General features: G+C 65.6%; 107 protein-coding genes and 2 riboswitches (2 of these 109 cut by a window edge). Of the genes, 44 read left to right on the forward strand and 63 right to left on the reverse strand.

Annotation, left to right across the window (positions count from 1 at the left end):
- The 4 genes from groL to A9Z05_RS15955 form a co-directional block, all read left to right on the forward strand.
- Nucleotides 1–461, forward strand: the end of a protein-coding gene (groL, locus tag A9Z05_RS15940; protein WP_069618936.1) for a chaperonin GroEL. 1,180 nt of this gene lie to the left of the window's left edge; 461 of the gene's 1,641 nt are visible here — the last part of the coding sequence; its start codon lies beyond the left edge, outside the window; its stop codon occupies nt 459–461.
- 567 nt (nt 462–1,028) lie between these two features.
- A complete protein-coding gene (locus tag A9Z05_RS15945; protein WP_256122005.1) occupies nt 1,029–1,289 on the forward strand; it encodes a hypothetical protein in 261 nt (86 codons plus the stop codon).
- Between the two features lie 132 nt (nt 1,290–1,421).
- A complete protein-coding gene (locus tag A9Z05_RS15950) occupies nt 1,422–1,943 on the forward strand; it encodes a PTS sugar transporter subunit IIA (RefSeq protein ID WP_084044280.1) in 522 nt (173 codons plus the stop codon).
- A gap of 48 nt (nt 1,944–1,991) precedes the next feature.
- Nucleotides 1,992–2,876 (forward strand): acetylglutamate kinase, encoded by an 885-nt coding sequence (locus A9Z05_RS15955; protein ID WP_069618938.1) that lies wholly within the window; start codon nt 1,992–1,994, stop codon nt 2,874–2,876.
- Nucleotides 2,877–2,956: 80 nt separating this feature from the next.
- Here A9Z05_RS15955 and A9Z05_RS15960 read toward each other — a convergent pair whose 3' ends face one another.
- From A9Z05_RS15960 to A9Z05_RS16015, 12 genes are all read right to left on the reverse strand, one after another.
- Complete coding sequence (locus A9Z05_RS15960; RefSeq protein WP_069618939.1) at nt 2,957–4,966, reverse strand: family 2A encapsulin nanocompartment cargo protein cysteine desulfurase; 2,010 nt, start codon at nt 4,964–4,966, stop codon at nt 2,957–2,959.
- Nucleotides 4,941–5,873, reverse strand: a complete 933-nt coding sequence (locus A9Z05_RS15965; RefSeq protein ID WP_006479760.1) for a family 2A encapsulin nanocompartment shell protein — start codon at nt 5,871–5,873, stop codon at nt 4,941–4,943. The genes A9Z05_RS15960 and A9Z05_RS15965 overlap by 26 nt, the downstream gene beginning before the upstream one ends.
- Nucleotides 5,874–6,010: 137 nt before the next feature.
- On the reverse strand, nt 6,011–6,232 hold the full coding sequence (locus tag A9Z05_RS15970) for a helix-turn-helix domain-containing protein (protein WP_011356215.1): 222 nt from the start codon (nt 6,230–6,232) through the stop codon (nt 6,011–6,013).
- Nucleotides 6,233–6,240: 8 nt separating this feature from the next.
- Entirely contained in the window at nt 6,241–7,179 is a 939-nt protein-coding gene (gene epsC / locus A9Z05_RS15975; RefSeq protein WP_069618940.1) for a serine O-acetyltransferase EpsC, read from the reverse strand.
- Between the two features lie 28 nt (nt 7,180–7,207).
- Nucleotides 7,208–7,678 carry a rhodanese-like domain-containing protein gene (locus A9Z05_RS15980; RefSeq protein WP_069618941.1) on the reverse strand — a complete coding sequence of 157 codons (471 nt, stop codon included), beginning with the start codon at nt 7,676–7,678 and terminating at the stop codon, nt 7,208–7,210.
- Nucleotides 7,679–8,048: 370 nt separating this feature from the next.
- Complete coding sequence (locus A9Z05_RS15985) at nt 8,049–9,449, reverse strand: amidase family protein (RefSeq protein ID WP_069618942.1); 1,401 nt, start codon at nt 9,447–9,449, stop codon at nt 8,049–8,051.
- A gap of 76 nt (nt 9,450–9,525) precedes the next feature.
- Nucleotides 9,526–10,317 (reverse strand): alpha/beta fold hydrolase, encoded by a 792-nt coding sequence (locus A9Z05_RS15990; protein ID WP_069619069.1) that lies wholly within the window; start codon nt 10,315–10,317, stop codon nt 9,526–9,528.
- 84 nt (nt 10,318–10,401) lie between these two features.
- On the reverse strand, nt 10,402–10,749 hold the full coding sequence (locus A9Z05_RS15995; protein ID WP_069618943.1) for a DUF4148 domain-containing protein: 348 nt from the start codon (nt 10,747–10,749) through the stop codon (nt 10,402–10,404).
- Between the two features lie 283 nt (nt 10,750–11,032).
- The gene (locus A9Z05_RS16000; protein WP_069618944.1) at nt 11,033–11,575 is read right to left on the reverse strand and encodes a cytochrome P460 family protein; all 543 of its coding nucleotides are present in this window, start codon (nt 11,573–11,575) and stop codon (nt 11,033–11,035) included.
- Nucleotides 11,575–12,618 carry an alpha/beta fold hydrolase gene (locus tag A9Z05_RS16005; protein ID WP_069618945.1) on the reverse strand — a complete coding sequence of 348 codons (1,044 nt, stop codon included), beginning with the start codon at nt 12,616–12,618 and terminating at the stop codon, nt 11,575–11,577. The genes A9Z05_RS16000 and A9Z05_RS16005 overlap by 1 nt, the downstream gene beginning before the upstream one ends.
- A 285-nt stretch (nt 12,619–12,903) precedes the next feature.
- Nucleotides 12,904–14,181: an epoxide hydrolase family protein gene (locus tag A9Z05_RS16010; protein WP_069618946.1), complete on the reverse strand. Its 1,278-nt coding sequence runs from the start codon at nt 14,179–14,181 to the stop codon at nt 12,904–12,906.
- A gap of 201 nt (nt 14,182–14,382) precedes the next feature.
- The gene (locus A9Z05_RS16015; protein WP_069618947.1) at nt 14,383–15,087 is read right to left on the reverse strand and encodes an SDR family oxidoreductase; all 705 of its coding nucleotides are present in this window, start codon (nt 15,085–15,087) and stop codon (nt 14,383–14,385) included.
- Nucleotides 15,088–15,221: 134 nt separating this feature from the next.
- Between A9Z05_RS16015 and gcvA the strand changes: the two genes are divergently transcribed.
- Nucleotides 15,222–16,112, forward strand: coding sequence for a transcriptional regulator GcvA (gene gcvA, locus A9Z05_RS16020; protein ID WP_069618948.1), 891 nt, complete (start codon nt 15,222–15,224; stop codon nt 16,110–16,112).
- 25 nt (nt 16,113–16,137) lie between these two features.
- Here the strand turns inward: gcvA and A9Z05_RS16025 are convergent, their stop codons facing one another.
- From A9Z05_RS16025 to A9Z05_RS16040, 5 genes are all read right to left on the reverse strand, one after another.
- The gene (locus A9Z05_RS16025) at nt 16,138–16,725 is read right to left on the reverse strand and encodes a pyridoxamine 5'-phosphate oxidase family protein (protein WP_069618949.1); all 588 of its coding nucleotides are present in this window, start codon (nt 16,723–16,725) and stop codon (nt 16,138–16,140) included.
- A 94-nt stretch (nt 16,726–16,819) separates the two neighbouring features.
- Nucleotides 16,820–17,011, reverse strand: coding sequence for a hypothetical protein (locus tag A9Z05_RS16030; protein WP_069618950.1), 192 nt, complete (start codon nt 17,009–17,011; stop codon nt 16,820–16,822).
- Between the two features lie 12 nt (nt 17,012–17,023).
- Entirely contained in the window at nt 17,024–18,223 is a 1,200-nt protein-coding gene (locus A9Z05_RS16035) for a PLP-dependent aminotransferase family protein (RefSeq protein ID WP_069618951.1), read from the reverse strand.
- Nucleotides 18,224–18,758: 535 nt separating this feature from the next.
- Nucleotides 18,759–18,989: a hypothetical protein gene (locus tag A9Z05_RS34795; protein WP_256122006.1), complete on the reverse strand. Its 231-nt coding sequence runs from the start codon at nt 18,987–18,989 to the stop codon at nt 18,759–18,761.
- A 175-nt stretch (nt 18,990–19,164) separates the two neighbouring features.
- A complete protein-coding gene (locus tag A9Z05_RS16040) occupies nt 19,165–20,049 on the reverse strand; it encodes an SDR family oxidoreductase (RefSeq protein WP_069618952.1) in 885 nt (294 codons plus the stop codon).
- A gap of 54 nt (nt 20,050–20,103) precedes the next feature.
- Between A9Z05_RS16040 and A9Z05_RS16045 the strand changes: the two genes are divergently transcribed.
- From A9Z05_RS16045 to A9Z05_RS16055, 3 genes are all read left to right on the forward strand, one after another.
- Nucleotides 20,104–20,574, forward strand: coding sequence for a winged helix-turn-helix transcriptional regulator (locus A9Z05_RS16045; protein WP_371090896.1), 471 nt, complete (start codon nt 20,104–20,106; stop codon nt 20,572–20,574).
- Between the two features lie 506 nt (nt 20,575–21,080).
- Nucleotides 21,081–22,001, forward strand: coding sequence for a LysR family transcriptional regulator (locus A9Z05_RS16050; protein WP_069618954.1), 921 nt, complete (start codon nt 21,081–21,083; stop codon nt 21,999–22,001).
- A 543-nt stretch (nt 22,002–22,544) separates the two neighbouring features.
- Nucleotides 22,545–23,069: a hypothetical protein gene (locus A9Z05_RS16055; RefSeq protein ID WP_069618955.1), complete on the forward strand. Its 525-nt coding sequence runs from the start codon at nt 22,545–22,547 to the stop codon at nt 23,067–23,069.
- 487 nt (nt 23,070–23,556) lie between these two features.
- Here the strand turns inward: A9Z05_RS16055 and A9Z05_RS16060 are convergent, their stop codons facing one another.
- Entirely contained in the window at nt 23,557–25,857 is a 2,301-nt protein-coding gene (locus tag A9Z05_RS16060; protein WP_069618956.1) for an NADP-dependent malic enzyme, read from the reverse strand.
- Nucleotides 25,858–25,991: 134 nt separating this feature from the next.
- Between A9Z05_RS16060 and A9Z05_RS16065 the strand changes: the two genes are divergently transcribed.
- A complete protein-coding gene (locus tag A9Z05_RS16065; protein WP_034205524.1) occupies nt 25,992–26,963 on the forward strand; it encodes a LysR substrate-binding domain-containing protein in 972 nt (323 codons plus the stop codon).
- Between the two features lie 4 nt (nt 26,964–26,967).
- On the opposite strand, the gene A9Z05_RS16070 is transcribed toward A9Z05_RS16065, so the two are convergent.
- From A9Z05_RS16070 to A9Z05_RS16080, 3 genes are all read right to left on the reverse strand, one after another.
- Entirely contained in the window at nt 26,968–27,645 is a 678-nt protein-coding gene (locus A9Z05_RS16070) for a hypothetical protein (RefSeq protein WP_069618957.1), read from the reverse strand.
- A complete protein-coding gene (locus tag A9Z05_RS16075) occupies nt 27,645–28,019 on the reverse strand; it encodes a VOC family protein (RefSeq protein WP_069618958.1) in 375 nt (124 codons plus the stop codon). Before A9Z05_RS16075 ends, A9Z05_RS16070 begins: the two co-directional genes overlap by 1 nt.
- Before the next feature lie 179 nt (nt 28,020–28,198).
- Nucleotides 28,199–28,891 carry a glutathione S-transferase gene (locus A9Z05_RS16080; RefSeq protein WP_069618959.1) on the reverse strand — a complete coding sequence of 231 codons (693 nt, stop codon included), beginning with the start codon at nt 28,889–28,891 and terminating at the stop codon, nt 28,199–28,201.
- A gap of 147 nt (nt 28,892–29,038) precedes the next feature.
- Between A9Z05_RS16080 and A9Z05_RS16085 the strand changes: the two genes are divergently transcribed.
- Nucleotides 29,039–29,626, forward strand: coding sequence for a TetR/AcrR family transcriptional regulator (locus A9Z05_RS16085; RefSeq protein WP_069618960.1), 588 nt, complete (start codon nt 29,039–29,041; stop codon nt 29,624–29,626).
- Nucleotides 29,627–29,748: 122 nt separating this feature from the next.
- Here the strand turns inward: A9Z05_RS16085 and A9Z05_RS16090 are convergent, their stop codons facing one another.
- The 4 genes from A9Z05_RS16090 to A9Z05_RS16100 form a co-directional block, all read right to left on the reverse strand.
- Entirely contained in the window at nt 29,749–30,252 is a 504-nt protein-coding gene (locus A9Z05_RS16090; protein ID WP_069618961.1) for a GNAT family N-acetyltransferase, read from the reverse strand.
- Between the two features lie 105 nt (nt 30,253–30,357).
- Nucleotides 30,358–30,792, reverse strand: coding sequence for a lysozyme inhibitor LprI family protein (locus tag A9Z05_RS34800; RefSeq protein ID WP_256122007.1), 435 nt, complete (start codon nt 30,790–30,792; stop codon nt 30,358–30,360).
- Between the two features lie 94 nt (nt 30,793–30,886).
- Entirely contained in the window at nt 30,887–31,456 is a 570-nt protein-coding gene (locus A9Z05_RS16095) for a YdeI family protein (protein ID WP_069618962.1), read from the reverse strand.
- 95 nt (nt 31,457–31,551) lie between these two features.
- Nucleotides 31,552–32,679, reverse strand: a complete 1,128-nt coding sequence (locus A9Z05_RS16100) for an aminotransferase class V-fold PLP-dependent enzyme (protein WP_069618963.1) — start codon at nt 32,677–32,679, stop codon at nt 31,552–31,554.
- Nucleotides 32,680–32,957: 278 nt separating this feature from the next.
- On the opposite strand from A9Z05_RS16100, the gene A9Z05_RS16105 reads away from it, so the two are divergent.
- A complete protein-coding gene (locus A9Z05_RS16105; RefSeq protein WP_069618964.1) occupies nt 32,958–34,139 on the forward strand; it encodes a serine hydrolase in 1,182 nt (393 codons plus the stop codon).
- 99 nt (nt 34,140–34,238) lie between these two features.
- Here A9Z05_RS16105 and A9Z05_RS16110 read toward each other — a convergent pair whose 3' ends face one another.
- The 4 genes from A9Z05_RS16110 to A9Z05_RS16125 all read right to left on the reverse strand — a co-directional run bounded on the left by A9Z05_RS16110 (nt 34,239) and on the right by A9Z05_RS16125 (nt 38,999).
- Nucleotides 34,239–35,411: an FAD-binding oxidoreductase gene (locus A9Z05_RS16110; protein ID WP_069618965.1), complete on the reverse strand. Its 1,173-nt coding sequence runs from the start codon at nt 35,409–35,411 to the stop codon at nt 34,239–34,241.
- A 150-nt stretch (nt 35,412–35,561) separates the two neighbouring features.
- Nucleotides 35,562–36,713, reverse strand: coding sequence for a branched-chain amino acid ABC transporter substrate-binding protein (locus A9Z05_RS16115; protein WP_069618966.1), 1,152 nt, complete (start codon nt 36,711–36,713; stop codon nt 35,562–35,564).
- 413 nt (nt 36,714–37,126) lie between these two features.
- Nucleotides 37,127–37,318: a CsbD family protein gene (locus A9Z05_RS16120; RefSeq protein WP_050017276.1), complete on the reverse strand. Its 192-nt coding sequence runs from the start codon at nt 37,316–37,318 to the stop codon at nt 37,127–37,129.
- A 142-nt stretch (nt 37,319–37,460) separates the two neighbouring features.
- On the reverse strand, nt 37,461–38,999 hold the full coding sequence (locus tag A9Z05_RS16125) for a helix-turn-helix transcriptional regulator (RefSeq protein WP_069618967.1): 1,539 nt from the start codon (nt 38,997–38,999) through the stop codon (nt 37,461–37,463).
- Between the two features lie 394 nt (nt 39,000–39,393).
- On the opposite strand from A9Z05_RS16125, the gene A9Z05_RS36940 reads away from it, so the two are divergent.
- The 3 genes from A9Z05_RS36940 to A9Z05_RS16135 all read left to right on the forward strand — a co-directional run bounded on the left by A9Z05_RS36940 (nt 39,394) and on the right by A9Z05_RS16135 (nt 40,234).
- Nucleotides 39,394–39,558 carry a hypothetical protein gene (locus tag A9Z05_RS36940; protein WP_176730214.1) on the forward strand — a complete coding sequence of 55 codons (165 nt, stop codon included), beginning with the start codon at nt 39,394–39,396 and terminating at the stop codon, nt 39,556–39,558.
- A 74-nt stretch (nt 39,559–39,632) separates the two neighbouring features.
- Nucleotides 39,633–39,983: a BON domain-containing protein gene (locus A9Z05_RS16130; protein WP_069618968.1), complete on the forward strand. Its 351-nt coding sequence runs from the start codon at nt 39,633–39,635 to the stop codon at nt 39,981–39,983.
- 53 nt (nt 39,984–40,036) lie between these two features.
- Complete coding sequence (locus A9Z05_RS16135) at nt 40,037–40,234, forward strand: CsbD family protein (RefSeq protein WP_034205539.1); 198 nt, start codon at nt 40,037–40,039, stop codon at nt 40,232–40,234.
- 239 nt (nt 40,235–40,473) lie between these two features.
- Here A9Z05_RS16135 and A9Z05_RS16140 read toward each other — a convergent pair whose 3' ends face one another.
- The gene (locus A9Z05_RS16140; protein WP_069618969.1) at nt 40,474–41,502 is read right to left on the reverse strand and encodes a DUF1338 domain-containing protein; all 1,029 of its coding nucleotides are present in this window, start codon (nt 41,500–41,502) and stop codon (nt 40,474–40,476) included.
- 222 nt (nt 41,503–41,724) lie between these two features.
- On the opposite strand from A9Z05_RS16140, the gene A9Z05_RS16145 reads away from it, so the two are divergent.
- The gene (locus tag A9Z05_RS16145) at nt 41,725–42,681 is read left to right on the forward strand and encodes a LysR family transcriptional regulator (RefSeq protein WP_069618970.1); all 957 of its coding nucleotides are present in this window, start codon (nt 41,725–41,727) and stop codon (nt 42,679–42,681) included.
- Nucleotides 42,682–42,700: 19 nt separating this feature from the next.
- Here A9Z05_RS16145 and A9Z05_RS16150 read toward each other — a convergent pair whose 3' ends face one another.
- Together A9Z05_RS16150 and A9Z05_RS16155 are read right to left on the reverse strand one after the other, a co-directional pair.
- Entirely contained in the window at nt 42,701–43,162 is a 462-nt protein-coding gene (locus tag A9Z05_RS16150; protein ID WP_069618971.1) for a hypothetical protein, read from the reverse strand.
- 88 nt (nt 43,163–43,250) lie between these two features.
- A complete protein-coding gene (locus tag A9Z05_RS16155; protein WP_069618972.1) occupies nt 43,251–45,380 on the reverse strand; it encodes a TonB-dependent siderophore receptor in 2,130 nt (709 codons plus the stop codon).
- Nucleotides 45,381–45,619: 239 nt separating this feature from the next.
- Here A9Z05_RS16155 and A9Z05_RS34805 point away from each other — a divergent pair, with 239 nt between their 5' ends.
- Complete coding sequence (locus A9Z05_RS34805) at nt 45,620–46,036, forward strand: hypothetical protein (protein ID WP_176730215.1); 417 nt, start codon at nt 45,620–45,622, stop codon at nt 46,034–46,036.
- 149 nt (nt 46,037–46,185) lie between these two features.
- Nucleotides 46,186–47,814: an NADP-dependent glyceraldehyde-3-phosphate dehydrogenase gene (locus A9Z05_RS16160; RefSeq protein ID WP_069618973.1), complete on the forward strand. Its 1,629-nt coding sequence runs from the start codon at nt 46,186–46,188 to the stop codon at nt 47,812–47,814.
- Nucleotides 47,815–47,887: 73 nt separating this feature from the next.
- Here A9Z05_RS16160 and A9Z05_RS16165 read toward each other — a convergent pair whose 3' ends face one another.
- Nucleotides 47,888–48,520, reverse strand: coding sequence for a LysE family translocator (locus tag A9Z05_RS16165; RefSeq protein WP_069618974.1), 633 nt, complete (start codon nt 48,518–48,520; stop codon nt 47,888–47,890).
- Nucleotides 48,521–49,110: 590 nt separating this feature from the next.
- Here A9Z05_RS16165 and A9Z05_RS16170 point away from each other — a divergent pair.
- From A9Z05_RS16170 to A9Z05_RS16185, 4 genes are all read left to right on the forward strand, one after another.
- Entirely contained in the window at nt 49,111–49,434 is a 324-nt protein-coding gene (locus tag A9Z05_RS16170; protein WP_050018102.1) for a hypothetical protein, read from the forward strand.
- 121 nt (nt 49,435–49,555) lie between these two features.
- A complete protein-coding gene (locus A9Z05_RS16175; RefSeq protein ID WP_069618975.1) occupies nt 49,556–50,041 on the forward strand; it encodes a hypothetical protein in 486 nt (161 codons plus the stop codon).
- A gap of 242 nt (nt 50,042–50,283) precedes the next feature.
- Nucleotides 50,284–51,753, forward strand: coding sequence for a PepSY domain-containing protein (locus A9Z05_RS16180; RefSeq protein WP_069618976.1), 1,470 nt, complete (start codon nt 50,284–50,286; stop codon nt 51,751–51,753).
- Between the two features lie 40 nt (nt 51,754–51,793).
- The gene (locus A9Z05_RS16185) at nt 51,794–53,917 is read left to right on the forward strand and encodes a TonB-dependent siderophore receptor (RefSeq protein WP_069618977.1); all 2,124 of its coding nucleotides are present in this window, start codon (nt 51,794–51,796) and stop codon (nt 53,915–53,917) included.
- Between the two features lie 82 nt (nt 53,918–53,999).
- On the opposite strand, the gene A9Z05_RS16190 is transcribed toward A9Z05_RS16185, so the two are convergent.
- Nucleotides 54,000–55,232 carry an NADH:flavin oxidoreductase/NADH oxidase family protein gene (locus A9Z05_RS16190; protein ID WP_069618978.1) on the reverse strand — a complete coding sequence of 411 codons (1,233 nt, stop codon included), beginning with the start codon at nt 55,230–55,232 and terminating at the stop codon, nt 54,000–54,002.
- 78 nt (nt 55,233–55,310) lie between these two features.
- On the opposite strand from A9Z05_RS16190, the gene A9Z05_RS16195 reads away from it, so the two are divergent.
- Together A9Z05_RS16195 and A9Z05_RS16200 are read left to right on the forward strand one after the other, a co-directional pair.
- Entirely contained in the window at nt 55,311–55,769 is a 459-nt protein-coding gene (locus A9Z05_RS16195) for a MerR family transcriptional regulator (protein WP_069618979.1), read from the forward strand.
- Nucleotides 55,770–55,953: 184 nt separating this feature from the next.
- A complete protein-coding gene (locus A9Z05_RS16200; RefSeq protein ID WP_069618980.1) occupies nt 55,954–56,274 on the forward strand; it encodes a DUF1330 domain-containing protein in 321 nt (106 codons plus the stop codon).
- 29 nt (nt 56,275–56,303) lie between these two features.
- Here A9Z05_RS16200 and A9Z05_RS16205 read toward each other — a convergent pair whose 3' ends face one another.
- Nucleotides 56,304–57,140: an NAD(P)-dependent oxidoreductase gene (locus A9Z05_RS16205; protein WP_069618981.1), complete on the reverse strand. Its 837-nt coding sequence runs from the start codon at nt 57,138–57,140 to the stop codon at nt 56,304–56,306.
- A 71-nt stretch (nt 57,141–57,211) separates the two neighbouring features.
- Here A9Z05_RS16205 and A9Z05_RS16210 point away from each other — a divergent pair, with 71 nt between their 5' ends.
- On the forward strand, nt 57,212–58,315 hold the full coding sequence (locus A9Z05_RS16210) for a LacI family DNA-binding transcriptional regulator (RefSeq protein WP_069618982.1): 1,104 nt from the start codon (nt 57,212–57,214) through the stop codon (nt 58,313–58,315).
- A gap of 78 nt (nt 58,316–58,393) precedes the next feature.
- On the opposite strand, the gene A9Z05_RS16215 is transcribed toward A9Z05_RS16210, so the two are convergent.
- Nucleotides 58,394–59,686: an MFS transporter gene (locus tag A9Z05_RS16215; RefSeq protein ID WP_069619070.1), complete on the reverse strand. Its 1,293-nt coding sequence runs from the start codon at nt 59,684–59,686 to the stop codon at nt 58,394–58,396.
- Nucleotides 59,687–60,012: 326 nt separating this feature from the next.
- Between A9Z05_RS16215 and A9Z05_RS16220 the strand changes: the two genes are divergently transcribed.
- Nucleotides 60,013–61,485 (forward strand): DNA-3-methyladenine glycosylase 2 family protein, encoded by a 1,473-nt coding sequence (locus A9Z05_RS16220; protein ID WP_069618983.1) that lies wholly within the window; start codon nt 60,013–60,015, stop codon nt 61,483–61,485.
- Nucleotides 61,482–62,015: a methylated-DNA--[protein]-cysteine S-methyltransferase gene (locus tag A9Z05_RS16225; protein ID WP_069618984.1), complete on the forward strand. Its 534-nt coding sequence runs from the start codon at nt 61,482–61,484 to the stop codon at nt 62,013–62,015. The genes A9Z05_RS16220 and A9Z05_RS16225 overlap by 4 nt, the downstream gene beginning before the upstream one ends.
- A 13-nt stretch (nt 62,016–62,028) precedes the next feature.
- On the opposite strand, the gene A9Z05_RS16230 is transcribed toward A9Z05_RS16225, so the two are convergent.
- Nucleotides 62,029–62,847: a helix-turn-helix domain-containing protein gene (locus tag A9Z05_RS16230; protein ID WP_069618985.1), complete on the reverse strand. Its 819-nt coding sequence runs from the start codon at nt 62,845–62,847 to the stop codon at nt 62,029–62,031.
- Between the two features lie 77 nt (nt 62,848–62,924).
- Here A9Z05_RS16230 and panB point away from each other — a divergent pair, with 77 nt between their 5' ends.
- Complete coding sequence (panB, locus tag A9Z05_RS16235) at nt 62,925–63,779, forward strand: 3-methyl-2-oxobutanoate hydroxymethyltransferase (RefSeq protein WP_069618986.1); 855 nt, start codon at nt 62,925–62,927, stop codon at nt 63,777–63,779.
- Between the two features lie 29 nt (nt 63,780–63,808).
- Here panB and A9Z05_RS16240 read toward each other — a convergent pair whose 3' ends face one another.
- Nucleotides 63,809–64,300: an Lrp/AsnC family transcriptional regulator gene (locus A9Z05_RS16240; protein WP_069618987.1), complete on the reverse strand. Its 492-nt coding sequence runs from the start codon at nt 64,298–64,300 to the stop codon at nt 63,809–63,811.
- Nucleotides 64,301–64,456: 156 nt separating this feature from the next.
- Between A9Z05_RS16240 and glmS the strand changes: the two genes are divergently transcribed.
- The 6 genes from glmS (at nt 64,457) to A9Z05_RS16265 (ending at nt 70,897) form a co-directional block, all read left to right on the forward strand.
- On the forward strand, nt 64,457–66,286 hold the full coding sequence (gene glmS / locus A9Z05_RS16245; protein ID WP_069618988.1) for a glutamine--fructose-6-phosphate transaminase (isomerizing): 1,830 nt from the start codon (nt 64,457–64,459) through the stop codon (nt 66,284–66,286).
- Between the two features lie 216 nt (nt 66,287–66,502).
- A complete protein-coding gene (locus A9Z05_RS16250) occupies nt 66,503–67,042 on the forward strand; it encodes a hypothetical protein (RefSeq protein WP_371090897.1) in 540 nt (179 codons plus the stop codon).
- Between the two features lie 24 nt (nt 67,043–67,066).
- Nucleotides 67,067–67,321 (forward strand): DUF2933 domain-containing protein, encoded by a 255-nt coding sequence (locus A9Z05_RS34810; RefSeq protein ID WP_084044288.1) that lies wholly within the window; start codon nt 67,067–67,069, stop codon nt 67,319–67,321.
- Entirely contained in the window at nt 67,305–67,961 is a 657-nt protein-coding gene (locus tag A9Z05_RS16255) for an isoprenylcysteine carboxylmethyltransferase family protein (RefSeq protein ID WP_069618989.1), read from the forward strand. Before A9Z05_RS34810 ends, A9Z05_RS16255 begins: the two co-directional genes overlap by 17 nt.
- Before the next feature lie 72 nt (nt 67,962–68,033).
- Nucleotides 68,034–68,300, forward strand: a complete 267-nt coding sequence (locus A9Z05_RS16260) for a DUF5676 family membrane protein (RefSeq protein WP_069618990.1) — start codon at nt 68,034–68,036, stop codon at nt 68,298–68,300.
- Between the two features lie 149 nt (nt 68,301–68,449).
- Nucleotides 68,450–70,897, forward strand: a complete 2,448-nt coding sequence (locus A9Z05_RS16265) for a heavy metal translocating P-type ATPase (RefSeq protein ID WP_069618991.1) — start codon at nt 68,450–68,452, stop codon at nt 70,895–70,897.
- 111 nt (nt 70,898–71,008) lie between these two features.
- Here A9Z05_RS16265 and A9Z05_RS36945 read toward each other — a convergent pair whose 3' ends face one another.
- The 5 genes from A9Z05_RS36945 to A9Z05_RS16290 all read right to left on the reverse strand — a co-directional run bounded on the left by A9Z05_RS36945 (nt 71,009) and on the right by A9Z05_RS16290 (nt 75,417).
- Entirely contained in the window at nt 71,009–71,335 is a 327-nt protein-coding gene (locus A9Z05_RS36945; protein WP_176730216.1) for a hypothetical protein, read from the reverse strand.
- A 42-nt stretch (nt 71,336–71,377) separates the two neighbouring features.
- Nucleotides 71,378–71,481, reverse strand: a riboswitch (SAM-I-IV-variant riboswitch).
- 151 nt (nt 71,482–71,632) lie between these two features.
- Nucleotides 71,633–72,985 (reverse strand): ATP-binding protein, encoded by a 1,353-nt coding sequence (locus A9Z05_RS16275; RefSeq protein ID WP_069618993.1) that lies wholly within the window; start codon nt 72,983–72,985, stop codon nt 71,633–71,635.
- 50 nt (nt 72,986–73,035) lie between these two features.
- Nucleotides 73,036–73,710 carry a response regulator transcription factor gene (locus A9Z05_RS16280; RefSeq protein WP_069618994.1) on the reverse strand — a complete coding sequence of 225 codons (675 nt, stop codon included), beginning with the start codon at nt 73,708–73,710 and terminating at the stop codon, nt 73,036–73,038.
- Nucleotides 73,711–73,718: 8 nt separating this feature from the next.
- The gene (locus A9Z05_RS16285; RefSeq protein ID WP_069618995.1) at nt 73,719–74,534 is read right to left on the reverse strand and encodes a MipA/OmpV family protein; all 816 of its coding nucleotides are present in this window, start codon (nt 74,532–74,534) and stop codon (nt 73,719–73,721) included.
- Nucleotides 74,535–74,664: 130 nt separating this feature from the next.
- Complete coding sequence (locus A9Z05_RS16290; RefSeq protein ID WP_371090898.1) at nt 74,665–75,417, reverse strand: hypothetical protein; 753 nt, start codon at nt 75,415–75,417, stop codon at nt 74,665–74,667.
- 823 nt (nt 75,418–76,240) lie between these two features.
- On the opposite strand from A9Z05_RS16290, the gene A9Z05_RS16295 reads away from it, so the two are divergent.
- From A9Z05_RS16295 to A9Z05_RS16320, 7 genes are all read left to right on the forward strand, one after another.
- Entirely contained in the window at nt 76,241–79,003 is a 2,763-nt protein-coding gene (locus A9Z05_RS16295) for a type VI secretion system Vgr family protein (protein ID WP_069618997.1), read from the forward strand.
- A 19-nt stretch (nt 79,004–79,022) separates the two neighbouring features.
- Nucleotides 79,023–81,335, forward strand: a complete 2,313-nt coding sequence (locus A9Z05_RS16300) for a hypothetical protein (protein WP_084044289.1) — start codon at nt 79,023–79,025, stop codon at nt 81,333–81,335.
- A 134-nt stretch (nt 81,336–81,469) separates the two neighbouring features.
- Nucleotides 81,470–82,813, forward strand: a complete 1,344-nt coding sequence (locus A9Z05_RS16305) for a virulence factor (RefSeq protein ID WP_084044290.1) — start codon at nt 81,470–81,472, stop codon at nt 82,811–82,813.
- Nucleotides 82,814–82,984: 171 nt separating this feature from the next.
- Nucleotides 82,985–83,977: a hypothetical protein gene (locus A9Z05_RS36220; protein WP_124503527.1), complete on the forward strand. Its 993-nt coding sequence runs from the start codon at nt 82,985–82,987 to the stop codon at nt 83,975–83,977.
- Between the two features lie 217 nt (nt 83,978–84,194).
- Nucleotides 84,195–84,452: a PAAR domain-containing protein gene (locus A9Z05_RS16310; RefSeq protein ID WP_069618998.1), complete on the forward strand. Its 258-nt coding sequence runs from the start codon at nt 84,195–84,197 to the stop codon at nt 84,450–84,452.
- Between the two features lie 18 nt (nt 84,453–84,470).
- Nucleotides 84,471–84,785 (forward strand): TrfB-related DNA-binding protein, encoded by a 315-nt coding sequence (locus A9Z05_RS16315; RefSeq protein ID WP_069619074.1) that lies wholly within the window; start codon nt 84,471–84,473, stop codon nt 84,783–84,785.
- A 166-nt stretch (nt 84,786–84,951) separates the two neighbouring features.
- Nucleotides 84,952–86,430 carry an aminotransferase class V-fold PLP-dependent enzyme gene (locus A9Z05_RS16320; RefSeq protein ID WP_069618999.1) on the forward strand — a complete coding sequence of 493 codons (1,479 nt, stop codon included), beginning with the start codon at nt 84,952–84,954 and terminating at the stop codon, nt 86,428–86,430.
- A 94-nt stretch (nt 86,431–86,524) separates the two neighbouring features.
- On the opposite strand, the gene A9Z05_RS16325 is transcribed toward A9Z05_RS16320, so the two are convergent.
- Nucleotides 86,525–87,316 carry a helix-turn-helix transcriptional regulator gene (locus A9Z05_RS16325; RefSeq protein WP_069619000.1) on the reverse strand — a complete coding sequence of 264 codons (792 nt, stop codon included), beginning with the start codon at nt 87,314–87,316 and terminating at the stop codon, nt 86,525–86,527.
- Between the two features lie 109 nt (nt 87,317–87,425).
- Here A9Z05_RS16325 and A9Z05_RS16330 point away from each other — a divergent pair, with 109 nt between their 5' ends.
- Nucleotides 87,426–88,505: a zinc-binding alcohol dehydrogenase family protein gene (locus A9Z05_RS16330; protein ID WP_069619001.1), complete on the forward strand. Its 1,080-nt coding sequence runs from the start codon at nt 87,426–87,428 to the stop codon at nt 88,503–88,505.
- Between the two features lie 84 nt (nt 88,506–88,589).
- Here A9Z05_RS16330 and A9Z05_RS16335 read toward each other — a convergent pair whose 3' ends face one another.
- The 10 genes from A9Z05_RS16335 to A9Z05_RS16380 all read right to left on the reverse strand — a co-directional run bounded on the left by A9Z05_RS16335 (nt 88,590) and on the right by A9Z05_RS16380 (nt 98,864).
- Nucleotides 88,590–88,982, reverse strand: coding sequence for a 2-oxoglutarate dehydrogenase (locus A9Z05_RS16335; RefSeq protein WP_227789689.1), 393 nt, complete (start codon nt 88,980–88,982; stop codon nt 88,590–88,592).
- Nucleotides 88,983–89,064: 82 nt separating this feature from the next.
- A complete protein-coding gene (locus A9Z05_RS16340; RefSeq protein ID WP_069619002.1) occupies nt 89,065–90,912 on the reverse strand; it encodes a peptidase S10 in 1,848 nt (615 codons plus the stop codon).
- Nucleotides 90,913–91,609: 697 nt separating this feature from the next.
- On the reverse strand, nt 91,610–93,424 hold the full coding sequence (locus A9Z05_RS16345; RefSeq protein WP_069619003.1) for an ExeM/NucH family extracellular endonuclease: 1,815 nt from the start codon (nt 93,422–93,424) through the stop codon (nt 91,610–91,612).
- Nucleotides 93,425–93,593: 169 nt separating this feature from the next.
- Nucleotides 93,594–94,535 carry a CopD family protein gene (locus A9Z05_RS16350; protein WP_069619004.1) on the reverse strand — a complete coding sequence of 314 codons (942 nt, stop codon included), beginning with the start codon at nt 94,533–94,535 and terminating at the stop codon, nt 93,594–93,596.
- Nucleotides 94,532–94,912: a copper homeostasis periplasmic binding protein CopC gene (gene copC / locus A9Z05_RS16355; RefSeq protein ID WP_069619075.1), complete on the reverse strand. Its 381-nt coding sequence runs from the start codon at nt 94,910–94,912 to the stop codon at nt 94,532–94,534. Before copC ends, A9Z05_RS16350 begins: the two co-directional genes overlap by 4 nt.
- A gap of 14 nt (nt 94,913–94,926) precedes the next feature.
- Complete coding sequence (locus A9Z05_RS16360; RefSeq protein ID WP_069619005.1) at nt 94,927–95,274, reverse strand: copper-binding protein; 348 nt, start codon at nt 95,272–95,274, stop codon at nt 94,927–94,929.
- A gap of 66 nt (nt 95,275–95,340) precedes the next feature.
- Nucleotides 95,341–96,636 (reverse strand): multicopper oxidase family protein, encoded by a 1,296-nt coding sequence (locus tag A9Z05_RS16365; protein ID WP_069619006.1) that lies wholly within the window; start codon nt 96,634–96,636, stop codon nt 95,341–95,343.
- 1 nt (nt 96,637) lies between these two features.
- Nucleotides 96,638–98,140, reverse strand: a complete 1,503-nt coding sequence (locus A9Z05_RS16370; protein WP_069619007.1) for a TolC family protein — start codon at nt 98,138–98,140, stop codon at nt 96,638–96,640.
- Nucleotides 98,137–98,418 (reverse strand): hypothetical protein, encoded by a 282-nt coding sequence (locus A9Z05_RS16375; protein WP_069619076.1) that lies wholly within the window; start codon nt 98,416–98,418, stop codon nt 98,137–98,139. The genes A9Z05_RS16370 and A9Z05_RS16375 overlap by 4 nt, the downstream gene beginning before the upstream one ends.
- Nucleotides 98,419–98,507: 89 nt before the next feature.
- Entirely contained in the window at nt 98,508–98,864 is a 357-nt protein-coding gene (locus A9Z05_RS16380) for a hypothetical protein (protein WP_069619008.1), read from the reverse strand.
- A gap of 230 nt (nt 98,865–99,094) precedes the next feature.
- Between A9Z05_RS16380 and A9Z05_RS16385 the strand changes: the two genes are divergently transcribed.
- Both A9Z05_RS16385 and A9Z05_RS16390 read left to right on the forward strand, forming a co-directional pair.
- Nucleotides 99,095–99,766: a heavy metal response regulator transcription factor gene (locus A9Z05_RS16385; protein WP_069619009.1), complete on the forward strand. Its 672-nt coding sequence runs from the start codon at nt 99,095–99,097 to the stop codon at nt 99,764–99,766.
- Nucleotides 99,763–101,172: a heavy metal sensor histidine kinase gene (locus A9Z05_RS16390; protein ID WP_069619010.1), complete on the forward strand. Its 1,410-nt coding sequence runs from the start codon at nt 99,763–99,765 to the stop codon at nt 101,170–101,172. Before A9Z05_RS16385 ends, A9Z05_RS16390 begins: the two co-directional genes overlap by 4 nt.
- A gap of 23 nt (nt 101,173–101,195) precedes the next feature.
- Here the strand turns inward: A9Z05_RS16390 and A9Z05_RS16395 are convergent, their stop codons facing one another.
- The 4 genes from A9Z05_RS16395 to A9Z05_RS16410 form a co-directional block, all read right to left on the reverse strand.
- Entirely contained in the window at nt 101,196–102,404 is a 1,209-nt protein-coding gene (locus A9Z05_RS16395; RefSeq protein ID WP_069619011.1) for an MFS transporter, read from the reverse strand.
- Between the two features lie 97 nt (nt 102,405–102,501).
- Nucleotides 102,502–102,687, reverse strand: a complete 186-nt coding sequence (locus A9Z05_RS16400) for a DUF1289 domain-containing protein (RefSeq protein ID WP_084044291.1) — start codon at nt 102,685–102,687, stop codon at nt 102,502–102,504.
- Between the two features lie 2 nt (nt 102,688–102,689).
- Nucleotides 102,690–103,679, reverse strand: coding sequence for a CDF family Co(II)/Ni(II) efflux transporter DmeF (gene dmeF, locus A9Z05_RS16405; RefSeq protein WP_069619012.1), 990 nt, complete (start codon nt 103,677–103,679; stop codon nt 102,690–102,692).
- A 12-nt stretch (nt 103,680–103,691) separates the two neighbouring features.
- Entirely contained in the window at nt 103,692–103,967 is a 276-nt protein-coding gene (locus A9Z05_RS16410; protein WP_069619013.1) for a metal/formaldehyde-sensitive transcriptional repressor, read from the reverse strand.
- 115 nt (nt 103,968–104,082) lie between these two features.
- Nucleotides 104,083–104,250, forward strand: a riboswitch (yybP-ykoY riboswitch).
- Nucleotides 104,251–104,319: 69 nt separating this feature from the next.
- Between A9Z05_RS16410 and A9Z05_RS16415 the strand changes: the two genes are divergently transcribed.
- A complete protein-coding gene (locus A9Z05_RS16415) occupies nt 104,320–105,330 on the forward strand; it encodes a sodium:calcium antiporter (protein ID WP_069619014.1) in 1,011 nt (336 codons plus the stop codon).
- 92 nt (nt 105,331–105,422) lie between these two features.
- On the opposite strand, the gene A9Z05_RS16420 is transcribed toward A9Z05_RS16415, so the two are convergent.
- The 5 genes from A9Z05_RS16420 to A9Z05_RS16440 form a co-directional block, all read right to left on the reverse strand.
- The gene (locus tag A9Z05_RS16420; protein WP_069619015.1) at nt 105,423–105,791 is read right to left on the reverse strand and encodes a copper-binding protein; all 369 of its coding nucleotides are present in this window, start codon (nt 105,789–105,791) and stop codon (nt 105,423–105,425) included.
- The gene (locus A9Z05_RS16425) at nt 105,788–108,994 is read right to left on the reverse strand and encodes an efflux RND transporter permease subunit (RefSeq protein ID WP_069619016.1); all 3,207 of its coding nucleotides are present in this window, start codon (nt 108,992–108,994) and stop codon (nt 105,788–105,790) included. The genes A9Z05_RS16420 and A9Z05_RS16425 overlap by 4 nt, the downstream gene beginning before the upstream one ends.
- Nucleotides 108,991–110,514, reverse strand: coding sequence for an efflux RND transporter periplasmic adaptor subunit (locus A9Z05_RS16430; protein WP_069619017.1), 1,524 nt, complete (start codon nt 110,512–110,514; stop codon nt 108,991–108,993). Before A9Z05_RS16430 ends, A9Z05_RS16425 begins: the two co-directional genes overlap by 4 nt.
- 11 nt (nt 110,515–110,525) lie before the next feature.
- Entirely contained in the window at nt 110,526–111,818 is a 1,293-nt protein-coding gene (locus A9Z05_RS16435) for a TolC family protein (protein ID WP_069619018.1), read from the reverse strand.
- Between the two features lie 91 nt (nt 111,819–111,909).
- Nucleotides 111,910–111,987: the final stretch of a hypothetical protein gene (locus A9Z05_RS16440; protein ID WP_069619078.1), read on the reverse strand. It continues 309 nt past the right edge of the window; only the last 78 of its 387 coding nucleotides appear in the window; its start codon lies beyond the right edge, outside the window; it ends in the stop codon at nt 111,910–111,912.

A 111,987-nucleotide genomic window follows, 5' to 3' on the forward strand; every position in this document is an offset into this window, starting at 1 on the left:
ATCGCGTCGACGACGCGCTGCACGCCACGCGCGCGGCCGTCGAGGAAGGCATCGTGCCGGGCGGCGGCGTCGCGCTGATCCGCGTGCGGCAGGCGATCCGCGAACTGAAGGGCGCGAACGCCGACCAGGACGCCGGCATCAAGATCGTGCTGCGCGCGCTGGAAGAACCGCTGCGCCAGATCGTCACGAATGCGGGCGAGGAAGCGAGCGTCGTCGTCGCGAAGGTCGCGGAAGGCACGGGCAACTTCGGCTACAACGCGCAGACGGGCGAGTACGGCGACCTCGTCGAATCGGGCGTGCTCGATCCGACCAAGGTTACGCGCACCGCGCTGCAGAATGCGGCGTCGGTGGCCGGGCTGCTGCTGACGACCGATGCGACCGTGTTCGAAGCGCCGAAGGATGCGGCGCCGGCCGCCGCGCCGGGCGGCCCCGGCGCGGGCGGGCCGGGATTCGATTTCTGACGATGCGACAGCGTGCGCGCCGGTTTGTCGGCGTGCGCGCGGTTGGGCAGGGTCCTGCAACGCGTGGCGACAAAAGTCGTCACGCGTTTTTCTTTAAGACCGACCGTGTACGGAGCCGTTGGCGCACACCAAACGTGCTGGTGCGCGCCCTGCCGCACGAGCGCGCATCTCTGGCAGTGCAACAACGCTCGACTCACATGCCTTTACGACCTTTTTACTTGCACCTGCGCACCCGTTCACTAGAATGGGTTCGCCATCCACGACCGAGCACGCGCCATGCGCATCCGAAGTCCTCGTCCTCCGAGTTGCTTTTTCGCCTGACAGGCCGGACGCCTGCGTCTCCTTCCCGAGCCACCGTCCTGCCGCAGACGGACGATGCGCGCCGTAGTCCTTTCCGCGCACGCTTGAACGCGATGTCGATACGGTCGTCACGCATCGCAATGCGTGCGTTCGAGCACGGGCATGCGACGCAAGCCGCGTGACGACGCGTGATCGATCCGCCGATTCTAGCCAGTTGCCTTGCATCACCTATTTCATTCACGGGGCCTTCCGCTTCCGCAACATCGCGTGCCCCGTCTCGATCGTCTTTCATACAGGAGCCGTGAAATGATGCTGGGTTTGACGTTCTGGAAACACGTGATCGGCAGGCGGACCGAAACCCTCCACGAGGCGCGAACGACGGCGCACGACCGCCGTCGCCGGGTGTCGAGAACGCTCGTACTGGCGAGCGCCGCGGTCGCGTTCGCGGCAATCGCGTTCGGTGCGCCGGTCGTCGGCATTTCGGTGTTTCTGCTGACAACGCTGCCGTTCGTGCTGTCGGGCACTTGAGGCCATCCGCATCGGGCGCGACGCCATCGCCGTTCGATACGAAATTTTAGTGCCCGCCCACCGCGTATCTGACACCGTCTTTACGCGCGCTTGTCTAGGATTTCCCTGTCATCCCGACACGGAGCAATCCGCATGCAAACGCAGCAGGCCGCCGTCGGCGGCCAATCCCCCCTCCCTCACCGACGCGGCAGCAACCCGTTCGCGACCCGGCTCGCCGACGCCTGTCCACCGGACAACATCGTGCTCGATGTGCCCGTGGAAAGCGCGAGCCAGTTGTTCGACCTGGCCGCACGCCATGTCGCGAGTTGTCGCGGCGTATCCGCTGAGCGGATCCGAGCCGAACTGATCAAGCGCGAGCAACTCGGCTCGACCGGCCTTGGGCAAGGCGTCGCGATTCCACACGCACGCATCGACGGGCTCCGCTCGTCCGTCGCGCTGTTCGTTCGCGCGCGGTATCCGTTCGGATTCAACGCGCCGGACCGCAAGCCCGTGCGCGAATTCATCGTGCTGGTGCTGCCGCACGCGGACGACCGCGTGCATCTCGAACTGCTCGCCGACGCCGCGCGATGGTTCAGCGAACGCGCGATCCGGCAGGCGTCGCGCGATGCGCGAACGCCCGACGAGATTCACCGGCTCATGCAACGCACTGTTTGACCCGACATCGTGCAACGACAGGCATCTCCTTCATCATTTCGGATTCCCATGTTCCCAGACCCTGATACTTCCACTCGACGCGCGGCCGGGCTGACCCGCTCGCTGCCTTTCATGCAGGCGCTGCACGGACAGACCGTCGTCGTCGTCGACGGCGGTACCGCAAGCAACGCCACCTCGCGCTCCGCCTTCGCGCAGGATGTCGCGCTGCTCGCGCTCACCGGCATCCGTCCGATCGTGATCCAGAGCATCCCGACCGCGTCCGGCACGCAATCGGTCCACACCGTGCATGCGGCCATGACCGGCGTCAATCATGAACTGGTGCGCCTGATCGGCAGCCACGGCGCGCGGGCGATCGGAATCGACGGTCACGACGGCGGCTTGCTGGTTGCCGGCGCTGAACCCGACTGCGCGAGCACGAGCACGGTCGCACGATTCGACAGCGCTGCGTTAAACGCGTTTCTCGACAATGGACTGGTGCCCGTCGTGATGCCGGTCGCACCGGACGACGCGGGCCACGATCGGCTGCTGCGCCCGGAGCGGCTCGGCAGCCTGTTCGCGCAACGCACGGGCGCCGTCACGCTGGTGATGATGGTCGACAGCGCATGGCTGCGCGAACTCGGCGAGCTTGCCGGCCTGTACGGCATCACGGAACTCGAGCAATGGCTGGCCGAGCATCCGGCCGCCGACGCGGCGCCGTGCGTGCGCGACGCGCTCGATGCGCTTGCACACGGCGTGCAGAACGTGCACCTCGCCGATATCGGGCAACCCGATTCGCTGATCGACGAACTGTTGACGGAGGAAGGATCGGGCGTGGTGTTCTGCCGGCGCGGCAACACCGATCTGCTGTCGGAAACCCGTCGCTACTTCGCCGATTCGGCGTGCGTGCTGCGCGACGGGTTCAGCGTCGAGCAGAAGCCGGTCGTGCGCTTCTGACCGGGCAGCATAAAAATGCTTGCGGCGGCCCGCGAAGGCCGCCGCAAGCGGACCACATCAACATCGGCGCAACGAAAGCGTCAGCGTCGCGCCGCCAGTCTCCTCACGACACTCACCAGCGCATCGACTTCATCGCACGTGTTGTAGAACGCGAGCGACGGCCGCACCGTGGCTTCGAGCCCGAAACGCCGCAGGATCGGCTGCGCGCAGTGATGCCCCGAGCGCACCGCGATGCCCTCTTCGTTCAGCGCCTGCCCGACTTCCTCGGTTTCATAGCCCTTCAGCACGAACGACAGCACGCTCGCCTTGTCACGCGCGGTACCGACGAGCCGCACGCCCGGCACCGGCGCGAGCACGCTCGTTGCATACGCGAGCAAATCGTGCTCGTAGCGCGCGATGTTCTCGATGCCGACACGGTTCACGTAGTCGAGCGCCGCGCCGAGCCCCACCGCATCCGCGATGTTGCCTGTGCCGGCTTCGAAGCGGTTCGGCGGCGGCTGGAACACCGTGCGCTCGAACGTCACGTCCGCGATCATGTTGCCGCCCCCCTGCCACGGCGGCATGTCGTCGAGAATCGCGCGCTTGCCGTACACGACGCCGATCCCGGTCGGCCCGTAGATCTTGTGCCCGGAGAACACGAAGAAATCCGCATCGAGCGCCTGCACGTCCACACGCATGTGCGAGATCGACTGCGCACCGTCGACGAGCGCCTTCGCGCCCGCGCGATGCGCGAGCTCGACGATCTCCTTCACCGGCACGACCGTGCCGAGCGCGTTCGACACCTGCGTGACGGACACGATCTTCGTGCGATCGTTGAGCAGCTTCCGGTATTCGTCGAGCAGCACCTGCCCCGAATCGTCGACCGGAATCACGCGCAGCTTCGCCCCCTTCTGCGCGGCAAGCTGCTGCCACGGCACGATGTTCGCGTGATGCTCGAGATGCGACACGACGATCTCGTCGCCTTCGCCGACGTTCTGCACGCCCCACGTCTTCGCGATCAGGTTGATCGCCTCGGTCGTGCCGCGCACGAACACGATCTCGTCGGGCGACGATGCGCCGATGAAGCGCTGCACCGTTTCCCGTGCATGCTCGTACGCATCCGTCGCGCGGCCGGCCAGTGCGTGCGCCGCGCGGTGGATGTTCGAGTTCTCGTGTGCATAGAAGTATGCGAGGCGGTCGATCACGGCCTGCGGCTTGTGCGTCGTCGCCGCGTTGTCGAACCAGACGAGCTGCTTGCCGTTCACGCGCTCCTGCAGGATCGGGAAATCGCGGCGGATCGCGTTCACGTCGAACGGCGGATGCGCGCCGCGATACAACTGGCCTTGCGGCTCGGCTGCCTGCGCATCGTCGATGAAATAACGCGGCACATCCGCGCCCGATGCACCCGACGCACGTGATACCGGCACGTCGCGATGCACGGCGAGCAGCGCGCGCAGCGCGTCATCGCCCGGCAGCCCGAACGCTTCCGGCGACGCCAGCCCGTTCGACGGTACGACGATGTCCTGCGGCGTCGCCTGCCAGCCTTGCAGCGAACCGTCGGTGAAGTAGTATGGCGACGCCTTGGCCGCACCTTCCGGTGCCGGCGCATTGACCTGCGGCACACCGAGCGCCGCGCCGCCGACACGCGGTTCGAGCGCGGGCGCGATCGACACCGCGTTGTCGGGCAGCCCGTTCTGCGCGGCCGCATGCGGCGCAAGCGCGGGTGCGCGGTTGCCGAGCGACAGCACGTGCGTCGGCGCGGACGGCGCGAGGTTCGCGCCCGGTACCTTGCCTTGCGGCAACGCAAGACCCGGCACACCGGTGCCCGCCCCGCCCGGGCCCGCGAGCGGCGAACCGCCCGGCACCGGGTTGCTCACCGACGCGAGGATCGGCGCCGCGGCCGGCAAGGCCGACGGCACGCCGCCGACCGCGCCGCTACCCGCCGACAGCCCGGGCGCGGTGGCCTGCCCGGGCGGCGTCGCGAAGAACTCGGACGCGAGCCGCGCGAGCGTCGCCGGGTCGGGCAAGCCGGCCGGCAGCGGCGCGTGCGGCAGCGCGTGCGCGTCGCCGCCGGCCAGGCCGGGATTAACGGTAGGTGTCGGGATAGTCATGGAACTTGGCGATTTCGACGTCATCGAGGACAGCCAGCGCATCCGGCGAATGGACCGCGAGCGAGCAATACAGCGAGATCAGGTACGACGCGATCGCCTGGTTGTTGATCCCCATGAAGCGCACCGACAGGCCCGGCCCCTGCTCGCCCGCGACGCCCGGCTGGTACAGGCCGACGACGCCCTGGCGCTTGTCGCCGACGCGCAGCAGCAGGATCTTGGTCTTGCCGTCCGCGACCGGCACCTTGTCCGACGGAATCAGCGGAATGCCGCGCCACGTGAGGAACTGCGAGCCGAACAGGCTGACCGTCGGCGGCGGCACGCCGCGCCGCGTGCATTCGCGGCCGAACGCGGCGATCGCGAGCGGGTGCGTGAGGAAGAATGCCGGCTCCTTCCACACCTTCGTCAGCAGCTCGTCGAGATCGTCCGGCGTCGGCGCGCCCGTCAGCGGGAAGATCCGCTGTTCGTCGGTCACGTTCGCGAGCAGCCCGTAATCGGGATTGTTGATCAGCTGGCTTTCCTGCAGCTCCTTGATCGTCTCGATCGTCAGGCGCAGCTGTTCCTTGATCTGGTCATGAGGACTGCTGTAAAGATCGGAGATCCGCGTATGCACGTCGAGCACCGTGCTCACCGCATTCAGGAAGTACTCGCGCGGCTGTTCCTCGTACGGTACGAAGGTCTGCGGCAGCACGCTTTCGTCCTCGAGCTGCGTGCACGCGGCGCGCACCGCCTCCGGGTTCTTCACCTGGTTCAGGCGGTAGATGCCGGCCTCGACCGGCACCCATTGCAGCAGATGGGTCAGCCAGCGCGGCGTGATCGTGGAAAGCTGCGGGACGGTCTTGGTAGCGTTCGCTAGTTGGCGGGCGGCGTGATCGCTCAGCGCGGCCGTGCCGCTTGCAACGGTCGACATGTGTGGCTCCGGGTTCTTAAGATGAAAAACGGGATTGCTTATGACGCTGGGTGATTATCGGGAGCACGCCCTTGCCGGCTCAACATGCTATAGCCGTCAGGTCGTGCACCCGAAAGGGGAAAACGATGGGGGCGGCCTCAGGTGACGTACGCGCCCGGCAGTAGCGTCGAGATCGACACGTCGAACGCGCGCGCGATCTTGTCGGCCGTGACGATCGACGCGATCGCTTCGCCGCGCTCGATCTCGCCGACATACGAGCGGTTCAGCCCCGCATGCTCGGCCAGCTGCTCCTGCGACCACGTACGCGCTTCGCGCAGTTTGCGCACGTTGGCGCCGAAGTGATGGATGAGGTCGCTCATCGCGCCTCCTAGGCGACGCGGGCCGCCGTGCGCGGCGCGGCATTCGCTTCGCTGCGCAGCACGGCCTGCGTGACGTTTTCGCCGGCCGGCACGTCCTGCGTGAGCCACACGTTGCCGCCGATCACCGCGCCGCGCCCGATCGTCACGCGGCCGAGAATCGTTGCGCCCGCATAGATGACCACGTCGTCCTCGACGATCGGATGGCGCGCGAGCCCTTTCTCCAGATGGCCGGCCGCATCGCGCGGGAAGCGCTTCGCGCCGAGCGTGACGGCCTGGTACACGCGCACGCGCTCGCCGATGATCGCCGTCTCGCCGATCACGACGCCCGTGCCGTGGTCGATGAAGAAACCCGCGCCGATGCGCGCGCCCGGATGGATGTCGATACCGGTTTCCGCATGCGCCTGCTCGGCGATGATCCGCGCGAGCAGCGGCAGGCCGAGCCCGTACAGCTCGTGCGCGAGCCGATGGTGGATCATCGCGAGGATGCCCGGATAGCACAGCAGCACCTCGTCGACGCTGCCGGCCGCCGGATCGCCGTGGAAGGCCGCCAGCACGTCGCTGTCGAGCAGCCGGCGAATCTCGGGCAGGCGCGCGGCGAACGCCTGTACGGCCTTCGACGCGACTTCGTCGACGTTGTCCACCGGCCCGTCGGCGTTGCGCTGGCGCGCCGCGTAGCGCAATTCGAGCGTCACCTGCGTGAGCAGCGCGTTCAACGCCGCGTCGAGCGCGTGAGCGACGTGGAGGTTCTCGCTCTCCTGCCGCAGGTCGGGCGGCCCGAGCCGCATCGGGAACAGCACCCCCTTCAGCCCGCCGACGATCTGCGCGAGCGCCTCGCGCGCCGGCAAATCGCGCCCGCCCGGTTCGAGCGAGCGCCGCTGCTTTTCGCGCCACGCGCGGCGCACCGTCTGCAGCGACTGAACGATGTCGTCGATATCGAATGCGGCCATGCTGCTTTCTCCCCGTAACGGCCGTGAATCAATCCTGCGCCCACGGCAGGCCGCGGAAGCGCCAGCCGTTGTGGCCGCCGCGATGCTGCCGTTCGTCGAGGTCGCCCTCGAAGCCTTCGAGCACATTGAATACCTGCGTGAAACCACCCTTCGTTGCTGCCTCGGCCGCCTGGGCGGAGCGGTTGCCGCTGCGGCACAACAACAGCACGACCGCGTCCTTGCCGGTCTTCGCTTCCAGCTCGCGCACGAAGCGCGGGTTGCGCGTCAGGCTCGTGCCGGTCGCCCACGGCACGTGCAACGACTCCGGCACGTAACCGACGAATTTCCGTTCCTCGGCCGTGCGCACGTCCACCAGCACTGCGTCGCCCGCCGCGAACAGCGCCCACGCGGCTTCGGGCGCGACGCCGCCCGCGTAGGGCGTGCCGGCCGCCAGGGCCGCCGCGCGCGCGTCTTCGAGCGCCTGTTGCGCAGCGGTGCGTTCTTCCAGTTCAACCGTCATGACACTTCCTTGTATTCTCAGATTCGTATGAACAAAGACACCGGGAATGCGGCTGTCGCAGCTTGCGTGCTGTCTATAGCCGTCAGCGCCACTATGCGAGTGCGGCCGGGGAAGCAGAACCAATAAAAATTCATTTCCTAATCAGCGCCGTGGGGAATGCAATAGCAGACGCGCGCTATCGATGCGCGGTCGCCGACGGGAGGGAAAGGAAGGACGGGGGCCGTTCGATGTCGTGCATCGAAGGGATTCAAAAGGAGGAGAACGATCGGCGCGGCATGCGGCGCATCGTCATGGAATCCGGAATGAAGCGGATCACGCGACGCATCGACGAAGCCACCGAGCCTCGCCGATGCATGTGTTCTTCAGTACGTCACACTACCGGGTCGACCACCGCGACTGGCGCGCCACGCGCCTCGATATCGCGCCCCGCGAGCAGACACAGATCCTCGCGATGATGCGTGGCGACCACCTGCACACCCACCGGCACGCCGTTCACGACCGACGTCGTGACGGTCAGCCCCGGCAGCCCCATCGCGGGCAGCGCGCGCAACGTGAGCTGCGCTTCCCACACGCGTTCGAAGCCGTCCGGCCCTTGTCGGTCGAGATCGTCGGGGAACGGCAGTTCCGATGAAACAGGCAGCAGCAACACCGGATATTCATCGAGGAACAGCCGCCACTCTCGCGTCAACGTCGTGCGTCGGAACAGCGCGCGGCTGATCACGTCGGCCGGCAGATCGCGCACCTTGCCGCGCACGGCGGCGATCACCGCAGCCGCGCCCGGATCGCCGTCCTGCTCGACCGAGTTCGCCAGCGCGTCGAAGCCATCGCCGAGCCACAGCTGTTCCTGCAGCAGCGCGGCCTCGCGCATCGGCGGCGTATCGTCGATCTCGTCGACGGTCCAGCCGGCATCGACGAGCCGGCGCGCGGCATCGCGCAACGCGGCCTCGACTTCGGGCACGACCGCCAGGCCGCGCGGACGCACGCACAGCGCCGCGCGCTTCGGCACCGCACGCCCATCGAACGGCACCGCGACGTGCCACGGATCGCGCGGGTCCGGTGCGGCGAACGCCCGCAGCGCGAGCGAGAGATCGTCGATCGTGCGCGCGATCGGTCCGGCCGCCGACATCAGTTGCGCGCCGATCGCCCGCTCGGGCGACGACGCATTGAATGCCGGCACGCGACCGAGCGACGGCCGGATCCCGTGTACGCCGCATGCATAGGCCGGGTAGCGCACCGAGCCGCCGATGTCGGTGCCGACCGCGAGCGGACCGATCCCGGCTGCCACGGCCGCCGCCGCGCCGCCGCTCGATCCGCCCGGCGTCAGCGACGCATTGCGCGGATTGCGCGTATGACCATGCACGCGATTCGACGTGAACCAGCGCAGTGCGAACGTCGGCGAATTGGTGCGGCCGAGCAGCACTCCGCCGGCCTTGCGGATGTTGGCGACCACCGGGCTATCGGCGGGCGCGATCAGGTTTTCCTGCAGGCGCGTGCCGTTGGTCGTCGCGAAGCCGGCCTGATCGACGTTGATCTTCACGGTGACGGGTACGCCCGCGAGCGGCCCCGGATCATCGCCGCGCGCGATGGCGCGATCGACTTCGTCAGCCTGTCGCCGCACGTCGTCGGGGCGATGTTCGACCACCGCGTTGATCGCCGGATTCACCGCATCGAGACGATCGAGCACGGCGTCCGCCACTTCACGCGCGGACACGTCACGCTGCCGCACGCGTTTCGCGAGTTCGCTTGCCGACAGCTGCCAGAGTTCGGTCATGACTTCTCCTGGTGAAAGGACATCACAATCACTCGCGGCGCCGCGCTTCCTCACGAAAGCGCGGCGCCGCATGCGCTCACTGCGTATCCCGCTTCGCGCGCTCGGCGGCGGCGATGATCGCGTCGGCCACGGCCTTCGGCTGGCTCAGCATCGCGACGTGGCTCGCGTTCACCCGCGCGACCGTCGCGCCGATGCGCTTCGCCATCGCTTCCTGCAGCGTCGGATCGATCATCCGGTCGTGCGTCGCGACGACGAACGTCGACGGCTTCGCATGCCATGCGGCTTGCGCGACCTTCTCCGAGATGCACCCGCTATACCACGGCCCCTGGGTCGCGGCAACGATGCGCTGCTGCGCGGGCGGCAGATCCGGCGCGAAATCCTGCGCGATCGCCTTGTCCGACAGCCGCGCGAAACCGCCTGCGTCCTTGCGCAGTTCGCCGGCCCATGCCGGTGCCGGCAGCCCCTGCGTGACGTCGGCGATCGACTGGCCGTTGTCCGGCGCGAACGCCGCGACGTACACGAGCGACTTCACCTTGTCGTCGTTGCCCGCGTCGCTGATCACGACGCCCGCCCACGAATGGCCGACCAGCACGACCGGCCCCTTCTGTTCGTCGATCGTGCGCTTCGTCGCGGCCGCGTCGTCGGCGAGCGAGCTCAGCGGGTTCTGCACCGACACCACGTGCAGCCCGCGCGCCTCGAGCAGCGGAATCACGCGGTTCCAGCTCGACCCGTCGGCGAATGCGCCGTGCACGAGCACGACGTTGGTGCCCTTCAGGTCTTCCTTCGGTGCGGCTTGCGCCGCGACCGCACCGAACAGTCCGCCGATCATCGCGGCGGATACCAGAACGCGTTTCATCAAACCGGCCATCGTCATGCTCCATTCCTTATCGTGTCGTTGAAATGAGGTGCTGCCCGAGCGGCCGCGCCTGCATGCGGCAAGCGCGGCGCCGGATCACGAATGCGCGTACAGGTCGTCGGCGGCGTAGCGTGCGGCGCGCGACTGCACGGCATCGCGGTGGCCAGCCGGCGTCGATGCATCGGCCACGTTGTCGCCTTGCGACTTCGACGGGCCGTTCTGGTCGGAACGCGCGACCTGCTCGGCAGCCGCGGCGGCGTTCTCCGCGGCGGCGATGTCATCCGGGTAGTGCGCTTCGCTGCCGGCCGGGTTGTAGCCGGCCTTCTCGAGACGGACGAGGTCGGCGCGCACTTCGGCGCGCGTGAGGCCGTGGCCGGTATCGGCGAACGACAGCGCGGGGGCGACGGCGAGGACGGCAACGGCGAGGATTCGAGCGGCTTTCATGAAGGTTCTCCTTGAACGAAGTTGAGGTGTCGAGCACTGGGCATCCGGTGCGAACGCCTGGCACCGAACGTTTGCTGCATGTCGACAGTAGAACCCGCGCACGTATCCGGCATGTTTCCGGAACCGGGCTTTCTGCATGCCAGTTTTTCAGGAACGACCGCAGATACAGTGCGATACACACGCGCTTGCCGATTCGATTCGATCCGTTTCGCCCGGCGCCGCGCACCACAAAAAAAGGCGTGCCTCGCCGGGCACGCCTTTCCCTCCACTTCACGCTCACGCGTCACGGCGCGAGCCGCGTGAACACGTAATCGTGGTTCTTTACCCGCGCCTGATGGCACGCAAAGCACGTCTGATGCTGGCCGATGTCGGCCGGCACGCCGTTGATGAAGCGGCCGAACCCCCAGCCGCCCGTCGCCGCATAGCGGCGCGAGTCCTTCACCATCACCTGCACGGTCGTCGCCTGGCCGGGCACCGTCGCGGGCGGGAACTCGTCGGACGGCTTGCGCTTGTACGCGAGCTTCACGAGGATCGTGCCGTCCGGGAACGGCAGCGTCGCCTTCTCGAGCGCACGCATCGCAACCGGATTGCCGAGCACCACGCGCAACTCGTCGAGCGGTGCGGCCTCTTCGGCCGGCGCGACCATTTCCCACTTCCGGTAGCCGGGCGGAATCGTCACGCCGTAGATCGGCGACGCGGCCGCGGCCGGCTTCGACTGTTCCGCGAACGCGGCCGGCCCGCTCGCCGACCACGCGCCGGCCAGCAGCACGCCCGCGACGAACCCACGGCGCGCGCCACGCCGCCATCCCCCCACGCGGGCCCGCATCACAGATGCTCCACTTGCAGGATCGCATCGGCGAAGGCCTGCGGCGCTTCCTGCGGCAGGTTGTGGCCGATGCCGCCGGTGATGGTCCGGTGCTGATACTTGCCGGTGAACTTCTTCGCGTACGCGGCCGGGTCAGGATGCGGCGCGCCGTTCGCGTCGCCTTCCATCGTGATCGTCGGCACGCTGATCGAAGGCCCGGCGGCGAGACGCCGCTCGATGTCGTCGTATTTCGCTTCGCCCTGCGCGAGCCCGAGACGCCAGCGATAGTTGTGGATCACGACGGCCACGTGATCGGGATTCCGGAACGATGCGGCCGAGCGCGCATAGGTCTCTTCGGAGAACTGCCACTTCGGCGACGCGAGTTGCCAGATCAGCTTGTTGAACGCATCGCGGTTCTGCGCGTAGCCGAGTTCGCCGCGTTCGGTCGCGAAGTAGAACTGATACCACCATTGAAGTTCGGCCTGCGGCGGCAGCGGCTCGGCATTCGCCGCCTGGCTGCCGATCAGGTAGCCGCTCACCGACACCAGCGCCTTCACGCGCTGCGGCCACAGCGCCGCGATGACGTCGGTCGTGCGCGCGCCCCAGTCGTAACCGCCGAATATCGCGCGGTCGATCTTCAGCGCATCCATCAGCGCGACGATGTCGACGGCCGTCACCGCCTGCTGGCCGTTGCGCACCGTGTCGGCCGAACGGAACGTCGTCGAGCCGTAGCCGCGCAGGTACGGCACGATCACGCGATAGCCGGCCGCGACGAGCAGCGGCGCGACGTCCGCGTAGCTGTAGATGTCGTACGGCCAGCCGTGCAGCAGGAATACGACCGGGCCTTGCTTCGGCCCGAGATCCGCATAACCGACGTTGAGCACGCCCGCGTCGATCTGGTGGATCGTGCCCAGCGACGCGACGCCGGACGAGCGCTTCGCCGCCGCGGCATCGGGCGCCGACTGCGCATGCGCGAGCGCGCTGAAGCCGAGGTCGGCCAGGCTCAGGCTTGCCAGCGTGGTGCCCAGGATCAGGCGGCGGCGGGTGTTCACGGTATCGGTCATGACTCGTTCTCCATTGTCGATCGCTAAGGAAGGGCCCGCGGCACGTGCGGGCAATCGGATGTCGTCGTTCGCGGCGGCGGCGGATGGCGCCGCGCCGCCCTGTGAATTGCTTCACCGGTTTTATATCCGAACCGTCCGGAGGCTTTGTATCTCAACGTATCCGTGTGCGAACACGACACACGGCGATTCAAAAATCGCGAGAAAACGACGTTTCGGCGCGACCGCGCGGCGGAAACGAACACGGGCCGCGCAACAGGCCGGCCCGTGTCCGTCGTGCAACGCCGCTTACACGCGCCGCAACGGCCGGAACCCCGCACGCACTTCACGCGCGAACAATTCCGGCTCCTCCCATGCCGCGAAGTGGCCGCCCTTGTCGACTTCGTTGAAGTAGATCAGGTTGTGATAACTGCGCTCGGCCCAGCTGCGCGGCGCCTGGTAGATCTCGCCGGGAAACACCGTGATCGCGGCCGGCAGCGAGATATTCACCGCGTTGAAGTTGTTCGAGTGGTCCTCCCAGTAGATCTGCGCGGCCGACGTCGCGGTGTTCGTCAGCCAGTACAGCGAGATGTCATCGAGGATCTCGTCGCGCGGAATCGAGCGTTCGGGCACGCCGCCGCTATACGTCCACTGCGAGATCTTGTCGTACATCCACGCGGCCTGCCCGGACGGCGAATCGGCAAGCGCATAGCCGACCGTCTGCGGCCGCGTGACCATCATCGCCGAGTAGCCGCAATTGTCGCGATAGAACGTCGCGAGCTTCTCGTACGCGGCCTTCTCCTTCGGCGACAACGAAGCCGGCGCGGGCGCATCGATCGCGAGCAGCGTCGCGATATCCGGCGGCACCGTCGCCGGCATGTTGACGTGAATCCCGGCCAGACCCTGCACGCGCTGCATCGCCATCCGGTGCGAGATCACCGAGCCGCAGTCGCCGCCCTGCGACACGAAACGCGTGTAGCCGAGCCGCGCCATCAATTCGCCCCACGCTCGCGCGATGTGGTCGGAGCCCCAGCCGGTCTTCGTCGGCCGGCCCGAGAAGCCGAAGCCCGGCAGCGACGGCACGACGACGTGGAACGCATCGTCGGCGCTGGCGCCGTGCGCGGTCGGGTCGGTCAGCGGGCCGATCGCCTTCAGCAGCTCGAAGATCGAACCGGGCCAGCCGTGCGTCATGATCATCGGCATCGCGTTCTCGTGCCGCGACCGCACGTGAATGAAATGAATGTCGAGCCCGTCGATTTCGGTGATGAACATCGGGAACCCATTCAGGCGCGCCTCGCCCTTGCGCCAGTCGTAGTCGGTGCCCCAGTAGCGCAGCAGCGCCTGCATGCGCTCGAGCCGCACGCCCTGCGATTCGTCGACGACGGTCTCGCGGCCCGGCCAGCGCGTCGCGACGATGCGACGGCGCAGATCGACCACGGCTTCATCGGGGATATGGGCGGTGAACGGGCGTATGCCGCTCGCGCCGGTGGCCGCATGCAGCGCGGTGGGCAGCATCGCCGAGACCCCGGCGGCCACCGAAGTGGCCAGCAGGTGGCGACGCATCGGGGAAAACGGTGTGGAAGACATCGTTCGGCATCTCCTTTCGTGAAGTGGAAAGTGAACATGCCGCGGGGGATCGCGCTCAGGCTTTCAATCCGGCGTGCCCATGTCACGCGGCGTCGCCCATTTGAAAGGTCTGATGTATCCCGGATTTGTCTGATTTGTACGCGTTTGTAGCGGCTGCACGGCGAGCGAACACGCTTGCGCGGCTGCTCGCCGATGCGGCGCTCAGCGCGCCTTGACGATCGCGCCGTCGACGCGAATGTTCTGCCCGGTGATGTAGCCCGCGCCGTCCGACAGCAGGAACGCGACCGTCTTCGCGATCTCGCCGGTCTTGCCGAAGCGGCCGGCCGGAATGCGCGCGACGATCTCCGGCGTTTCCGGCCAGCTGTCGATGAAGCCCGGCAGCACCGCGTTCATCCGGATGTTCTCGGCCGCATAGCGTTCCGCGTAGAGGCGCGTCCATGCGCTCAGCGCCGCGCGCAGCGCCGACGACACGGGCATCGGCTGCTCGGGCGCGTCCGCCGCGAAGCTCGAGATGTTCACCACCGCGCCGCCGCCCTGCTTCTGGAAGATCGGCGTCACGCGGCGCATCACGCGCACCACGTTCAGCAGGATCAGGTCGAGCCCCGCGTGCCAGTTGTCGTCGGTGATCGCCAGCAGCTCGCCCTTCGGCGGATGGCCGGTGTTGTTCACGACCGCGTCGATCCGGCCGTAGCGCGCGACCGTTTCCCGCACGAGCTTGTCGATGTCGGCCTCTTCGGTCACCGAGCCCTTGATGCCGAAACCGCCGAGTTCCTCGCCGAGCGCCACCGCGCTGCCCGACGGCGACATCAGCGCGACGCGATAGCCCGTTGCCGCCAGTTCGCGCGCGATCGCCGCGCCCATGCCCTTGCCCGCCGCCGTGATCAACGCTACTTTTTCTACAGTCACGATCCGCTCCTCGTTTCGATTCTGCCGCCGCGCAGCCGCCCTTCGGCGCGCCATGGTGGTAATGTAGGCGCATCGATTCCGGCTGTCGAACCAGTATTTCTGCCGCCAGCCGATAGTTTTTCTACAGCCTGACGATGCCGCCACGCCCTTCCCGCCTGCCGCCGCTGAATGCGCTTCGTGCGTTCGAAGTGTCCGCTCGGCACCTCAACTTCCGCGCCGCCGCCGACGAGATCGGCGTCACGCAGGGCGCCGTCGCGCAACAGGTGCGCCACCTCGAGGACGTGCTCGGCCTGAAGCTGTTCGAGCGCCTGCCGCGCGGCCTCGCGCTCACGCACGACGGCGCCGCGTATTTCTCCGACGTGCAGCGTGCGCTGCACGCGATCGCCGATGCGACCGACAAGCTCGTGAAGCGGCGCGCGGCGCTGACGATCAGCACGACGCCGTCGTTCGCGTCGAAGTGGCTGATTCCGCGGCTCGCGCAGTTCACCGACGCGCATCCCGACTACGACGTGCGCGTGATCGCCGATCCGCAGATCGCGACGTTCCGCCACGACGGCGTCGATCTCGCGATCCGCTACGGCAAGCCGCCGTTCGGCAAGCATCTCGCCGCCCATGCGCTGTTTCCGCTCGACGTGTGCGCGGTGTGCAGCCCGTCGGTGCTGACCGCACCGGCTGCGCCGCGCGCGCTCGCCGGGCAGGTGCTGCTGCACGACGCGCACGACCTGTGGCCCGAATTCCTCGCGGCGATGCCGGAACCCGTCGACGTCGATCCGCACAAGGGGTTGCGCTTCAACCAGACGTCGCTCGCGATCGATGCGGCCGTCGCCGGCCAGGGCATCGCGCTCGCGACCGAGCCGCTCGTCGAACGCGACATCGCCGCCGGACGGCTGTGCAAGCCGTTCGACTTCGCGTTTCCGCTGTCGATGGGGTTCTATCTCGTGTATCCGGCCGAGCGCCGCGACGACGATGCGATCGCGGTGATGCGCGAGTGGATGATCCAGGCCGCGTCGGACGGGCGGCCTTGAGTGGATCGAGCGCGCTCGGCCAGCGTCAGGGTGCGATCCAGCGGGCTTCGCAGCCGCTTTCGTTCAGATCGAATACCGCGCGGCGATGGCCGGCACTCGCGAGTTCGAGCCAGTCGATACGCGTGACCGTCATGTGGATCAGGCAGAAGTTTTCGTAGCCGTCGCCGGTGGGTGCGACGCTGTCGATATGCGCGTCTTCCGGTGAGAAGATCGGCGTGCCGGGCGGCAGCGGCGCGCGATACAGCAGCAGCGTATGCGGGCGGCTCGATGTCCAGATCGCGCGCCGTTGCGCTTCGTCCTCGCAGATCGATGCAACACCTTCCGCGCGAATCTGCACGAGCGCATCGAGATCGTTCGCGACGATCGAGATGCGCGGATCGCGACGCAACTCCGCGACCTTTGCCGAACGCACGTCGGTATGAAACGACAGCAGGCGCCCGGTGCGATTGACCTGACGCAATACGATCGTCCGAACCTTCGGCGCGCCATCGAGGCCGAGCGTGGCCGCCTGCAGCATCGTAAACGGCGAACGCTGTACGCTCACGCCGGATTCGAGGCAGGACCAGACGCGGTCGTAGGTTTGCGCGAGCGATTCGGAGGTCGAGTCGGACATGAGGCGGCGGCGATCGTCGGTGTTTCGATCGCGCAAGCTTAACCGTTTGTGTCGGCGACGGCGCGCATGTGGCGAGCCGCCGCCCCCGTGCCGGTCAGTTGTAGCCGAGCACGACCGGCGCCGCATCGTCGGCATCGGTTGCCGGCTCCGCGCCGAAGCGGCCGAGCACGTCGGCCACATATTGCGGCCCGGCGCTGATCTGCGACGAGCGATGCCTTGCCGGCCGCTTGTCGCCCGCGCCCGGTGCTGCACCCGTCGATACCGTTTCGTTGACGGTGATTGTCATGTCGATGTCTCCTCACGCGGCCCGCGCCGCACCATACGCGCGCACGAGGCGCGCGACGCCTTCCCGGATCGCATCGACGTCCGGCGCGGCGAACGACAGGCGCAGCGACGCCGCGTCGACGTTGTCCGCGAAGAACGCCTTGCCGGGTACGAACACGATCTTGTTGGCGATCGCCTGTTGCAGCAGCCCGTCCGACGACACCGCGCCGAGCCGCGCCCACACGAACATCCCGCCTTCCGGACGATGGAATTCGATCGCATCGCCGAAGCCGTCGCGCAGCGCGTCGCACATCGCGTCGCATTTGCGCCGGTACGCGGCCGTGATGCGCGGCAGATGGCGTTCGAGCGCACCGTCCGCCAGATATTCGGCAGCAGTGGCCTGCGTCCACGGCGCGCTGCACAGGTCGACCGTCTGCTTCGCGATCACGCAACGCCGTGCGATTTCGGCCGGCGCGATCGTCCAGCCCACACGCAGCCCCGGCGCGACGATCTTCGACAGGCTCGCGAAATGCACGAGCCAGTCGCGTGCGCCGCCCACTTCGTCGGCCAGCGCGAGCATCGACGGCACGGCTTCGCCCGCGAAACGCAGGTCGCCGTACGGATCGTCCTCGACGATCAGGAAGCGATATTGCACCGCGAGACGCAGCAGCTTCAGCCGGCGTTCGCGCGTGAGCGTCGCGCCCGTCGGGTTCGCGAAAGTCGGGACCGTGTAGAGCAGCTTCGGCTGCGCGATCGCGCCGGACGCGAGTTGTTCGCCGAGACGATCGACGTCGAGGCCTTCGCCATCGACGGGAATCGTCACGATGCGCGCCTGTTGCAAACGCATGGCCTGCAGCGTGGCCGGGTACGCCGGTTGTTCGGTCAGCACGACGTCGCCGGGGGAGACCATCACGCGCAGCAGCAGGTCGAGCCCCTGCTGCGAACCGGTCGTGACGAGCAGTTCTGCCGGCGTGCACCCGACGCCGCGACGCGCCATCAGCGCGATCAGTTGCTGCTTCAGTTCGGCGAGGCCGTCGGTCGGACCGTATTGCAGACAGCGGACGGGCTGCGCGTACGCGCGTTCGGCGGCCGCGTTCAGGCCATCGACGTCGAACAGGTCGCTGGCCGGATAGCCGCCCGCGAAGGAAATCATGCCCGGTTCGGACAGGTACTTGAACAACTCGCGGATCGGCGAGCCGGCAGGGTTTTGGAATGAGGGCGTGAACGCGTACATGTCGTCGTGAGCGGGTGGGCGCGGGAGGCCGGGATAGCCGCCGCGTGCCGGCCGCCAAGGCGCTTCTGGCGCCGCAGCGGTGAATTCGAGCCACGATTGTCGATAGTCATTAAGGGCTCGGCAAACGATATCTATGCACTAGGTCTTGCGGTTTGGTCATTAAATAGGGGGTGGGGGCGACACCGGGCATGGGTTCGATGCGGGCTTCGGATGCTGCCCACGGTCACGCAACACGCCGATCCCGCGTTCCCGCGCCTGTCCTGCATCGCCGCTTCCGCCGCCTGGATTCCGGAAAGCATGGCCGTGGGTACGCCATACCCCGGGAACGTCGTTTGTCCGCAGAGATAGAGGCCGCATTTCCATGCACGCCGTTTCACGGGCCGTGGCCCGGCCTCACGGGTCTTGCGGCCGTGGCAGTTGTTGAAGAGGGTGGATGGAGTATGAGTTGCGGCGCGCAGGGCAATGGCCATACGCGCAACCAGCATATGGGCAGCACCGCATCAACGCGACGACCAATCGCGCAGCGGGACCTGTATCAGCGAAGCCGGATCGGAATTCTCGCCGCGACCCAATCGAGCGTAGTGGGCGGCAGCGAGATCGACCTTTCACTGTCGTCCTCATCCGATGCATCGAAATAAATCAGCTTGTTCTTACGGCTGGAGATCGATTCTTCACCCGGCCGGCCATCCCAAAAAACGAAAAATAGTCGAGTAGCAAGCGTCGAGCCATATGCATCGCTGACGACGAGCGAGTTTGACCTGCTCATTCGGATCCGCAAAAAACCATTGCCGGATGGCTACAAGAAACGTCTCAGGTCAGTCCGACGGACCGACTGGACCTCTCCGGCGGCTTTCGAGGCACAACAGTCCGTTCATCGCCTCGCTTGCTGAGACCGATGATCTGACCGCCCGGGTTTCTTTCTACATAGCGCAGAAAGATGTTCAGACTGAATAGCTGGACTTGGCCTCGTTCAGATAGTCGGCGAGTCGCTTCGGAGGGCGTGCGATGAGCGATTCGATATGGTCCGTGACGATAGAAAGATTGCCGGCCCGAACCTCCGCCTCGAACGACACGAGTACTGGAATAAATACGTCTGGAACACCGGCCGCTTTCAGCCCCATGGCGAGTTGCTGGTCAGTCACATCGACGACTGCAAGAGGCTTGCCCGTCGCCCGGCGAGCGATGTCGGCAATTTCTTCCTTGGACAGCGCCTCGGAGCCTGTAAGCGTGTAGGTCCGGCTATCGGAAATTGAAGTGTCCAGCGCGGCGGCGATCGCTTCAGCGATGTCCTCCCTTCCGACGTACGATGTTTTCCCGCCTTTAGTGGCTGAATGCCATTGTCCGCTCTTTAGGGCGCCAGGAAGCGAACTGAGCAGATTCTCGTGATACCAGCCGTTTCGGAAAATCACGTATGGCAGACCGGTGGCCTTGATGGTCCGCTCGGTTTCCAGATGGTCCGGCGCGAAAGTCACAAGTGAGCTGTCCGGATTGGGCAGCGACGTATAGGCGAGACGCTGGACACCGGCCGCGACGGCTGACTCCACGGCATTACGGTGCTGCCTTATTCGCGTGCCTGCTCCGTCCAGTGCATCTGTCGAAATGATGAGGGCGGTATCGACGCCCTTGAAAGCTGCATGCAGGCCCTCCATTTCTTCGAAGTCCGCGTTGCGAATCTCGATGCCTGCAGCCGCCATGCTGGCAAGTTTTTCAGGGTTGCGAGTGCCAGCGATAATGCGGTTGTGCGCCACTCCGCGTGCAAGGAGATGTTTGATTACAAGCTGACCGAGGTGGCCGGACGCACCGGTCACGAAAATGGTATTGCTCATGGGCTATCCTCTTTATGAGTGTTGCGCTCGTTTTGAGAGTGACTGGATAATCAAGTGTCTGAGCTCGTCCGTAAAGAAGGCAGTTTTTCCGGAGATAGTTACCAAATGGGAACCACCAAGGCATTGACTGGCACACTCAAAGCGAAGCTGGACGAGGCGCGGACCCAATACGGCCCCTTGACGAATTGCCCGGTACGCGACGTCGTCGATGTCATCAGCGGACGATGGAGTTCGCTGATGATGTTGGCGCTGGCCGAGCACCCGCATCGCTTCGGTGAACTTCGCCGGCTGGTGCCAGACATTTCGCAGCGCATGCTCACGCAGACACTTCATGAGTTACAACGCGACGGCTACGTGTATCGTGAGGTCTTTCCTACGAAGCCACCGAGCGTCGAATACAGCCTGACCGACCTCGGTCGTTCGATGTTCGACGCACTGAACGTCCTGATTCAATGGGCGGATGAGAACCATGCCGAGGTCACGGCGGCTCGCCTGCGCTTCGATAGCGAGAAGGAATCCGCGTAAGCGGGCGTAGCATTGCTTGCCTCAGGGACAGGCTCGTACGGATTCGAAACCCTCCTCGGACACCAGCACTGCTTTTCAGATCGAATGCGTCACGCCGGACCGTGCGCCATGGATGACCGTTTTCTGAAGGGGAAGGGGCACATGAATGGCGACGCCAAGCGTCAACCGACGGTCCGTTCATGACCGAATAGCGCCGAACGTGGCCGCCGCCATCCCGCTGCCGCCCTTCGAATCCGAACGGATTGACTTCCGGCGTTGATAGACTTGTGCCCGATTTTCGTTCCTGAACACCTCGTATCAGTGGCCCCAAAGTCCAGCCAGGCCGACGTGCGTGATCCGAGGAATCAGTGGCAAAGCGTCGTGTCGGCTGCGAAAATGGCGCTCCCCGCAACTGCCTGAGCCACGACGGCGGGCGTGCTAAGTGGCCGCAGCCACGAGGGAAGTCTCGACCAAGCGGCACCCCAGGCTGCGTCGATCATCAGAGGCGTATCTAACAGGTAATCGCTTTGAAATTGTCGTTTGAAGTTCTCGAAGTGCTCGATGCCATAGACCGGGCGGGCACGTTCGCGGAAGCGGCCGCGCTGCTTCATCGCGTACCGTCTGCATTGACTTACCTGGTGCAAAAGACGGAGGCTGATCTTGGCGTCGCCCTGTTTGATCGCAGCGGCCGGCGTGCGCAGTTGACGGAGGCGGGGCGACTGCTCGTCGAGGATGGTCGTCGTTTGCTGCGAGCCGGGCAGGATCTGGAAAGCAAGGTTCGAAGTGTCCATGCGGGTTGGGAGGCTGAGCTCAGGCTGTGCATCGACGAGATTCTTCCGTTGCCTTCGTTGTGGCCGCACGTGCGTGCTTTCTACGAACTGAAGATGACGACACGGCTCCGTTTATCGACCGAAGTACTCGGTGGCGTATGGGACGCGCTTGTGACGGGGCGTGCGGATATCGCGATCGGCGCCGCGGGAGAGCCGCCACACGCGCCAAACATTGCAGCAAGGCCGATCGGCCTGTTACGTCACGTTTTCGTCGTGGCGCCTTATCATCCGCTTGCCGCGAACGAAAAGCCACTCGACAACGGCGCAATTTCAAGTCACCGCGGCGTCGTCATCAGCGATACATCGCGTGACCTCGAGCCGAGATCGGTGGCCATTCGTGACGGACAACCGGTCATCGTCGTACCGAACCTGGCCGCCAAAATCGACCTCCTTTGCGAAGGCATTGCCGTCGGCATGCTGCCCGCGCCCGTCGCCGAAGAGTTGATACGGCAGGGCAAGCTCGTCGAGCGCCAGGTAACAGGCGTGCGGGCGCACACAAACTGCTACCTCGGCTGGCGCGAGGATAAGGCAGGACGTGCGTCGAAATGGTGGATTGAACAGCTGGATCAGATCGATCTGATATCCAGGCTGTTCAGCACGCGCAGCATCGCTACCTGAAGCAAATGCCCGTCTCACACCTCGGCGCCGGCTCGCTCGATGGGGAAGATAGGATGCTCGGTAAAACGCGTCGAGGCGAGCGTGATACTTGCTCGCGGCAGCGTAAGCGCCTCAAACGATAGATCATCGCGTCGTGCCCCCGATATCGGCGCGACGGGTATAACGCGCCATCAAGTCGCTGTTCGGGACCGACCAGTTGCATCGCTGCGTGAAGCTGCACGCCGATAGATGTCTACTCGCCCGGGACACACTTGCACCGCCGGCAGTCGCGGTCACGCGTTCCGCGAAGCCTGAGTTTGACTGCGCAGTCATGCTGTCGTGATACACGGCATCTCGTTATGATGCCGTTCGACGATGTCTGCAAGTAACCCCGAGCCACATCGAGTGGCCGTGTGGAGCCGGGGCGAAAGGCTCCTTGCGACCCGAAGCGGTCGCGCGGCATTCACCTAAACAGCCATTCGAACATGCGATGCAGACTTGCTACCATGGCACTTTTCCGCATCCGCTAGATGCAGCGACCGGAATTCGCGAAGGATAATTGGCATGGAGAAACTCAGAGACCATCGGCCGCTAGGCGTCTTTTCCGATGGTGGAGGCTACTTCCGGTCGGAATATCAAATCGGCAAGAGGTTGGTCTGGGTGAGATGCCGTCATCGTCCCGATTGCTTGGAATGCGTCGGTAAGGCCGACGAAATCCTGGCCGATATATGGGCCGCTATTCCCGATGCCATCGCCCTCGCCGAAGACTATTCCAGGACAAAGATCCCGGACTTCTGGAGTAAGCACGATATGTCGAAACGGGAAGGGACTCGCTTGGATGTGTGGGGTATAACCATTACGCCTGACCTTGGGGAGGCACGGTTCGATATTTCTCGCAACCACAACTTCGATTATTCATCACCGACTTTTTTCAAGGATGATTACTGGAACGAAGAACCTGTGTCGCTACCGGAATTACCTGACCGGTATCACGTGTACCTCATCCGCAACAGGTCCGGGCAGCTCAGCGTTGCTATCGATTCCTTTCACCGACATGACGGGCCGCAAGTGAGTACAACTCCGCACTAGCGATAGGGAGGATCAACAACAACCTATGCCCCCATGTCGACCGCCCGCTCCTGGGCGAGGCTGTCACTGGCCAAATCGGTCCAGACAGCCAAGGATGCTTATCAGCGCAACGACGGCGAGCCCCCCCGACCGATGCGTAGGCGAAGAGAAATTTGATAGGCGATTCGGCTTTGTATATGGTCGTACCACCGCGAGCACGGACTTCGTCTTCCGTCAAATAGCTCGACAGCGTTGCCACGAAGCCAGTTGCTGACGCAAACAACGTTCAGATCCATCCAAAGTGGGCGGTATCGGTTGGATGTACCACGCATGCTCCCCATGAGGCGATGGCTAGCGCGAGAAGAATCCACACGGCTGTCCTCATAAATGGATCTGTTCAGCTGCCTAAAATAGCTGCAATTGTCGGCGATCCGAGCAAAACTGTCGACCGTCCGTTCAGCCGAATGCCGACAACCGAAGGGCGGCCGCAACCGCCCCCGTCACTCAATCAACCACCCACACCCCGATTAGCCTCAATCACCGTCAAAGCAGCCATGTTCACGATCCGCCGCACGGTCGCACTGGAAGTAAGAATGTTCACGGGAGCATTAACGCCCAACAGGAAAGGCCCCACCGCCACATTACTCCCCGCCTCTGTCTTGAGCAGGTTGTAAGCAATATTCCCCGCATCCACGTTCGGACAGACCAGCAAATTCGCCGCCCCCTTCAACGGCGACATCGGCAGCAGCTTCGCCCGCAGCCCTTCATCGAGCGCGCAGTCGCCATGCATCTCGCCATCGGCCTCGATATCCGGCGCCTGCTCGCGCACGATCTCCAGCGCGCGGCGCATCTTCACGCCCGAAGCCGCACTCCCCGACCCGAAGTTCGACCGCGACAGCAGCGCCACCTTCGGCGTCAGATTCAGCCATTCCATCTGCCGCGCCGCCGCGATCGTGAATTCCGCGATCTGCTCCGCATCGGGGTTGTCGTTCACGTGCGTATCCACCAGCGCGACCGTCCGCTGATCGAGCAACAAAATGTTCATCGCCGCATAAGTCGAAGCACCCGGCTTCTTACCGATCACTTCGTCCACGAACCGCAGGTGATTGTGATACTCGCCCACCGTCCCGCAGATCATCCCGTCCGCGTCGCCAAGCTGCACCATCATCGCGCCGATCAGCGTCAGGCGGCGGCGCATTTCCACGCGCGCCATTTCCTTCGAAATACCGTCGCGGCAGCGCAGTTCCCAATACTTCGTCCAGTATTGCGGGAAGCGCTCGTCATATTCCGGGTTGGTTACTTCGACGTCCTGACCGAGTCTCAAACGCAATCCGAATCGCTCGATGCGCGCGAGCAGCACCTCCGGACGTCCGACCAGAATCGGCCGAGCCAGCTTCTCGTCGACGATCACCTGCACCGCACGCAGCACCCGCTCGTCTTCGCCTTCGGTGAACACGATCCGCGCCTTGCCGCCGTCACGCACCAGCTGGCGCGCGGTCGCGAACAGCGGCTTCATGAATGCGCCCGAGTGATAGACGAACTGCTGCAACTGCTCGACGTACGCATCGAGATTCGCGAGCGGACGCGTCGCCACGCCGCCTTCCATCGCCGATTTCGCGACGGCCGGCGCGATCCGTACGATCAGGCGCGGGTCGAACGGCTTCGGAATCAGGTATTGCGGGCCGAACGACACGTCGTACGCACCATAGGCCGCCGCGACGACTTCGTTCTGCTCTTCCTCGGCCAGCCCGGCGATTGCGTGCACCGCGGCGATTTCCATTTCACGCGTGATCGTCGTCGCGCCCACGTCCAGCGCGCCCCGGAAAATGTACGGGAAACACAGCACGTTGTTGACCTGGTTCGGATAGTCCGAGCGGCCCGTCGCGATCACGACATCGTCGCGCGTCTCATGCGCCAGTTCCGGGAAGATTTCCGGCGTCGGGTTGGCCAGCGCGAGAATCAGCGGGCGCGCCGCCATCTGCTTGAGCATCTCCGCCGTGAGGATGCCGCCGACCGACAGCCCCAGGAACACATCCGCACCGCCGATCACTTCGGCGAGCTTGCGCGCATCGGTTTCCTGCGCGAAGCGCGACTTGGCCGGGTCCATCAGCGTGGTACGGCCGCGATAGACAACGCCTTCGATGTCGGTCACCCACACGTTTTCCACCGGCAGCCCGAGGTCGACCAGCAGGTCCAGACACGCCAGCGCGGCCGCACCGGCGCCCGACGTCACGACCTTCACTTCCTTGATGGATTTCCCGACGACCTTCAACCCGTTGATGAACGCGGCGGAAACGGTAATGGCCGTGCCGTGCTGATCGTCGTGGAAGACGGGAATCTTCATGCGCTCGCGCAGCTTCTGCTCGACGGTGAAGCATTCCGGCGCCTTGATGTCCTCGAGGTTGATGCCGCCGAACGTCGGTTCGAGGCCGGCAATGATGTCGATCAGCTTGTCCGGGTCGGTCTCGTTGATCTCGATGTCGAACACGTCGATGCCCGCGAACTTCTTGAACAGGACGGCCTTGCCCTCCATCACCGGCTTCGACGCGAGCGGGCCGATGTTACCGAGGCCCAGCACGGCGGTGCCGTTCGTAATCACGCCCACCAGGTTGCCGCGGCTCGTGAAGCGGTGCGCCTGCAGCGGATCGGCGGCGATCGACTCGCACACGCTCGCCACGCCGGGCGTATAGGCCAACGCCAGATCGCGCTGCGTCACCAGCGGCTTGCTCGCGACGACCGAGATTTTCCCGGGGGTCGGAAACTCGTGATAGTCGAAGGCGGCCTGCTGCTGTGTCTCTGTCTGTTTCATGTTTTGGTCCCGGCGTGGGCGCCAGGCCAGTCCCGGCGCGATCCATGAAGGGGATTCTAAGGACCCACCATAACGTGATGATTCTGTTTTAATATCGGTCCATCACTTTTTCCTAATGAATACATGACCAGTCAATGAATTTTGACGCAAACGACGTGGTCAGGCGGCTTGGCGCGCGTCTGAAGATCCGGCACCTGGTGCTGTTGCTGCAGATTCAGCAGCACGGATCGCTGACACGCGTGGCCGAGCACATGGCGAGCAGCCAGCCGGCCGTGACGAACGCGCTGTCCGAACTCGAGAGCATGTTCGGCACGCCGCTGTTCGAACGCTCGTCGCGCGGCATGCGGCCCACCGCGCTCGGCGCGGTCGTGCTCGAACGGGCGAAGGCGATGATCAAGGATCTCGACCACCTCGCCCGCGAGATGGAGGCCGTCGCCGCCGGGCATGCGGCCCATCTGCACATCGGCGTGATTCCATTCATCTCCGGCCAGATGCTGTCGGCCGCGCTGAAGCGGCTGCAAGCGCGCATGGAACGGCGCCTGACCGTGACGATTCACGAAGGCACCAGCGATCAGTTGCTGCTGCAACTCCGGGATCACAGCGTCGACATCGTGATCGGCCGCGCGTCGTCGGCGATCGATCTCGGGCAGGTCTCGTTTGAAGTGCTGTATCAACAGCAGCCGCGCATGATCGCGAGCCGGCGGCTGGCCGCCAAGCTCGCCCGCACGCCGCTGGACTGGCACAAGCTGCACGCGCTCGACTGGATTCTCGGCGCGCCGCATACGCCGATGCGCGAACAGGTGACCGACCTGTTCCTGTCGGCCGGCATCGCGCCGCCCGTGCCGATCGTCGAAAGCTATTCGTCGAAGCTGATCGGCGAAATGATCGCGTCGAGCGACGAGGCCGTGTCGATCGTGCCGGCCGACATCGCGGAGGAACTGGTGCGGATCGCCGGCGTGGCGATCGTGCCTTATTCGCTGGTGTGGACGTTGCCGCCGATCGCGCTGTTCACGCGCTCCGCCGATTCGCAATCGCCCGCGCGCGATCTGCTCGTCGACGCGCTACGTGCGGTGTGCAAGGAGACGTACGGGGACGCGCAGCGATAGCGCGTTACTTGCCCGCCGCAAGGCGACGCAAGATTTCCGCACGCTCGGCGGCCAGCACGTGGTCTGAACCCTCGCCTCTGTCGTAGCGTATGCTCGTGCGGTAGGAAAAGCGCTTCGCGTATTGACTGGCGGCGGGATCGAACGCCCATGCGTCGACGTCGAAGAAGTGCTTGCCGAAATGATCTTCGTCCTTGCCCCATACGTAGTCGGCCCGGACAAACAGCGGATACGGCGACACCTCCGGCAAATTCCACATCGCACGATCGGCCATCTCCGTCTGGGTGACATTCGGCATCAGGTTCTCGATCTTGCCGTTCGCGCCGACCCGCAGCACGGCCACGCGCTCCAGCATCCCGCTGCCGCCGCCCGAGAACATCCCCGAGAAGAACACCCACGAGCCGCCGGACGCAATCGGCAGCCGCTCGGACCGTGGATTCAGGCCGAACTGGTACAGCTCCTTCGAGGAATGAGGAAGCGGCGCCGGCGGCATCTCGAAGCACGGCGCACGGTCGGGCAGCACGCAGAGCCTCACGCCGGAGAGCGGAAGCCCGTCGCCGTCTAGCTTGCCTTCCGTCTGAGTGAAGCGCGGAAATGCGGTTTCGCGCGGCGCTGCTTGAACGCAGGCGATGCCGACGAGCGCCATGCTTGCGATCGCCGCGAGCGTTTTACCGATCCAGCGCATCACGCCTCCGCCCGATGACACACCACCTCGATATTGTGTCCATCCGGCCCGATGACGAACGCCGCGTAGTAGTTCGCGTGATAATGCGGCCGCAGCCCGGGTGCGCCATTGTCTTCCCCGCCAGCCGCCAGCGCCGCGCGATGGAACGCATCGACTTGCTGCCGCGTGTCGGCCACGAACGCGATGTGGAGATGCGCCGGTTTCTCGTCGGTCGGGAACAAACATAGCGAAGACTTGCTGGGCAGGCCGATCTCGATTCCGTACGACGGCTCGCGTTCCCCGACAATTTCGGCCCCCAGCGGTTCGAGTGCCTTGAGGAAAAACGCCTTGCTTGCGGCGTAGTCGCTGACGCCGAATTTGACGTGGTCAAACATGAGTTCTCCCCGGATGAATGGGTGTGCCGGCGCGCGTGTGCGAGACCGTCAGGTGGTTCGGTCCCGGCGAATCGGACAGATGATACGGGAATCGCGATGCCCGATGCCAATCTACGGTCACGCAATGCGCCGACATCCTGTGCGCCCTCGCACACGCCGAAGCGGTCGTCCGCGGCTGCTCAGGTCGCGGTAGCAAACACCGGCTGATTCCTGACGCTCTCACGTTCGAGCATTCTCGCGTACCACGCACGAAGCGCTTCGCACTCCTCAGGCACCGGCAGCTTCACGAGCATCGCAAAGATCAAACCGCCGATGACGGTGATGTCGGCCATCGTGAACGTCTCGCCCGCAACATACGGTTGCCGTTGCAGAACGGCATCGAAGTAGCGCATGCCCCTCAGCGCCTTGTCGCGCTGACGGAATCCCCACTCCGGGTTTTGATACGTCTCCACGTCGGGCCCCAGGCCCGGCGTGCCGTGATGGAAATAAACGCTGATCGCGTCGAGCAGCTCCAGTTCCGCACGTTTGCTCATCATATGGATGATGCCCTTTTCGCGTGGCGTGCTGCCAGTCAGCGTAGGTACGCCATCGAGCGTATCGAGATACTCGGTAATGGCCGTGCACTCGGCAATGCAGGTTCCATCATCGAGCTCGAGCACCGGCAACGTACCCGAATAATTCTTGCTGGCGATGAACTCGGGCTTTTTATGCTCGCCCTTGTAAAGATCGACCATCATGAACTGGACGCGCGATTGCAGCCCCTTTTCGGCCAGCGCGATGCGCACGCGTGTCGGATAGGGCCCTGTCGGGAAATCGTGGATCTTCATCAAGGGCAGTCGGGTTGTATCGAAATCGACGTTACTGGAAGTCATTTCAGGAGCGCTCCGTGGTCAGTTACAGGGGGATCGGGCGATGCGGAAACACGTCGCCGACAAATCTACCTAACGTTTGTTAGGTTAACCATATAAGGTACAATCCGGGGTGTCAACATCCATTTCCTGCGCGCGGAGGCTGAAACGGTGACGAACGACGCGAGCTCGAACTCGAACTCGAACTCGAGAGAAAGAATTCTGGCAGCCGCCACGAGGCTCGCGCAGGCGCACGGCTACGGCGGCTTGAATTATCGGGATCTCGCCAACGAGGTGGGCATCAAGGCCGCGAGCATCTACCACCACTTCGACAGCAAGGCCGATCTCGGCGCCGCCGTAGCGAGGCGCTATTGGGAGGATGCAGCGGCGGCGCTGGACGACATGCTGGCCAGATCACGCGATCCGCTGGACTGCCTGCGCCGCTATCCGGACACCTTCCGCAAGGCGCTCGAGACCGGCAACCGCCTGTGCCTGTGCAGCTTCATGGCCGCCGAAACCGACGATCTGCCGGACGTCGTGATGAAAGAAGTCCTGGCCTTCGCCGACGTGAACGTGGCGTGGCTCAGCAAGGTGCTGTCCGCAGCGGCAGTGGTCGGCGCTCGGGAGAGCAAACCGCGGGCACGGGCGATCTTCGCCGCCATCGCCGGCGCTCAGCTCATCGCGCGGAGTCGCGCCGATCTCTCGCTCTATGACGCGCTGATCGACAATTATCGTAAAGCGGGGCTTTTGCCGGCGTAGCGGGGTAACGGTGACGCGGCTTCGGATGATGTCGGACGTTCGTGAACGCGCGATGTTCGATCGGGTGACCCCGGCTGACCTGGATTCCGTCGCCGATGTGTGCTGCCGGGCCGCCGCGATCATCAGCGTACCGAATTGACAGGCTTTTCGTAAAGCGACCAGACAATACCGTCCGTTTTCAATCCGACGCGGACAAAGCCAATCGACTCGTAGTAAGCACAGAGCTTCGTGTTTTCGGCGCCGCAGTCGAGTCGAAGCAAACGCCGGTTCAAGCGGCTCACCTCATGAGCGCACCAGTCGAGCATGAAGCCGCCGAGCCCGAACCCGTCGAAACCTTGCCGTACACAGAGGCCATGCACGTAGCCTGCAATCGGCGCTTGAGGCCCCCAGTGCCTGTCCTCGTCGAAGTCGAGCGAGAACGTGCCGATCAGCGCGCCATCCTGTTCGACGACGTACACGGCCTTCTCGGCGATGTGGTTTCGCACCCACCGTTCCGAGAAGCCGTCGCCTTCCTTGCCCCACACGTAGTCGCCGTGCGCGACCTTCTTGGCGTGTGCATCATTCCGGATCTGTGTCAGCACCGGAACATCGTCTACTGTCGCCTTGCGGACGCTTTTCGAAACCATCGCTCGTTTCCTCGTTGAGCCAGAGTGACCATCCCGGCGCGCCCCGTGACTGAGCTGACGCTAGCCGCGCGCCCGGCACGCGTGCTGTTTTTATCTAGCGCCGCGCTAGTCATGGCTCACTTGCTTAAGCCACGCGTTCAGTTCACGCGTACGATCACGTGTTCTGTCGATTTGGCAAGTCAGTAGATCAAGATCCCGATCCGCGCCTGCCTCGTTTATCAAATACCAAGCGGAACACTCGTTGTCGAGAAAACGGATCCATTGCCGCTGAGCCGCGACAAATTTCACCTTGAGTGCAGGGTAGTCGACGTACTCGTCACGCGGCCGAGACAGCGACTTCAAAATCTTTTGGTAAGTTCGGTTCAATTCGTCATCTACGCTCTGAAATTCATCTTGGCTACGCTGCTGCAAGCACTCGCGAGCCACGCTATCCGGTGTGCAGCTCTGCGCTTGCGCAGCAGTGAACCACGACAATGTCAGTGCCATGGCGATGCCGTGCACCGCGCGACGAGGGCTAAACACCGATGCGCGAATATGCATTCTTGCTCCCATTCCCGTTTTCCCATTCATATGGCGATCGGAACAATTCTCGCGTCGATCGCGTTCGACAAAATCTCCGTCGGAAACCCACCGTCTACGGATGAAAAGTCTCGCCCCGCTTGAGCATGTCGATGAATTCCGCGATTTTGCGCGCCCGTGTTTCCGGCTTCCTGGCATTCTGTATCCGAAACAGGATCGCATAGCGATTACGGCTGTTCAGCGTCGCGAAAAACTTCCCGGCTTTCGGATGGGCATCCAACGCTGCCTGCAAGTCGTCCGGCACGCTCGAGTTGCTGGCCGACGTATAAGCAGCCTCCCAGCGGCCGTCCTTCCTCGCCTTCTCGATCTCGCCCATGCCGGCCGCGCGCATTCTGCCTGCGGCGATCAGCGCTTCGGCCTTGTCCTTGTTGAGTTTGGACCAGATGCTTTTCGCCGAGCGCGGGGTAAAGCGTTGCAACCAGTATTGCTCGCTCTCGCCCTTCTTTTGGCCATCGATCCAGCCGTGGCAAAGGGCACTTTCCACCGCCTCTTCATAGGTGACGGTTCGCTGCCCCGCGCCCTTTTTCGCGAGCCGCAGCCATGCTCCGGTCGACGTGCCGCCGTTCCGGCCCAACCAGCTTTCCCATTCGGCTTGACTCGCAAACGTCAGAGCGTCTTCGGCCATGTCACGATCCTAATGGTTGCGTTCTCAACGACTCAAAAGCCGCCACGCAACGAACGCGCGACGACCACCGGAGCCATCGATTCCACAACACTGCGTCAAAAAATCCGGTTCAACGCATCGGCAAACCGCTTCACCGCGCCATCGACATCATGCAGCTTGTCGAGACCGAACAACCCGAGCCGGAAAGTCTTGAAATCCGCCGGCTCGTCGCATTGCAACGGCACACCGGCCGCGATCTGCAAACCGACGTCGGCGAACTTCTTCCCGGTGCGAATACCGTCATCGTCCGTATAACTGACCACGACACCCGGCGCCTCGAACCCCTTCGCGGCCACGCTCCTGAACCCCTTCTCCGTCAGCAGCGCGCGAATACGCTCGCCGAGTTCGAGCTGCTCCGCCTTTACCTTGTCGAAGCCGTACGCGTCGGTTTCCTTCATCACGTCGCGCAGCGTCGTGAGGCTGTCCGTCGGCATCGTCGCGTGATACGCGAACCCGCCGCCCTCGTACGCTTCCATGATCTGCAGCCACTTGCGCAGATCGCACGCGAAGCTGGTGCTGGTCGTCGAATCGATGCGCTCGCGCGCGAGCGGGCTCAACATGACCATCGCGCAACACGGCGACGCGCTCCAGCCCTTCTGCGGCGCACTGATCAGGATATCGACGCCGCTCGCCTGCATGTCGACCCACACGGTGCCCGACGCGATGCAATCCAGCACGAACATGCCGCCGACCGCATGCACCGCGTCGGCCACCGCGCGCAGGTACGCGTCGGGCAGCATGATTCCGGACGCGGTTTCGACGTGCGGCGCGAACACGAAATCGGGTTGGTTTGCGTGAATCGCGGCGACCACTTCGTCGATCGGGGCCGGCGCGTACGCGGCCTGCCTGCCGGCTTCGACCGGGCGCGCCTTCAGCACCGTCGTTTCGGACGGAATGCTGCCCATGTCGAAAATCTGCGACCAGCGGAAGCTGAACCAGCCGTTGCGGATGACGAGGCATTTCTTGTTCGTCGCGAACTGTCGCGCCACGGCTTCCATGCCGAACGTCCCGCTGCCCGGCACGATCGCGACCGACTTCGCGTTGTAGACTTTTTTCAGCGTGGCGGAGATGTCGCGCATGACGCCCTGGAAGCGCTGCGACATATGGTTGACCGAGCGATCGGTGTACACCACCGAATATTCGAGGAGCCCCTCGCGGTCAACATCGGGAAGTAAACCTGGCATGCTCGCCTCCGGTGAAAGATGAACGATGGAATCAGGACAAGCAGCGTCTTCGATTCGATACTGCTCTGCACCATGCAACTGCGTCATTTCCTCGACGAAAGCCGATTCTAACGAACGCCGCCGGCCGATTGGCGCATATTTTTGTCGGCTCCCGGGCTCGGTATTCGTCGAGGCCGGCCCGTGCCGCGCACATCGCCCTGTTCCGTGTAAGGATTAACGACGCGTAAGGCAACGGCCGCCTAACATGTCGACCAGCCCCCTTCACGACGGAATTTACGATGACCCCTTCTCCCGCATCGTCACGGCAGTCGTCAACCGATCCCGCGCTCGCCGAGCGCATCGACGCGGTCCTGTCCCGCCAGCTCGATACGCAACGCCTCGTCGGCGCGGTCGTCCTGGTCGCTCGCGACGGCGCGCTCGTCTATCGTCGCGCGGCCGGGTTCGCGGACCGCGAATCGCGTACGCCGATGCGCGAGGACACGCAGTTCCGGCTCGCGTCGGTCACGAAGCCGATCGTCTCGGCGGCCGCGATGGCGCTCGTCGCGCAACGCAAGCTGTCGCTCGACGAAGCCATCACGCGCTGGCTGCCCGAATTCCGCCCGGCGCTGCCCGATGGCAGCGTGCCGGCGATCACGGTGCGCCAGTTGCTCGTGCATACCGCCGGCCTCGACTATCGCTTCAACGAAACCGACGCGAACGGCCCCTATGCGCGTGCGGGCATCTCCGACGGGCTCGACGGCGCCTCGATCACGCTCGCCGAAAACCTGCGCCGGATCGCAAGCGTGCCGCTGCTGTTCGCGCCCGGCACCCACTGGAACTATTCGCTGTCGATCGACGTCATCGGCGCGCTGATCGAAGCCGTCTGCGGCGTGCCGCTCGCCGATGCGATCGATGCGCTCGTGTTGCGCCCGCTCGGCGCGCGCGACACGGGCTTCGTCGCACGCGATCCCGCGCGGCTCGCCACGCCATACGTGAACGACACGCCGCAGCCGCACCGGCTCGCGGAGAACGAGACGGTGCCCATCGACGAAGGGTTCGTCGGCGTCACGTACTCGCCGTCGCGCGCGCTGAATGCACAAGCGTTCCCGTCGGGCGGCGCCGGAATGGTCGGCACCGCGGGTGACGTGTTGACGGTGCTGGACACGCTGCGCGCGGGCGGCGGCGCGATCCTGCCGGCCGAACTGGTCGACGAGATGGGACGCGTGCAGACCGGCGATTTCGAATTGCCGGACCTGCCGGGCGCGGGTTTCGGGATCGGCTTCTCGGTGCTGCGCGACCCGCAGGCGGCCGCGTCGCCGGAATCCGTCGGCACGTGGCGCTGGGGCGGCGTCTACGGTCATTCGTGGTTCGTCGATCGCGCACGCGGGCTCACCGTCGTGTCGCTGTCGAACACGCTCTACGAAGGGATGAACGGGCAGTACACGCTCGATCTGCGCGATGCCGTCTACGGCGCCGGCTGACGCACGCAACGAAAAAAGGCCCGACAGCGTCGGGCCAACGGGTTTGAGACACAAGGAGAATCCCGCCCACTCCATACCGGGCGGTCACGCCGCACGACACTACACGACGTTCTTTTCGACGATCGGCCGGTTTTCCAGCACACGCGCCCAGCCGAGCGACGACAGGTCGAGCGTGTCGTAACGCCCGCCCAGAATGAGTTCACTGACGCCGCGCCCGGTCGCCGGCCCCTGCTGCAGCCCGTGGCCGCTGTAGCCGTTCGCGAACACGACGTTGTCGAGTTCGGGGTGGTAGCCGATGATCGCGTTGTGATCGAACACGTTGTACTCGTAGTAACCGGACCAGCAATTCTCGACGCGCAGCGCCTCGAATTCCGGCACGCGGTGCGCGAGCGTCGGCCAGATCACGTCGTCGAACAGGTCGTGGTCGACTTCGTCGAGCGGCAGGTCGTCCGGGTCGCGATCGGGGCTCGGCGACGTGCCGCAGATATACGTGCGCCCTTCCGGCCGGAAATACACGCCGGTCGGATCGATCAGCAGCGGGCAATCGGCGAGCTTCGCCGGCGACGACACGTTGAAGATGCTGCGCCGCCGCGCATACACCGGGATGTCGATGCCCATCATCGACGACAGCGTGCGCGTCCATGCGCCGGCCGCGTTGACGAGCGTGTCGCACGCATGGCGCTCGCCGTCGCCCGTCACGACATGCGTGATCTTGCGGCCGTCGCGCACCACGTCCTTCACGTCGGCCGGCACGTAGCGCGCACCCAGCGCCTGCGCCTTCTTGCGCAGCGCCTGCACGAGCCCGTAGCCGTCGAACCAGCCTTCGCCGCTGGCTCCGTACGCGCCCGACACGAGATCGTCGACGTTCAGCCACGGAAACTTCGCGCGCAGCGCGTCGCCGTCCAGCAGCCGGATATCGGCGCCGAGACGCGTCTGCAGCGCGTGGTTCTCGCGCAGCGTCGCGTCGCCGGCCGGCGTCGCGAGAAACAGGTAGCCGCCTTCGTGCAGATCGATCGACGGCCGGTTGCCATCCACTTCGAGCCGTTCGCCGATCGTGCGCAGGAAGTCGATGCCGAACAGCGACATCTCGATCGACAGCGGCGTGGAGAACTGCTGGCGAATCGACGCGGCCGACAGCGCCGACGACGATCTGGCATAGGTGGGGTCGCGCTCGATGACGGTCACGGCGACCGTGGGATCGGTGGCGCGCAGGAAATAAGCGATCGAGCTGCCGATCACACCACCGCCGACGATGACGACTTGAGAACTCACGACTGACTCCGGTTGCACGTAAAAGGCTCAGGGCCTGTGGATGATGCGTGCCGCGACTCGCGCGGCGTCGCGGGGCAAGCTTCGCGGGCGATCGCTTCGGCTATTTCAGCACGTCCGGCATCGCCGCGAAAGTCCGCGCGCAGGGTGCGTTCAGTCCGCCGATTTCGTCGTGACGGGCTGCCACGCGGCGTTCTTCACTTCATACAGCGTCGAGCTCGGGTTTTTCAGGTCGCCCGTGCTCGTGAACGCGATCGTGCCGGTGATGCCGTCGTAGCGCGTGCCCTTCAGCGCGCCGTTGAAATCGGCCGGCTTCGTCGAGTTCGCCTTCTGCATCGCGTTGATCGCGATCCACGTCGCGTCGTACGCGAACGGTGCATACGCGAGCATGTCGACGCCGTACTTCTGCTTGAATTTCGTTTCGAACAGCTTGCCCTTCGCGAGACGCGACAGCGGCTGCCCGTATTCCCACACCGACGCGCCTTCGGCCGCGTTGCCGGCGAGCCTGATGAAATTCGCGTTCATCACGCCGCCTCCCGCGAGGAACTGCGCGCGAATGCCGAGCTGGCGCATGCGCTTCACGAGCATCGCGGCCTGGGCGTCGAGGCCGCCGAAGAACACGAGATCGGCGTTGGCGCTCTTGATCTTCGTGAGCTGCGCGCTGAAGTCGACGGCCTTGTCGTTCGTGAATTCGCGCGCGACGATCGTGCCGCCGTTCGCCTTCACGGCCTTCTCGAATTCGTCGGCTTCGCCCTGGCCGAACGCGGTGCGATCGTCGATGATCGCGATGCGTTTCGCCTTCGTCACGCTCGCGGCATACGTACCGGCATTGCCGGCGTTCTGCGTGTCGGTCGCGATCACGCGGTACACGCTGTCGAGCCCGGCGCGCGTGATGTCGGGATTGGTCGCCGACGGGGTGATCATCGGAATGCCGGCCTTCGCGTAGATCTTCGACGCGGGCAGCGTCGTGCCCGAATTGAAGTGGCCGATCACGACGGCCACCTGCGCGTCGGCGAGCTGCTGCGCGGCCTGCACGCCGGTGCGCGGATCGCTCTGATCGTCCTGCGACGCGACGACGAATTTCACCGGCTTGCCGCCGACGGTCGTCCGCGCGGCATTCGCTTCGTCCACCGCCATGCGCACGCCGTTCTCGATGTCCTTGCCGTACGCGGCGCCGCCGCCCGTCAGCGGGCCGGCCACGCCGACCTTGACGATCGTCTCCTGCGCATGGGCCGCGCCCGTCTGAAACGCGAGAAGCACGGCGGTCAGTGCGACGCCGGAAAGCGAACGAATGCGGAACGTCATGGCAGTCCTTCTTGTGAGAGTCGGGATGCAACGCGCGATCGGCACGCGTCGGCAACCTCCTGCGCGCCGGTGATGTCTTGTGCTGCCGACGCGCAATGCGCGCGACCGGCTCGCCGATCACCGCGGTTCCGTCTCCGAAGAACCTTTCATCGCGAAAGAGGTGAATGGATTGTGGGTAGCCAATACCCGTGCCGCAAACGAAATATCGGAACTACGTTGTGAGGATTTGTCATCAAGTTCCGGATTCATGGCCGATCCGCGGCCCGTACGACGGTGGGCCGTGGATGGAGGCGTTCCGAGGGGGAATGGCGGTCGCTTCGCCCAGTAAAGGCCGGCGCGGTCATGCCGGCAACGCATCATCGTCGCGACGCGTCCGGCCTTCGCGACGCCGACGGCCGGCGCCGCGTCATCGGTCAGTGCCGATCGGTGCCCGTGTGGTGGCGCACCGCATCGGCCGCCTCGCCGGCCTTCTCCTGAAGCTTGCCGGCCTGCTGTTCGGCCACGCCTTCCGCTTCGGTCTCGCGGTCGCCCGTCACCTTGCCGAGTGCTTCCTTGACCGAACCCTTGACCTGCTTGAGCTTGCCTTCGATGCGATTCCTGTCCATGGTCTTCTCCTGCGATGGTTGAGGAAAGCCGGCAATGCAGCGGCCTGCGCGGCACCGCCGAGCGGACAGGATCGCAAGCCGGCGCCGCGCGCGGCAGATGCGGATGCACCAGTGCGCATGGTGCATTCGCACCCGAACACCGTCAGTCCTTGTCCTTGGCGCCGCCCTTGTCGCCACGCGCGCCGTTCGCTTCGGCCGCGGCCGCGCCGACGATCCCGCGCTCGCGCGCCCAGACGATCGCCTCGGCGCGGCTGTGCACGTCGAGCTTCGCGTAGATCGTCGCGACGTGATTGCGCACGGTGTTCGGCGCCAGCCCGAGGCGACCGGCGATCTCCTTGTCGGCGAGGCCATGGCACAGCAGGTCGAATACGTCGCGCTCGCGCGCGGTCAGGTCGGACAACTGCGCGCCCGCATCCGGCGCATTCGCGCGCCGCACGTTCGCGAGCTTCTCGATCAGCGTGCGGCTGAACCACGACGCATCCTGCATCGCGGTCTCGATCGCATAGACGAGCTCCATCTCGGTGCGCTTGCGGTCGCTGATGTCGAGCAGCGCGACGAGCAGGCAGTCGCGCCCGTGAATCGCGACGGGGTCGGCCGACACGACGCAATCGCGGACGTCGCCGTCGCGCGTGCGGATCTGCACGTCCGCGTTGCGCACGTTGCCGTCGCGCACGAGCCGGCCTTCGATGCGCGGCCATACGCCGCGTTCGGCCCACAGCCCGATCTCGTCCGCGGATTTGCCGAGCAGGTCCGCCTGCGCGTGGCCCGTCATCGCGGCAAACGCGTCGTTCACGTCGAGCAGCTCGAAACGGTCTGCCGTGACGATCGCCATCGCGACCGGCGCCATCCGGAAGGCCGTCGCGAAGCGTTCCTCGCTTTGCATCAACGCGCGCTCGGCCTGCTTGCGCGGCTCGAGATCCATGAACGTGAACAGCATGCACGCCTCGCCGTTCATGTCGATCGGCTGCCCGGCGACGACCACCGCCTTGGTGCTGCCGTCGGCCAGTTTCAGCACGGCTTCCATCTGGGGGATCGTCGCGCCTTCGCCGAGCCGCTCGATCGCCAGCTCACGCCGCTCGGCCTGTTCGAGCACGTCGACCTCGTATACCGAGCGGCCGAGCACGTCGTCGCGTGCGTGGCCCGTCATGTCGAGGAAGCCCTGGTTGACCTTCACGTAGCGCAAGTCGTCGAGCCGGCAGATCACGGCCGGCGCCGGATTCGCGTTGAAAGTGCGCTCGAACCGCTCCTCGGCGCTCGCCCATTCGGTCGCGTCGTGCAGCACGAGCGCGAGGCAGTCCGGTGCGCCGGCCGCGTTCGTCAGCACGAGGCTGCGGATGCGGTGAACCCAGCTCAACGACTCGTCGGCGGCCGATTCGACCTCCACCGTCACGTCGCTGAACTCCTCGCCGGCGATCACGCGATCCATCGGATAGTGGCCGTCGCGCACCGGATGGTTGTTCCGGTAGCGCAGCCGGAACCGCTCGCGATATTCGGTGACGTCCGCGCCGAGCGCCTTCAACTCGGTCACGCCGTGCATCGCGAGCGCGGCCTCGTTCGCCCAGACGATCCGCTGGTCGGGCTCGATCAGGATCACGCCCTCGGTGAGCCCCGCGATGATCTGGTGCAGCTGGCGCCGGTCGGTATGCGACTTGAGCACCTGTTCGTCTACTGGTTCGTTCATCGATTCGTTGTCCCTGTCGTCAAACATGAGCGTCAACCGTGCGCCGGCCGGGCGCCCGTTGCAGCGTCACGCGCCGGCCGGCGGGTGCGGCGATGATCACGTGCGGCGCAACGGCGCGACAGGCGCGGATGCACTATCTCGAATAGTACATTCGCACGCCGCCCGCGTTTCGTGCGGCGCCCCGCCAAACGGCACAGTGCGACCCGCGCGCCGTTCGCGCCGCATTGCCGCGTCACGGTCACGTCGTGTGCCCGCCCGTACGTTCCGTCCCCCGGTGCAAACGCACTAGCCGATCAGGTGAATTTGCGCGATGTCCGCTCGCGTTCGCGTCGGTACGCTGGTACTGCATCGACGCTTATGCGCCGCCCTTTCATACCGCAGAGGAGGACACCGGATGAAATTGCAACAGACACCCGATCCGACGCGGCCCGAGCCGGCCCCGGACCGTCCGCCCGAACCGGCGCCCGGCACCGATCCGCCGGTGCCGCTGCCGCCCGACGTGCCGCGCCCGGACATGCCGCCGCGCGAACCCGGCTACGACACGCCGATCGCCCGCTAACGCGCGGGCGTGCACGGGAACGATCCGTGCTCCCCGAGTAATTGATTCAACCCGCCAATCGAAGGAGAACATCAATGAACAAGACCTCGCACCTTTCGACGCTGCTCGCCGTCAGCGCGGCTTTCCTGCTTTCCGCCGCCCCGCTCACGAACGCGCACGCCCAGGCCTCGTCGACCGACAGCGGCATGGCGACCGAATCGAACCAGCCTGTCACCGACACGTGGATCACGACCAAGGTGAAGGGTGAACTCGCCACGACGGATGGCGTGAAGAGCACCGACATCAGCGTGAAGACGGTGGACGGCGTCGTCACGCTCACGGGCGTGCTGCCGACGAAGACTGCCGTGAAGAAGGCCGTCGCCGTGACGCGCGCCGTCAAGGGCGTGAAGCACGTCGACGCATCCGGCCTGAAGGCGAAGGCCTGAGCTATCCCGCGGCCGACCGCCGCACTTTTCTCCCCTTACACAAGGAGCACACCATGAACGAAGACAAGATCAAGGGCCAGTGGAAACAGCTCACCGGCAAGCTGAAGGCCAAATGGGGCAAGCTGACCGACGACGATCTCGCGGTCGCGGAAGGCAATCGCGATTATCTGGCCGGGAAGATCCAGGAGCGTTACGGGATCGCCCGCGACGAAGCCGAGAAGCAGTTGAAGGAATTCGACCGCGAGCTGTAACGCGCCAGTCGTCTCACCCGGCCGCGACGCGCGATGCGTCGCGGCCACGCGGAGGACAACGACATGGGCAAATATCTGATCGCATGGCTGCTCGGTGTACCGATCGGGCTGCTGGTGCTGTTTTATCTGGTCACGCACCTCTTCTGATGCACGCGACGCCCCGTCGACGAAAATGGGCCGACGGCTGAAACCAGCCGCCGGCCCGTCTGCTTTTGCATGCGGTACGCGATGCGTCGCGCTTACTTCGCCGCGTTTGCCGTCATCTTGAAGATGCCTTGCGCGTTGCCCGCGTCGAAGCGCAGGTCGGTCACCCAGCGACGCGCTGCCTGATCGAACGTGCGCTTGCGCGTGATGAACTCGTAGAACGAGCCCGGCACGTTGCGCTTCACCGTGCCGCCGTCGCGGGTACGGAACTCGCGCTCGACCGTATCGGCGCGATAGGCTGTCTGGAATACGCGGCCTGAGCGCGAGCGCTCGACTTCCGGCTTCATCGGTCGCCCCTTCGCCTTCTCGTCGTCGGACAGCTTGAACACGTCGGCGACGCGGTCGGTCGCGTGATTGAACGCATTGCCTTCGGTCGCGATCCACGCCATTTCCGCCGACTCCATCAGCAGCGTCTCGTAGTCGAGTTCGCTCGGCACGTCGTGCTGGCGCGCGAACGCGCCGACGATCTCCGGCAGCAGCGCGTGCGCGGCTTCCAGCGACAGCCAGCCTTCGCGCTCGACTTCCCACAGCAGCGCGACGGCCGCCGGCGACAGCGGATCGCGCGACGAGCCGACGACGTTCGTCACGGCCTGCTGGAATTCCTTCGAGAAGCGCTCCGGATGCAGTTCGCTGACGAAGAACTGCGCGATTTCGTCCGGCGCGTCTTCATGCGCATACGCGCGACCGGTCATGCCGAGCTTGTCGAGCGGGTAACGGCCGTTCAGGCGAAAGCCGAGCGGACGCAGGATGCGCGTGAACGCGGCCTCGCCCGGCGGCAGCGCGCCCGTGTGCGGCCAGCGCACCGTGCGCAGCGCGCCGTGGTCGAAATAGACGGAGCCGCCGCGTTCGATCGCGTCGGCCGTATATGCGCGGCCGTTCGCCGAACGCTCGAGCAGCCCTTCGAACAGCGCCATGTTCATCGCCTGCGCGATTTCCGCGCGCGTCACGATGCCGTCTTCCCATTCCTCGAGGATGGCCGGCATGTTGAGGGTCGAGAACAGGGCGTCGGTTTTCGCCTGTCCCAGCAGCTTCGTCAACAAGCTGTCGATATTCGGATTGCGCATCAGGATTCTCGTGTCGGGGGACCCGCCGGCAATCGTGCCGGCCACTCGTCGGCCGGCCGCCCGCGGGCGCCTGACCTTGCACGGGAAGCATTATTCAAAGGGTTGCAGCGGGGCGTAAAGCGAGATTAAATTGAGACGTGATGAGTTTTTGGAATTATCAGCCGCTCTTCGCTGGTGCGTCACCCGGCGCCGCGGGCCAATTCGTCAGATCAATCGAGCATCATGCGCAAATTCAAGATCCCCAACATGGGCGCGCTGGTGGCTTTCGAAGCCGCCGCCCGCCACGAGAGCTTCACGCACGCGGCCAAGGAGCTGTTCCTGACCGAAAGCGCGGTGTCGCGGCAGATCGCGACGCTGGAGGCGAGCCTCGGCGTGCGGCTGTTCGCGCGCGTGAAGCAGCGCGTCGTGCTGACGCGTGCCGGCAAGCTGTACGGCACGCAGGTGCGGCGCGCGCTGGAAGCGCTCGACCGCGACACGCTGTCGATCATCGCGCACGGCAGCGGCGGCGGTTACCTGGAACTCGCGGTGCTGCCGACCTTCGCGTCGCACTGGCTGATTCCGCGCATCAAGAGCTTCTATGACCGCACGCCGGACGTGCGCGTGAACATGGGCAGCCGCACCGACCTGTTCTCGTTCGAGGACACGCACTTCGAAGCCGCGATCCACTACGGCAAGCCGACCTGGCCCGGCACGTCGTCCGACTATCTGTTCGGCGAGGAGGTCGTGCCGATCTGCTCGCCCGCGCTGCTGAACGGGCCGGTCGAGCGCGTCGAGGATCTGCTCGCGTATCCGCTGCTCCACTCGACGACGCGCCCCGGCGCCTGGGCGCAGTGGTTCGAGACGCACGGCGTCGAGGACATCCGCACGATGCAGGGCGTGCGCTACGAACTGCATACGATGCTGATCAGCGCGGCCGCGGCCGGGCTCGGCGTCGCGCTCGTGCCGAAGTTCTTCGTCGAGGAGCAGTTGCAGCAGCTCGGCCTCGTCGTGCCGTGCGACGCGGCAACCGTCGGCGATTCGGCGTATTACCTCGTGTATCCGACCGAGTTCAGCCACAGCAAGCCGCTGGAATCGTTCCGCAGCTGGCTGCTCGAACAGGCGAGCGCGTATGCGGCGCCGGAGCGCGATGCGCGCGACGCCGACGAGGAAGATGAGGAAGACGACGAGGACGGCGAGTAACGACGCCGTCGCACCGGCGTCATCGCGCGGCGGCTGCGCATGCATGTCGCGACGGCACGTCGGCCGCCACGACCTTCACCAGCCGCGCACGATCGGGCGTTTCCAGCCCCGGGCACGCCGTCTCCAGATCGCGGATCACGAGCGTCGCGCGCCCGTCGAACCGGCATACGCCGCGGGGTTGCACGGCCGGCAGCCGTAGCGCGCGTCTCGCCTCGTGCTGGTTCGTGAAAACGATCACGCCCGCGCGTTGCGAGCGGGCGGGCAAGCGCCCCGCCGACGCGTCGTCCTCTTCGAACCACACGTCCGACCCGATCGATTCGTCGCCGTAGTCGAGCGCGTAACGCCCGGACAGCGTGATCGTCCGGTCGATCTGCATCGCATGGCAAGCCGGCTCGGCATCCGCCGGGATCGTCTGCGCGCCGGCCGCGAACGGGCCGCACGCCAGCAACGATAAAAACAGCGCGCGGGCGCAGCCGGTCATGCTCGAGACATCAATCGCGGGGCGGATCATGGGCACCGAAGCTGCGGATCATCGTGACGAAGACCCGCATCGTCGCGCACCGCGTGCGTTACATGTGCCACTTCACCGTGGCGGTCAGCGTGCGCGGATCGCCGGGCATGTTGTACAGGTCCGCGTTGCCGTGCGCGGAGATGAAGTAGCGGCGATTGAACAGGTTGTCGAGCGTGAGCGTCACATCGACCTTCTTGCTGCGATAGCCGGCGCCCAGGTTGAACACCGTGAACGACGGCAGCGTGACGAGATCGCTCGCCGACGTATAGCGCGCCGACTGGAACTGCATGCCGGCCGCCGCGTAGAAGCCGTACGGCAGCTCGCGCTTGAGCCACAGGTTCGCGCTGTGGCGCGGCATCAGCCCCGGCGTGTTGCTCGACACCGCGACGCCGGCCGCCGTCGATTGCGCGGAACCGTCCACCGTACCGTTCAGGTACGCGTAACCCGCATACACCGACCACTTCGGCGCGATCTCGCCCGTGAAGCCGAGCTCCATCCCGCGCACGTGCTGCGTGCCGATCGGCAGCGCGTAGCCGGGATTCGCCGGATCCCCGATCTGCTGGTTGGTCTGGCGCATGTCGAACAGCGCGACGCTGGCCGTCGCCTTGCCGCCGAGGTCGAAGCGCGAGCCGACTTCATACGCGGTGGTCTTCTGCGGCGCGAGCGCGGCGCCGTTCGAGAACGCGCCGGAACTGATCAGCGTGTCGGCCAGCGGCGAGAACGACTGGCTGAACGACCCGTACAGCGTGAGCCAGTCGAGCGGTTCGTAGATCAGCCCGACGCGCGGGCTCCACGCATGATCGGTACGGTCGAGATTGACGTTCGACGACGTGTAGTCGTGGCGGATCTGGTTCAGGTAGTCGAAGCGCAGGCCGGCGAGCACCTTCCAGTGTTCGGTCAGCGAGATCAGGTCCTGCGCATAGACACCCGCGAGCCCGACGACGGTCGACGCGTTCGTCTTCGCACGCGTGCCGGTCGGCACGCCCGGCAGGACGACCGGCTGCGGATTGAAGAGATCGTAGGTCGCGACCTTCGTCACGCTGTAGATCGTGTCGAACTTCTGCTGCTGCGACAGCTCCAGCCCGTACAGCAGCTCGTGGCGCATGCCGAACAGCGACGTCTTCTGCGTGAGTTCGAACAGCCCGTCGATGCCGTGATCGGTGCGCTGGCGCGTCGACTGGTCGAGCGTGACGACCGGGTGCGCGGCAGTCTTGATCGGCTCGTAGTTCACGTAGTTCTTCCGCTCGAGCGAGAAGTCGTACGCGCGGATCGCGCCGTGGAACGACAGCGAATCGTTGAAGCGGTGATCGAGCGACACCGTCGCGCTTTTCGCGGAAACGTCGTTGTACGAACTGTTCACCCCGTCGGCCGACCCGTAGTACGTGTTGATCGGCACGTCGACCGGCCGGCCGCGATACGCGGGCACCCCCTGGTCGGACGTGCGGCGGTCGTGCAGGTAGTCGAATTCGACGTTCAGCACCGTGTCGCGGTCGAGCTTGAACTGCGCGGACGGCGCGATCGCCTGCCGGTTGAGCTGGAACTGGTCGCGGAAGCTGTTCGAATTCTCGGCCGCGCCGGTCATGCGGAAGCGCGCCGCGTCGTTCGCGTTCCAGCCGAGGTCGAATTCGCCGCGCCGCTCGCCGCGCGTGCCGAGCGTCACGCCCACGTCGTTCACCGGGTTCGCCTGCGGCCGCTTCAGCACGCGATTCACGATGCCGCCCGCCGAGCCGCGCCCGTACAGCACCGCCGCCGGCCCCTTCAGCACCTCCACGCGATCGACGTTCGACAGGTCGCGGTAGTACAGCGCGTCGTCGCGAATGCCGTCGACGTACTGGTCGGTGATGCTGTTGAAGCCGCGGATCGTGATCTGGTCGCGCTGGCCGTCGCCGACCGAGAAGCCGACGCCCGGCACGTTGCGCAACGCATCCTGCAGCGACGTCGCGTTCTGATCCTCGATCACCGCGTGCGGCACGACGTTCACGGTCTGCGGCACGTCCATCAGCGACATGTCGGTCTTGGTCGCCGCACGCGAATGGCCGCCGTCGTACGACGCATGCTCGGCGGCCGCGTTGACGGAAATCGCGGGGAGGGTCGCCGCGGCGTCGGCCGCTTGTGCAAACGAAGTGCGGGCGCCGGCCAGCGACGTGGCGATCAGAAGCGCATGGCACGCGCTCGTGTTGAGTTTCATCGTGAACGTAGAAGGGGGTGAAGAAAACGGCGAACGGCAGCCCGCCGGCCGGCGCAACCGGCACGAAAAAAGCCGTGACGCCCCGTCACGGCCGGTAATGCGGCGAAATAATAAACGAGAATGATTCGTGTTTTTAGTTAATTTTCAACGTGTCGCCTGCCCGCAACGTGAACGCGCATCGCGCTCTGCATTCCTGACGAATGCCTTTCCATTTCGGGTAATCGGGCGGCCAGAATGTAATGAAAAAGAAAGAATTGATCGGTCGCCTCATGCGGCGACGATCGGTAAAAAAGCGGGATCGGGATATGGAGACGGAGAAGCGGGAAGGACCACGAAGGATCGGGTCATGCAGGCGGAGCGGATTCAACAGTCCGGTGCGCGCCGGACCGGGCAACCCCGACCCGGCGCTCCGGGCAGCCGACCTCGTATCGGCAGTGCGGCGATCTTCTTCTGTTCTTCACTACGTCTGCTCTCAGGTTCACTGCATTTTTTTCCTCGCCGCGTCGGGCCATTATCCGCTCAATTCGGGCGAAGTAAAACGTTTGCGGTTGCACCCCAGCCGTTATACCGGCGATTCGGCAACAGTCTTTCCGAATGCTTACGGTAATTGCGACGCGGTTTCCGCCATGTTGCATTCGTTGCGGCGTTCCTTTTAAATGGAACTGGTTCCATTCGTTGAATCGGCCATATTCGCGCGTGACGAGGAGTCGCGTGCGCGTCATGATGCCGATTCAGGATCGAGGATCATCCCGTTCAGGATTCGCATCGCCCGTCCTTCCCGGACACCCCGTCAAACGAGACCGTCATGCCCGATTCCGCCTCCCTGCAGCACCTGTTTCCCGCATTACAGGACATTCCCGCCGAATTCCGGCTGGCTTCGCCGATTCACCAGCGCGTGTCGCTCGTCGACGGCGAATTGCGACCGTGGGACGGCGCGACCAAGACCGTGCTGTCGCCCGTGTGCGTGCGGCAGGCGGACGGCAGCGTCGAGCAGGTCGAGATCGGCAGCTACCCGGTGATGGGCGAAACGGAAAGCGACGCGGCGCTCGACGCCGCGGTGCGCGCGTACGACGCCGGCCGCGGCGAGTGGCCGACGATGAAGGTCGAACAGCGCATCGCGTGCATGCAGGACTTCATCAAGCGGATGGTCGCGCAGCGCGAACTCGTCGTGAACCTGATCATGTGGGAGATCGGCAAGAGCCTCGCCGATTCGCAGAAAGAGTTCGACCGCACAGTCACGTACATGACGCAGACGATCGACGCGCTGAAGGAGCTCGACAACGCGAACTCGCGCTTCGTGATCGCGGAAGGCACGATCGGCCAGATCCGCCGCACGCCGCTCGGTGTCGTGCTGTGCATGGGCCCGTACAACTATCCGCTGAACGAAACCTTCGCGACGCTGATCCCCGCGCTGCTGATGGGCAACACCGTGGTGTTCAAGCCGCCTCAGTACGGCACGCTGCTGTTCGAGCCGCTGCTCGAAGCGTTCCGCGACGCGTTCCCGAAGGGCGTGATCAACACGATCTACGCACCGGGCGCGGTGGTCGTGCCGCACATGCTCGCATCGGGCAAGATCAACGTGCTGGCGCTGATCGGCTCGAGCAAGGTGGCCGATCACCTGAAGAAGCAGCACCCGAAGTCGCACCGGCTGCGCGCGATCCTCGGCCTCGACGCGAAGAACGCGGCGATCGTGCTGCCCGACGCCGATCTCGACCTCACCGTGAAGGAGTGCCTGCTCGGCGCGCTGTCGTTCAACGGCCAGCGCTGTACCGCGCTGAAGATGCTGCTGGTACATCGCTCGATCGTCGACGAATTCCTGAAGCGCTTCACCGCCGCGCTCGAACAGCTGAAGATCGGCATGCCGTGGGAAAAGGGCGTCAGCATCACGCCGCTGCCCGGCATGCACCGCACCGCGTACATGACGGATGCGATCGACGACGCGAAAGCGAAGGGCGCGCACGTCGTCAATCAGTCGGGCGGCGAGTTCAGCAAGACGCTGTTCTACCCGGCCGTCGTGTATCCGGTGTCCGAAGGGATGAAGCTGTACCGCGAGGAGCAGTTCGGGCCGATCATTCCGGTCGCGCCGTTCGACGACGTGGACACCGCGCTCGACTACGTGACGACGTCGGAGCACGGCCAGCAGGTCAGCATCTTCGGTTCGGATCCGGCGCAGATCGGCGCACTCGTCGATCCGCTCGTGAACCAGGTGTGCCGCGTGAACATCAATTGCCAGTGCCAGCGCGGGCCCGACGTGTTCCCGTTCGCGGGCCGCAAGGATTCGGCGGAAGGCACGCTGTCGGTGAGCGACGCGCTGCGCGCGTTCTCGATCCGCTCGATGGTCGCGGCGAAGCAGACCGACAGCAGCAAGCAGTTGCTCGATTCGATCGTGTCGGATCACCACTCGAAGTTCATCAATACGGGCTTCATTTTCTGAAGCGGGCTTGATCGATGCAGGCGCCTCCGTCGCACGTCGGTGCGGCGGAGGGTTTCAGGCACGCACCGTGCGGCTAGACGTTCGTCACCAGCAGCCGAATGCCCGCCACGCCGAACACGACGGCCAGACACGCTTCCATCGCGCGCCGCCCGCGCACGTACAACCGGCGCGCACCGTCCATCGAGAACACCAGCGCATAGCCGCAGAACACGAGACAGCCGATCGCGAGGCAGCCCGGCACGACGGCGCCGTGCGCGCCACCCGCGCCGTTCGACGACAGCGCGACGATCGACACCCACACGAGAATCGCCTTCGGATTGGTCAGGTGCAGCATCGCGCCGCGCACGTAGAAACGCGACAGCCGCTGCTCGCGCGCCGCGTTCGCCGCTGCCGCCGGCGGGCCCGACAGCGCCGTGCGCCCCGACTTGAACGCGAGCCACAGCAGGTACAGCCCGCCGAACACCTTGATCGCCACCAGCAGCTTCGACCACGCGAGCAGCGCGGCCGAGACGCCGAGCGCCGCCACCGTCGCCCAGAACATCGACCCCGAAATCACGCCGAGCGCGAACGCGAGCGCCGCCTTGCGGCCCTGGTTCGCAGCGACCGACATGATCGCGAGATTGCTCGGCCCGGGGCTCGCCGTGCCGATGAAATACGCGGTGCAGGCAAGCAGCAGGTTGGCGGAGAAGAAGGCGTGGACGCTCATGTCGAACCTCGCGGAGACGATCGGGAGATTGTTGGCAAACCTGCGTCGTCTGCCCATGGACAATTGCGCGGCAATTCGCTGGGCCAGTTGTGTGGCCATGCAACCGATCGCCGCGCCCGGACCGTCTCTGTTTTGAAACACCTGGCGCATGCGCCGCCGGTTCGCGCGATGCGGCAACGGGCGCTCCATGCAGTCGTTTCCCGTCGCGAACGCACGGCCGGTGTGGCCGAACCGCCCGCTACCCGCCGTTCCGGCCTTTCGCCGGCAGAAACGCACGACGCGCCCGATGTCCGCGTTACGTTACATCCGTGAAGCATTTCGCGTCGTCGAGCCGCTTCCGGCGTTCGATACCGTCTGCCTGCCGCCCATCGACACCCTCCTCGATCGCCTGCGCGATCCAGTCCCGACGGGACTCGCCGAGCGATGCCGGACCGCGGCTCAACATTACTCAACAATCGTCCGGCGGCGCTGGTACGGAATCTGCATTCCGTTCGGGCAGAAGCCGCGCCCGGTACCGCGCGGACACGAATTCACCCTCGGGCGCTCCCCCGGATCCGCCCGTACGATATGCACACGCAACGAGGCTCTCCATGGATGCGCAGCCCAACTCGTCCGATTCGTCGTTCCAGCTCTTCCTCGCGAAGGTGCTTGAACAGCCGCTGCCCGACTGGACCGAAAAACAGCAGATGGAACTCGAGATGGCGCACACGCTGTCGACGCAAATGGTCACGCTCGCCGAAGACATGCGCGGTCGCACGCCCGATCTCGCGCGCTGCCTCGTGCTGCTCCGCTACGCGAAGGTGCTCGACTTCATGCTGACGTCGCTCGCCGCGCACCGCGACATTCATCCGCAGACGCTGCGCACGCTGTTCCGACTCGCGAACCTGAAGGTCGACGACGCGTATCCGGTGTGAGCCGGCGCAACGGACCGGAGGCCGCGCACGACCGGCGCGGCCACGCCGGCCAGGCGCGATTCGCTCCGCACACGCACTGCCCGCCTGCCCCCGCGCGCAAACGGCGGTACAATCGCGCGCCATGAACGCACTTCGCCGCTTCCTGCTCCGGCCAGGCGTCGCGCGACAGTTGCTGTGGGGGTTCCTCCTCGTGACGCTGCTGTCCCGCGCGCTGATGTCGGGCGCCGTGATGCTCGATCCGGACGGTCCGGAGGCGGGCTCGGTGGTGCTGTGTTCGGGCCGCGGCCCGCTGATCGTCGCCGGCGCCGCACTGGCCGCCCGCTTCGACGCGAGCGCGCCGATCACGCCGGCCAACGATGCGCTCGCGCTCGTCGACGCGCTCAAGCATGACGCGCACGCCGACAAGGCCGCGTCCTCCGGCGACGGCGACGGCCTGTGCGCATTCGGCGCCGCGCTGTTCACCGCGCTCGCGTCGTTCGCGCTGCTGGTGCTGCTGTTTCCCGCGGCGCCGCCGCGGCGCTTCCGCGTCCACTTCTACAGTCGTCCTTTCGTGCGATCGATATTCGATGATCGCCCGCCCTCCCGCGCACCTCCCCGGTTCTGCTGAACGTTCCGCCCTGTGACGCATGCACGTCGACGTGCATGCACGTTCACGCCGTTCGTTTCGCCCGACCTGATTCACGCGTTCACCCGCATGCCCGCTTCGCGCGGGCGACGCCGCCTTGCGCTCCGTTTGCGCAGCGCGCGGCGCCGCCTGCCGCGCCGACGCATGCACGCGGGTGCGACGCACGTTGACGGCCGCCGGCCCGCGCCGGCCCCGCCGCTCGACGAAGCCGAGGAGTTCACACCATGTCGACCATCGTCGATCGGGCCATCTCGCCCGCCCATTCCGCCAGCGCCGGTTACCGGACGCTCTGGCGCTGGCATTTCTATGCCGGCCTGTTCGTGATGCCGTTCCTCGTGATCCTCGCGATCACGGGGACGCTCTACTGCTTCCAGCCGCAGATCGAGCCGCTGCTGTATCCGCACCGGCTGGTCGTCGAACCGCGCGCGACGCCGCGGCTCGATGCCGACACGCTGCTCGCCCGCGCCCGCACCGCGATGCCGGCAGGCGCAACGCCGGTTTCCGTGCAAGTTTCCTCCGCGCCGGACCGCAGCGCCGAGTATGTTTTCCGCCTGCGCGACGGCAGCCGCGAGAGCGTGTACGTGAACCCGTACGACGGCAGCGTGCTCGGCACGCTGAGCGTCGAGAACCGCTTCATGCAGGTCGACCGGATGCTGCATCGCAAGCTGCTGCTCGGCAAGACCGGCGAGTTGCTGATGGAACTCGCCGCCTGCTGGACCTTCGTGATGATCGGCACCGGCATCGCGCTGTGGTGGCCGCGCGGCGCGGCACGCGTCGGGCGCGCGCTGCAGCCCGACCTGTCGCTGCGCGGCCGGCCGCTGTGGAAGAGCCTTCATGCGACGGCCGGCATCTGGCTCGCGGCCGGCACGATCGCGTTCATCCTGTCCGGGCTGCCGTGGTCGGGCTCGTGGGGCAAGAACTTCAAGGCGCTCGCCGCGACCGTAAACCTCGGCGCGCCGGAAGGCGCGTGGGGCGGTGCGTCGGTGCGCTCGACGCGCCCGGGCGCCGCCGCGGCGGCCGGGACTGCGCGCGCGCCGGCCGCCGCCGCGTCCGGCCATCACCACGAATCGGACGAATCGATGCCCGGGATGGTGATGGACGACCTGCCGTTGCCGCAAACGCCGTGGGCGGTCGGCAACGTGCCCGTCCCGCATTCGCCATCTGCGCCGACGCCCGCGCCGCTGCCATTGGCCCGCGCGATCGCGATCGTCGCCGGGCTCGGCGTGACGAGCGGCTACACGCTCGCGCTGCCGGCCGGCACGGACGGCGTGTTCACCGCGTCGTACTTTCCCGCCGACCCGAAGGCAGAACGCACGATCTACGTCGACCAGTACAGCGGCGCGGTACTGAAGGACATCCGCTATGACGACTACGGCGCGGTATCGCGAGCGGTGTCGTACGGCACGTCGCTGCACATGGGCCGTTATTTCGGGCTCGCGAACCAGATCATCTGCGCGGTGTTGTCGCTCGGGCTGGCCGCGATGGCCGTCACGGGCACCGTGATGTGGTGGAAGCGCCGCCCGGCCCGGACGCTGGGCGCACCGTCGCGCGAACGCGGCGCGCCGCCGATGCGTGGCTGGATCGCCGGGCTCGTGCTGCTCGGCATCGTGTTCCCGTTGATGGGGCTGACGATCGTCGCGGTCTGGTTGCTCGACCGGCTGCTGTTCGGCCGCGCGGCGCGCGCCGCGGCGTGATGAACGCAAGCGCTTCCCCCATTCGAAGGAAACCGAAACAATGAAGTTCAGATTGATGCTGCCTGCCGCCGTGCTCGCGGCGCTGTCGCCGGCCGGGCAGGCACAAGCACAGGAAAACGGCGTCGACGGCACCGGCGCCACGCTCGCACCGATTCGCGTCGACGCGCAGAAGGCGCCCACGCTGACGCAACCGCTCGACACCGGCAGCCATCTCGGGCTGTCGCCGCTCGAAACGCCCGCGAGCGTCGAGCAGATCAGCCGCGCGACGCTCGACACGCGCGGCGACAGTTCGATCATCGATGCCGTGAGCCGCGCCGCCGGCATCAGCGCGTCGCCGCATCCGGGCAACGGCAACTCGGAGCTCGCCGCGCGCGGCTTCGTCGGCGCGTCGTCGGTCACGCAGCTCTACGACGGCGTGCGCCCGTACGGCGCGATCGGCGTCACGTTCCCGTTCGACACGTGGTCGGTCGACCATATCGACGTGCTGCGCGGCCCCGCTTCGGTGATCTACGGCGAAGGCGCGATCGGCGGCGTGGTCAACATCGTCCCGAAGAAGCCGACGCGCACGCCGATCCGCAACGAGCTGCAAATCGGCGGCGGCACCGAAGGCACCGCGCGGGCCGCGTTCGGCAGCGGCGGCGCGATCAACGACAAGCTGTCGTACCGCTTCGACATCAGCGGCAACCGATCGTCGAACTGGGTCGATCGCGGCAATTCGCGCAACCTGTCGGTCTCCGGCGCGCTGCGCTACGACGTGACGCCCGACCTGTACGTGACGGCCTCGTATGCGCAGGGCTTCCTGCATCCGATGCAGTATTTCGGCGTGCCGCTCGTCAACGGTGCGCGTGACCGCGCGCTCGACAAGAAGAACTACAACGTCGGCGACGCCGACATCGCGTTCCGCGACAGCTGGGCCACCGTCTCGGCGAACTGGCAGCCGAGCGACAGCCTGAACGTGACGAGCACGCTGTACCGGATGAAGAGCAACCGTCACTGGAAGGATGCGGAGTACTACACGTACCTGCCGTCGAGCGCGCAAGTGCGGCGCAGCAGCTACACCGAGATCTTTCACGACCAGGAACAATACGGCAACGTGACGACGGCCACCGTCGGTGGCGCGCTGCTCGGCATGCGCAACACGTTCTCGGCGGGCGTCGAGTTCAACCACACGACATTCCAGCACGACAACAACTCGCCGTATGCGGGCACGTCGACGGTTGATCCGTTCAACTTCGATCCGGGCAGTTTCATCAACACGGCCGGCACCTTTCCGAAGTACCGCAGCCAGTCGAACCAGTACGCGCTGTTCGCGGAGAACCGGCTCGAGATCACGCCGCGCTGGTCGGTGATCGGCGGTCTGCGCTACGACCATGCGAGCGTGAACCGCGACGATCTCGTAAACGGCGGCGCGTTCACGAAGGTGTTCGCGAACACGGGCTGGCGCGTCGGCACCGTGTACGACGTGCGGCCCGGCCTCGCCGTGTATGGACAGTATTCGGTCGCGGCCGATCCGGTCAGCTCGCTGCTGTCGCTGAATGCGTCGAAAGCGAACTTCACGCTCGCGACCGGCCGGCAGATCGAGATCGGCGTGAAGCAGTCGTTCCTCGACGGCAAGGCGGAATGGACGCTCGCCGCGTACCGGATCGTGAAGCGCAACCTGCTGACGGCCGACCCGGTGAACCCGAACCAGTCGATCCAGGTCGGCCAGCAGTCGTCGCGCGGGCTCGAGGCGACGGTCGGCGCGGAGATCGCGAAGGACTGGCGCGTCGATGCGAACGTGTCGATCCTGCGCGCGAAATACGACGATTTCCAGCAAGCGTCCGGCGGCACGACCGTGTCGCGCGCGGGCAACGTGCCGGTGTCGGTGCCGCAGCGGCTCGCGAACCTGTGGGTGAGCTGGCGCTTCGCGCCGGACTGGACGGGCATCGCGGGCGTCAAGTACGTCGGCAAGCGGTTCGCCGACACCGCGAACCAGCTCGTGATGCCGTCGTACACGACCGTCGACCTCGGCCTGGCGTGGAAGCCGCGCAAGGACACGACGATCACCGCCCGCGCGTACAACGTGTTCAATCGCCGCTACGTGCAGTCCGCGTACTACAACGAAACGCAGTATCTGCTCGGCAACGACCGGCGGTTCGAGGTGCTGGCGAACTACCGGTTCTGATGCGGCGCGCCGTCGCGCAACGGATGCGCGGCGGCGCGCCGGTCAGTGTCCGGTCGCGCCGCTGCCGGCCCGGCTGTGCCCGTCACGCACGCGGGCCCGCCATCCACTTCCGGTAGCGCCGCGTCTGGCACTGCGCGGCCAGTTGCTGCCGCACCAGCGCGCGCAGCGGCGACACCCGCGGGTGCGTGCGGCGCCCTTCGCTCAATCGCGTGAGCTGGAACTTGACGACGGCCATGTTCGCCAGCGCGCCCAGCGCCTTGTTCTTCCAGCGGATCGGCTGCAGCACCGGCGCGCTGTCCTTGCCGGCGCGCCAGTCGCGCGGCAGGTTCGGGTCGATCGACAGCGCGGTCGCGATGCCGACCATCGCGACGCCGCTGTCCACCACCTGCTCGGCCACCGCACGGCGCCGGATGCCGCCCGTGACCATCAGCGGCATCCGCGCGACGGCCGTGATGTCGCGCGCGAATTCGAGGAAATACGCTTCGCGCGCCAGCGTACGGCCGTCGCGCGCCTCGCCCTGCATCGCCGGCACTTCGTAGCTGCCGCCCGACAGTTCGACGAGATCGACGCCGAGCGGATTCAGCAGTTCGACCACGCGCTTCGCGTCGTCCGCGCTGAAACCGCCGCGCTGGAAATCGGCCGAGTTCAGCTTCACCGCGACGACGAAGGCCGGCGACACCGCCGCACGCACCGCCTTCACGATGTCGAGCAGCAGGCGCGCGCGGTTCTCGATGCTGCCGCCCCACTGGTCCTGCCGGCGGTTCGTCAGCGGCGACAGGAACTGGCTCAGCAGATAGCCGTGCGCCGCGTGCACCTGCACGCCGGTGAAACCGCTTTGCTCCGCGAGCTGCGCGGCGCGCACGAAGCGCTGCTGCACGTCGGCGATATCGGCTGCCGTCATTTCCTTCGGCACCGGAAACTGCTTCGACAGCGCGCCGAGCGCGAGCGGCACGGCCGACGGCGCGAGCGTCGTCTGGCCGAGCGCCGCCTGCATCTGCCGCCCCGGGTGATTGATCTGCATCCACACGTGCGCGCCGTTCGAGCGTGAGATCTGCGCCCAGCGGCGGAAACGGTCCAGATGCGCGTCGCTTTCGAGCACGACGCCGTTCGGCCCCGTCATCGCGCGGCCGTCCACCATCACGTTGCCGGTCAGGATCAAGCCGACCTGGCCGTCGGCCCACGCCTGGTACAGGCGCAGTAACGCGTCGGACGGTGCGTGGTCCGCATCGGCCATGTTTTCTTCCATCGCGGCCTTCGCCAGACGGTTCGGAATCACCGCCCCGTTGGGCAGTGTGAGGGGCGCAAACAGATTCATGGTGGCAGATCCTCGATTGACGATGGCCCACGATAACTTTAAAGTCAACTTTAAGGTCAAGCCCTTTTGGAACCCAACATGAAAATCGGCGAACTGGCGAAAGCGAGCGGCCTCGCGGCGTCGCGCATCCGCTTCTACGAAGCGAGCGGCCTGCTCGAACCGGCCCGTCGGCAGGCGAACGGCTATCGGGAATACGGGCCGGAAGCGTTGATGCGGCTCGCGATCATCGACCGCGCGCAAGGCGCGGGCTTCTCGCTCGACGAGATCCGCGCGGTGCTGCCGCCCGATCTCGGCGCATGGCCGCACGATCAACTGCTGGCTGCGCTGCGGCACAAGGTCGACGAAATCGCGCTGCTCGAACGGCGTCTCGCGCAGAACCGGCAGCATCTGGAAACGCTGATCGGCGAGATCGAGAACAAGCCGGCCGGCGAGGATTGCGCGGGCGCCGCGCAACGGATGCTCGACCGGCTGGGCGAGCAGGCGAACGAGCCGCTGGCGCCCGCGCCTGTCGTGCGGCCGGCGCGCAAGCGGGCGTGATGGATCGTGCTGAGGGATTGCACCGCGCCGTCCATCGATCGATGCGCGCCGCGCGCCTGAAGTGAAGCGCGACGCGGGCGCGGTTGCCCCGATTTGCTTACGTCGCAGGTAATCGACGCGCGCCGCCCGCGCCGCGATCATGGCGCCATCGACTCTCGAACCGCATCCCGCCAAGGAGCCCGCCATGACCGCCTACGCCATCGCCCACCTGCACGACGTCGACATGTGCGACGACATCGTCGAGTACCTCGAACGCATCGACGGCACGCTCGCCCCGTACGGCGGCCATTTCGTGATTCACGGCGCCCGCCCGGAGGTGCGCGAAGGCGTGTGGCGCGGCGACCTGATCGCGATCGCATTCCCCGATCTCGACACGGCGCGCGCGTGGTACGAATCGGACGCGTACCGGCAGATCCAGCCGCTGCGCGCACGGCACGCGAGCGGCCCGTTGATCCTGATCGACGGCGTCGACGAGCGGCACAAGGCGACCGACATTCTGCGTTGAACCTTGACGCGGGCAACGCCTGCCGACGCTTACGGCGCCTTCCGCTCCATCGGCTCGCCGACGACGAACCCGCCGCCCTGGAACCGCTGCGCGGGATCGTCGTAATCGGCGGTCGTCGCCGTCACCGGGAACAGCCCGGCGAACTGCTCGGAACTGTCGCGCGGGCGAAAGCCGAGGAAGCCGACCTTCGTGTTGTCCCACCACTTCACCGGGTTGTCCGACGCGCCGTAGACGATCGCGTGCCCGACGCGGTTCGTCAGCAGCGAGCAGCGCACGAGTTCGATGAAGTCGCGGTAGCTGAGGAACGTGACGAGCATGCGCGGATTCTTCGGCACCTCGAACGACGACCCGATCCGCAGGCATACCGTCTCGATCCCGAAGCGATCGAAGTAGTAACGCGACAGCGATTCGCCGAAGCACTTCGTCACGCCGTACAGGCTGTCCGGGCGCAGCGGCGCATCGGCGTCGAGCACCTCCGTGACCGGGTGGAAACCGATCGCATGGTTCGAGCTCGCGAACACGACGCGCTTCACGCCGTGCTTGCGCGCGGCTTCGTACAGGTTGTACGTGCCGGTGATGTTCGCGCCGACCAGATCGTCGAACGGCGCATCGACCGAAATGCCGCCGAGGTGGACGATCGCGTCCACGCCGTCGACGAGCGCCATCACGGCGGGCCGGTCGGCCAGGTCGACCACGCGGAGCTCTTCATGCGCGGCCGCGTCGCCGAGCGTCGCGATGTCGCTGACGCGCACGACGTCGGCCCAGTCGGCGAGCGCGCCGCGCAACTGGCGGCCGAGGTTGCCGGCCGCGCCCGTCAGCAGCAGGCGGCCGAACGGTTTGCGCGCGGCGGTGGATGAGACGTTCATCGAATCTCCTTGGATCTGACCTAAGACGGAAAACGTTTTCCAACTATACGCGGACGCGCCGCCGAGCGTCAATGGTCGAACCTGCTCGCAGCCCTCCGCATTTTCCCGATATCGGCGGCTGTCTGCGCGCGGGCTTTTTCTGCCACAATCGGGCGTTATCGAACGAAAACGTTACCCTTCGAATGAAAAAAGTTTCCTCGACGATCCGCGACGTGGCCGCGGAGGCCGGTGTGTCGGTCGCGACGGTATCGAAGTACGTGAACGGCACGCAGCGCTTCTCGCCGACCGTCGAGGCACGGCTGAAGGAGGCGATCGAGCGGCTCGGCTACCGGTCGAACCCGCTTGCGCGCTCGATGATCACCGGCCGCACGCGCACCATCGGCCTCGTGATCCTCGACATCAGCAACCCGCACTTCACGAACGTCGTGAAAGGCGCGAACCGCGTCGCGCTGCAGCACGACTACACGCTGCTGCTCGTCGATACCGAGGAGAACCAGACGCGCGAACGCTCGCTGATCGAGGCGCTCGCGCAGCGCGTCGACGGGCTGATCGTCAGCACGCGGATGCCCGACGACGAAGCCGGCTGGATGCTCGATCTCAACAAGCCGCTCGTGCTGCTGCGCCGCAGCCCCGGTCTGCCGATTCCGAGCGTCGGCATCGACAACCGGCTGTCGACCTACATGCTCGCGCGCCACCTGCTCAATCTCGGCCATACGCGCATCGCGTATCTCGGCTTCGGCACCGCGCGCGTGAACGACGAACGGATCCAGGGCGCGCGCGACTGCCTCGCCGAAGCGGGGCTCACGCTCGACGTGCACGACGCGCACGCGCCGACCGCCGAGGCCGGCGAGCGCGCGTGCTCGCGCGTGATGCTCGGGCCGCAGCGCCCGCAGGCCGTGATCTGCTACAACGACCTGATCGCGCTCGGCTTCATGAAGGAAGCCGCGTCGCTCGGCTTCCGGCTACCGCAGGACGTGTCCGTCGCCGGCATCGACAACGTGCCGTACGGCGAATACGCGGCGCCCGCGCTGACGACCGTCGACATCCAGAGCGAGAACATGGGCGAGCTCGCGATGCAGAAGCTGATCGACGCGCTCGCCGGGCGCACCGATGCGAGCTATTCGACGTTCGAGCCGCGGCTGATCATGCGCGCGTCGACGGCCTCGGCCGGCTGACGCGGTCGCGACGCGCGTCACGTCCCCGAACTAAAAACGCCGCCCCGAGGGCGGCGTTGTCGCTTGGCCGATACGCCATCACGCATCGAGTTGCGCGGGCTTCATCTTCGGCGTGAGCACGTGCATCACGGCCAGCGCGATCAGGTAGGCCGACGCGCCGATCGCGAACAGCACCCAGTAGTGGCCGGTGCGCTGCAGCACCTGGCCGATCACTTCCGAGAACAGCACGCCGCCGATCGAGCCGGCCATTCCGCCGATGCCGACCACCGACGCAACCGCACGGCGCGGGAACAGGTCGGACGCGGTCGTGAACAGGTTCGCCGACCAGCCCTGGTGCGCGGCGGCGGCGAGGCCGACGATCAGCACCGCGATCCACAGGCTCTGCACCTGCGACACGAACGCGATCGGCAGCACGCAGCAGGCGCAGATCAGCATCGCCGTCTTGCGCGCGCGGTTCACGCTCCAGCCCGCGCGCAGCAGCATCGACGACAGCCAGCCGCCGCCGATGCTGCCGACCGTCGTCAGCGCATAGATGCAGACGAGCGGCAAACCGATGTGCTGCATGTCCATCCCGCGCGACTCGTTGAGCCACTTCGGCAGCCAGAACAGGTAGAACCACCACACCGGATCGGTCATGAACTTGCCGATCAGGAAGGCCCACGTCTCGCGCTTGCGGATCAGTTCGCCCCAGCGCGGCGCGCCGGCGTTCGCGTTCGCCGCGTCGAGCGCTTCGGCTTCGTCGCGCGGCTCGTCGTATTCCGCGGCGAGCGCGCGCGTGTCGGCTGTGCGATACATCACCAGCCACACCGCGAGCCACACGATGCCGATCGCGCCGATGATCACGAACGCCGCGCGCCAGCCGTAGGCCACCGCGATCGCCGGGATGATCGCCGGCGCGAACACCGCGCCGATGTTCGCGCCCGAGTTGAAGATGCCGGTCGCGAGCGCGCGCTCCCGGCGCGGGAACCATTCGGCCGTCGTCTTGATCGCGGCCGGGAAGTTGCCGCCCTCGCCGATCCCGAGCAGCGCGCGCACGGCCGCGAAGCCCGTCACCGAGCCGACCGCCGCGTGCAGCATCGCGGCGATGCTCCATACCAGCATCGCCACCGCGTACGACACGCGCGTGCCGAGCCAGTCGACGATGCGCCCGAAGCCGAGCAGGCCCAGCGCATAGAACGCCGAAAACGCCATCACGATGCGGCCGTACTGCACCTGGCTCCAGCCGATGTCGTGCTGCAGCATCGGCGCGAGCAGGCCGAGGATCTGCCGATCCATGTAGTTGATGACGGTCGCGAAAAACAGCAGTGCACAGACGGTCCAGCGATAGCGACTGGCGGCCGCGCGCACCGCGCCGACGACGGCAGAGGGCATGAATGTCTCCGATGCACGGTCGCGCCCGTCGCGCCGCACGAAGTGTTCGTTGACCGGCGACCGGCGCCGGGGCGAACGGCCCATGTGCTACTGCACAGGCACTTTTCGCCAATCCATCTGGAAAACGTTTTTCAAAGGATAGGCCGCGTGCCGGTGCCGTGTCAGTCCGGGATTTCGATGAGTCATCTCAAATTGGTCGCGGCAAAAGAGACGACTGTTTCGCAGAATGGCATTAACCGTTTTTCCGCTGATTTTCCCGCTGCGGCGCGGCGGGCGCGCGGCCCGCCGACACACATGTCCGATTTCAGCCAGAATCGGCCGCGAGGATGGTTTACAGTCGTCGCATGCGCCTCAACCCCGACACCTGCTACGACGCCCTGCTTTCGCGAAACCGCCGCTTCGACGGCTGGTTCTTCGTCGGCGTCGCGACGACGGGCGTGTACTGCCGCCCCGTGTGCCCGGTGAAGCCGCCGAAGGCGCAAAACTGCAGCTACTACCCGACCGCCGCGGCCGCCGAGAAAGCCGGCTTCCGGCCCTGCATGCGCTGCCGCCCCGAGCTTGCGCCCGGCCACGGGCTGCTCGATCTGTCCGGCAATCTCGCCGACGCGGCCGTGACGCTGATCGACGACGGTTTCCTCAACGCGCATTCCGTCGATGCGCTCGCACGGCGCGTCGGCGTGACCGAACGCCATCTGCGGCGGATCTTCGACGCGCGGTTCGGCGTGTCGCCGGTCGAGTTCGCGCAGACGCAGCGGCTGTTGATGGCCAAGCGGCTGCTGACCGATACCGCGCTGCCGGTGGCCGTCGTCGCGTCGACGGCCGGATTCGGCAGCGTGCGACGCTTCAACGACCTGTTCCGCCAGCGCTACGGCCTCAATCCGCTGCGGCTGCGCAAAGGGGCCGGTGCAGCGGCCGACGGCGACATGACCTTTCCGCTGCCGTACCGGCCGCCGTTCGCATGGGCCGACCTGATGCGCTTTCTCGCGCAGCGGCAGATCGACGGCGTCGAGCGGATCGACGCGCAGCGTTATGCCCGCATCGTCGACCTGCCCGACCGGAACGACGGCCGCCGCGTGGCCGGCTGGCTGTCCGTCGCGCACGTGCCGCAGCGCTTCGCGCTGGCCGTCACCGTGTCGCCCGCGCTGACGCCGGTCGTGCCGGCCGTGCTGGCACGCGTGCGCCGGCTGTTCGATCTCGACAGCCGCCCTGACGTGATCGACACGCATCTCGGCGATCTCGCGAGCGGCGCGCCGGGCTTGCGCGTGCCCGGCGCGTTCGATGGTCTCGAGATCGCGATCCGCGCGATCGTGGGCGAGCAACTTGCGCAGGCTCGGGCGAATACGCCGTTGCTCGCACGGATCGCGGCACGCTTCGGTCATTCGGTCGACGGCGCGCCGCCGGGCCTCACGCACGCACTGCCCTGCGCCGCGACGCTGGCCGCGCTGCCGCCTTCGGCCCTCGAAACGGTCGGCATCGAGCGCGACATGGCGCGCGCGATCGTGTCCGTCGCCCGCGCCGTCGACGACGGCACGCTCGCGCTCGAACCGATGGCGCCGCTCGACGCGACGCTCGCCGCGCTGCGCGCGCTGCCCGGCTTCGACGAACGCGCTGTGCAGTACGTCGCGATGCGTGCGATGGCCTGGCCGAACGCGTTCCCCGCCGACGACGCGTGGCTGCCCGCCCGCACCGAACCCGCGCGCGGGCCGTCCTGCGCGCCGCACGCAGCGGCGCGCTGGGCGCCGTGGCGCGCGTATGCCGCCCTGCATGGGTGGCGCCTTCACGGAAATGTGTCGCAATGACCCCCGCTCACCTGATTCCGAGCCCGCTGGGCGACATCGCCGTGCGCATCGAGAACGATGCGCTGACCGGCCTGTACTTCGTCGGCCAGAAATACTTTCCGTCGGTAGCGATCGTGACCGAAGCGGACGCGCACGCGATGTCGCCCATCGCGCGCCAGGTCGCGGAAGAAATCGCCGAGTACTTCACCGGCGCGCGCGACACGTTCTCGGTGCCGATCCACCTGCGCGGCACCGCGTTTCAGCAACGCGTCTGGAAGGAACTGCTCGCGATTCCGTTCGGCGAACTCGTGTCGTACGGCGATATCACCGCGCGCGTCGGATTGCCGATGAGCGGCGCGCGCGCGGTGGGTGGCGCGGTCGGCCGCAATCCGGTATCGATCATCGTGCCGTGCCATCGCGTGGTCGGCGCGTCGGGCAGCCTGACCGGTTATGCGGGCGGCATCGATCGCAAACGCGCGCTGTTGTCGCTCGAAGGCGCGGGGTTTTCGCGCGGCGCATATCAACCGATGCAGCGGGCGCTTGCGTTCTGACGGAGGGTGCGCATCACGCGCTCAACACCGACCGGCGCGCTTCACGCTTCGCATACGCGCCGGGCGTCACGCGGAATTTCGCCTGGAACAGCGCGATGAAGGACGACGTCGAGTCGTAACCCAGTTGCGCGGCCACCGTGCCGATCGGCGCGCCCGCATCGAGCAGCGGCAGCGACGCGAGCAGCCGCACGGCTTGCCGCCATTCGGTGAACGACAGCCCCGTGTCCTGCCGGAACAGCCGCGACAGCGTGCGCCGCGTCGCGCCGACCTGATGGCCCCATTCGTCGAGACTGCGCGTATCGCCCGGCGCCGCATGCAACGCCCGCACGATTTTAAGCAGGCGAGGATCGCGCGGCAGCGGCACCGTGAGCGGCGCCGGCTGCATGCGCGCGATCCGGTCCGCGATCAGGCACACGAGCGCACCGTCCGGCCCGGCCTCGTCGTAGTTCACCGGCAACTCGCCGGTCGCGATCACCAGCTCGCGCAGCAGCGGCGTCATGCAGAGGATCGTGCAATCGTTGTTCACGTCGCTGCGTGCGATGGCCTCGTCGAGATACAGGCTGTGGAACGCGACGCAATCGCGCGTCGACACCGCGTGCGGCACGTGCGGCGGAATCCACATCGCATAGTGCGGCGGCAGCAGTCGCCGGCTCGACGGTGTCGTCACCTCGAGCACGCCGCTCGTCGCATACATCAGCTGGGCCCACGGATGACTGTGCGTGTCGACGCTCACGTTGCCGGGAATGCCGAACGCACGCACGTACAGCGGCCTCGGCAGGCGCGCCATCTGCGGCACCGCGTAAGGGTCGCCGGGTTGTCCCGCCAGCAACATAAGACGTCCTCCGAAGATCATTGCACGAACGAGCGCGATGCTACCGTGGCGGCTCCTTTTTCACACGGCTTCCGCCCATGAGCGCTCATACCCGCATCACCCGCAAGACCATCACCGCGATCCGCTCGACCAAAGGCATCGGCAGCCTCGTGTCGCTGACTGCGTACTCCGCGCCGATGGCCAAACTCGTCGACGACGTGGCCGACGTGATCATCGTCGGCGACTCCGTCGGCATGGTGCTGTACGGGATGCCCGATACGCTGCGCGTCACGCTCGACATGATGATTGCACACGGCGCGGCCGTCGTGCGCGGCGCGACGCAAGCGTGCGTCGTCGTCGACCTGCCGTTCTCCACGTTCCAGGAATCGCCCGCGCAGGCCTATCGCTCCGCCGCGCGGCTCCTCGCCGAAACCGGTGCGCAGGCCGTGAAGCTCGAAGGCGGCTGCGAGATGACCGACACGATCCGCTTCCTGACCGATCGCGGCATTCCGGTGATGGCGCATGTCGGCCTCATGCCGCAGCAAGCCAACGCGACGGGCGGCTTCCGCGCGCAGGGCATGGACCCGCGTTCGGCCGCGCAGGTGTTCGACGCCGCGTGCGCGGCCGAGCGGGCCGGCGCATTCAGCGTCGTCATCGAGGGCACCGCCGAAGCACTCGCGCGCCACCTGACCGGGACGCTGACGATCCCGACGATCGGCATCGGCGCATCGCCCGCCTGCGACGGGCAGGTGCTCGTGACCGAGGACATGATCGGCGCGTTCGATGCGTACACGCCGCGCTTCGTAAAGCGTTACGCGGATGCGAACGCGATGATGCGCGACGCGATCCGTCAGTACGCGTACGACGTGCGGCGGCGCGTGTTCCCCGAGCCCGCGCATTGCTTCGGATACGGCAAGCCGCTGCAACTGGCGGACGCGGCCCCAACTGCGTGATGCGGGACGAACGGCGCGGTTACCTCACGTCATGCGCGCTTGCGCATCGCATGCGCGACCCGCGCGTTCGCCTCGAATTTCGCGCGATGCGTCGAGAAAAACGTCCGCACGTTGCGGACGTTCGACGCGCCGGTGAACAGCCGCCGCGCGAATTCGTCGTATTCGGCGACGTCGGCGAGATCGGCGATCACGACGAAATCCGGCCCCGGCGACACGCGATAGCACTGCGTGACGGCCGGCTCCGCGCACACGTACGCTTCGAACCCGTCGTAGTCTTCGGCCGTCTGCCGGTCGAGGCTGATTTCGATCAGCGCGGTGACGCCCGTACCGATCGCGACCGGATCGAGCACCGCGACCTGCCGACGGATCACGCCGGCCTCCGTCAGCCGGCGCACGCGACGCATGCAGGTGGGCGGCGACGACAGCGCACGCTCCGCGAGTTGCAGGTTGGACACCGACGCGTCGTCCTGCAGGATCGCGAGGATGCGCAGGTCGAGATCGTCGAGGGTGATGCCGGCCATCGGCCACTCCTTCCGGTCAGAGAGTGAAATTTAATTTCAACATGATAGACGATCATCCGTATGTTTCATATTTGTCCATTTTTTGAAATTTAATTCCATTCCATTGGCTCTACCATCGCTCTCACTGATCCAGACAGGACATTTACGGAGCGCGATATGTGTGGAATCGTCGGGGCGGTTGCCCAGCGGGACATCCTGCCGAACCTGGTCGACGGCCTGAAACGGCTCGAATACCGCGGCTACGACTCGTGCGGCGTCGTGGTCTACCGCGACCGCGCGCTGGCGCGCGCCCGCAGCGTCGATCGTGTCGCGAACCTGCAGCGCGAGATCGCCGCGCAGGCGTTGTCCGGTTACACGGGCATCGCGCATACGCGCTGGGCCACGCATGGCGCACCCGTCACGCTCAACGCGCATCCGCACTTCTCGCCGAGCGACGCGAATGCGCGCATCGCGCTGTCGCACAACGGGATCATCGAGAACTGCGATCAACTGCGCGCGGAACTGCAGGCGCACGGCTATGTGTTCGCGAGTCAGACCGACAGCGAGGCGATCGCGCATTTGATCGACCATCTCTACGACGGCGACCTGTTCGAGGCCGTCCGGCATGCGGTGGCGCGACTGCGCGGCAGCTATGCGATCGCGGTGATGTGCCGCGACGAGCCGCACCGGATCGTCGGCGCGCGCGACGGGATGCCGCTCGTGGTCGGGGTCGGCGAAGGCGAGAATTTTCTGGCGTCCGATGCGATTGCGCTGTCGGGTATCACCGATCGCATTGCCTACCTGGAGAACGGCGACGTCGCCGATATCCAGCTGCATCGCTACTGGATCGTCGATGCGAACGGCCAGCGCGTCGAGCGCGCGGTGCAACGCGTCGCCGCGCATAGCGGCGCGGCCGATCTCGGATCGTATCGGTACTACATGCAGAAGGAAATCTTCGAGCAGCCGCAGGCGGTGGCCGATACGCTGCTCGACGTTTCGTCGATCATGCCGGAGCTGTTCGGCGACGGTGCGTGGCGCGTGTTCAACGACGTCGATTCGGTGCTGCTGCTCGCGTGCGGCGGCAGCTATCACGCGGCGCTGACCGCGAAGTACTGGATCGAGAGCATTGCGAAGCTGCCGGCGAGTGTGGAAATCGCCAGCGAGTTCCGTTATCGCGACAGTGTGCCGAATCCGCGCACGCTGGTGGTTGCGGTGTCGCAGAGCGGCGAAACCGCTGATGTGCTCGGCGCGGTGCATGTCGCGAAGCGCAGCGGGATGACGCACACGCTCGCGATCTGCAACGTCGCGACGAGTGCGTTGATGCGCGAATGCGCGCTGCAATTCGTGACGCGTGCGGGAGTCGAGATCGGCGTCGCTTCGACGAAGGCGTTTACGACGCAGCTCGTTGCGCTGTTCCTGTTGACGTTGTCGCTGGCGCAGGTGCGCGGGCGGTTGAGCGACGACGAGGAGAAGGAACATCTGCGGGCGCTGCGGCATCTGCCCGATGCGATGTCGAAGGTGCTCGCGCTGGAACCGCAGATCATGGCGTGGTCGGAGTTGCTCGCGCGACGCGACAACATGCTGTTTCTCGGGCGCGGGATGCATTATCCGATCGCGCTCGAAGGCGCGCTGAAGATGAAGGAGATTTCCTATATTCATGCGGAGGCTTATCCGGCGGGGGAGCTGAAGCATGGGCCGCTGGCGCTCGTCAGCAATGAAATGCCAGTGATCGCGGTTGCGCCGAATGACATGCTGCTCGAGAAGCTCAGGTCGAACATGCATGAGGTCAGTGCGCGGAATGGGCGGCTGTTCGTGTTTGCGGATGTGGACTGTGGGTTGATGCCGAGCGAGGGAATCGAGGTGATTCGGCTGAACGAGTACTACGGGCCGTTGTCGCCGATCCTGCATACGGTGCCGATGCAATTGCTCGCGTATCACGCGGCGCTGGCGCGGGGGACGGATATCGATAAGCCTAGGAACCTGGCTAAGTCGGTGACGGTGGAGTGAGGGGCGGTTTCGCGCTCTTATTGTGCTGACGTGCATTTCAGAAGTCCCGGACGCGCCTCCGTCCGGTATTCCCCGGCATTCCGCCGCCCGCCGGGGCACTGCCTATCGTAAGTAGCCACGCAGTCGCAGCGTGGATGCACGTCAACGCCGTGTCGTCGAGCGTGCCCGGAACGATACCCGATACCGGCCGCACGTCCCCGCCACGGCGTGCCAGGTATGAAGAATTCGGTGCGTGATTCGTTGAGCCACGTCAAGCCATTGACGAGGCGTCAGCATAGAGTGGTTTCAGGGTTCGACCGGCTCTCGATGACCATGCTCAAGGAGGACAAGATGGCATTCCCGCAAAAATTCGCCATCGCCATTGCGACGCTCGGCATGATCAGTGCCGTTGCAATCGCTGGTACGCCGACGGCCACCGACAATGCAGCTCACGATGCCCATCATCCGAATAAAGCAACCGCAAAAGCGCCGACCAAGTCAAACCGCGAGGCGGACGACCAAATGCAAACCATGCGCGTCATGCACGAAAAGATGATGAACGCGAAGACGCCCGAGGAACGCGCTGCGCTGATGGACGAGCAAATGAAAATCATGCAAAACGGCATGAGCATGATGGAGATGATGAGTGCTCACTCGTCCGGCATGCCGATGTCGTCGCGGCAGGGGAGTATGGAAACGCGCATGGACATGATGCAGATGATGATGCAGGCAATGATGGACCGGCAGGCTGCTCGCGAGCATCCCGCCGAGAAGTGAGACGCCACGAAATGGGAGATAGCCGTGGATGACAACTCGCATGATGGTCGGCCGTTCTGGAAATCACGGTCGGCCATTGCACTCGTAGCGTTCGCTGCAATAGCGCTATTCCTCCTGCTCTCCGAACACCGCGCCCACTTCCTTGGGGTGTTGCCCTATCTGCTGTTGCTCTCGTGCCCGCTGATGCATCTGTTCATGCACCATGGGCACGGGCACCATGGGGCGAAATCGGCCCGCGGGCGTCCTGATCCGGGAGACGGCCATGACCAGCATCGGTGACGGCTACGGGCTATGGAGCCTCGTCGCTATCAATTCTCTCGTCTTCATCATCTTCGCGTTCAGCTTCTTCAAGCCGGCAACCAAGCGGGACTGGCGCACGTTCGGCGGATTCTCCGCCTTCATCGTCGCGCTGTTCGCGGAAATGTACGGGTTTCCGCTCACTATCTATTTGCTATCGGGTTGGTTGCAGACGCGCTTTCCGCAAGCAAATTTGCTGTCGCACGACGCGGGGCACCTCTGGTGGACCTTGACTGGCAGACACGGCGACCCGCATGGCGGACTTCCGCACCTTCTCAGTTTCTTCTTGATACTCGGCGGTTTCTACTTGTTGTCCACGGCGTGGCACGTACTGTATGAGGCTCAACGCGGCAAGGAGTTGGCCACCACCGGACCCTACGCGAAAATCCGGCATCCTCAGTACGTCGGATTCGTCGTCATCATGCTGGGCTTCCTGCTCCAATGGCCCACGCTCGTGACCTTGGCGATGTTTCCCATTCTGGTTTTCATGTACGTTCGACTAGCGATACAAGAGGAGCGTGATTCCGAGGCACGGTTCGGCGCTGCGTGGCATGAATACGCGGCGCACACGCCACGCTTTGTGCCGAACCTGTTTGGAAAACGCCCGGCTCGAGTACATTGATTTCAGGCGACTGACCCGTAGCGGGCGCTGCTGCCGAACTCGATCGCGCTCTTCCGGGATGAGGAGACTGCCATGAAGCCCTTTAAGACTGGCGTGACGCTCTCAGCCACGGTTGTGCTCTTCTATGTCCTGTGCACCCTCGTATGGATGGCGCTTCCCGAACCGTTCATGAACTTCATGAACGCGCTTTTTCACGGACTCGATTTCCGGCGTCTCCAGACGGGCGAGCCATCGTCCTGGTGGTTTGTCGTCTACCCGGCCTTTGTGTTCGCGGTATGGTTCTTTGCAGCCGGCGCCTTCTTCGCTTGGTTACACAACCGCATGAGTGGACCAAACTGACGCAATTCCGTACGCCTACCCTTGTCCCTGGAGCGGAAAAAACGTGGAATGAACGTTGCTCCCGCGCTGTCGTTCAACACGTCGAAGCGTACGCGACCGACGTATCGGCCAGTCTCAGTAAACGAAACGGGTGAGCAAAGGAGCGTCCAATGAGTGGCCAACCCGACGAAGAGAAGCTTTATCACCCCCGGATTTCCGAACGCGTGTCATCGGACGGACATCACGCCCGTGACACGGACCAGCACGCCGCTTCCACCGGGCACAGACCCGACGCGCATGCTCATCACCATGAGGGCCAGGGCGAACATGTGCGCCGCACGGATTCGCTTCGCGACCCCGTCTGCGGCATGACGGTGACCGATCCGTCACGCTTCCGCTGCGAATACGATGCCAGGTGGTACACGTTCTGCAGCGCGGCTTGCCTGGCGAAATTCCAAGCTGCGCCGTCCAAGTACGTCGGGCCCTCGACCATTGAGCAACCGCAAGCAGTTCCCGGGGGCACCATCTACACGTGCCCGATGCACCCGGAAATTCGCCAGGACCATCCTGGGCAATGTCCGAAGTGCGGCATGACACTGGAACCGATTCTGCCCAGCGTCGACGAAGGCGAAAACCCGGAACTAGTCGATTTCCGACGTCGATTCTGGCGGACGTTGCCACTGACCGTCGTCGTCTTCGTCCTGGCGATGTTCGGCCATCGTCTCGAATTGATGGATGTCCGCAGCGAGAGCTGGGCTGAGTTCATTCTGTCGACGCCGGTCGTCTTGTGGGCAGGCCTGCCGTTTTTCACGCGATGCGCGCGCTCATTCATGAACCGCAGCCCCAACATGTGGACGCTTATCGGGCTTGGGACAGGCGCGGCCTATATCTACAGTGTCATCGCTACCCTCTTTCCCGGCGTGTTTCCTGAAACGTACAGTACGCACGGCCGGGTCAGCGTGTATTTCGAGGCGGCGTCAGTCATCATTTCGCTGACGCTTCTCGGACAGTTGCTCGAACTGAAGGCCCGATCGCAAACGTCCGCCGCGATCAAGGCACTCCTCGGGCTCGCGCCCAAGACTGCGCGACGCATCAACCCGGATGGTTCCGAAGAAGACATTCCGTTGTCCCATGTACATGTGGGAGACCTGCTTCGCGTGCGGCCCGGCGAGAAAGTCCCAGCGGACGGTGTGGTGACTGACGGCTCGAGTTCGCTCGACGAGTCCATGATTACCGGCGAGCCCATTCCCGTCACCAAACGCGTTGGTGACCGCGTCATTGGCGCAACGATGAATGCGACAGGCAGCCTCGTCATTCGCTCGGAAAAGGTCGGCTCCCAAACTGTGCTGTCGCAAATCGTGCAGATGGTCGCGCAGGCGCAGCGGTCCCGAGCCCCCATGCAGCGCATGGCCGACAAAGTCGCCGGCGTGTTTGTCGTCGGGGTCGTCAGTGCCGCTCTTCTGACGTTCTTCGTGTGGGGCATCTTTGGGCCGGAGCCCAGCTGGGTGTTCGGTCTCATCAATGCGGTGGCGGTGCTCATCATTGCGTGTCCATGCGCGCTGGGCCTTGCGACGCCAATGTCCATCATGGTCGCGAGCGGGAAAGGCGCCGCTACCGGGATTCTCTTTCGCGACGCGGCTGCGATTGAAAATCTACGCAAGGTCGACGTACTCATTGTCGACAAGACGGGGACGCTGACCGAGGGGCGTCCAGCGTTCGATCGAGCTGTGGGCGCCAACGGATATACGACCGACGAAGTCCTTCGTCTGGCGGCGAGTCTCGACCAAGGTAGCGAGCATCCGCTTGCCGCAGCCATCGTTGTGGCAGCCCGTGAAAAGAAGCTGACGTTGGACCGCACGGAAAACTTCGAATCCGCGACAGGTATCGGCGTGAGAGGAATCGTCGCTGGCAGGAGACTTGCACTTGGCAATACCGCGCTGATGCAGACCGACGCCATATCCGTCGAATCGCTGGCCAAGGAAGCGGACGGCCTCCGAGCGCAGGGTGCGAGCGTCATGTATTTGGCGGTCGATGGCAGTTTGGCCGGACTGCTGGCCGTCGCCGACCCGATAAAGGTGACCACGCCGGAAGCGCTTTCGACATTGAGGGAGAACGGTATTCGAGTCGTGATGGCGACCGGTGATGGTGTGGTCACCGCCAAGGCCGTAGCCGAGAAACTCGGCATCGACGAATTCCATGGCGAGGTGAAGCCTGCCGACAAGCTCGATCTCGTGACGAAGCTTCAGCAAGCCCGGCATGTCGTCGCGATGGCCGGCGACGGCATAAACGACGCTCCCGCACTCGCCAGGGCCGATGTCGGCGTGGCCATGGGAACAGGCACGGATGTGGCAATGAGCAGCGCTCAGGTGACGCTCGTCAAGGGCGACTTGCGCGGTATCGCGCGTGCCCGACAGCTGTCCGAGGCAACCGTCGCGAACATGAAGCAGAATCTTGGCTTCGCATTCGTTTACAACGCGCTCGGGGTTCCGCTGGCGGCTGGCGTACTTTACCCGTTCACTGGGCTGCTGCTGTCGCCGATGATTGCCGCGCTTGCAATGAGCTTGAGTTCCGCATCGGTCATCTCGAACGCGCTGAGGTTGCGTAACGCCAAAATTTGAGCAGCGCCGAATGCTGAAGCCACTTGAGCAAGCCGCTTCGATTCGCGAATGACGTGTGCGTCAGCACGGGACGGGAGAATCCACCGCCTGGCGGCCGCTCTCCGACACATGTCAGGCCGACCCCGCCCGAACGAAATGATGCTCCACTCTCGTCCGGAGCACGCCATCGAGCGCCGCAAGCCGCTCACGCAGCCGGACCGCCTGCCCTTCCGTCATTTCACCGAGCACGATTTTTTGTTCGAGCACGTCACCACAGCGGGTGATGGCCCACCGATCGACCGTCGCCGTTTCCCCTTCAAGTACGGCCGCTGCGGTCGAGACGATGCCCGGATTCCGTCTCGAAACGAGATGAACCGTGTGCGTCAACGTGAAACCGGGAAGAAAATGCGACCAGTCTTCACAGACCGTCGGATGGGAAGCGGAGGAAACTTGGCTCATGGTTGCTCCGGATGAATGGTTATCGAACCGGTGCCAGCCATGCTGCTCCCGTTTCGTTGCCGTCGATCGGCCGCATCGCCTCAGGGGCGTCCACCTTGCCCGGGAGGGCAGGTTGGCGTCGGGAAACCCGACTCTGGATGCTTGATTTCTCACGTTCGACATTCCGAACGTTGATTCATTATACCGAAAATTCGACGCCGAACAAGTCACCCCGGAAAAGCCGCAATTCGACCGGATGGCGCGTTCGATCCAGCCCTCCTACCGCAGGAGCCCGCCACGGCACGACCACCGCACCGACTAAAACCACACACTGAACCGCGTCCCCGTCATCAGCACATCGACCGTCAGTTTCCATTGATGGGCCTCGGCAATTTCCCTGCAGATTGCCAGCCCGAGGCCCGCACCGTCATACCGCGAATCCGGCGCCCGCCAGTATCGGTCGAAAAGCAGCGGCAGATGTTCCCGCCGAATACCGGGCCCTTCATCTTCAACATGAATCGCCGTCTCGAGCACGGTCAGCACGACGACACCACCCGACGGCGACGCATTGATCGCATTCTCGAGAATGTTCTTGAGCAGGATGAAAAGCGCCCCGCCGTCCGCGCGTATCGGCGACGCGGCGTCGCGCGCTTCGATATGAAGCGTTACTTGCTTCGCATCGGCCTTGCCGGCCAGCAAGCTCACGACGTCCCGCGCGACGTCGACGCCGTTCACGTCGCCGAAACTGAAGTTCTGCGCCTCGCTGACTTCAGCCAGATGCAGCAGTTGCTTCACCTGCCGGGCCATCAAGTCGATCTCGCGAAGCAAAGGCGCCTTATGGCTGATGTCGGGCTGCAGCTCGATCTGCCCTCTGACCAGCGTGAGCGGCGTCTGCAACTCGTGCGCGGCGTCGGCCAGAAACTGCTGCTGAACCGCGAAGCCATTCTCGAGCCGGGTCAGCGCATCGTTGAACGCATCGATCAGCGGCTTGATCTCGCTGGGAATCCCGGCAGACGACAGCCGCGTCTTCAGGTTGCGCGGCTCGATTTCCCGCGCGGCACGCGATACCTCCCGCAACGGCTTCAGCACGTGACCGATCGTCAACGGCAGCGTCAGTCCGAAAATGATGGTCGCAATGACCAGCACATAAGCGATGGTCTTCGGTATCGGATCGATCCGCGTCCTGACGAGCGCATCGACGAGTTGCCTGCTGTGCGCCACCTGCACGTAATAGACGACGCTCCCGTTCAGCGCGCGCTGCGTCGCGACCGCGTATGCCTTGCCGTCGATCGTGGCGGGCAGCACCTTGCCGACCACCGTCGCGAGGTCCTCCGTCAGCCACGGTCGATCGTCGCTCGAAGGCGCCGACGCCAGCAACACCTTCCCGGTCGCATCGAGCACGCGATACTTCACGTCGGCCGGCAAGAGCCGGAACATCACCGCCGGATGCTCGCCCAATCGCACGGATGCCGGGCGCCCGGCCGCATCGAAACGCATCCCGTCCACGATATGACGGATGCTCTCCATCTGCTGGCGCCTTCCCAGGAAGTCGGGATATCGATCCAGAAAATAGACGGAAAGCGCGGACAGCAGCGCGAGGCTGACGGCGAACGCGGCGACGTTGGTCACCCACAGACGCGTCGACAGGCGCAGGATCCAATGACGAAACATGGCTTCCTTTTACCAGAGCGCGGCAACGGGCGAAACGCGGCGAAGCATCGTCACGCGTCCCGCAGCGCGAAGCCGGCGCCGCGGATATTGGTGAGCCGCATCGTTGCGCCGATCGCCGTCAGTTTCTTGCGCAAGCGGTGCACGGTCACCTCGAGCGCGTTCGGCGTAACCGCCTCCGCGAACCCCCATGCGGCATGCTCGAGTACCGCATGCCGGACGGTCCGGCCCGCGGCTTCGATCAGGCACAGCATGACCTGCAACTCGGCCGGCGCCAGCAGCACCGTCCGGTCGCCACAGCGCATCGCGCGTTGCGGCGGGTCCACGGTTACATCCGCGAACGATGCGACGAGCGTCGTGAGCAGCGCCGGACGACGCATCAGCGTGCGTACGCGGGCGACGAGTTCGCTCATTTCGAACGGCTTGGTCACATAGTCGTCGGCGCCGCTTTCGAGTCCGTCGATGCGGTCATGCAACGCGTCGCGTGCCGTCAGCATCAGGCAAGGCATCATGCGGCCCGCCGCGCGCAGCGTGCGCAGGAACGTCAGGCCGTCTCCGTCGGGCAATCCGCGGTCGACGATCAGCAGTGCGTAATCGGCCCGGTCGATACCGTAAGCGGCTTCCCGGGTATTGCCAAACCGATCGGATTCGATTCCCGCCGCGGCCAGGGCCTGAGACAACAGGCCGGCCAGGCGCTCGTGATCCTCGACAATCGCCACTCTTGGCATGCTCGCACTCACTTGAACCGATACATGTAGCCGATCCGGGCCTCGGGAACGAACCGCCTGCCGACGAGCGGACTGTCGGTGATCCCGTCGCCGAGACGCGACACGCCCACGTCCAGAGAAATCGTCTGCTGCTTCGTCGGCCGGTAGTCGAAACGGGTGCCGGCCGACACGTTCACGGCCGAACCCGCGCTATAGGCGGCACGCCACGCACGCGCTTCCGATGGTCGCACGCCGTAATAGTAGTCGACGTATTTGTTGCTCAGCCATTCAGCGCCGACATGCGGCGTGATCGAGAATGCGCCGAGCTCGAACACCTGCTCGAAGCCGATTTTCGCGCGCTCGCCCTTGTTTCCGCCGAGCAGGAAGCTACCCGACAACGTGCCGAAGCCGGTGCTCCACGACAGTGCGGGCCCGTACCATAACGCGCCCTTACGCTTTTCCATGCCGTTCAGGATCGGGGCGTCCGAGCCACTGTATCCGTCGAACAGCGAGAACTGGCCACGAAGCGCGACACTGACACTGCTCCAGCTGCCGATTTTCAGATCGACCGTGGTGCCGATGGCCTGCACCCATTTGTTGTCGAAGTAGACCAGAGGAAAAGGCAATACGCGGGTGCCGTCGCCCTTGTAGGCCGACGGTTCGATGCCGACGCCCGCGCCCAATCCCCAATGCGTGACGTTGGTCGCATTGTTGAGTATGGTCAGCCCTGAGTTATCGGGATCGGGCGGGCTCATGCCGTCGTCCGCCCACGCGGAAACAGATGAAAGTGCGAATGAAGCGGCAATCAGCCATAACGGGCGGGCGCGGCGAGAGGCAATTTTCACAATCGTTTTCCTGGAGTCGACGGTCGAAACGGGGGCTACTGTAGGACCAGTCGACTTACCGCTCACTTACCAGGAAAAATATCGTCCAAGGCCTCTCCGCGCGCCTGCATGACGCGCCCGCCGAAACCCGTTACTTCGACAACCGCAGCTTCTTCGACACCACGACGCCGCTCGACGGACTCACCAGCCAGATGTCACGGAGATCCATGTGCAACGTGGAGATCCGCGTCGAAATGTCCGTCGGCTCCTCGATACTCGGATCGGCATGTTCGGTTTGTTCGCTCAAGTAAGGCCGAACCAGCCGCCCGGAAAAAACCAGCGCGAAGTCGCCATGCGTTTGCGCGTACTCGGCGGGCGAAAGCCGCATGCGGCTCCGAACCGTGGTCTTTTTGCCTTGCCCGGTCTCGAGCTCGATGATGTCGACGTGCTGGACGTACCCTTTCGCCTTCGCTTCCGGTGCGATCACGAGCCCGCGCCCTCGCGGCCCCTTCGTCACCTTGCTGAGCAGGATGCCTGCCCGGCCGTCGCGCTCCGCATCGAACAGGTCGACATCCAGTGTCAGCAGCTGCCGCCGCGACCGGTATCTCAGCCCGTACCGCACCGGCACCACGAACGTCACGTCACGATCCAGACCGACGGCCGCCAGGTCGGGATTCGTCGGGCCGTGCCGGCCGGCGGCACCGGCGACCGCGCCGCGAACCCGGTCGCGCAATGAAGGTGCGAGCGTGCTGGCGTGCACCTTCTGCAGCGCATCCCGGATGGCAACCGGATCGTCGCCGACAATCGGTCGTGCCGGGGCCGTGTCGTGATCGACAGCCGACGCGACGTGCGTCGAGCCGTCTCCGCCCTTCCCCTCTGCATGCGCCGCGACGGGCGCCAGCATCGTCGTCAAGGCGACGATGCATGCGAAGCGCGAACACCCCAATTTGAATTTCCGGTGAAACACGACGAACTCCCGATTGCGTCCAGATCGATCAACGACGAGCACTATAGGCTGGAATGATCGGCAACGCATCCGCCGTTCGAAATTCGACGATGCCGGTACGCGTCGTCATAGGTTCCTTGTCGGCCCGGCGGCACGTCAATGGCCGATACAACACTACCGTGTTGCCGTGGCGACAACAACTGACGGAAAGCAGGCAACGGCACTCATCGAGCATCCGCAAACGCATCGCGCGGCATCGCCTGGCTCGCGAAATTCGTCCGAATCCAGTCCGCCATTCACCTGCGCAGCCGAACGATCCGGCGGCGAATTTGTATGTTGAAAGATGCTTTCTCCGGCATCCGATCAGCGGGCGTACACATCACGCGCCAGTGCACAAGCGTGCTCGCACGGGTTTCAATCGATGTGACGTAACGTTGCTCATTTTGAGTCGGGACAATTCCTAATTTCCAACTTCCAATTCAATCATATCCTGACAAAAAAGCCCCTATTTCGACCATATGGAAAACGAGGCACGACAAATACAAACCCACAATAATCGCCTCGGCATATTCATATCTAAACAAAGACACCGCCCAACCCACGCAAACATTAACCATTGTTTCAAAAGCAATTATTTCCCATCTCAAAATAAAAATATTTCTTGAAGATAGAAATAGCTTGTTATTCTTCGCACCGAAATTCCAAGCGCCGTCGCATTGCCACCTGAGAGGCGGATTCGAATCCATCCGAATCCGGAACAAAAAATAACGAGATTGTCGTTATGTCGATAGCAGCAACTTTGAGAAACTTTGCGTCGGGTCTGGTCGACCTGAACAAGCGTCCAGTCTCCCTTCATTTCGGGCAGGCGCAACGCGCGGTCGGACATCTGCTGGCGCTCCATCACGCCGATATCCGCGAGGGACTGATGTCGGGCATCGAAGGGCAACTGACCTGCGTGTCGACCTACGATCATCTGCCGCCTGCGCTGTTTCTCGGTTTGCCCGTATCGGTCCGGCTGACGACCGATCGGGGCAACATCCAGGCGATCAACACGATCGTGCGTGAAGTGCGAGCCGGTCAATCCGACGGCGAGCTGACCGTCTATCAGCTGCACGTATGCGACGCCCTGTCGCTGATGGACCGTCGCACGAACGCCCGCCTGTTCCGCTCGCGCAGCGTGCCGGACATTCTGGCGACGCTGATGAACGAGTGGAAACAGCGTAGCGCCGCACTCGCGCGAGCGTTCGATTTCGATCTGTCGGCATTGCGGGCCGATCGGTATCCGGCACGCGAGCTGACGCGGCAAGTCAATGAATCCGACGCACGCTTCATCCAGCGTCTGCTGCGCCGGGAAGGCATCACGGTCTTTGCAAAGGCCGCCCCGGTCGACGGCAGGCGCGGCGTGACCGATGAGCGGCCGATTCACACGCTCGTGTTCTGCGACGATCCACATCGTCTGCCGGACGCACCGGCCGGCACCGTCCGCCTTCACCCGCGCGACGCCGGCGTCGAGCAACGTGACACCGTCACCCTCTTTGCGTACGACCAGAGCCTGTCGCCCGGCAAGGTCCGCCGCCCGTCGTGGGATTACAAGACCGCTCGTATGGACGACTTCGAGGCCATCACCGGCCTCGACCAGGGCGAGTCGGGGAACGATCTTGCGCGCCTGCTGACCGACGTCGCCGTCGACATCCCGCACGTCGGCGACTCGTGGAACGATCACGCGCGCATCGCGCACGACCGGATGCTGGCCCATCAGTTCGCGGCCGCGCGCTTCGAAGGCATCGGCACCGTGCGCGACATGCTGGTGGGGCACGGATTCACGCTGACGGGCGACCCCGAACTGGATATGAAGTCGATCGATCGCCGTCGGTTCGTCGTCACGTCGATTCGACACGCCATCTGGAACAACCTGCCGAAAGACCTGTCGGGCCGCGCAAGCGGGCTATTCGCGGCAAGCCGCAACCTGACGCCGATCGTCCCGCCGCCCGATGCATCGGGTTCAACGGATACGCGCTACGAGAACAGTTTCACGTGCGTGCAACGCGGTGTGCCGCTCAAGCCGGCCTACGATCCGGCAATCGACGTGCCGCCGGTTCACCTGCTGACCGGCACGATCGTCGGCACGCAGGGCGAAGAGGTGTTCTGCGACAAGGCCGGCCGCGTGCGTGTGCTGGTTCACGGGCTGGATCCGGCGGACCATGCTCACGCGCAAGGCGCCGGCACGAACGGCCTGGCCGGCGACAGCGCGCCGATTCGCGTCGCGGCGAGTCTCGCGGGCGAATGCTTCGGTGCGCTGTTCCTGCCGCGTGTCGGCATGGAGGTCCTGCTGGGGAGCCTGTCGGGCGATCCGGACCGTCTGGTGATCATCGGCGTGTTGAGCAACGGCGCGAACCCGCCCGCGACTTTCAGCGATACCGGCGCGCTGCCGGGCAATCGCTACGTATCCGGGATCAAGACGCGGGAAATCAGGGGCCGTCGGCACAACCAGCTTCGGCTGGACGATACGCCGTCGCAAATCTCCGCGCAGTTGGCAAGCGGACATGCGCATAGCCAGTTGAATCTCGGCTATCTGACGCAACCCCGCATCGACGGTCACGGGGACGATCGTGGCGAAGGCGCGGAGCTGCGCACTGACGCCGCCGCGGCGTTGCGCGCCGCCCAAGGCATGCTGTTGACGACCTATGCGCGTTCGCACGCAACCGGCGGTCAGCTCGATCGCGATGAACTGATCCATTTGCTCGATCAATGCGCGGCGCTGTTCAAGTCGCTCGGCGATTACGCCGGCCAGCATGGCGGGCAATCCGCCGACACGGCCGGCCAGGACAACATCGCCAACGCATTCCGTCACTGGAAACCCGGCCGGTCGGAATCCGACTCCACGGGCGACGCATCCGCGTTCATGGCGTTCGGTGCGCAAGCGGGGTCGCTGAACGTCACGCCGAAAACGCACGTCACGTATGCGGGCGAGAACGTCGATCAGATTGCGCAGCAACACATGCAAATCACGAGCGGCGAGCGAATCAATCTGCATGCCGGGCGCGGCATCGCGATGTTCTCGCACGGCGACGGCATATCGGCGATTGCGAACCACGGGAAAGTGGCCCTGCAATCGCAGAACGACGACACGCAAATCGAGTCCGGCAAAAACATCCAGTTAACCGCGGCTGACGGCAAGCTGGCCGGCACGGCGAGCGACGAAGTCGTATTCGTCACATCCGGCGGCGCGTATCTCAAGCTGCGTGGCAGCGATATCGAACTGGGTTGCCCCGGCAAGTTCACCGTGAAATCCAATGGTCATGCGTGGGACGGCCCCGCCAGCATGAGCGTCGACCTGCCGACATTCGATCAAAGTCCGCTCGGCCGCGTCCCGAAGCTGATTCGCCCAACGGACGGTAACGCGGCGCCGGGGTTCGAAGGACAGATTCGAAAGGCATCGGGAACGCTGTCGAACATGACGACCGACACGGCCGGGGAACTGCCGGCGGTCGATACCGACCGGTTCGAGAGGCTGACGGTGCAGTTCACCAAGAAGAATGTTTAACGCAAGCGCAGGAGTCCGGATGATTGATTCATCTCTCGATCCTCGGCCGGAAGAGGACGCACGCACCGACGAGCACGCCGCGACGGGCGACGTGTCCGACGCGGCTACGCCGCGCCCGGAGCCACCTCAGATCGTCGTCGGTCGGAGCGACGGCGTCTCGATGTGGACGAAAGACACCCGGCTGATCTGCATCAAGCAAATGCCGTTGCCTGGTGTCGTCATCTTCGTCCATGGCGTGAACTCCGAAGGCGAATGGTTCGAAGCCGCCGAGCAGGGGCTGTGCAATGGCCTGAATCGCCGGCTCGGGCGGCTTGACGATCAATTGATGTATCACGGCATCGACGCCGGGCAACTGGTGCCGGCGAAGTACACGGAAAGCGTGACGCCGGACGGGTTTCTGAATCCGAAGCTTTGGTCCGGCAACTACATCAAATCCGATCCGTCCTTCTCGCCCGTCATTCATTTCCGATGGGGCTACCGGGCAACCGCCGCAGAGCTGAAAGAGTACGGCGACAAGATCTTCCTGAACGAGAAGGACTATTGGGGCGGCGGTCCGTTCACGAACGGCTGCGCGAGCCTGCCCGATCTCTGGCATGGCGGCCTCGACGACCGCGCGGCCGGGTGGTTGACCGTCCAGGGGATCAACCCGACCAACCGGCCGCTATATCGCGCGCCGCCCCGCGCATATGGCGTACTCGCGGCGTTGCGCCTTGCGAGGCTGATCGAGTCGATTCGCCGCATGCAGGCCGACGTGCCGATTACCGTCGTGTGCCATAGCCAGGGCAACATCGTGGGCCTGACGGCGGCGTTCTTCGGCGATGCACTGCCCGATGTCGAAGATCCGTGGGGACGTAGCGGGCATTGCGTGGCGGATGCCTACGTACTGGCGAATGCGCCGTACAGCCTTGCGCGCGCAGACGGCCCGAATCCATCCGATACGTTCATGGATACCTGGTCGCAACGCGCGACCAGGGACGGTGGCGGCCGTCGCGGACGGCAGACCTATACCGCCCGCACGAAAACGTTCGGCAAGTTTCTGTCGATCATCGGCACGCGCAAAGCCTACGAACTGCCCGCCGGCAAGATCGATGAAGACATGGCCAACGAGCGGGTATCGCCGACCAGCAAGCGGTCCTATGCGGCACAAGAGGATCGGGCTCGCCATGGTCTGAACGGATCGACATATGGTCGCGTCACCGCGTATTGCTGTCCACACGACCAGGTGATTTCGGCGGTCACGGTTCAAGGCATCGGCTGGCGCGGCATCGACGAGAACGAGCTGAACGATATCAACGTCCCCGGCGTGCTGACGCAGCGCGTCTTTGCCTCCGGCTTCCAGGTTGGCGTGCAGGAGCGCTATCAGTATTGGGAAGATGACTGGCGGCATGGCAAAAAGGGAACGACGTCGGGATTCTGGTATCCGCCTTCGCCACCTGCCAAGTTCAATCTCATCGGTGCGCTCAAAGGGAATGAAACCATCTGGGGAGTGGCGGCGACACTGGCGACTGCGCCGCTCATGTTCGTCGTGACCGGGTTCAGCTCGGCGTTGAACATGTTCCGCGTGAATGCCAATCCGCCACAGGGATGGACCGTCGTGGCGGACGCCCCGCCACTTGACGAGCCATTTCCGCCGAAAGCGAAGCGATTCGGCAAACCGGTCAAAACGACGGACGGCGCGGCGGTGAGCGACTTCAACGAAGGCAACGATCCGCTGGCCGCATGGCGCGACGCAAGCAAGAGCGAGGCAGACAAGCGCGCGGACGATCCTTACGATCAGTACGAGGCGAAGAACGCGGACAGTGTCGCGCAAGGGACGGCAGAGAGCGAAGCCGGACAGCGTTACGAGGACCGTGCGCTGATGCGGATGGAGGCGCGGCGCACGCTGAATACGGAATGGCTCGATGGCGACGGCCACGTGATCGGCGAGGACGGCAAGAGCGAAATGCCGGAGGGTTACAAGGAATGGCGCGATAGACAGATTGTGGATTGGCTCGATCGTGGCTCGACCAACAGCCCGACGAACCATTCCACGACGATGACCAATCCGGAGCACGCCGAAAAGGCACTTGCGTACGACGTGGCGATCGGGGTTTGCTATCTGACGCCCGAGCAAATGAAAGCGCTACGGATTGAAGCCGATTGGCGGATGGGAGACGGTATTCCCGACGACAACCCGAACAAGAAATACACAGAGTACTTTGTGCGCGGAAAATTTGACGAACTTCCGATGCATGAATGGGTACATGCGGAGAGCAGCGAAGGCAAGATGCCGGACGCCATCACGAATGAACGAGAAGGTCAGTTCTATCTGAAGGTCGGGGGCACGATATGAAGGCACTAATCGCTACATGGCCGCGACGTGCCGCTGTTGCGCTCGCAGCATGGATGATCACGGCCGTACTCATGGCGTCGTTAATGGCGCACGTAGAACAACCAGACCCGACACAACTGGAAATAGGAGATTGGATGAAACGATTTTTAGTCGTGCCCAGCCTGGCTGCGCTCATGGTGCTTCTGTTCACCACGGCCACGGTACGGCCGGCGCACGCGGCACCTTCGACGGAACCTGTAACGCATGCGGGACCCTCTGCGGAAGAAGCAGCGAAGCCATTCGTCGCGCAGGTTGTAGGTTTGATCTGGTTGAATCCGTTGCAACGCATGGACTACCCGACCGAATGGCAACTGCTGTGGACGCAAGGACTCGCGTCTCCGAACAAGAACGACGACATGGTGCGGACCGATCCGAAGTCCTTTACGACGCTCCAGTCGGTAGCGGGTATCGCATACGGCAACGAAGGCACAGAAACATTCAGAGGGTTCTATCGCAAGTACATGACCAAGTTCCCGCTGCTGCTTCACTCACGCTACGCGAGCAATGCGAAATACTTCTACACGGTCAAACCTGACGATAAAAAGAACTGGCGTGAGTTGGCTGGCATCCGTGTCGAGCTTGCGATTCCGGAACGACTCGACGCGGCCGAATCGCAAAACTATTTGCAGGACTCGATTCGAAGGACGTTTTCGATCGGGAATCGGTATTTTCCAACGATGTGGAGCCGCAACACGCTTCCCGACGTACAAGCCACACAAGGCGGCCCCAACACCGGATTCACATCCCTGAACAACGCACTGGACTACTTGCGGGCGAACCCTGACAAGAGCGTCTGGGTAGTGAACTGGGACGCACCCAACTTCCCTCCCACGGATGCACAGATCAACGAGAACCTTGTCGTGCTGTTCCTCGCTGGCCCAACCTTCAACACCGAGCGTGAACCGCTCTCCTGGATCGGCAAAGCCGCAACCGGCAACACGCATGATTTTCCGCAGAAGGTCGGCACGACCCGAGCCGTGCAGGCGTGGAAGGCGACCATCGACCAAGCGGCACGCAATGCCGGCATCGTGGTCCCTGACCTCAACTACGTCGTTCACGACGCAGGTAAAGGCAGCGACGCATCATCGACACGTCTTGCGATGCTCGGACAAACCTTGACCGAAACCCTCCCCGAATACGACCACCGTAAGCAGACGTTCAACACGGCCGCCCTACTCGGCGACATGGGAACCGGCAGCGCATTGACCGACGTCGCGCTCGCAATCGGCCGGATCAATCACTTCGGCGGCAATGCACTCGTCGCCGGCACGACCGATCCGGATCATCCGGTCGCGGTCGTCGTCCTGCCACCGTCGAAACTCACGCCGATCGATCCCGACAAGGATTGGTTCCGCGCACGCGGCGGAAACAACGCCTACCTGCCGTGGTGGGGACGCCGACACGACACAAATTACGGCATGCAAGGCTATTCGTGGTGATGCACATCGGCTTGGCGGCGCGCTGCATGTGAACGTAACCGCCGCGTCTAGTAACAGGAGTTGAGTGCAGCCATTTGCTATCGCGCCCGGTTTGGTGGCGCTCATGGTGTTTCCTTTCGTCACCACCATGATTCCAGATTAACAATGACGATATGAAAATAGCGGAATGGTATGAATAGCATGCTCCAGACATTAAAATCCAAATATTTGAAAAAGATAAAATTGATCGTGGCGCTGCTGACAAGTGTGTTGCTAGCCGGTTGCCCGCCGATGATTGTGCCGCATTTTTCAACGAAATCTTACGAGAAAATCTATAGCTTTCCGGCTGAACCACGTCCGTGGTTGACGCTGGAAAACGAGGGCATCAGTCTTTATTTGTATAATAGTTGCTATGATCGGAGCAGCGACTGTAAATGGCAAAATCTGGTCGCCTTGAAGAGCGGAACAAAACCCGATTGGAAAAGCCTTCTGGATGCACGTCCGATTAGTTGGAAAGTCCAAGGTACGAATTTACCCATGCGCCGCCCGATCTCCGCCTATGTACCCGGCACCAAATATCGTTTCATGGGTGCATTCAATAACTACCCAGAAATCGTGTTTGCAATTCCCGATGAACTTGTTGCCGATAAAGGGAATCGCGATCCGAGCTACATGCAGATTGAAGATTACAACTCTCTCGCCAGCCCTGTGGCTATAGATATTCAGTTGGTCGTTTACGATGACGAGCATCAATGGATTTTTGCTAGACAACCGAAACCGAATTATGAAAGAAAGAATTATCCGACCGATCTATTTGTTCCCAGCGACCTATTTCGATTTTCGGGGGGCGATGATGTGCGGCTACATCAATCGATGGCCTTGTATTATGTTTCACCAAAAACAGCGCCGACCGGCTATCGTGTCGTATCAGGCAAGGCGGCGGAATATTGGGTTGGAAAGTTCAACATCAAGTATAGAGCCGATCAAATCGCGTTAGCTGATGTTACATTTCCTTCTGTGCCTCTCACACTTGACGCCTTAACCGTCGATGACAAAAGCGTCGCTGGAAAGCCCACGCTGTTATGTCACTACAGCTCTACCCAATTTAATCTGGGTTGGATGGATGCGGCCCAACACCGCGAACCATCGGAGGAAGATCGAAAGAATTGCGAGCCAATTCAATAGTCGGGATGCTGCCCAATAATTATTGGGTCGGATCGTCTGCGTTTCGCCATCGGCCGGATCAATCACTTCGGGGGCAACCTGCCGTGGTCGGGCCGCCGACACGATACAAATTACGGCATGCAAGGCTATTCATGGTGATGCACACCAGCGCGGCAAATCGCTTCATCCGAACGTGATCGCCGCGTCAGACCTCAAACCATTTGGAGGACGGAATCCCATGCGGGGAATTATCCGGGTAGAAGATACGCACACCCACGGCGGCCGGGTCGAATCCGGCGCCCGAAAAAGCACGGTGATGGGGCGCGCGGTCGCTCGTATCGGCGACGCGTGCTCGTGTCCGATTCATGGCGCCTGCACGATTGCCGAAGGCGATCCGGCCTTCGACATCGAAGGCCGCCCCGCCGCATTCGACGGCCACAAGACTTCGTGCGGCGCGGAATTGATCTCGTCGCTTCAACATTCGGGGCGAATCTGAATGCCGACGACCCGACGCATGACCGACGAACAGTTCCGGCTGTTGCGGATGCACGATACGAGGATCAAGCCGCTGAACCAGTGGGCCTTGCACGAGATTTTCGTGAAGGGCCGATCACAACGGGCGCTGGCCGCCGAACTCGGCATGACGCACTCCGCGATGTCGCAACTTGTGCGAAAAGCCTGGCGACGCTATCTCGATCTGCCATGTAACGCCGGCCGCCTCACGACGCTCACGGTCACGATTCCGTCGAGGTACGAGCAGGCGCTGCTGGCATGGGTGCGGGATGCGCACCGGCTATCGACCCAACCCGGCCCCGATGCGGCGACGTAATCGCGACGATTCCGGCCAGCGAAGCCACGGAGAAACGAATTCCCCTATTTCCGACACATATAAAACATAATTCCACTTCGAGCCGCATCTTCAGCCAACTTTGGATCCTTTTTCCCTTCTGTCCCCCGTATCATCTCCGTCACTACGCAATCAGCCAGAGACGGACATGAGCGAACCCACCCCGCTGCACTACCTCGACTACGCAGCCACGACCCCTGCCGATCCCCGCGTGATCGAAGCGATGACGGCCTGTCTCGGCTTCGACGGCATCTTCGGCAACCCCGCATCCAGCTCGCACGCCGCCGGCCGACTCGCAAAAGACAAGGTCGAGCACGCCCGCGCGCAAGTCGCCGCCCTCATCGGCGCGGACGCCGACGAGATCGTGTGGACGTCGGGCGCCACCGAATCGAACAACCTCGCGCTGAAGGGCTATGCGGAAAACGCGACCGGCAAGCGCCACCTGATCACGAGCCGCCTCGAGCACAAGGCCATTCTCGACACGATGGCGAACCTGTCGAAGCATGGCATGCAGGTCACCTTCCTGACGCCTGACGCCCGCGGCGAAATCACCGCCGACGCCGTGGCGGCCGCGATCGGCCCCGACACCGGCCTCGTGTCGCTGATGCTCGTGAACAACGAGATCGGCACGCTGACCGACATCGGCGCGATCGCCCGCATCGTGCACGCCGCCGGCGCGCTGCTCCACGTCGACGCCGCGCAGGCGCTCGGCAAGACACCGATCGACGTGCGCGCGCTCGGCATCGACATGATGTCGATGTCCGCCCACAAGGTGTACGGCCCGAAGGGCATCGGCGCGCTGTTCGTGCGCCGCGAGATCGCGCGCCGGATCGCGCCGCAGATCCACGGCGGCGGCCACGAGCGCGGGCTGCGTTCTGGCACGCTTGCCACGCATCAGATCGTCGGCATGGGCGTCGCGTGCGAACTCGCCGCCGAAAAACTCGACGGCGAAGCCGAACGGATCGCGGCGCTCGGCGCGCGGCTCACCAGCGCGCTGTCCACGCTCGGCGACGTCACGCAGAACGCGGCCGCTGCCCGCCGCATCCCGCACACGCTGAGCCTGACGGTGCATGCGCCGGGCTTCTTCCCGTTCATGCTCGGCGAAGCGCTCGCCGTGTCGTCCACCTCCGCATGCAATTCGACCAGCGGCGCGCCGTCCCACGTGCTGACCGCGATCGGCCTCGATGCGGAAGCGGCCGGCCGCACCGTGCGCATCAGTTTCGGGCGGTTCACGACGGAACAGGACGTCGACTTCGCGATCGCCTGTTTCGCGCGGGCGATCGAGCAATGTCGGGCGGCGGCGGCGACCGGCTTCGCCGCGTCGCGGCAGATCACGCCGGCCGACCTGAAGGCGATCCGCAATGCCGGTTTCCGTGCGGTGATCTGCAACCGGCCCGATGGCGAAGGCGCGGATCAACCGGCGTTCGAGGAGATCGCCGCCGCCGCGCGCGAACTGGGCATGGACGCGCGCTACCTGCCGGTCGAACGCGACCGCATCGGCGACGCGGAAGTCGACGCGTTCGGCGCACTGGTCGACACGCTGCCGAAGCCGGTGCTCGCGTATTGCCGCAGCGGCAGCCGCTCCGGCACGCTGTGGAACCGGCTGTCCGAACGACGCACGGCGTAAGCCGCCCCGCCGTTACGCCTGACCGACCACCTGCGTTCACGCATGAAGCCGATGCTTCGCTGCGTGGCCGCCGGTGGCGCGAGTCACAGCCGCATCACGTCTGTTCATCGCCGTTCACCGGCGTATAGATCGCCAGCTTCAGCGCGGGATCGTCGTTCGCCTGGAACGTCGCGTACTCGTAGCGCTGCGTGCCGCGTTGCGCATGCACGAGCACCTTCTCGCCCGACACGCCGCTGCGCACGTCATGCGTATCCCACCATCGACAGAATTCGCTGCTACTGGCGCGCAAGCGCGCGACCAGTGCGACGAACGCCGGGTCGCTCGCGTAGAGATCGTGGTTCGTGCGAAATAGCGCGATCATCCGCCGCGCCTCGTCGGCCCAGCGCGCGGCGAACAGCGCACGCGCGTACGGCGCCTCGAACATGTAGACGAGGATGTTGCGATCGGCTGGCGCCAGCCGGTCGAAGCCGAGCAGATCGGCCGCGGCCGCATTCCACGCGAGGATGTCCCAGCGTCGGCCGGTCACGTAGGCAGGCTGTTGAAGATGCGCGACGAGCCGCGCGATGGCCGGCGGCACGCGTTCCGGCACGAACGCAGGTGACCCGTCGCGCCGCGCGAGCGTGCGCAAGTGGGCCGCTTCGGCCTTGTCGAGCCGCAACGCGCGCACCAGTGCGTCGAGCGTCGTATCCGACGGGTTGACGTCGCGCCCCTGCTCGAGCCGCACGTACCAGTCGACGCCGATGCCGGCCAGTTCCGCGACTTCCTCGCGCCGCAGGCCGGGCGTGCGCCGGCGCGGCCCGTCGTGAAGGCCGACGGCATCCGGGCGCAGCTTCTTGCGCCGCGAGCGCAGGAAATCACCGAACGGGGTTCGCGTGGTAGCGGTCATCGGGTTCGCTCCGTGCAGGGTGGTATCGGCCCATCCTGGGCTCGCGCCGGGCCTTGTTGCCGATTCTAAGCCTGCCAGAATCGACGCGTCCTCACCCTCGGGAAGCGTCATGAAAGCTGCGATTCTGAAGTCGCTGGGCGCGCCGCTCGCGATCGAAACGATGCCGGACCCGGTGCTCGGCACCGGCGAAGTCGTCGTGGACGTCGTCGCGACGCCGGTGCTGTCCTATGCGCGTGAAGTGTTCAGCGGCGAGCGCCGCTATCCGATGGAGTTGCCGATGGTGCCCGGTTGCGGCGCGATCGGCCGGGTCCGGCAAACCGGCCCCGACGCGACGCAGTTGCAGCCGGGCGATTGGGTATTCTGCGACCCGACCGTGCGCTCGCGCGACGACGCGCTTCAGCCCGACATCGTGCTGCAAGGCTGGAGCGCACGCGGCGAAGGTGGCAAGCAGTTGCAGCGCTACTTTCACGACGGCCCGTTCGCGGAGCGGCTGCGCGTGCCGACCGAGAATGCGGTGCGCATCGGCGCGATCGCGGCCGCCGACGCCACGCGCTGGTGCGCACTCAATACGCTGCTCGTGCCTTACGGCGGGCTGCTTGCGTCCGATCTGCGCGCCGGCGAAATCCTGCTCGTCAGCGGCGCGACCGGCAATTTCGGCAGCGCATGCATCGCGGTGGCGCTGGCGATGGGCGCGCGGTGCGTGGTCGCGCCCGGCCGCAATGCGCGCGTGCTGGCGGATCTCGAACGCCGCTTCGGCGACCGCGTGCGCACGGTCGAACTGACCGGCGACGAAACCGCGGATCGCATCCGCATGCAACACGCCGCGCCGGGGCCGATCGACTGCGTGATCGACCTGATGCCGCCGTCGGTGCCGGCGACGACGGTGCGGGCGGCCGTGATGGCCGTGCGTCCGTACGGGCGCGTGGTGCTGATGGGCGGCGTCGGCATGCTCGGCGGGGCCGGGCTCGAGCTGCCGTATCCGTGGATCATGCGCAACGACATCACGCTGCGCGGTAAATGGATGTACCCGACGGAAGCGGTGACGCTGATGACCGGGCTCGTTCGCGGCGGGCTGCTCGACCTGGGGCACTTCGACGTGACGGTCTTCGCGCTCGACGACGCGAACGACGCGGTCGCGCATGCGGCCGAACACGGCGGGCCGTTCAGGATGACGGTGATCGCGCCCTAGGCAACACATCGCGCACGCCCAGACGTCGAAATTCGGCGGCCGGCGCGATGGAAAGCCGCGCCGGCCGCCGCCCTGCCCGCTACGTCACTCGTCCTGCTGTTCCTGCTGCGCCTGCACCTGCCGCTGCCGGATGAACTGCCGCACATCGCTCATCGTCACCCGGCCGGTGTGCTTCGCATCGATCTCGTCGAAGTGCTTCGACACGAAGCCGAGCCCGCTGCTTTGCGCCTGCGCCTTCGTCACGGCCGCGCCGTTGCTCAGCACGGTATTGCCGCCGAGCCTCGCGTCGACGCGCTGCTGCGCCTGCTGCTGCAAGGCCGCGCCGGTCGACGGCAACACCGGCGCCGCGCGCGTGGCCGGAAAGAACGGACCGTCGACACCGCGCCCGCCGTGCGGCAGCTTCACCGGCGCCACCGCCTGCGGCGGCAACGCGTAGGCACTGCTCATCACGGCGCCGAGCACGATCAACGGAGACATACGCCGCATCAATTGGATTAGGGACATGATCGCTCGCATTCAATGGATGAATAGAGGGTTCCTTTGACAAGGACTCCGTCGCTCAAGGGGCTGCCGCCAGCGTCGTCGCGGCCGTCGCGCCCGGCTCGCTGCCGGTCGGCACGCTGGGCGGGTTTTCATCCGGCCACGGCGGCGGCAGCGTGTGCAGCGTCAGCGCCGTCGGAATCCGCGCGCCCTTGTAGAACGTCTGCAAATCCCGCTTCATCAGCGGACGGGCGACGTCGTCCAGATAGATCATGTGACCGCCCTGGAAGAAATTCACCTGCAGCTTCGGATGCAGCCCCTTCACCGTCTGCAGCCGCGCGAGCTGCTTCTCGGTGTTGAAGAACGGCGTCGCGAGATCGTGGTAGCCGTTCTCCGCGAGCACGCGAAGCTTCGGGTTGAGCTGCAGCGCACCGAGCAGATCGGGAATCGTGTCCGGCATCGGCTGGCCGTCGTGCGAGAAGTCCCAGACGCCGATGATGTTGTCGTTCAGCGGCAGGTACGTCGCGTTCGGGGCCGTATAGCCGAGGTAGTCCGGCATCTGCGTCGCGAGCGCGTTCGTGAACGGTTGCGAGATCAGGATGTCGGACGGATCGCCGTCGTTCTGCAGTCGCGGGTCCGAGTTCGGCAACGACACGCGCCCGTCATACCGGCCGATCGTCGTGCCGGGCACCAGGCTCGTGCCGAACGGATTCGCGTTGAAATAGTCGCGCAGCGCCTGCTGCGTGAGGCTCGACGGAATCGACCACAGCCTGAGCGTCGCATCGCTCGGGAACACCGGCGTGCCGAGCGCGTCCGGAATGCCGAGCTGGCTCAACACCCACGACTGCGAATACTTCTGCAGCTGGGTGTAGATCAGCGTCGTGAACAGTTCCGTCTGGAGTGCATACAGATCCTGGTTCACCGGCGCCGGCGACACCTGGTTGAAGTACGCCGCGACCGCCGCGTAGCCGGGCAGATAGCCGGCCACCGTATCGGTATCGAGCAGCAGCCCTGCGGTCGACTGCGTGATCGCCACCGCTTCCACCGCATCCGCGAAGTAGTTCAGGATCGCCGATTGCAGCACGATCCCCGTCAGGTGCACGCCGGCCGATTCGAGCGCGAGCGCGAGCATGTCGGTACGCGGCGTGCCGTACGATTCGCCGTACAGGTAGATCGGCGACGTGCCGCGGCTGTTGACGGTCAGGTAGCGCTGGATGAAGTCGCGCATGATGTTCACGTCCGCGTCGGAACCCCAGTACTTCTGGTTGGTGTTCGGCAACACGGCTTCCGACAGCCCGGTGCCGGGCGGGTCGATGAACACGAGGTCGGTGGTGTCGATCAGGCTCTCCGCATTGTCGACGAGCGGATAGTTCGGCCAGTTGTTGCCGAACAGCGGATCGGGCGTGGCCACGCGGGTCGGCGCGAACGAACCGAGCCGCAGCCAGATCGACGACGAGCCGGGCCCGCCGTTATAGACGAACGTGACCGGGCGCGGCTTGCCGTTCGTGCTGGGCGCGGTGTACGCGACATACGACATCGACGCTTCCGGGTTGCCGTTCGCGTCCTGCGCGGTCAGGTGGCCGGTGGTCGTCGTGTAGTCGATCGTCTTGCCGCCGCCCTTCCACTGGTAATGCATGACGGCCGCTTTCTCGGACACCTGCGACGGCGCGAGGCCGTCGGTCGCGTTCATCGAGTACGCGACCGGGTCGACATACGGCTGGTTGGCGGCAGACGTCTGGGTGCCGGCCGCCTGCGCGCTGGCCTGCTGGCTCGCGGTGGCCTGCGCGAGGCTCGACGCGCCGACGGACGACGAATCGTCGCCGCCGCATGCCGCGAGCGCCAGTGTCATGACGGTCAATGCGCCTAGCCCGGCCAGCCGGCCACGACGAACACGGCGGCTGCCGGTACTGCTCCTGTCTGGTTTCATCTCTTTCCTTCGGCTTCGGATACCGCGTCACAAAGGCCGCCAACGCCCGCGACACGCGCAGGCCGACCCGCCACTCGCGTTGCACGGTCGGCAGTCGGCGGTTGGGGATAGGACTTCCAAGAGACTGAACTTGATACAGACACAGCAAACTGCTGGCGAGAATGATGCCCGGACGCGCCCCCTGCAGTTTGGACAACTTTTGTATGACTGAAACTCAGGCCATGACAAAAATAGGCGGTGCTGCGCCGCGTTGTCAAAGATCATTCGGATATTAAAAATCCCGCAATGATGCGAAGGGCGGACAGTGTCTGGAACTTGAAAGAAAACGGAATTATTCGTGCAAGGTGTGTTTTGGCGACAATGCCACGCCGAATATTTTACTTTTCACGCGCAATGCAGAATCCTTTCCCGTATTGGCGCAGCAGACAGAAATCCTTCAAATCGGCATGATCATTCTTTCAACTTTATTATCGCCAATCGATTAACGCGATGCAGCAGCATGTACAGGTCATTCGACGATTCGATTCACTTCAATCCTCCCTCAACTGCGGCATCGATGTGCACTGCATCATCCATAAAGTACCGGCTCGATTAATTACTCATGGAATTATTTACCCGGTATTCAAACTGTTTCCGGGACAAGCGCGACGTCCGGCATTGCCGCACATCACGCCTGTCGCAAAACCTCAAGCCATCGTCACTTCCCGCCGCCCGGCAGCGCGATATCGATCAGCACCGGATCATGATCCGACGAACGATACGCATCGGCCGCATAGAACGTCTTCTGCTGCTCGGCCGACTTGTACGCGAGCGTGTACTGCAGCGCGAGCGGCTCGTCCGCGTTGATGTGCCATTCGTGCACGGCCTTCACGTGCGACGCGAGCGGCAGCGTCGCGAGCGCGTGGTCGAGATAGCCGGCTTCGCCGTTGTAAACGTAGCTGTACGCGTTCGCACCGATCCAGCGCGCGACGAGATTGCGGTAGCCGCGCGATTCGAGCGTGCGGATCGGGTCTTCGTACGTGTAGCTGTTGAAGTCGCCGATCAGCAGCACGCCCTGGCTCTTGACGCCCGTCGGGTTGCCGGCCAGCCAGTCGGCGACCTTCGCCGCCGCGCGCGTGCGCGTCGGGTTCCAGCATCCCTGGCCATCGCCCTGGTCGAGATCGTCGTTCGCGGCATCCGGGCAGTTCTTCGACTTCAGGTGGTTCACGGCCACCGTCAGCGCCTGCTTGTTGCCGCCGAGCAGCCGGAACGACTGCGCGAGCGGCTGGCGGTTCTTGTCATCGGTCGTGAGCGTCGCCGCGCGGCCGACCGGTTCGACCTTGCGGCTGTCGTAGATCATCGCGACCGCGATCGCGTCGCCGCCGAGCCGCGACGTGCCCGGATCGACCACGCGCCAGTGACTGCCGAGCTTCGCCGCGAGCTGGCGCACCGCGCTCAGTTCGCCGTAGCCGTTGTTCTGGATTTCCATCAGGCCGATCACGTCGGCGTCGATGGCCTTCAGCGCGCTGACGATCTTCGCTTCCTGGCGCTGGAATTCCTGGAACGTCTTCGCGCCGCGATTGTTCGGATCGTCGAAGCCGCCGCCGAGACCGTTGCCGTTGAAGTAGTTGAGCACGTTGAACGACGCGACGCGCAGGTTCGCTTTCGGATCGCGCGCCGGTGCGTTCGTGCGCGGGTTCTCGCGCTTGTCGAACACCGGCGCGGCCGCGCCGGGCAGCGGCTGTACGCGCCATGCGCCGTAACGCACTTCGAGCACGCCCTCGACGTCGCGCACCGTGTAGCCCGCGCGCAGCGTGTTCGCGGCCGACAGGCCCGGCGCCGGATACGGCACGGTCGCGGGATTCTGCTTGTTCGAGCCGTCGTCGAGGATCAGGCGGTTGCGCGCGTTCGCGTCGATCTGCGTCTGCGCCTGTGCGGGCGGCACGACGCTCGTCGGCGTACGCAGCCGGCCGTTGCTGAGCATCACGCTGCCGTAGCGGCCGAGTTCGTAGTTGTCGGTGACGCTCAGCGTCTGCGGCAGGCGCACGAGCATCCCTTCGTACGCGGCGAACGCGTTCGGGCTGTCGACCGGCAGCGTGAGCGTCGCGGGCGTGACCGTCTGGCCGTTCGCGCACACCGCGATCGCGCCCGCCAGCGTGAGCTGCGTCTGCCCGTATTTCTCGTCGACCTTGCCCGTCACGTGCACGAGATCGCCGGCCTTCGCACGCACCTTCGGCGCATAGACGAACAGGCCTTCGGACACGCCCGGCTGGTTGCGGCGCTGCGCGTCGGCCTGCTGGACGAAGAAGCCGCCGAAGCCGTCCGTGCCGCCGAAATCGGCGGTGACGACGGCTTCGATCGACGCGTTCTGACCGGCGAGCGGCGACGGCGCGCCCGGCCCCTGGATATCGGCGATCGGCGTCGTGCTGCCGCCGCAATTCGCGCTGACGGGCGCGGCGGTGGCGGCGAATACCGGCGCGGCGAGCATCGGGAGCAGCAATAGCGGGGCAAACAGGCGGATTGTCGAGCGCATGGCGGGAATCCCGGTTGTGAGGGTGGCGAAAGCTTAGCGACGCTCGGTGACAGTATTTGGTAATCGGCAGACAGGCCGATGTCATTGTCGTCATCACGCCGGGATCGCCACGCGTCGTACGGCCGGGCGTCGCCGATGCGCCGAATCCTCCGCCGACAAAACCGCCGCGCTAGACCGTCCCCGGCAGTGCGCTCGACACGAGCACGGCCGCCACCATCAGCACGCCGCCGAGCACGACCGCCTCGACGCGCAGCACCGTGCCGAACCGTTTCAACGCGCCGGCCGGCATCGCGGCGGCCGGGTCCTTCAACGCGGCCAGCAGCTTCGGCATCCCGAAGAACCGGTTGTGTCCGCCGAGCATCGCGGCAATCAGCACGAGCGCGAGCTTCAGCAGCAGGATCTGCCCGTACGTCGACGCGAGCAGGTTGGCGGGCGTACCGACGCCGCGCCAGCCGTTGTACGTACCGGTCGCGAACAGCACGACCAGCGCGTAAGTGGATGCATCGGACAACGACTGCACGAACGATGCACCCGTCGTGCGTTCGCTCGCCGGCATGCGGACGAGCTGCGGCATCACGCCGAACGTCGTCACGAGCACGAGCCCGACCCATGCGCTGATCGCCAGCAGATGCAGCCAGTCGATCCACACCGGCACGCTGAACAAGCCCGCATCCACGGGATGGCCGCCGTTGCCGCGCGCGAGCGCGACACCGGCGAGCGCGACCGCCATCGCGAACGGAAACCGGGTGTCGTTCGCATGCGTGACGAACGACAGCAGCACGACGACGAGCATGAACGCCGTGCCGGCCAGCCACGCATGGCCGAACCCGGTGCCCGCGAGCATCGAATGAACCGCCGGCCCCGCGTCGAGCAGCGGCACTTCGCTCATCAGCGCGCAGTGCGCCCAGAACGCGATGACGCTCGCGAGCAGCGAGACGACGGACGCGCTGCGCAGCGTCGCGACGAGCCGCCGCCCGACGTCGTGTTGCCACACCGATGCGCCGCGCGCGAGCCAGTGCCGGCCAAGCAACGCGCCGACGACGACCGCGAACCCGGCATTCTGGATCGCCACTGACACGAGCCGCAGCAGGCCGACGATGCCGTCGTTCACCCCTTCACCCGGAACGTATAAGCGCCCTTCGTGCGATGCGCGTCGGCCGTCATCGCCGCCCACTGCACCGTGTACGCGCCCGCCGCGAGCTTCGGTATCGCGACGGTCATCACGCGCGGGTTCGACGCATCGATCTTCGCCTTGTCCCGCGTGACGGCGTTGCCGCTCGCGTCGGACACCTTCACCGAGCTGAACGCCGGTTCGAGGTCTTCGTTGAACGTGAGCCGCAACGTGTCGGGCGCCGCGTCGACCGTGCTGCCGGCCGCCGGCACGGCGCCTTCGAGCTTGCCGTGGGCCGAAGCCGCGACCGGTGTCATCGCGAAGAGGGCGGCAGCCGCGGCGAGCGCGGCGAGCCGTCCGGAAATCGTGCTGTTCATGTTCGCGCTCCGCGTCACGGCTTCTTCAGTTCGACGACGGTCAGCGCGCCGTTCACGTCCTCGGCGACGAAGTCGATCGTATCGCCCGCCTTCACCTGCGACAGCATCGCCGGGTCCTTGACCTTGAACACCATCGTCATCGCGTCCATCCCGAGGTTCTCCAGCGGGCCATGCTTGATCGTCAGCTTGCCGGCGGCCATGTCGACCTTGCGGATCTCGCCGTGCGACATGCGCTGCGCCGCCGCGGCGCCCTGCCTCGCGCCGCCGCTCATGTCCATGCCGGCCATGTCGCCGGCCGCGTACGACGCGGCGGACAATGCCAGCGCGCACCCCGTCGCCATCAAAACCAGTCCTTTCTTCATCGTGTCGACTCCCGTGTGAATGAATGGAAACCGGCGGCCGCGTCGGTGCGGCCGCCGCGTGCTGCTTCAGCCGTCCGGCACTTCGCCGGTGAATTCGTAGGCGACCGTGCCCTTCGGATGCCGGAACCAGCCCGGATCGCGATAGTCGTTGCGGCCAAGCCCCTGCCGCACCTTGAGCACCGTGAACATGCCGCCCATCTCCAGCGGCCCGAACGGGCCCGTGCCGGTCATCATCGGCAGCGTGTTGTCGGGCAGCGGCATCTCCATGCCGCCCATCGCGCCGCCCGTGCTGCCCATCGCCATGTAGTCGGGCACGAGCTTGCCGATGCGCTTCGCGAGATCCTTCTGCGGCACGCCGATCAGGTTCGGCACCTGGTGGCCCATCGCATTCATCGTGTGATGCGACTTGTGGCAATGGAACGCCCAGTCGCCCGGACGATCGGCGGTGAACTCGATCGCGCGCATCTGGCCCACCGCAACGTCGGCCGTCACTTCGGGCCAGCGCGCGGCCGGCGGAATCCAGCCGCCGTCGGTGCCCGCGACCTCGAAGCTGTAGCCGTGCAGGTGGATCGGATGGTTCGTCATCGTCAGGTTGCCGAACCGGATCCGCACGCGGTCGCCGGCGCGCACCGGCAGCGGATCGATGCCCGGGAATACGCGCGAGTTGAAGGTCCACATGTTGAAGTCGGTCATCTCGTTCACGCGCGGCGTGTAGCTGCCCGGGTCGATGTCGTACGCGGCGAGCAGGAACACGAAATCGCGATCGACCGGCATCGTGCCGCGCGCCTTCGGATGCACGATGAACATGCCCATCATCCCCATCGCCATCTGCACCATCTCGTCGGCGTGCGGGTGATACATGAACGTGCCGTGCGCTTCGAGCCGGAACTCGTAGACGAAGGTCTTGCCGGGCGGAATGTGCGGCTGCGTCAGGCCGCCGACGCCGTCCATCCCGTTCGGCAGCCGCAGCCCGTGCCAGTGGATCGTCGTGTGCTCGGGCAGCCGGTTGGTCACGAAGATGCGGACCTTGTCGCCTTCGACGGCCTCGATCGTCGGACCCGGCGACTGGCCGTTGTAGCCCCACAGGTTCGCGTTCATGCCGGGCGCCATCTCGCGCACGACGGGCTCGGCCGTCAGGTGGAATTCCTTCCAGCCGTTCTTCATCCGCCACGGCAGCGACCAGCCGTTCAACGTCGCGACGGGCGTGTACGGGCGGCCGTCGGGCGGCACGAGCGGCGGCTGCGTGCCGGCTTTCGCCATCGTGGGCGCTTCGGGCAGCGACGCGGCGCCGGCCTTGCTGACCATCGCCGCACCGAGCAGCGCGGCGCCCGAGCCGCTGAGAAATTGTCGACGGGACACCATGTCAATGACCTTCCGGATGTGGTTGCGTGGCGGGCGCCGACGGCGCCGCGGGAATGGAAGCCGGCTGCGGCGCGGCGTCGGCTTTCGAAGCGGATTCGGGAGCTGATTCGGCGGAGTGCGTCGCGCGCGGCGCGGCGCCCGACGACGGCAACCGGCCGCCGACCGCCATCTGCAGATCGGTTTCGGCGAGCCAGTAGTCCTTCAGCGCATCGATGTAGCCGTTGACCGCGCCAACCTGTTCTCGCGCATCGGTCAGCAGCTCGAACACGCTCGCGAGCATCCCGTTGTAGCGCAGCAGCAGTTCGTCGGAGATCGTCTTGCGCAGCGGCACGACTTCGTCGCGATAGTGCGTGGCGACGTCGTAGCGGGTGACGTAAGCCGCATACGATTCGCGCACTTCGGAGCGCGCATCGATGGCGGTTTTCGCGAGCCGGTTCGCGGACTGCATGTAGATCGCCTCGGCACGCGCGACCTTGGCGCCGCCCCAGTCGAACAGCGGAATCTCGACGCTGATTTCGTAGCCGTGCTCGTGGCCCTTGCCGGTTTCGTAGTCGTTCACGTAGCCGAGCTCAACCGCGTTGACGAAGCGCGTGGCCTTGCTCAGGCCGAGCGACGACGCGACGCCCTGCGTCCGCAGCTTCGCGGCCTGGATGTCGAGACGGTTGCTCATCGCGAAACGTTCGAGATCCGGCAGGTCCGGGCGCGCTTTAGGCAGATCGGGCAAGCGTTCGGGCAACGCGTACCGCGTGCGCTCGCCCCACAGCCCCATCGCGCGCGTGAGCTTCTCGCGTGCGGCGACGGCCTGCTGGCGCGCCTTCGCGTGCTGCGCGACCGCGTCGGCATGAAACGCCTGTTCGCGTGCGTAGTCGAGCCGGCTGAAGTTGCCGGCCTGCCGCATGCGCAGCGCGAGCTCGGCCGCCGCGCTCGCAGCCTCGCGCACCTGCTGCGCATAGTTCGCGGCCTGCTCGGCGGCGACGGCCTCCACGTAGGCCCGGCGCGCGTCGGCCGCGACCTTCAGCATCGCGTCGGCCGTTTCGAGCTTGGTCTGCTCGAAGCGACGGCGCTCGATGTGCGTCGCGAGCGGCATCGTCAGCAGCGCGAACACGTTCGCCGAGAACGTGCGGCCGAGCGTCAGCTCGCCGTCGCCGGCACGCGTGCGGCTGAACGCGAAGCGCGGGTTCGGCAGCCGGCCGGCTTGCACGAGGTCGGCCTCCGACAGCCCGAGTTCCGCGTACGACGCCTGCAGCCCGCGGTTGTTCAGCAGCGCGACCTGCACCGCGTCGTCCATCGACAGCGGTTTTGCAAGCAATTCCTGCGTCCGCTGGTCGACGGCTTCGCGGTCGGCGTCGGTCCGCACCACCACCGCGTCCTTGCCGATTCGCTCGGTTGCGACGGACGACACGGCGTCGAACCCGCCGTCCTTCGAAAATGTCGTGCAGCCCGCGAGGAGCGCCAGCACGATCGCGGCCGCGCCGATCCGACGCGATATCGCGAGCGTCGTCATCGCGTGGCCCCTCCGTGCGTGGAATGACCGGCGCCGTTGCCGGCCGCGCCGCTGCGCGTGCGCCCTTTCGCGGGTCGCTCGGTCACGTCCCGGTTCAATTGCTTCCAGCCCGGGCCTGCGTCGTCCCGATACGGCCGATAGCCGTCGAACGCCGACGTCACGGTGACGTCCGGCACCGACGCGGCGGCGTCCGCCGGATCGGGAAACGCGGTTTGCGCGGGCGCGAGCGACGGCACGAGGGCCGCCGCGCCCCATAGCGCCGCAATGATCAATCGCATGAACATGTCTCGTCGTAAGTCGTCCGGCGTGGCGTGATGCGATGGCCGGAGCAAATAGCGGATCGCGGCGGGTCGGCCGCGGCCAGGAACTAGACGGGTATCCGGCGAGGCGGCCGGTCGATGCCGCCGGTCAGGAACGACACGCCCCCGGCCGAACGCGGCGGCGCGACGGTCGTGACGCGCACGCTCGCCATGACGGGCGCCGCGGGTGCGCCCGCCATGCCCGCGCCGATGCAGCAGGACACGCACGCGGCACATGACGACGCATGCCGCGCGCGATCGCCGTGATCGTGATGGCCGTCCTGCGCGGCCGGTATCGTGTGCGGCGCGTTGTCCTCATGCGGCACGGCGGCGCCCGCGCACGGCATCGAAACAGCCGCGAACGACTGGATCGGCAGGCTCAGCGCCAGCAACACGACGACGAGAAAGGTGCGCCAGTACGACATGGATGCGAAATCGGGGCAGACAGCGACCGTTGGGCCGGCGCGTCGCACGACGGCGCGCCAGGGACAAGACGGCCGCAGCTTATCGCCGCCGCGGTGACGGCGACATGGCCGAAACATGACCGGGCTTTCATGACAATTCCGTCATCCGCCGATCATCGTTCGCGCACGCGCGGCGCCGTATGCTCCGGCGTTACACTGACCGGCTGGAATCACGGACGGCCTGCCTCACCATGCGGATACTGATAGTCGAAGACGAACCCAAGATGGCGTCGTACCTCCGGAAGGGGTTGATGGAGGCGAGCTACACGGTCGACGTCGCGGAAAACGGCCAGGACGGGCTGTTCCTCGCGCTGCACGAGGATTTCGATCTCGTCGTGCTCGACGTGATGCTGCCGGCGCTGGACGGCTTCGAGGTGCTCAGGCGGCTGCGCGCGCAGAAGCAGACGCCCGTGCTGCTGCTCACGGCCCGCGACGCGATCGAGGACAAGGTCGCCGGGCTCGAACTCGGCGCCGACGATTACCTGCTCAAGCCGTTCGCGTATGCCGAATTCCTCGCGCGCATCCGCTCGCTGCTGCGGCGCGCGCCGCGCAACGTGCGCGACATCCTGCACGTCGCCGATCTCGAAATCGACCTGCTCAAGCGCCGCGTGCGGCGCGCCGATACCCGCATCGACCTGACCGCGCAGGAATTCGCGCTGCTGCAGCTGCTCGCGGAACGCGAGGGCGAGGTGCTGACGCGCACCTTCATCACGTCGCAGATCTGGGACATGAATTTCGACAGCGACACGAACGTCGTCGACGCGGCGATCAAGCGCCTGCGCGCGAAGATCGACAACGCGTACGAGACGAAGCTGATCCACACGATCCGCGGGATGGGCTACGTGCTCGAGGATCGTTCGTGACCGCGCACACCGCTTCGTATTCGCTGCTGCGGCGCCTGACGCTCGCGTTCGCCGCGGTCGCCGCGCTCGTGTTCGCGCTGACCGGCGCGTATCTGTACCGATCGCTGTCCGCCGAGCTGACGCGACGCGACGACATCGAAATCTCCGGCAAGCTCAACCAGTTTCTGCAGCTCGCACGCGCCAGCGGATCAACGGCCGCGCTGCGCGCCGATCCGGCCGTGTTCCACGACGTGCTGCTGTCGCATCCGGGTGTCTATCTCGGCATCTACGACGCGCAAAACCGCCCGCTCGTCGAGCATTCCGACGAAGCCGGCAACACGCTCGCGTCGGTGATCGCCGCATCGCATCGGGCACGCAGCACCGATGGCCCATTCACCTGCGCGCCGCCCGGCATCGGCACGTCGCGCTGCGTGTCCGCACGCGAAACGCTGCCGTCCGGCGAAACGATCCAGGTCGCACTCGCACGCACGGCGACCGATCGGCAGTCGCTGCTCGAAAGCTATCGCGTCGACATCTGGCTCGCGGCGGCCGTCGGCGCGCTGCTGGTCGGCGCGCTCGGCTACGCGGTCGCGTCGCGCGGCCTGCGCCCGGTCGAAAGCCTCGGCCGGCAGACGTCGCGCATCGAGGCGCACAACCTGAACGCACGCCTCGACGCACGCGGCGGTCCGGTCGAATTGCGCGAGCTCGCCACGTCGGTGAACCGGATGCTCGACCGCCTCGAACGCGCGTTCGTGCGGTTGTCGCAATTCTCGTCCGATCTCGCGCACGACATGCGCACGCCGCTCGCGAACGTGATCAGCTCATCGCAGATCACGCTGTCGCGCGCACGCACGGCCGACGAATACGAAGCGCTGATCGAATCGAACATCGAGGAATGCGAACGGCTACAGCGGATGATCGAGAACATGCTGTTTCTCGCGCGCACCGACAATGCGCGACAGCACCTGAAGGCCGCCGAACTCGACGCGGGCAGCGAATTGCGCCGGCTCGCGTCGTATTTCCAGGCACTGGCCGACGAAGCCGGCGTACGCATCGACGTGCATGGCGAAGCGCCGGTCGTCGCGGACGCGACGCTGTTCCGGCGCGCGGTCAGCAATCTCGCGTCGAATGCGCTCGAACACGCGGAAGCCGCATCGACGATCGAGCTGGCCGTGTCGACCCAACGCGGTTACGCGGTCGTCGAAGTCACGAATCGCGGCGTCGCGATTCCGCCCGAACAGGTCGAGCGGATCTTCGAGCGCTTCTACCGGATCGATTCGTCGCGGCACGGCGCGGCGCGCAACGCGGGGCTCGGGCTCGCGATCGTGAAGTCGATCATGGAGCTGCATCGCGGCAAGGTGGAAGTCGCGAGCCGCGACGGGCGCACGACGTTCGCGCTCTACTTTCCGCGCGACACCGACAATTGAACGACGCGCCGCCGCGTGCGGCGCTAGCGATCCCGCGCGGCAGCGAACGACGTGCGAACGCACACGAGCAGCACGATGGTCGCCGCGCTGAATACGGCCCCCGCGTAGAACGTGGCCGCGGCGCCGGCCCGATCCCACAGCACGCCCGCGACGGCGCTCGAGACGAGCGTCACGATCCCGCTGATCAGGTTGAACACGCCGAACGCCGTGCCTCTCAATTCGGCCGGCGCGGCCTGCGCGACCATCGTCGCGAGCAGCCCTTGCGTCATCCCCATATGGAGCCCCCACAGCGCGACGCCGACGAGCACGGCCGGCCAGTGCGCGCCGTGCGCCAGCACGATGTCGGCGGCGATCAGCAGCACGAGCCCGATCGCCATCAGTTTCGTGTGGCTCGTCGTATCGGCGAGCTTGCCGAACGGGTAGGCGGACAACGCATACACGACGTTCATCGCGACCATCACGAGCGGCACGAGTGCGACGGGCACGCCGCTGCCCATCGCGCGCAGCACCAGGAACGCCTCGCTGAAACGCGCCAGCGCGAACACGCCGCCGACGGCCACGACCCACCAGTAGCGGGCGCCGAGTTGCGCGACGACCGCGCGGCGGATCGGGTTCACGCCCTTCTCGCCCGGCGCACCAGCCGGTTCCTGGATGCCGAACGCGAGCAGCGCCACGGCCAGCACGCCCGGGATCACGGCCAGCCAGAACGCGAGGCGGAAATCGTCGCGCCACACCAGCATGATGACGACGGCCAGCAGCGGCCCGAGAAACGCGCCCACCGTGTCGAGCGACTGGCGCAACCCGTACGCGGCGCCGCGCAGGTGAACGGGCGTGACGTCGGCGACGAGCGCATCGCGCGGCGCGCCGCGAATCCCCTTGCCGATGCGGTCGACGATCCGCGCGGTCACCACGACGCCGATCGTCGGCGCGATCGCGAACAACGGCTTGCTGAGCGCGCCGAGCGCATAGCCGGCCACCGCGAGCCATTTCCGATTGCGCAGGTAGTCGCTCAGCGTGCCGGAGAACACCTTGACGACCGGCGACGTCGCCTCGGCGATCCCTTCGATCACGCCGATCGTCGTCGCGCTCGCGCCCAGGCCCGCCATCAGGAACATCGGCAACAGGCTGTGGATGATTTCGGACGACACGTCCATCAGCAGGCTGACACAGCCGAGCACCCACACGCTACGCGGAATCTGCCGAAGAATGCCGGTCGATGCGTCGGTCTGCATGGATCGCTCCCGGTTCAGGCATCGTGATGCCGAATGCCTGTGATGCTACCGCATGCTCGCGACCCTGATCGCAGACCGAGGCGCGCGTGCGCGCTTGCTATTGCGCCGCGTCGCGCCGTAGCTTCGCCTGTCGGCGCGACCGGTCGTTCAGTATCTGGTGCCGGCGATGGTCGGTCAGCTTCTTCCAGTCGCGGGCCTCATCGCGCGTGCGCAGGCAGCCGACACAAAAGCCCGTTCGGCCGTCGAACGCGCACAGGTCGATACACGGCGATTTCGCGGCCACGATCAGGCTGCCTTCGCACGCGTCATCACTTCGACGGTCACGTGCGACACGCCGTCGAAGCGCGCGAGCAGCGCATGGTAGAAACGCGCGTCGCGCGCGGCGTCGCCCGATTCGACCGACACGATCGCGCTCATGTGCCCGGGGCCCACGCGCCACACATGGAGGTCGTTGACCTTGTCGCCGAGCGCCTCGATCGCACGGCGCACGTTGTCCGTCAGCTTGCGATCGACGTTGACGTCGAGCAGGATCCCGCCCGTGTCGCGCATCAGCCCGTACGCCCAGTTGGCGATCACCAGCGCACCGACGATGCCCGCGAGCGGGTCCATCCAGACCCAGCCGAACGCGCGCGCGAGCAGCAGGCCGACGATCGCCAGCACCGACACGGCCGCGTCGGCGATCACATGAACGTAGGCCGACCGGATGTTGTGGTCGCGATGTGCGGCCGAGTGCGAACCGTGATCATGGTGTGTGTCGCCGTGGTCATGATCGTGGTCGTGCGCATGATGATGATGACCATGCCCGTGATGGTGATCGCCGCTCAGCAGCGACACGCTCGCAAGGTTCACGGCAAGCCCCAGCACGGCGATTGGAATCGCTTCGTCGAAGTGGATCGGCACCGGCGCCAGCAAGCGCGCGATCGCCTCATAGCCGATCAGCACCGCAATCATCGCCAGCACGATCGCGCTCGTGAAGCCGGCCAGGTCGCCGAGCTTGCCGGTGCCGAACACGAAGCGCGGATCGTCGGCGTGCCGGCGCGCATAGGTATAGGCCAGCGCGGCGATCAGCATCGCGCCCGCGTGCGTCGACATGTGCAGCCCGTCGGCGACCAGCGCGAGCGAGCCGAACAGCGTGCCGCCGACGATCTCGGCGATCATCATCGCCGTGCACAGGCCGATGACCATCCACGTCTTCCGCTCGTTGCGGGCGTGTGCTGCGCCCAGAAACGCGTGGCGGTGCGCGCCGCCGGCCGACGTGCGGTTGAATTCGTTCATGTCGCGGTCCGGTTACTTGAAATAGCTGTGCACGACGTCGATGAGCTGCTCGGTCGCGCTGCCCTCGTGTGCGTCGGCCGTATCCGCATCGACGAGATGCGACCGGATGTGGTCTTCCAGCACGACGGCCAGCAGGCCGTTCATCGCGCCGCGGCAGCTCGTGATCCGTTGCAGCACGTCGTTGCAGCCACGCTCTTCCTCCAGCGCGCGCTCGATCGCTTCGACCTGCCCCTTGATACGGCGCACGCGGTTCAGCAGCTTCTGTTTCTCGCGAACGGTATGACTCATCGATGGCTCCCGGATAGGGTAGGGGAGTATATCTCCGGAAGATTTCCCCCATAGGGTAGAGGGGTATATTTTTCCAGACGAACGCTTGTCGAACGAAAACCGCTCGGCTAGACTGTTTTTCGTCTTTGGGGAGTAGCCTGCTTTCCGTCACCGGAAAGCGGACGCGTCAACACACTCGGCCCGCGGCCGTGGCGCGTTCGGCCTGATCGGCTTGGCGAGACCATCGGCACATCGCGTCGTTCCTGGTCGGACGCCGGCGGATGTGTCATGGTTCGTCAGCGTCCGACCACGGAGTCCCCATGTTCCTTTCCGCTCGCCTCCCTCACGCCACCGCCGCCCGCGGAGGTGCCGCATGACCTTCATGTTCGTCGAACTGGCGTTCATGCTGATCGTCATCCTCGTCGCCGCCGAAGTCTTCACCAATGCGCTCGAACATCTCGGCGAACGCCTGAAGATTTCCGAAGGCGTGACCGGCTCGCTGTTCGCGGCCGTCGGCACCGCGCTGCCCGAAACGATGGTGCCGCTGCTCGCGCTGGCCGGCGGCACGTCGAACCAGGCCGTGAACGAAGAGATCGGCGTCGGCGCGATTCTCGGCGCGCCGCTGATGCTCGCGACGCTCACCACGCTCCTGATGGCGCTCGCCGTGATCCGCTCGCGGGGGCTGCGCGGCACGATCGCGCCCGAACGCACGGGCTTCGTGCGCGACATGAACACCTTTCTCGCCGCATTCTCGCTGGCGACCGTCGCGATGTTCGTCCCGCATCACAACTGGGCCGTGCGCGCATTGCTCGCCGCGATGCTGGTCGGCCTCTACGTGATGTATGTCGTGCTGACGTTCCGCGCGTCGACCGGGCTCGTCGACGCCGGGCACGGCACCGAGGCGCCGCACGCGATGTTCCTGTCGCGCGTCGGCCTGCCGACCAACCTGTCGACGATCGTGCTGCAACTGCTGATCGGCGTCGCGCTGCTGGTCGGCGGCGCGAAGGGCTTCATTCACGGCGTGGAAGGCGTGTCGCACGCGCTCGGCGTGTCGGCGCTGCTGCTGTCGCTGATCATCGTGCCGATCGCGACGGAACTGCCGGAGAAGGTCAACAGCGTGCTGTGGATCCGCCGCGGGAAGGACACGCTCGCGTTCGGCAACATCACCGGCGCGATGGTGTTCCAGGGCACGCTGCTGCCCGCGATCGGCATCATGCTGACGCCGTGGGAGCCGCGCCCCGAAGTGCTGACCGGCGTGATCGTCACGCTCGCGGCGGCGGCCTGGCTGCGCATCCATGCGCGCACGCGCGGGCTCGCGATCTGGGCGCTGCTCGCGAACGGTGCGGGTTATGCAGGGTATCTGGCGCTGACGCTGACGCGCTGAGCGCCGGTCGGGCGCGCCGGCCGGCGAACCCGTCGGCGCGGCGCGTTTCATGGCGCCGGACGCGGGCAGCGGCAACGCCCGCATCCGGACGATCAGGAACCCTTGACGAGCTTAACGATCGTCAACGTGCCGTCGACCTTCTCGATCCGCACCCTGACCTTGTCGCCCGCATGCGCTTGCGCGAGCATCGCCGCATCCTTCGCCTTGAATGCCATCGTCATCGGCGGCATCCCGACGTTCTCCAGCGCGCCATGCTTCAGCGTGATCTTGCCGCTCGCGGCATCGACCTTCTTCACTTCGGCGTCGGTCAGCGCGGCGTTCGATTCCGCCGCGCCGTCCGACGACATCTTCATGCCGGACATGTCCATGCCCGACATCTCGCCGGCGGCAAACGCCGGTACCGCGAAGGCACTCAGCGCGACGACGGCGGCTGCAGTGGCGATCAATTGATTCATCTTCATCGTGATTCTCCGGTGGGAAGGGATGGCACGTTCGTGCCGGAAGGAACGGCATCGGAATGCCGCGTGGGGCCCGCGCTTCGCGCACGACGGCGTTGAAGTAGAAGCCACGCGGCGGGAATGACGAACATCGACAGGAGCGGCGCCGTGACCATGCCGCCGACCATCGGCGCGGCGATGCGCTGCATGACTTCGGAGCCGGCGCCGTGGCCGAGCATGATCGGCACGAGCCCGGCGAGCACGACGGCGACCGTCATCGCCTTCGGCCGCACGCGCAACACCGCGCCTTCGCGAATCGCGTCGAGCAGCAACGCATCGGTCAGCGGTTCGCCGGCATCGAGCCGGCGCTGCAGCGCGCCCTTCAGGTACAGCAGCATCACGACGCCGAATTCGGCGGCCACGCCCGCCAGTGCGATGAAACCGACCGACGTCGCGACGGACACCGCATGGCCGAGCACCCACACGAGCCAGAACCCGCCGACCAGCGCGAACGGGACCGTCGACATCAGCAGCAGCGCGTCGGCCGCGGAATCGAACGTGACGAACAGCAGCACGAAGATCACGACGAGCGTGACGGGCACGACGGTGCGCAGCGTCGCCGCCGCGCGTTCGAGGTACTCGAACTGCCCCGACCACGCGATCGAATAGCCCGGCGGCAACGCGACCTGTTGCGCGACGGTCTTCTGCATCGTACGGACGGCCGTGCTCAGGTCGGTACCGCGGAGATCGACGTACACGTAGCCGGACAGCCGTGCGTTCTCGCTGCGGATCATCGGCGGCCCGTCGGCGATCGCGACGTGCGCGACGTCGCCGAGGCGGATCTGCGCGCCGCGCGCGGTGACGATCGGCAGTTGCCGCAGGTTCTCGAGCGAATCGCGAATCTCGCGCGGATAGCGGATGTTGATCGGGAAGCGCTCGCGCCCGGCGATCACTTCGCCGACATCCTCGCCGCCGATCGCCGACGATACGACCGACTGGATATCGGCCACCGACAGCCCGTAACGCGCGGCGGCGAGCCGGTCGACGTCGACGTCGACGTAGCGGCCGCCGTTCAGCCGTTCCGCGAGCGCGGACGTCACGCCCGGCACGCGCTTCACGGCCGCCTCGACCTGCGTCGCGATCGCGTCGATTCCCGCGAGGTCCGGCCCGGAAATCTTCACACCGACCGGCGTCTTGATTCCGGTGGACAGCATGTCGAGCCGGTTGCGGATCGGCGGCACCCATACGTTCGACAGCCCGGGCACCTTCACCGTCCGGTCGAGTTCGTCGACGAGCTTCTCCGGCGTCATGCCCGGCCGCCACGCGCTGCGCGGCTTGAAGCGGATCGTCGTCTCGAACATCTCGAGCGGCGCCGGGTCGGTCGCCGAATCGGCGCGGCCCGACTTGCCGAACACCGTGTCGACCTCGGGCACGGTCTTGATCAGCCGGTCGGTCTGCTGCAGCAGTTCGCTCGCCTTGTCCGCCGAGATGCCCGGCAGCGCGGTCGGCATGTACAGCAAATCGCCTTCGTCGAGCGGCGGCATGAATTCGCCGCCGAGCCGCGACAACGGCACGGCCGTCAGCACGAGCGCGACGACCGCGACGCCGATCGCGGCCCACGGGCGCCGCAGCGTCGCTTCGAGCAGCGGCCGGTACAGGCGGATCAGCACGCGGTTGATCGGGTTCGCGTGTTCGTGCGGAATGCGGCCGCGCACCAGATAGCCCATCAGCACCGGCACCAGCGTCACCGACAGCCCGGCGGCGGCGGCGATCGTGTAGGTCTTCGTGAACGCAAGCGGCGCGAACAGCTTGCCCTCCTGCCCTTCCAGCGAAAACACCGGAATGAACGACAGCGTGATGATCAGCAGCGAGAAGAACAGCGCGGGCCCGACCTCCGCGGCCGACGCCGCGACGAGTTCCCGGCGGCGTGCGGCCGTGATCGGCTCGCCGGGATGCGCGCGGTCGTACGCCTCCAGATGCTTGTGCGCGTTCTCGATCATCACGATCGCCGCGTCGATCATCGCACCGATCGCGATCGCGATCCCGCCGAGCGACATCAGGTTCGCATTCACGCCTTGGTAGCGCATCACGATGAACGCGGCCAGCACGCCGAGCGGCAGCGACAGGATCGCGACCAGCGCACTGCGCAGATGAAACAGGAACACCGCGCAGACGATGCCGACGATGACGAATTCCTCGATCAGCTTGTCCGTCAGGTTGTCGACCGCACGCTCGATCAGTTGCGAACGGTCGTAGGTCGTGACGATCTCGACGCCCGGCGGCAGCGAACGCTTCAGGTCGGCGAGCTTCGCCTTCACCGCGTCGATCGTCGTCAGCGCGTTCTTGCCCGAGCGCATCACGACGACGCCGCCCGTCACCTCGCCCTGCCCGTTCAGTTCCGCGATGCCGCGCCGCATCGCCGGGCCGACCTGGATGCGCGCGACGTCGCCGAGCAGGACCGGCGTGCCGGTGTCGTCGGTGCGCAGCACGACGTGACGAAAATCGTCGAGCGTGCGCAGGTAGCCGGACGACCGCACGATGTACTCCGACTCGGCCAGCTCGACGACCGAGCCGCCGGACGCCTGGTTGGCCTTGCCCAGCGCCTCCGCGACCGCCGCCTGCGTGATGCCGTACGCGCGCAGCTTGTCCGGATCCAGCACGACCTGGTACTGGCGCACCATGCCGCCGATGCTCGCCACTTCCGATACGTCCGGCACGGCCTTCAGCTCGAACTTCAGGAACCAGTCGTTGAGCGCGCGCAGTTGGCCGAGATCGTGACGGCCGGTGCGGTCGACGAGCGCGTATTCGTATACCCAGCCGACGCCGGTCGCATCGGGCCCAAGCGACACGGTCGCGCCCGCCGGCAGCCGGCTCTGCACCTGGCTCAGGTATTCGAGCACGCGCGAACGCGCCCAGTACGGATCGGTGCGGTCGTCGAACAGCACGTAGACGAACGCGTCGCCGAACGACGAGTACGCGCGCACGGTTTTCGCGCCCGGCACGCCGAGCAGCGTCGTCGTCAGCGGATAGGTCACCTGATCCTCGACGACCTGCGGCGCCTTGCCCGGATACGACGCCTTCACGATCACCTGCGTGTCCGACAGGTCGGGCAATGCGTCGAGCGGCGTCTGTCGCAGCGAATGCACGCCCCATGCAGCGAGCAGCACGGTGGCCAGCAGCACCAGAAACCGGTGATGGACGGACCAGTGAATGATGCGCGCGATCATCGCTCACCTCCCTGCGGCTCGACCTTCGTCAGCCGGTAGCCGTCGTCGGCCTGCGTGAACGCGAAGCGCACGGTCTGGCCCGGCTTCACGTCCGGAAACGCGTGCGCCGACGGCTTGCCGAACGCCATCGTCATCGCGCCCCAGCCAAGCGCCGGCACCGGCTGATGCGAGAACGTGATGTCGTCGGCCGTGACCTTCTCCACCTTGCCGGTGGTTTCGTAGACCGGCGCGGTTGCCGTCGCGGACGACGCGGCCGAGCTCACCCCTGCCGCCCGCGCGAGCCGCGGCAACACGCTTTTCAGGCTGGCTTCCGAATCGATCAGGAACTGCCCCGACGCGACGACCGTGTCGCCTTCGTTCAGCCCGTCGAGCACTTCCGTGTCGCCGCCGACGTCGTTGCCGACCGTCACCGACACCGGCTGCAGCCGGCCGTCGCCGTGCTTCGCGATGACGATCGTGCGCTGGCCGGTCGCGATCACCGCCTCGGACGGCACGAGCAGGCGCGACACCGTCTCGTTCGCGGCGACCCGCACGCGCATCAGCATGCCGGGCGTGAGTTTCAGCGACGCGTTGTCGATCTCCACGCGCGCCTGCAGCGTCCGGCTGCCCGTGCTGATGCCGGGCAGCACTTCGCGGATGCGTCCGCTGAAATGCCGGGCCGGATCGCCCGCGAACGTCGCGTCGACCGACATCCCCGGCTGCACGTTCAAGGCGAGCGCTTCCGGCACCTCGACGATCAACCACAGCGTCGACAGCCCGGCGATCTTCACGAGTGTCTGACCGGGCGCGACCGTCTCGCCGTCGCGCACGTTCAGCTCGCTGACGACGCCGGTTTCCGGCGCGCTCAGCACGACGTGCGTCTGCGCGCGGCCGGTGCGGTCGAGGGCCGCGATCATCCCGTCCGGGATCGACAGCGCCCGCATCCGTGCGCGCGCCGCATCGAGCAGGCTGCCGTCCATCCCGCCGCGCTTCAGCGCGAGATACTCCTCCTGCGGCGCGAGCCAGTCGGGCACGAACAGCGATGCGACCGGCGCGCCCTTCGCGATGCGCTGCATCGGCGCACGCGCGTACAGACGATCGATGTAGCCCGTCACACGCGACTGCACGACCGTCGCGCGCGCTTCGTCGAACTGCGTGGTGCCTACCGCGTCGAAGCCGGCCGCCGTCTGCTGCCGACGCACGGTCGCATAGCGGATGCCGAGGTTCTGCTGCAGGCCCGGATCGATCCGGATGCCCGCCGCGGCACCGCCTTCGTCCGCATAGACCGGCTGCAACTGCATGTCCATGAACGGCGATTTGCCCGGTTTGTCGAAGTGCTGGTTCGGCACCATCGGGTCGTGCCAGTACAGCACCTTGCGTGCGGCCTGCTGCGCCGGCGCGTCCGACGGCGCGGCGGCGGGCATGGCGCGCGGCGCCGCGTCGTCCGCAGCATGGCGAACGCCCGCGAAATAGCCGGCGCCCGCGAGCGCCGCACCGGCGGACGCGATCAGCGCCGCACGCATCAGTGATTGCCTTGTCATGAGCGTCTCCTTCACTGCGCGGCGGCCATCGCCGACGGCACGACCTGATATTCGAGCTGCGCCCAGGTCTGCGAGACCTCGCGCCTGAGATCGAGCACCTGCAACTGCGCATCGAGTTGCGCACGCCGCGCGGCGAACGTGTCGGCGAGCGACCCCGTGCCGGCCCGGTACGCGGCCGTCGCGAGCTGCACGCGCTGCTCGGCGGCCGGCAACAGCGCGGCGTCCAGCTGCGCGATACGTTCGCGGCCGCTCGCCAGCGTGTCGGATTGCGTGCGGATGTCGGCCTGTACCTGGCGCAACGTGTCCTCGTACATCAGGCGCGCCTTCGTCGCGAGCGCCGCCTTTTCGGCGACGTCGCGGTTCTGGCGATTCTTGCGATCGAGCGGCAGCGGAATGGAGACGCCGATCGACACCATGTTCGAATACGCGCCGCCGCGCTGCTGGTATGCGATTTCCCATGTCCAGTTGGGGTTGCGCTCGCTGGTCGCGACCGCGGCGTCGGCTTCGGCCACCGCGATATCGTTCGCGGCGGCGACGAGTGCCGGCTGCGACAGGCGCAGCTCGTCCGACGGCAACGACGATACGAAGGATTCGGGCGCGGGCGGCGTACCTGCCACGTCCGTCACGGGCGCCGCCGTCCAGCGGCCCAACGCGACAAGCGCGGTGCGATACGCCTGCTGCGCCTTGAGCACCTGGTCCTGCGTCCGAGCGAGCATCGCGCGGGCCTGCACGACGTCGCCCGCGCTCGCCTTCGCGCCGCGATACGACGCCTGCGTCGCGTCGAGTTCATGGTTCATGTGACCGAGCAGCGCCTGCTGAAGCGCGAGCGCCTGCTTCGCATAGACGGCATCCAGCCACGCCGTCGCGGTCTGCCGGCGCACGGCCGCCAGTTGCACGAGATAGCCGGCGCGCTCGCGGCCGACCTGTTCGTCGGCCAGCGCGGTACGCAGCCGCCGCTTGTCTCCGGACACCCATTCCTGCTCGATGCCGATGCGGCGCATCGTCATGAAGTCCTGGCCGACGGTGAAGCGCTGCCCGCCGTTGACCGGCAGGTTGTCGATACCGGCCTTGAGCATCGGGTCCGGCAACTGCCCGGCCCTGACGGCCGCTTCGGAACGCGCGAGCACGGAAGCCTGTGCTGCCTGCATCGATGCGGAACGATCGGTGGCGGCCTGTAGCGCGGCGTCCAGCGTCAGCGGCGCCTGCTGCGCGTGAACGGCGCCGGCCACCAGCAGCGCGGCCCACGGTACGGGCGCGCGCCGACGTGCACGCGGCATGCGCCGCGTGCGGAAAGCGAATGACATGGTGTAACCCCAAATCGGAACCCAAAGGGATTCCACGTCCTGCGCGCAGGACGAACCTCACCGCGTACGCGGCGAACCGGTCAAATCGGGATCAGCTGATGCGTGGCGGGCGCCACAACCCGTTCGGGTCGCGAGCCGGGACGGACTGCGTGTAGTGGAAGACGATCGT

This window comes from Burkholderia sp. A2 (assembly GCF_001729305.1).
Classification (GTDB): Bacteria; Pseudomonadota; Gammaproteobacteria; order Burkholderiales; family Burkholderiaceae; genus Burkholderia; species Burkholderia sola.

What these genes read in the sequence shown, in the direction of transcription:
- A9Z05_RS15950 (WP_084044280.1), top strand. Translation starts at nt 1,422, where the DNA reads ATGCAAACGCAGCAGGCCGCCGTCGGCGGCCAATCCCCCCTCCCTCAC.
- A9Z05_RS15955 (WP_069618938.1), top strand. Translation starts at nt 1,992, where the DNA reads ATGTTCCCAGACCCTGATACTTCCACTCGACGCGCGGCCGGGCTGACC.
- A9Z05_RS15960 (WP_069618939.1), bottom strand. Translation starts at nt 4,966, where the DNA reads ATGACTATCCCGACACCTACCGTTAATCCCGGCCTGGCCGGCGGCGAC.
- A9Z05_RS15965 (WP_006479760.1), bottom strand. Translation starts at nt 5,873, where the DNA reads ATGTCGACCGTTGCAAGCGGCACGGCCGCGCTGAGCGATCACGCCGCC.
- A9Z05_RS15970 (WP_011356215.1), bottom strand. Translation starts at nt 6,232, where the DNA reads ATGAGCGACCTCATCCATCACTTCGGCGCCAACGTGCGCAAACTGCGC.
- epsC (WP_069618940.1), bottom strand. Translation starts at nt 7,179, where the DNA reads ATGGCCGCATTCGATATCGACGACATCGTTCAGTCGCTGCAGACGGTG.
- A9Z05_RS15980 (WP_069618941.1), bottom strand. Translation starts at nt 7,678, where the DNA reads ATGACGGTTGAACTGGAAGAACGCACCGCTGCGCAACAGGCGCTCGAA.
- A9Z05_RS15985 (WP_069618942.1), bottom strand. Translation starts at nt 9,449, where the DNA reads ATGACCGAACTCTGGCAGCTGTCGGCAAGCGAACTCGCGAAACGCGTG.
- A9Z05_RS15990 (WP_069619069.1), bottom strand. Translation starts at nt 10,317, where the DNA reads ATGGCCGGTTTGATGAAACGCGTTCTGGTATCCGCCGCGATGATCGGC.
- A9Z05_RS15995 (WP_069618943.1), bottom strand. Translation starts at nt 10,749, where the DNA reads ATGAAAGCCGCTCGAATCCTCGCCGTTGCCGTCCTCGCCGTCGCCCCC.
- A9Z05_RS16000 (WP_069618944.1), bottom strand. Translation starts at nt 11,575, where the DNA reads ATGCGGGCCCGCGTGGGGGGATGGCGGCGTGGCGCGCGCCGTGGGTTC.
- A9Z05_RS16005 (WP_069618945.1), bottom strand. Translation starts at nt 12,618, where the DNA reads ATGACCGATACCGTGAACACCCGCCGCCGCCTGATCCTGGGCACCACG.
- A9Z05_RS16010 (WP_069618946.1), bottom strand. Translation starts at nt 14,181, where the DNA reads ATGTCTTCCACACCGTTTTCCCCGATGCGTCGCCACCTGCTGGCCACT.
- gcvA (WP_069618948.1), top strand. Translation starts at nt 15,222, where the DNA reads ATGCCGCCACGCCCTTCCCGCCTGCCGCCGCTGAATGCGCTTCGTGCG.
- A9Z05_RS16025 (WP_069618949.1), bottom strand. Translation starts at nt 16,725, where the DNA reads ATGTCCGACTCGACCTCCGAATCGCTCGCGCAAACCTACGACCGCGTC.
- A9Z05_RS16030 (WP_069618950.1), bottom strand. Translation starts at nt 17,011, where the DNA reads ATGACAATCACCGTCAACGAAACGGTATCGACGGGTGCAGCACCGGGC.
- A9Z05_RS16035 (WP_069618951.1), bottom strand. Translation starts at nt 18,223, where the DNA reads ATGTACGCGTTCACGCCCTCATTCCAAAACCCTGCCGGCTCGCCGATC.
- A9Z05_RS34795 (WP_256122006.1), bottom strand. Translation starts at nt 18,989, where the DNA reads ATGAGCAGGTCAAACTCGCTCGTCGTCAGCGATGCATATGGCTCGACG.
- A9Z05_RS16040 (WP_069618952.1), bottom strand. Translation starts at nt 20,049, where the DNA reads ATGAGCAATACCATTTTCGTGACCGGTGCGTCCGGCCACCTCGGTCAG.
- A9Z05_RS16055 (WP_069618955.1), top strand. Translation starts at nt 22,545, where the DNA reads ATGGAGAAACTCAGAGACCATCGGCCGCTAGGCGTCTTTTCCGATGGT.
- A9Z05_RS16060 (WP_069618956.1), bottom strand. Translation starts at nt 25,857, where the DNA reads ATGAAACAGACAGAGACACAGCAGCAGGCCGCCTTCGACTATCACGAG.
- A9Z05_RS16065 (WP_034205524.1), top strand. Translation starts at nt 25,992, where the DNA reads ATGAATTTTGACGCAAACGACGTGGTCAGGCGGCTTGGCGCGCGTCTG.
- A9Z05_RS16070 (WP_069618957.1), bottom strand. Translation starts at nt 27,645, where the DNA reads ATGCGCTGGATCGGTAAAACGCTCGCGGCGATCGCAAGCATGGCGCTC.
- A9Z05_RS16075 (WP_069618958.1), bottom strand. Translation starts at nt 28,019, where the DNA reads ATGTTTGACCACGTCAAATTCGGCGTCAGCGACTACGCCGCAAGCAAG.
- A9Z05_RS16080 (WP_069618959.1), bottom strand. Translation starts at nt 28,891, where the DNA reads ATGACTTCCAGTAACGTCGATTTCGATACAACCCGACTGCCCTTGATG.
- A9Z05_RS16090 (WP_069618961.1), bottom strand. Translation starts at nt 30,252, where the DNA reads ATGGTTTCGAAAAGCGTCCGCAAGGCGACAGTAGACGATGTTCCGGTG.
- A9Z05_RS34800 (WP_256122007.1), bottom strand. Translation starts at nt 30,792, where the DNA reads ATGCATATTCGCGCATCGGTGTTTAGCCCTCGTCGCGCGGTGCACGGC.
- A9Z05_RS16095 (WP_069618962.1), bottom strand. Translation starts at nt 31,456, where the DNA reads ATGGCCGAAGACGCTCTGACGTTTGCGAGTCAAGCCGAATGGGAAAGC.
- A9Z05_RS16100 (WP_069618963.1), bottom strand. Translation starts at nt 32,679, where the DNA reads ATGCCAGGTTTACTTCCCGATGTTGACCGCGAGGGGCTCCTCGAATAT.
- A9Z05_RS16105 (WP_069618964.1), top strand. Translation starts at nt 32,958, where the DNA reads ATGACCCCTTCTCCCGCATCGTCACGGCAGTCGTCAACCGATCCCGCG.
- A9Z05_RS16115 (WP_069618966.1), bottom strand. Translation starts at nt 36,713, where the DNA reads ATGACGTTCCGCATTCGTTCGCTTTCCGGCGTCGCACTGACCGCCGTG.
- A9Z05_RS16120 (WP_050017276.1), bottom strand. Translation starts at nt 37,318, where the DNA reads ATGGACAGGAATCGCATCGAAGGCAAGCTCAAGCAGGTCAAGGGTTCG.
- A9Z05_RS16125 (WP_069618967.1), bottom strand. Translation starts at nt 38,999, where the DNA reads ATGAACGAACCAGTAGACGAACAGGTGCTCAAGTCGCATACCGACCGG.
- A9Z05_RS36940 (WP_176730214.1), top strand. Translation starts at nt 39,394, where the DNA reads ATGAAATTGCAACAGACACCCGATCCGACGCGGCCCGAGCCGGCCCCG.
- A9Z05_RS16130 (WP_069618968.1), top strand. Translation starts at nt 39,633, where the DNA reads ATGAACAAGACCTCGCACCTTTCGACGCTGCTCGCCGTCAGCGCGGCT.
- A9Z05_RS16135 (WP_034205539.1), top strand. Translation starts at nt 40,037, where the DNA reads ATGAACGAAGACAAGATCAAGGGCCAGTGGAAACAGCTCACCGGCAAG.
- A9Z05_RS16140 (WP_069618969.1), bottom strand. Translation starts at nt 41,502, where the DNA reads ATGCGCAATCCGAATATCGACAGCTTGTTGACGAAGCTGCTGGGACAG.
- A9Z05_RS16145 (WP_069618970.1), top strand. Translation starts at nt 41,725, where the DNA reads ATGCGCAAATTCAAGATCCCCAACATGGGCGCGCTGGTGGCTTTCGAA.
- A9Z05_RS16150 (WP_069618971.1), bottom strand. Translation starts at nt 43,162, where the DNA reads ATGACCGGCTGCGCCCGCGCGCTGTTTTTATCGTTGCTGGCGTGCGGC.
- A9Z05_RS16155 (WP_069618972.1), bottom strand. Translation starts at nt 45,380, where the DNA reads ATGAAACTCAACACGAGCGCGTGCCATGCGCTTCTGATCGCCACGTCG.
- A9Z05_RS34805 (WP_176730215.1), top strand. Translation starts at nt 45,620, where the DNA reads ATGAAAAAGAAAGAATTGATCGGTCGCCTCATGCGGCGACGATCGGTA.
- A9Z05_RS16160 (WP_069618973.1), top strand. Translation starts at nt 46,186, where the DNA reads ATGCCCGATTCCGCCTCCCTGCAGCACCTGTTTCCCGCATTACAGGAC.
- A9Z05_RS16165 (WP_069618974.1), bottom strand. Translation starts at nt 48,520, where the DNA reads ATGAGCGTCCACGCCTTCTTCTCCGCCAACCTGCTGCTTGCCTGCACC.
- A9Z05_RS16170 (WP_050018102.1), top strand. Translation starts at nt 49,111, where the DNA reads ATGGATGCGCAGCCCAACTCGTCCGATTCGTCGTTCCAGCTCTTCCTC.
- A9Z05_RS16175 (WP_069618975.1), top strand. Translation starts at nt 49,556, where the DNA reads ATGAACGCACTTCGCCGCTTCCTGCTCCGGCCAGGCGTCGCGCGACAG.
- A9Z05_RS16180 (WP_069618976.1), top strand. Translation starts at nt 50,284, where the DNA reads ATGTCGACCATCGTCGATCGGGCCATCTCGCCCGCCCATTCCGCCAGC.
- A9Z05_RS16185 (WP_069618977.1), top strand. Translation starts at nt 51,794, where the DNA reads ATGAAGTTCAGATTGATGCTGCCTGCCGCCGTGCTCGCGGCGCTGTCG.
- A9Z05_RS16190 (WP_069618978.1), bottom strand. Translation starts at nt 55,232, where the DNA reads ATGAATCTGTTTGCGCCCCTCACACTGCCCAACGGGGCGGTGATTCCG.
- A9Z05_RS16195 (WP_069618979.1), top strand. Translation starts at nt 55,311, where the DNA reads ATGAAAATCGGCGAACTGGCGAAAGCGAGCGGCCTCGCGGCGTCGCGC.
- A9Z05_RS16200 (WP_069618980.1), top strand. Translation starts at nt 55,954, where the DNA reads ATGACCGCCTACGCCATCGCCCACCTGCACGACGTCGACATGTGCGAC.
- A9Z05_RS16205 (WP_069618981.1), bottom strand. Translation starts at nt 57,140, where the DNA reads ATGAACGTCTCATCCACCGCCGCGCGCAAACCGTTCGGCCGCCTGCTG.
- A9Z05_RS16210 (WP_069618982.1), top strand. Translation starts at nt 57,212, where the DNA reads ATGGTCGAACCTGCTCGCAGCCCTCCGCATTTTCCCGATATCGGCGGC.
- A9Z05_RS16215 (WP_069619070.1), bottom strand. Translation starts at nt 59,686, where the DNA reads ATGCCCTCTGCCGTCGTCGGCGCGGTGCGCGCGGCCGCCAGTCGCTAT.
- A9Z05_RS16220 (WP_069618983.1), top strand. Translation starts at nt 60,013, where the DNA reads ATGGTTTACAGTCGTCGCATGCGCCTCAACCCCGACACCTGCTACGAC.
- A9Z05_RS16225 (WP_069618984.1), top strand. Translation starts at nt 61,482, where the DNA reads ATGACCCCCGCTCACCTGATTCCGAGCCCGCTGGGCGACATCGCCGTG.
- A9Z05_RS16230 (WP_069618985.1), bottom strand. Translation starts at nt 62,847, where the DNA reads ATGTTGCTGGCGGGACAACCCGGCGACCCTTACGCGGTGCCGCAGATG.
- panB (WP_069618986.1), top strand. Translation starts at nt 62,925, where the DNA reads ATGAGCGCTCATACCCGCATCACCCGCAAGACCATCACCGCGATCCGC.
- A9Z05_RS16240 (WP_069618987.1), bottom strand. Translation starts at nt 64,300, where the DNA reads ATGGCCGGCATCACCCTCGACGATCTCGACCTGCGCATCCTCGCGATC.
- glmS (WP_069618988.1), top strand. Translation starts at nt 64,457, where the DNA reads ATGTGTGGAATCGTCGGGGCGGTTGCCCAGCGGGACATCCTGCCGAAC.
- A9Z05_RS16250 (WP_371090897.1), top strand. Translation starts at nt 66,503, where the DNA reads ATGAAGAATTCGGTGCGTGATTCGTTGAGCCACGTCAAGCCATTGACG.
- A9Z05_RS16255 (WP_069618989.1), top strand. Translation starts at nt 67,305, where the DNA reads ATGACCAGCATCGGTGACGGCTACGGGCTATGGAGCCTCGTCGCTATC.
- A9Z05_RS16260 (WP_069618990.1), top strand. Translation starts at nt 68,034, where the DNA reads ATGAAGCCCTTTAAGACTGGCGTGACGCTCTCAGCCACGGTTGTGCTC.
- A9Z05_RS16265 (WP_069618991.1), top strand. Translation starts at nt 68,450, where the DNA reads ATGAGTGGCCAACCCGACGAAGAGAAGCTTTATCACCCCCGGATTTCC.
- A9Z05_RS36945 (WP_176730216.1), bottom strand. Translation starts at nt 71,335, where the DNA reads ATGAGCCAAGTTTCCTCCGCTTCCCATCCGACGGTCTGTGAAGACTGG.
- A9Z05_RS16275 (WP_069618993.1), bottom strand. Translation starts at nt 72,985, where the DNA reads ATGTTTCGTCATTGGATCCTGCGCCTGTCGACGCGTCTGTGGGTGACC.
- A9Z05_RS16280 (WP_069618994.1), bottom strand. Translation starts at nt 73,710, where the DNA reads ATGCCAAGAGTGGCGATTGTCGAGGATCACGAGCGCCTGGCCGGCCTG.
- A9Z05_RS16290 (WP_371090898.1), bottom strand. Translation starts at nt 75,417, where the DNA reads ATGCTGGCGCCCGTCGCGGCGCATGCAGAGGGGAAGGGCGGAGACGGC.
- A9Z05_RS16295 (WP_069618997.1), top strand. Translation starts at nt 76,241, where the DNA reads ATGTCGATAGCAGCAACTTTGAGAAACTTTGCGTCGGGTCTGGTCGAC.
- A9Z05_RS16300 (WP_084044289.1), top strand. Translation starts at nt 79,023, where the DNA reads ATGATTGATTCATCTCTCGATCCTCGGCCGGAAGAGGACGCACGCACC.
- A9Z05_RS16305 (WP_084044290.1), top strand. Translation starts at nt 81,470, where the DNA reads ATGAAACGATTTTTAGTCGTGCCCAGCCTGGCTGCGCTCATGGTGCTT.
- A9Z05_RS36220 (WP_124503527.1), top strand. Translation starts at nt 82,985, where the DNA reads ATGAATAGCATGCTCCAGACATTAAAATCCAAATATTTGAAAAAGATA.
- A9Z05_RS16310 (WP_069618998.1), top strand. Translation starts at nt 84,195, where the DNA reads ATGCGGGGAATTATCCGGGTAGAAGATACGCACACCCACGGCGGCCGG.
- A9Z05_RS16315 (WP_069619074.1), top strand. Translation starts at nt 84,471, where the DNA reads ATGACCGACGAACAGTTCCGGCTGTTGCGGATGCACGATACGAGGATC.
- A9Z05_RS16320 (WP_069618999.1), top strand. Translation starts at nt 84,952, where the DNA reads ATGAGCGAACCCACCCCGCTGCACTACCTCGACTACGCAGCCACGACC.
- A9Z05_RS16325 (WP_069619000.1), bottom strand. Translation starts at nt 87,316, where the DNA reads ATGACCGCTACCACGCGAACCCCGTTCGGTGATTTCCTGCGCTCGCGG.
- A9Z05_RS16330 (WP_069619001.1), top strand. Translation starts at nt 87,426, where the DNA reads ATGAAAGCTGCGATTCTGAAGTCGCTGGGCGCGCCGCTCGCGATCGAA.
- A9Z05_RS16335 (WP_227789689.1), bottom strand. Translation starts at nt 88,982, where the DNA reads ATGTCTCCGTTGATCGTGCTCGGCGCCGTGATGAGCAGTGCCTACGCG.
- A9Z05_RS16340 (WP_069619002.1), bottom strand. Translation starts at nt 90,912, where the DNA reads ATGAAACCAGACAGGAGCAGTACCGGCAGCCGCCGTGTTCGTCGTGGC.
- A9Z05_RS16345 (WP_069619003.1), bottom strand. Translation starts at nt 93,424, where the DNA reads ATGCGCTCGACAATCCGCCTGTTTGCCCCGCTATTGCTGCTCCCGATG.
- copC (WP_069619075.1), bottom strand. Translation starts at nt 94,912, where the DNA reads ATGAACAGCACGATTTCCGGACGGCTCGCCGCGCTCGCCGCGGCTGCC.
- A9Z05_RS16360 (WP_069619005.1), bottom strand. Translation starts at nt 95,274, where the DNA reads ATGAAGAAAGGACTGGTTTTGATGGCGACGGGGTGCGCGCTGGCATTG.
- A9Z05_RS16365 (WP_069619006.1), bottom strand. Translation starts at nt 96,636, where the DNA reads ATGGTGTCCCGTCGACAATTTCTCAGCGGCTCGGGCGCCGCGCTGCTC.
- A9Z05_RS16370 (WP_069619007.1), bottom strand. Translation starts at nt 98,140, where the DNA reads ATGACGACGCTCGCGATATCGCGTCGGATCGGCGCGGCCGCGATCGTG.
- A9Z05_RS16375 (WP_069619076.1), bottom strand. Translation starts at nt 98,418, where the DNA reads ATGCGATTGATCATTGCGGCGCTATGGGGCGCGGCGGCCCTCGTGCCG.
- A9Z05_RS16380 (WP_069619008.1), bottom strand. Translation starts at nt 98,864, where the DNA reads ATGTCGTACTGGCGCACCTTTCTCGTCGTCGTGTTGCTGGCGCTGAGC.
- A9Z05_RS16385 (WP_069619009.1), top strand. Translation starts at nt 99,095, where the DNA reads ATGCGGATACTGATAGTCGAAGACGAACCCAAGATGGCGTCGTACCTC.
- A9Z05_RS16395 (WP_069619011.1), bottom strand. Translation starts at nt 102,404, where the DNA reads ATGCAGACCGACGCATCGACCGGCATTCTTCGGCAGATTCCGCGTAGC.
- dmeF (WP_069619012.1), bottom strand. Translation starts at nt 103,679, where the DNA reads ATGAACGAATTCAACCGCACGTCGGCCGGCGGCGCGCACCGCCACGCG.
- A9Z05_RS16410 (WP_069619013.1), bottom strand. Translation starts at nt 103,967, where the DNA reads ATGAGTCATACCGTTCGCGAGAAACAGAAGCTGCTGAACCGCGTGCGC.
- A9Z05_RS16415 (WP_069619014.1), top strand. Translation starts at nt 104,320, where the DNA reads ATGACCTTCATGTTCGTCGAACTGGCGTTCATGCTGATCGTCATCCTC.
- A9Z05_RS16420 (WP_069619015.1), bottom strand. Translation starts at nt 105,791, where the DNA reads ATGAAGATGAATCAATTGATCGCCACTGCAGCCGCCGTCGTCGCGCTG.
- A9Z05_RS16425 (WP_069619016.1), bottom strand. Translation starts at nt 108,994, where the DNA reads ATGATCGCGCGCATCATTCACTGGTCCGTCCATCACCGGTTTCTGGTG.
- A9Z05_RS16430 (WP_069619017.1), bottom strand. Translation starts at nt 110,514, where the DNA reads ATGACAAGGCAATCACTGATGCGTGCGGCGCTGATCGCGTCCGCCGGT.
- A9Z05_RS16435 (WP_069619018.1), bottom strand. Translation starts at nt 111,818, where the DNA reads ATGTCATTCGCTTTCCGCACGCGGCGCATGCCGCGTGCACGTCGGCGC.